The sequence below is a fragment of the Jidongwangia harbinensis genome (genome assembly GCF_020216025.1).
GTDB classification, from domain to species: Bacteria; Actinomycetota; Actinomycetes; order Mycobacteriales; family Micromonosporaceae; genus Actinoplanes; species Actinoplanes harbinensis.
This window is the reverse complement of sequence record NZ_JAIWNC010000010.1, coordinates 57444-172786: the sequence shown is the minus strand read 5'-3', so window position 1 is coordinate 172786 and position 115343 is coordinate 57444. Positions and strand designations below refer to the sequence as shown.

Below are 115343 nucleotides of genomic sequence, written 5' to 3'. Positions count from 1 at the left end.
TGCTGACGCTGACCATCGCGTACGCGGCCCTGTCCGCCGAACGCGCCACCGCGCGCAAGGTGGTCGGCCTGCTGATCGGCTTCGCCGGCATCGTGGTGGTGCTGGCGCCGTGGCGGGAGGCGCCCGGGTCGCTGGGCGGCGAGATCGCCTGCTTCGGCGCCGCGGTGAGCTACGCGATCAGCTTCGTGTACGTACGCCGTTTCCTGTCGCCGCGCGGGCTGGCACCGCTGTCGCTGGCGGCGGGCCAGCTGCTGGTGGCGGTGGTCCTGCAGGCGCTGGCGAGTCCGCTGCTGGAGTGGGGAACGGTGCGGCTCACCTCGCGGGTGCTGGTGAGCATCGTGCTGCTCGGCGTGCTGAGCACCGGGCTGGCGTACGTGCTGTACTTCCGGCTGATCGGCGACATCGGCGCGACCAGCGCGTCCGCGGTCAACTACGTGGTCCCGGTCGCCGCGGTGGGGGTCGGGGTGTTGTTCCTGAGCGAGCCGGTGACCTGGAATCTGCTGGTCGGCGGCCTGATCGTGCTGGCCGGCATGGCGTACGCGGAGAAGCGTCTCACCCGCCGCCCAGCCGCCGCAGAAATCCCGCCAGCGCGTCGTGGTACGGCCTGACCGTGGCGATCGCCAGGTATTCGTCCGGCCCGTGCTGGCCGTCTCCCCCGGGCCCGAAGATGACCGCGTCAACTCCGGCCGCCGAGTAGAACCGCCCGTCCGCGGCGCCGTGCTTGCGCAGCAGGTCCCCGGAGTATCCGGCCGCCCGTGCCGCGTCCCGCAGCAGCCGCACCTCGGCGCCGGCCGGATCGGCGCGGTGCGGCGGCGCGAACGCCTCCACCGTCACCGTCACCCGCTCGCCGCCGAGCGCGCCCAGGTGCGCGACGATCTCGTCGGGGGTACGTCCGGCGAACGCCTCGTCCTCCGGCGGGAAACGGATGTCCAGCCAGGCGGTGGCGTCCGCGGGCACCTGGTTGACCGCCCGGTTGCCGGTCCCGATCCGGGCCACGTTGACGGTGGTGGTCCACTGTTCGCCGGCCGGTACCGGATGGCGGCGCAGGATGCCGTCGATCGCGGCGGTGAGCGTGCGCAAGGCGTTGTCACCGAGCCAGGGGTACGCCGCGTGCGCCGCCACGCCGCCGGCCCGCAGCCGCACCTGCAGCAGCCCTTTGGACTCGGCGACCACCCGCAGGCGACTGTGCTCGCCGATGACCACGAAGCCGGCGGTGACCCCGGCGGCGACCTGGTGACCGGTGCCGTCGACGCCGCCGACCTCCTCGTCCGTGACCAGCTGCAGTCCCAGGGGGTACGGCAGGTCCGGCGCGAGGGTGGCGAACACGTCCGCCATCACCAGGGCGGCGACCTTCATGTCCTGGGCGCCGCGGCCGTAGAGCCGGTCGCCGTCGCGGCGGGCCCGGAACTGCCGGTCCTCGGCGGGAACCACGTCGAGGTGGGCGTTCAGGATGACCCGGAACGGCGGCCGGGTGGGGCCGGCGTACACCAGGGCGCTGGGTTTGCCGCGGGACTCGAAGTGCTCCACCGTGAAGCCGGGGCCGACCGCGCCGAGCACGTGGCCGAGGGCGCTCCGCAGGTCGGCGGGACGGTCGGCGGTGGACCGGATCGCGATCAGGTCGTGCGCCCGGTCCAGCAGCCGCTCAACGTCCACGATGGTCGCTCCCGCCGGGGTGCGCTCCGGAGAGCGTGCGGTTGTCGGCCACCGGTCCAGCGTAGGGGCGGGGAGGCGCGGTCCGCGCCTCCCCGTGCCGCCTACTTGTGCGCCTTCTCCTCGGCACCGGCCTCGTTGTCGGCGCCGGCCTCGTCCTCGGCACCGGCCTCGTCGTCCGCGCCGGCCTCGTCCTCGGCACCCGCCCCGTCCTCGGCACCCGCGTCGTCACCGGCACCGGCCTCGCCGGCCGCGGCCTTGGCGACGGCCAGCTCCAGGCAGGCCAGCTGCAGCGCCTGCTGCGCCTCGGTCACCGCGGCGGCTGCCTCCTCGGCACCGACCTCGTCCTCGGCGCCGGCCTCACCCTCGGCGCCGGCCTCACCCTCGGCACCGGCCTCATCCTCGGCACCGGCCTTCTCCTTGGCCTTGGTCGCCTTGGCCTTGGCCTTGGCAGCCTTCTCCTTGGCCTTGGCGACCTTCTTGGCCTGGGCCTTGGCCTTCGCCTTGGCGGCCTTCTCCTGGCCGGCCGCCGCGCCCTCTTCGGCACCCTCCTCGGCGCCGGCCTCCTCGCCGGCGGCCTCCTCCTGCGCGGCGGCCTGGTCGATCGCGAACTGGTCGCACGCCGCCTCCAGGGCCGCGGCCGAGGCGGCGGCCGCGTCGGCGGCGCCCATCTCCTCGACCGGCGCCAGCGCCTCGCCGTCACAGACCACCTCGCCGGCGTTGATCTCCAGCTCGGCGCACTGGGAGACGTCGAACTGCTGGCCGTCCACCACCACGATGCCGTCCGCCTTGGTGTTCTCGCCGGCGGAGGCGAACTGCACGCCCGTCACGCCGCCGAGCACGAGCACACCGGCGAAGACTGCCGCACCGATCGCCTTGCGGTTGGTGCTGATGCCCCGTCGTTGACGCAGTGCCATTGCCACTCCTCGTAGTCGGACGTCGATCTCTTCGTACGAGCCAGTACGGAGCACACCCGGGCAAGGGTTCAGTTGGATCTATCGCTAACAAAAAGATGTTATCGTCGCAACCATGGATGACGGGGAGCCGACCACGACCCGTGAGCGGATCGTCGAGACCGCTGCCGCGCTGCTCACCGCGGGTGGCCGCGACGCCGTCTCGACACGCGCGGTGAGTGCCGCGGCGGGAGTGCAGGCGCCGACCATCTACCGGATCTTCGGCGACAAACAGGGCCTGCTGGACGCGGTGGGGAACCACGGATTCGCGGTCTACCTGCGGGCCAAGACCGGGCAGCCGCCGGGCGACGACCCGGTCGACGACCTGCGCCGGGGCTGGGACCTGCACGTCGGCTTCGGGCTCGCATACCCCGCGTTCTACACGCTGATCTACGGCGAACCACGGCCCGGCGCCGAGTCCCCGGCGGCCCGGGACTCCCTGGCCGTCCTGGCCGGAATCGTGCGCCGGATCGCGGCGGCCGGCCGGCTGCGGGTCAGCGAGGACCGCGCCGTGCACCTCGTCCACTCGGCCGGCAGCGGCCTGACGTTCACGCTCATCGCCGTCCCGCCGGAGGAGCGCGACCCGGCACTGTCCGCGCTCGCCCGGGAATCGGTGATCGCCGCCGTCACCACCGGCCCGCCGTCCACCGCGGGCGGCGGCACGGTCGGCAGCGCCGTGGCACTGCGGGCGGTGCTGTCGGACGTCACCACGCTGAGTGCCTCCGAACGCGCGCTGCTCGGCGAGTGGCTGCAGCGGATCGCCACCGCCGGCGGCTAGCCGGTCCCGACGCCGGAAAGCCGGGCGGTCCGACGGCACGCCTCCGTTGTGTTACTCGTGCCGGCGGACCGCCCAGCCCCCTTTTCGGCGACCCCCCTGCCCTCCACTCTCGACCGTCCACGATCACCGGACGAGGTCGATCACCGGCACTTCAGCGGCAGTTTCAACGGTTAGGCTTGCGGTATGGACGTCCTGCGGCCTTTGATCGTTCCGGTGGCGGTCCGTGACGCGGAGCGGCACGGCTCGATCGACCTCTATCCGCCGGACGAGGTCACCGGGCCGCGGCCGACCGTCCTGTTCGTGCACGGCGGGCCGGTTCCGGCCGAGCTGCGGCCCACGCCGCGGGACTGGCCGCAGTACCGGGCGTACGGCTCGCTGGCGGCCGCCCGCGGCGTGGTGGGTGCGACCGTCGACCACCGGCTGCACAGCCCGGCCGCCTATCCGGACGCGGCGGCCGACGTGCGGGCGGCCGCCGACGCGGTCCGCGCCGACCCGCGGGTGGACGACGACCGGCTGGCGCTGTGGTTCTTCTCCGGGAGCGGCATGCTGGCCGCCGACTGGCTGCGCGACCCGCCGCCGTGGCTGCGCTGCCTAACCCTGAGCTATCCGCTGCTGCGCCCGCTCCCGGGCTGGCCGGCCGATCCGCGCTTCCTCCCGGCCGACGCGGTGGCGCGGGCCGGTGACCTGCCGATCGTGCTGACCCGGGTGGGCCAGGAGAACCCGGCGATCGCGGAGGGTGTCGAGGGCTTCGTGGCGGCCTCGGCCGGCGCCCGCCTGGAGATCGTCGAGGTGCCGCACGGGCACCACGCGTTCGACGTGCTCGATGACGACGACGGGTCGCGGGCCGCCCTCACCCGCGCGGTCGATCTGGTCCTCGCGACGCTCGGCCGCTGACGGCGGTCGCCGGGATCCGTCCCGCCGACCTCGCCGCATACCCGCGAGGCGCCCGGGGACGGCAACCTAGTCGCGCAGCTGGCGCAGGACCCGACCGAGGTCGGCGCGGTCGGCGGCGCTGAGCGCGCCGAAGAAGCGTGCCGACTCGGCCCGCCGGGCGTCCCGGATGGCCTGACCCGCCGCGGTGCCCGCCGGGGTGAGGTCGACCAGCGTGGCCCGGCGGTCGGCCGGGTCCGGGCGCCGGACGACCAGGTGGCGCTGCTGCAGGTCGTCGACCACCTCGGTGGCCGAGCGCGGTGCGATGCGCAGCCGCTCGGCCAGCTCGCTGAGGCGCAGCGGACCGTGGCCGAGCAGCACACCCAGCGCCCGGGCCTGCGCGGGCGCGACGCCGAACGGCTCCAGCGCCGTGCGGGTCCGGGCGCGCAAACGCCGGGAGACCCCCCAGAACAGCTCGGCCAGGCCCTCGTCGTCCACGCGGAATACCGTACCAGCGAATACCGTTGTTCCCTCATGTTGAGGTAACCTCAGCTTATCAACTACCGAAACGAGGGATCACTTGGACTCGCGTAAACCCACCGTCACCGCCGCCGAGCGCGCGCAGGCCCAGGGCGTCTCGTTGCGCCGGATCGGCCGGCTCTTCACCGCACACCGGTTCCCGCTGGCCGTCGTCACCGCGATCATCGTGGTGTCCTCGGTCCTCTCCCTGGCCTCCCCGTTCCTGCTCCGTGAGGTCATCGACGTCGCACTCCCCCGGGCCGACCTGCCGCTGCTGGCCTGGCTGGTCGCCGGCATGGTGGCCGTGGCCGCGGTGACCTCGGCGCTCGGCGTGGTGCAGACCTGGATCTCCACCACCGTCGGCCAGCGCGTCATGCACCGGCTGCGCACCGACGTCTTCGCCCACCTGCAACGTCAGTCGGTGGGGTTCTTCACCCGCACCCGCACCGGCGAGGTGCAGTCCCGGATCACCAACGACATCGGCGGCATGCAGTCCGTGGTCACCTCGACCGCGACCTCGGTCGCCGCCAACCTCACCACGGTGGTCGCCACCGCGGTCGCGATGGTCGCGCTCTCCTGGCAGCTGGCCCTGGTCTCGCTGGTGGTGCTGCCGCCCGCGATCCACCTGACCCGGCGGGTGGCCGGCATGCGCCGGCGGATCACCGCCGAGCGCCAGCGCGAGCTGGCCGACCTGAACGTCACGGTCGAGGAGGCACTCTCGATCAGCGGGGTGCAGCTCAGCAAGACGCTCGGCACCGGACCGGCCCTGGTGGACCGCTTCACCCGCTCCTCCGAACGGCTCATCGACCTGGAACTGCGCGCGGAGCTGGCCGGACGCTGGCGGATGGCCTCGATGGCGGTCGTCTTCGCCGCCATCCCGGCCGTCATCTACCTCAGCGCCGGCCTGCCGTTCACCGCCGGCACGCTCAGCATCGGCACCCTGGTGGCGTTCACCGGCCTGCAGTCCGGGCTGTTCCGGCCGCTGATGGCCCTGCTCAACGTCGGGGTGTCGCTGACCAGCTCGCTGGCGCTGTTCGCCCGGATCTTCGAATACCTGGACCTGCCGGTCGAGGTGGCCGACCCGGAGCACCCGGCGGACGTCACCCACGTGCGCGGACACCTGCGCCTGGCGGACGTCACGTTCCGTTATCCGGACGGCGCCGGACCCGCGGTCGCCGGCCTCAGCCTGGACGTACCGGCCGGCACCTCGCTCGCCCTGGTCGGCGAGACCGGCTCCGGCAAGAGCACGGTCGCCGGCCTGATCGCCCGGCTGCACGACCCGGACGCCGGCCGGGTCACCGTCGACGGGGTCGACGTACGCGACCTGCGGCTCGCCGACCTGGCCGGCATCGTCGGCGTGGTCAGCCAGGAGACCTACCTGCTGCACACCACGGTGCGGGAGAACCTGCGGTACGCCAGACCGGACGCCACCGACGCCGAGATCGAGGCGGCCGCCCGCGCCGCACAGATCCACGAGCTGATCACCGGCCTGCCCGAGGGGTACGACACGGTCGTCGGCTCCCGCGGCCACCGCTTCTCCGGCGGCGAGAAGCAGCGCGTCGCGATCGCCCGCACGCTGCTGCGGGACCCGCGCATTCTGATCCTGGACGAGGCCACCAGCGCGCTGGACACCGAGACCGAACGCGCCGTGCAGCGCGCGTTCGACACGGTGTCGCGGGGCCGGACCACGATCACCATCGCGCACCGGCTGTCCACGGTCCGCCACGCCGACCAGATCGTGGTGCTCGACCACGGCCGGGTCCTGGAGTCCGGCACCCACGAGAGCCTGGTCGAGGTCGGCGGCCGGTACGCCGCCCTGGCCGCCTGAGGAGCCGCCCGCACCCGTGCTGCACCCGGGCTGCAACCGGACGGCCTTGACGCTCCGTAACGGTCGGCTAGATTTGTGAGTACGCACCGCATTGACCGGATATGTCGCCACGCTCGCAAAGGACGCCGCATGCCCTCGCTCACCACGGAACGTGACAGCGCCTCCTCACCGAACGCAACCAGCGGCTTCCGGGACCTGGCACCCGCCATCACCCGGCAGCGGCTCGTGGTCGAGGGCTACCCCACGTTCGTGATCACCGACGAGCACATCCGCGACTACCTGCGGCAGCTGTCCGTGGTGACCGACATGATCACCCTGATCGAGCCGGTGACCCACGTCAGCGACCTGTACGGCTGGGCCGGCTGGATCCACTGGGAGACCTCCGGCGCGCACTTCTACTCGTGGGAGCGCCCGGTGGAGTTCTTCAGCGTGGACATCTACACCTGTAAGGCGTTCGACCCGGCCGCCGTGGTGGCGTTCACCGAGGCGTACTTCCGTACCACGCAGATCGTCGCGAAGGAGTTCTGAGCGGTGCCGGCCCGCTACGACCTCGACCCCGGCGACGTGCGCCGGCGCGTCGCGCAGTGCCTGGCCGGGCTGCCCGCCACGCCGGGACGGTTCGTCGCCGTGCCGGCCGGCCCGGGCGAACCGCTGGCCGACGTCGGGCGCACCGTGGAACGACGGGTCTTCCAGGAGACGTTCGGCAACGACGCCGCGGTGATGACCGACGAGTACCGGCGGTACGAGGCGCAGAGCCTGTTCTTCCTGGTGCTGGACCGCGAGGCGGTGGCGCCGGCCGGGGTGTGCCGGGCCGTGGCGGGCACCGGGCGCGGCATCAAGACGATCGACGACGCCCCGGCGCACATCGGGCACGACGCCGACGCGATCGCCGCCGCGCACGGGATGACCGGCGGGCCGGTGTGGGACTTCGCCACCCTGGCGGTGCTGCCGGAGTACCGCGGCCGCCGCTCGTCACTGGAGGTCAGCACGCTGCTGTACCGGACCTTCCTGCGGGCCGGGCGGGACGCCGGCGTGCAGCACGTGGTGGCCATGCTGGACCGGGGCGCGTACCGCAACATCGAACTGCTCGGCGTGCCGCTCGCCGCGCTGGCCGGCTCCGGGCCGTTCGGCTACCTCGGCTCGACCGACAACCGCGCCGTGTACAGCGAGTTCGCGGCCATCCTGCCGGCGATCGCGCGGCAGGCGCAGCGGCTGCGCCGTCCGTTCGGCCCGTTCGCCGGCCGCATCCGGCGGCGCGGGCTGCGCCGGCTGCTGGTGCGCCAGATGGCCGCCCGGGTGGCCCACCGGGTGGCCACCGGCCGCGGCGTCGACGACCGGATCGTGCTGCCCCGCGCCGGCCTCCCCGGCCCGGCGGTGTCCGCGGCCCGAGCCCGCATCTAGCCGGCCGTCCGTCCGATCGCGTGCGGCTCAGCCGGTCGCCTGCCGGAGTAGTGCTCCTAGGCCGGGCCTGTCGCCTGGTTCAGGCCGGCCTCGACGGCCGCCACCAGTTCGCCGTCCCCGGCCAGGGCCGGGTCCAGCAGACCCAGCACGTCCCGGACCGACCCGGCGGCGGCGACGAACCGCTCCCCCGCCGCGTCCCGCACCGGGGTACCGGCGCCCCGCAGGTGGGCGATCCACGCGGCGAGCACCCGGACCCCGCCCCGGGGCAGCCGGCCGGCGGACCGTTCCCGGTGCAGCACCGGCAGGATCCGGATCGGCAGCTTCTGCGAACCGTCCGCGGCGATCTGCCCGAGACGGTGCTGGATGCGCCGGTTGGCCCAGCGGCGCAACAGCGCGGCCCGGTACTCGGCGATCTCCGCGGCGGGCAGCGGCAGGTGTGCGGCCGCGGAGTCCCACCAGTCGTCCAGCCAGGACCGGCACTCCGGGTCGGCCACCGCGTCCGCGACCGTCTCGTGGCCGCGGGCACCGCCGGCGTACGCGAGCAGGGAATGGCCGCCGTTGAGCAACCACAGCTTGCGCTGCTCGTGCGGGCCCACGTCGGCGACGAAGCGGGCGCCGGCGGCGTCCCAGGCCGGCCGCCCGGCCGGGAAGTCGCCGCTGATCACCCACTCGTGGAACGGTTCGGTGACCACCGGTACGGCATCGTCGCGCCCGGTCGCGGCGGCCACCGCGCGCACGTCGTCGTCGGTGGTGGCCGGGGTGATCCGGTCCACCATGGTGGTGGGGAAGGCGACCCGCTCGCGGATCCAGCCGGCGAGGTCCGGGTCGGCCGCCGCGGCCAGGCCGGTGACCACGCGATCCGTGACGGCACCGTTGTCCGGCAGGTTGTCGCAGGACATCACCGCGATCGGGCCGGCGCCGGCCGCCCGGCGTGCGGCCAGGCCGGCGACCAGGCGGCCGGGCACGCTGCGCACGTCACCCCCGGCGGCACCACGCAGCACCGCCAGGTCGCTGCGCACGTCCGGGTCGTCAAGGTCGACACCGCCGTCCGCGCCGCGCCGGTACGCGGCCTCGGTGACGGTCAGCGTCACGATCGCCACTTCCGGCCGGGCCAGCAGGGCCCGCCAGTTCGTCAGGTCGGTGCCCGGGTACGCCGCCACGACGGACCCCACGACCGGGAACTCGTCGGTGTCCGGGCCGCGTACCACCAGGGTGTAGAGGCCGTCCTGGGCGCTCAGCCGGTCGGCGAGGCCGCGGGACCGGCCGGTGAACGCGGCGATCCCCCACTCCCCGGCGTCCGGGGCGGCGGCGGTGTACCAGGCCTGATGCGCGCGGAAGAAGTTGCCCAGCCCGAGATGGACCATCCGGACCGGCGCGGGGGGTAGGTCACGCCTCACAGCTTGAAGACCTTCCTAGGTTGCTGAGATACAAGGCCGGCCAGCGTCTCGGCGGCCTCGTCCTCGTCCAGGCGGTGCTCCGCCACCAGACCGGCCAGGAAGCCCGCGTCCAGCCGGCGGGACATGTCGTGACGGGCCGGGATGGAACAGAACGCCCGGGTGTCGTCGACGAACCCGGCGAGCCGGCTGAACCCGGCGATCTCGGTCACCGACGACTGGAAGGACCGGATGGCCGCCGGGTTGTCCAGGAACCACCACGGTGCGCCGGCGTACACCGCGGGGTAGAAGCCGGCCAGCGGGGCGACCTCGCGGGCGTACACGTCCGGGTCCACGGTGAACAGCACCAGGTGGAAGCCCGGCTCGGTGCCGTACCGCTCGAGCAGCGGGCGCAGCGCCCGGGTGTACTCGGTGGCGACCGGGATGTCGTGGCCGGTGTCCGCGCCGAACCGGTCCAGCGTCGCCGGGTGGTGGTTCCGGAAGACCCCCGGATGCAGCGTCATGACCAGCCCGTCCGCGCAGGACATCCGGGCCATCTCCACCATCATGTGGCGGCGGAACGCGGTGGCCTCCGCCGCGCTCGCCTCCCCGGCCAGGGCCCGGGCGTAGATGCCTTCCGCCTCCGCCCGGTCCAGCGGTTCGGCCACCGCGTCGGCGTGCCCGTGGTCGGTGGACACCGCGCCGTGGGCCAGGAAGTGCCGGCGGCGCCGCTCCAGCGCCTCCAGATAACCGCCGTAGTGACCGGCGTCGGTGTCCGCCACCGCGCCGAGGTGCCGGACCGCGTCGGCCCAGCCGGGCCGCTCCGGCTCCAGGTAGCGGTCGGGACGGAAGGTGGGCACGATCCGGGTGGTCACGGTCGGGTCGGCGGCCAGCGCGGCGTGCGCGTCCAGGCTGTCCGCGGGGTCGTCCGTGGTGGCCAGGAACTCGATGCCGAACCGTTCCAGCAGCGCCCGCGGGCGGTGGCTGTCCTGTCGCAGGCAGTCGGCGATCCGGTCGTAGACGGCGTCGGCCGTATCGGCGCCGGGCCGCTGGGTGACCCCGAAGATATCGGCCAGCTCGGCCTCCAGCCAGAACCGCACCGGCGTGCCGCGCAGCAGGTGCCAGTTCGCGCAGAGCAGCCGCCACGCCGCCCGGGCCCGCTCCTCCCCCATCGGCCCGGCGCCGACGCCGAGCCGGTCCAGCGCGATGCCGCCGGCGTGCAGCAGCCGGGTCACGTAGTGGTCCGGCTGCACCAGCAGCGCGGTCGGGTCGGCGAACGGAGCGTCGTCGAGCAGCATCTGCGGATCCACGTGCCCGTGCGGCGACACGATCGGCAGGTCGCGTACCCCTTCGTACAGCCGGCGGGCGAGCGGGCGCACCGCCGGGTCGGACGGCAGGAGCCGGTCCGGGTGCAGGGTCAGGGATGCGGGAACCGAAGCCATGCAACGAGACTGATGGGACGACCGCCGCTTTGGCAAGCGGTTGCCATCTGTTGCCCGGACTACCCGGTCCCGGCGGAGGTCGGCACGGAGGCGGTGGCCCAGGCGGGCCGGCTCCGGCCGGGGCGCGCGGTCGACGCCCGTACCACCAGTTCCGGGGGCAGGCGCACCGGAGGCCCGGCGGCGGGCGGCGCGCCGTGCACCAGGTCCAGCAGGGTGCCGACCGCGGTCCGGCCCATCGCGCGCAGCGGCGCGGCCACCGTGGTCAGCGCCGGCGTGACCAGACCGGCGGCGAGGATGCCGTCGAAACCGACCACGCTCACCTCCTCCGGCAGCCGGGCGCCCCGCGCGGCCAGCGCCCGGATCAGCCCGATCGCCATCAGGTCGTTGTACGCGATCACCGCGGTGGTCGGGCGGCCGGCCAGCTCCGGCGCGGCCGCTGCGCCGCCGTCCACGGTGGGCGGGTACGGCCCGCTCCGGCACGCGTCCAGACCCCGCTCCCGGACCGCCTCGACCAGCGCGTCCCAGCGCACGCCGTCCGCCCAGGACGCCTGCGGTCCGGCCAGGTAGGTGATCCGCCGGTGCCCCAGGCCGGCCAGGTGCGCCACCGCCTGACGCATGCCCCGCGGGTCGTCGCTGACCACGCAGGGCACGCCCGGCACGGCCCGGTTCAGCACCACCACCGGGCGCTGTCCGGCGATCACCCGGAGCGCCGCGCCGGAGATGCCGGAGGTGGCCAGCACCACCCCGTCGGCCGACGACACCGCGCGGTCCAGCACCTCGCGCTCCCCGGCCGCGGACTGCTCGGCGTCGGTGAGCAGCATGGTGTACCCGGCCGCGGTCGCGGCGACCTGCACGCCCCGGATGATGTCGCTGTAGAACGGGTTCGCCACGTCCGCGACGACCAGCGCGAGCATCGAGGTGCGGCCGGTCGGCAGCGCGCGGGCCGACGGATTCGCCCGGTAACCCAGCGCGCTCGCGACCCGGCGGATCCGTTCCGCGGTGTCGGCGTTGATCCGCCCCGGCCGGGCGAACGCCCGCGACACGGTGGACGGCGCCACCCCGGCGGCCCGGGCCACGTCGTAGATGGTGGGTGCGCGGCCGGCCACCGGCTCGGTCCGGGGCCGGCTCTCGGCCGGATCCGTCGGGTCCGTCATGGCCACCCCTCTCGGCGCCACCTCAAGCTAACCGCGCCTGCACCGTCTGGCAACCGCTTGCCAGGGCACCGCTAGCGGGAGCGGATCTCCGCGTTGGCGAAGCCCACCCGGCCCTCGGAGTCCAGATCCTCGGTGCTCACCCCGAACACGACCCGCCCGGCGACCAGGGTGGGCTCGTTGACGTCCGCCTCGATGACCGGTGCGCCGTCCACCGTGACCGTGGCCCGCTGCCCCCGGATGTCGATGCCGAGCCGGTGCCGGTCGCCGTCCCGGAACACCTCGGACGGCCACGTCTTCAACGTGGCGGCCTCCCCCGCGTCCAGCAGTTCCAGGTCGAGGCCGCCGGCGCAGGCGGACAGCCGGTAGCCGCTGTCGGAGATGAACCGGAACCAGACCAGCGCGCAGGAGCCGGGCGCCAACGAGGTGACGTCCACGGCGATGGACTGGTCGCCGGCGAACGTGTCGGACGGCCCGCGGCACTGCACCGCCCCCGAGTCGCCGGTGCTGGCGACCAGCCGGCCGTCGAACCGGCAGCCGCCCGACCCCTCGTTGCCGGAGCTCCGCCACTGGCCCGGCCGGTCCAGGCGGTCGATCACCGACGGGCCGCGCACCACCCGGGTCACCGGCGGCACCGGCGCGGACGGTGACGGCGACTCGGCCACCGGTCCGGCTCCGCCGTCGGCCGCCTGCCAGTCGGCGCCGATGACGGCCATGGCCAGGCCGGCGGCGGCCAGCACCGCGGCGCCCGCCCCCGCGGCCAGCAGCCGGGCGGCCCGGCCGCCGCGGCCCAGCGGCCGGACCGGCGCCATCGCCGGCCGGCGCGGGTCGCCGGTGACGTAGCGCCCGGAGTGCTGGGCGGCCTCGGCGGCGCGGCGCAGCTCCGGGCGGTGCGCCAGGTCGGCGTCGAGCCCCGCCGGTGCGCCCGGCGAACCGGCGGCCAGCAGCAGGTCCAGCAGCTCGTACGCGGTGGGCCGCTGCGCCGGGTCCTTGTCCAGGGTGAGCGCCACCAGGTCGCGCAGCGGCCCGGGCAGGCCGGACAGGTTCGGCGGCTGGGTCAGGATCCGGGCCGCGGTGGCGGCCGGCGAGTCGGCGTGGAACGGGGTACGGCCGGTGGCGGCGAACACCACGACGGCACCCCAGGCGAACACGTCCGCGGCCGGTGTGACCGTACGGCTCTCCGCGTCGAACCGCTCCGGCGCCATGTACGCCACCGTGCCGACCATCTGGTCCGTGCCGGTGTGCTGGCTGGTCACCTCCAGCGCCCGGGCGATGCCGAAGTCGATCACCTTGGGCGTGCCGAGCGAGAACAGCACGTTGCGCGGCTTCAGGTCGCGGTGGATCACCCCGGCGCCGTGGATCGCGGTCAGCGCGGTAGCCACCCCGATCGCCACGCTGTACAGGCTGCCGGCCCCCAGCGGGCCCTTCTCCTCCACGACCTCGGCCAGGCTGGGCCCGTCGACGTACTCCACGACCAGGTACGGCGTGCGGTGGTCGGGGTCGGCGTACAGCACCTCGGCGGTGCAGAACGGCGGCACCTGCCGGGCCCGGTTCACCTCGCTGCGGAACCGGCCGCGGAACTCCGCCTCGTAGGCGAACTCGGGCCGGATGACCTTGACCGCGACCAGGCGTCCGGACGGTTCCCTGGCCAGGTAGACGGTGCCCATGCCGCCCTGGCCGAGCCGGGACAGCAGCTCGTAGTCGCCCAGCCGCCGGGGGTCACCGGGGCCCAGCGGATTCTTCACGACGGGGTCCGCCCTCCGGCCTGATCACTGCACACCGGCAGCGACCCTACCCGGCAGCCGCCGCCGGCTGAGCTAGCGTCCACCCCATGACCTTCGACGTCGCCCGGGTCCGGGCCGCCTATCCCGCCCTCGCCGAGGGTTTCGCCCACCTGGACGGCGCGGCCGGCACCCAGGTCGCCGCGCCGGTCGCCGACGCGGTCGCCGGCACGCTGCGCCGGGCGGTGTCCAACCGCGGCACCGCGTTCGCGGCCGCCCGCCGCTCCGGCGAGATCGTGGCGGCCGCCCGGGACGCGGTCGCCGACCTGGTCGGCGGGGTGCCCGGCGGCGTGGTGTTCGGGGCCAGCGCCACCGCGCTGACCTACCGGGTGGCCGGCACGCTCGCGACGTCCTGGCGGCCCGGCGACGAGGTGGTGGTGTCACGGCTGGACCACGACGCGAACGTGCGCCCCTGGGTGCAGGCCGCCGAGGCGGCGGGCGCGACCGTACGCTGGGCGGAGTTCGACCCGGCCACCGGCGAACTGCCGGCCGGGCAGTACGCCGGCCTGGTCGGTCCGCGGACCCGGGTGGTGGCGGTGACCGCGGCCAGCAACGCGATCGGCACGGTGCCGCCGGTCCGCCGCATCGCCGACCTGGCACACGCGGCGGGCGCGCTGGTCTACGTCGACGGGGTGCACGCCACCCCGCACCTGCCCACCGACGTGCGGGCACTCGGCGCGGACTTCTACGTGACCAGCGCCTACAAGTGGTCCGGACCGCACCTGGCCGCGGTGGTGGCCGACCCGGAGGTGTGGCGCACGCTGCGCCCGGCGAAGCTGATGCCGTCGCCGGACGTGGCGCCGGACCGGTTCGAGCTCGGCACCCTGAGCTTCGAACTGCTGGCCGGCGTGACCGCGGCCGTCGACCACCTGGCCACGCTGGGCACGGCGGACCCGGCCGCGCCGCGCCGCGACCGGGTGCTGGCCGGCCTGACCGCGGCGGCCGGCTACGAGCGGACACTGGCCGACCGGCTCACCGCCGGCCTGGCCGCGCTGCCCGCGGTCACCGTCTGCCCGGCCCCGGACCAGCGCTGCCCCACGGTGTCGTTCCGGGTCGGCGGCCAACTGCCCGCGGAGACCGCCCGGATGCTCGGCGACGAGGGCGTCTGCGTGTTCTCCGGCGACTACTACGCCTACGAGTACTTCACCGCGACCGGGCTGCGGGACACCGGCGGCGCGGTGCGCGCCAGCATCTACCACTACAACACCGCGGACGAGGTGGACCGGCTGCTGACCGTCCTGGCGAAGGCCGGCACCGCGGCGGCATGACCGGCCCGGAACAGGGAATCAGGAGCGCATGGCGACAATTCTGGTGACCGGCTCCACCGACGGCATCGGCCGGCAGACCGCGGCCACCCTGGCCGGGCAGGGGCACCGGGTGGTGCTGCACGCACGCAACGCGCGGCGCGGCGACCAGGCCCGGGCGGCGGTTCCGGACGCGGCCGGCGTGGTGCACGGCGACCTGTCGTCCCTGGCGCAGACCCGGGACCTGGCCGGGGCGGCCGCCGAACTGGGCCCGTTCGACGTGGTGGTGCACAACGCCGGGATCGGCGGCGGGCAGCCGGCGCCGGTGCTGACCGGGGACGGCCTGGAACACATCTTCCAGGTGAACGTGCTGGCCCCGTACCTGCTGACCGCCCTGCTGCCGCGCCCCGCGCGGCTGATCTACCTGACCTCCGGCCTGGAGGCCGACGGCGCGGTGCACCTCGACGACCTGCAGTGGGGCGCCCGGCGGTGGGACGGCATGCAGGCCTACAGCGACGCCAAACTGTACGACGTGATGCTCGCGTTCGCGGTCGCCCGGCGCTGGCCGGAGGTGCGCAGCAACGCCGTCGACCCGGGCTGGATCCGCACCCGGATGGGCGGGCCGGACGCCACCGACGACCTGCCCGAGGGCGCGGACACCCAGGTGTGGCTGGCCACCGACGACTCACCGGAGGCCACCGTCACCGGTGCCTACTTCAAGCGCCGCCGGCAGTTGCGGGCCAACCCGCAGGCGTACGACGAGACCCTCCAGGAGGAGTTGCTGGCCGCCTGCGCCAAACTCTCCGGCGTCGACCTCCCCTAGGGCGTGCGTTCGATGGTCACCAGGGTGCCGTCGGACGTGGTGGTGACCCGCACCTCGCCGTACGCGTTCATCAGCAGTGCGCCGCGTCCCCGGTCCATCGCCGGCGGGCGCTCGCGCCACCGGCCGAAGTCCTGTACCGCGATCCGGACCACGCCGCCGCTCACCCGCAGCGTCACCTCGACCTCCGGCCGGGTCGGCTGCTGGGCGTGCTCGACCGCGTTGTTCACCGCCTCGGTGGCGGCCAGCAGCAGGTCGTCGCGCAGGTCCGGATCGAACCCGGTGCCCAGTGCGGCCCGCAGGTCCCGGCGCATGGCCGACGCCGCCGTGGGGATCAGCGGGTACACCCAGCGCTCGTCGGCGTCGGCGAGCGCGGCGGCCGGCCGTGGCCGGGCCGCGGGCCGGTGGTGCACGGCGACGACCGCGACGCCGTCCGCCGCGCCGGACAGGACGGCATCGACGGTGTCCCGGGCGCCGGCGGCGCGGCGGGCCGCCTCCACGCAGCGGTCCACCAGGTCCGGGATGCCGGTACCGGTGTGGCAGAGCAGCCGGGCACCGGGCGCCAGCCCGATCCGCTGCTCGGCGAACGTGGCGCCGCCGTGGTCGAGCGGCGGTCCGGCCGGGCCAGGTAACGGCGCGGCGGTGGCGTCCGGTGCGCACAGCACCGGCCCGGGATGTCCGGCGCTGCACCAGGTCAGCACGCCCTCGGCCGGGTCCAGGCGGGCCAGCAGCAGCGTCGCCGGGGCCGCCGGCTCCCCGGTGTCCAGCAGTGTGACGAGGCGGGACAGCACCCGGGCCGGTGCCGGGTCCGCCACCGCGTACGCGCGGACCGCGTTGCGGATCTGACCGATCGCGACCGCCGCGGCGAGGCCGTCGCCGGCCGCGTCGCCGACCGCGATCAGCAGGTCCCCGCCGGGCAGCCGGAGCACGTCGTGGAAGCCGCCGCCGGGGCCCGGCCGGCGGCGTGCGGCGAGGTCCCAGCCGGCGATCTCGGGCAGGGTGGCCGGCAGCACGCTCTGCCGGACCGCGTCGGTCACCTGACGTTCGTGTTCCAGCTGCCAGGTGCTCTCGGCCAGCACGGCGAGCATCGCGGCGATCGGCCGCAGCAGCGCCCGGGCCTGCTCGGCGGGGACGCCGTCCGGACCGGTCAGCACGGTGAGCGCGCCGATCCGGCGTCCGTGCCGGCCGTGCAGGACCGCCTCGACCTCCCGGACGGGTGTCTCGGTGGCGTCCGGTTCGCGGCTGCGGAACCGCAGCGGCGGACGGTCGGCGCCGCCGTCCAGCACGGTGTCCGCGCGGATTCCGTCGAGCAGCGCACGGGCCTGCTCGGTGGCGGCCTGGAACGCGTCGTCGAGGGCCCGCCCGGACGCGATCACCGCGGCCGTGTCGGCCAGCGCGGACAGCTGGCGGGTGTGGGCGCTGCGGGTGCGGACCAGGTTCAGCGTGGTCCGGATCCGGGCGATCAGTTCGGGCGCGGCGAACGGCTTCACCACGTAGTCGTCGGCGCCGGCGTCCAGGCCCTCCACGCCCGCTTCCCGGCCGGCCCGGGCGGAGAGCATCATCACCGGCAGGGTACGGAGGGACTCGTCCTGGCGTACCGCCCGGAGCAGGCCGAAGCCGTCCAGGCGGGGCATCATCACGTCGGTCAGCAGCAGGTCGGGCCGGCGGCGGCGGATCGACTCGAGTGCCGCCTCGCCGTCGGCCACCGCTTCGACCTCCCACCGCTGGGCGGTGAGCAGGCGGGTCAGGTAGGCGCGCATGTCGACGTTGTCGTCGGCGATCAGGAGCCGGGCGTCGGGGGCGCCGTCCGGGGCCGGCGACGGCACCGGTCCGGCGTCGTCCAGCCAGCCCAGCATCTCCTGGGCGGCGGCCTGTGCGGCGTCGCCGGGGACCACGGCCGCCGGGCCGGTCGCCGGGCCGCCGGTCGCCTCGACCGCGGTCCACGGCAGAGCCACGGTGAACGTGGTGCCCACCCCGGTGTGGCTCTCCACCCGCACGTCGCCGCCGTGCAGCCGGGCCAGTTCGCGGACCAGCGCCAGGCCGATGCCGGTGCCCTCGTGGCTACGGGACCGGACGTCCGGTACCCGGTGGAAGCGGTCGAACAGCCGGGGCAGTTCGGCCTCGGCGATCCCGATGCCGGTGTCCGCGACGGACAGCCGCACCTCGGTGTCGTCGGACTCCAGCGTCACCCGGATCTCGCCCACGAAGGTGAACTTGAGCGCGTTGGAGAGCAGGTTGCTGACGATCTTCTCCCAGTTCGCCGGGTCCACCGCGGCCGGCCGGGGCAGCGGGGGGCAGTCCACCACCAGGCGCAGCGAGGCGCGCTCCACCGCGGCCCGGAACACTCCGGCCAGGTCGGTGGTGAGCCGCGCCAGGTCGACGTCGCGCGGGGTGTGCCCGGGCCGGCCGGCCTCCATGCTGGCGATTGTGAGCAGGTTGTTGACCAGCGAGAGCAGCCGGGTGGCGTTGCGCCAGGCGGTGTCCACCCGGTCCCGCTGGTCCGGCCCGAGCGGCTCGTGCCGGTCCGCCAGCGCGTCGGCGAGCGGTCCGAGCAGCAGGGTGAGCGGGGTCCGGAACTCGTGGCTGACGTTCGTGAAGAAGCTGGTCTTGACCTGGTCCAGCGCGGCGAGGGCCTCGGCGCGGCGGCGTTCCTCCAGGTACGCCTGGGCGTTGCGCACCGCCACCGACACCTGCTGCGCGGCGAGTTGCAGGAAGGAGCGGTACCCGTCGTCCAGGGCCCGGCTCGGGCTGATCCCGGTGACCAGGACGCCCAGCGGCTGCTGCCGGCCGGCCGAGGGCAGCGGCTGCGCCACCACGGTGCGCACCGGGTCGTCCCACGGTCCGCCGGGCAGCGACACCCGGGCGGCCACGTCGTCGAGCACCACGACCGCGCCGTCGGCGGCCGCGGCCAGGCCCCAGTCCGCCGGCCCGCCCGGGACCACCGGCACGGTCGCGGGGAGCGTGTCGGCGGCCAGGCCGGCGGTCGCGACCCGCCGCAGCCCGTCGGAGTCGCGCAGGTAGGTCGCCGCGAACGGCACGTCCAGCCGGGCGCCGCCGAGCGCCTCGGCCAGCCGGGCGCAGGTCTGCTCGACGCCGGTGGTGCTGTCGTCCGACACGGACAGGTCGCGCAGCAGCCGCAGCCGGCGCTCGCCGACCACCTGATCGGTGACCTCGCTGCACACGGTGAGCACCCCGACGGTACGGCCGTCGTCGTCGCGGGCCGGCGCGTGCGAGACGCTGAAGTACGCCTCCTCGCGGTACCCGGCGCGGTCCAGCAGCAGCTGCAGCGCCGGCACCCAGCTCGCCACGCCGGTCGCCATGGCCTCGGCGATCAGCGGCTGCAGTACGTCCCAGCCCTCGGCCAGGGTGATCCGCACGTCGCCGCCGACCGCGTCCGGGTGCTTGTCACCGATCAGCGCGGAGTAGGCGTCGTTGTAGAGCTGGGTGTACTCCGGGCCCCACAGCAGCAGCATCGGGTACCGGGAGGAGAGCACGATGCGCACCGCCGCGCGCAGGCTCTGCGACCAGCCGGTCACCGGTCCCAGCGGGGTACGGGTCCAGTCCAGCTTCGCCATCAGGCGACCGACCGCGCCCCCACCGCGGAACAGGTCGTCGTCCGGCGACATCAGGTTCGTCCACTCGCCATCCGACAACCCCGTTTCCGCACCGGCCCCTTCTGAATAGGGCACACACCGCCGCTACCTGTACCCATCCGGGCGACTTTCCCACCCTGATCATGTACCACTGTTGCGGTTCCGCACTCGCGGTGCGCGGGTTGACACCTCCGGACCGGGCCACCATGCTCGGAGACCTCGATTCGGCTCCCTCGGGGTCGTTTCACCTGCGAGGTTCGGTCCCGACGCCGGCGCAGAGGAGCACCGGATGCCGCACGACGCCGTGGGCGCGGTGATCGCGTCTACCGCGGCCGGGGTCACCGTCCTGATCGACGCGCGCGCCGGGCGACTGCCCGCGATCACCTACTGGGGCGCGGCGCTGCCGCCGCTGGACGCCGCACAGGCCGAGGCGCTGCTCCTCGCGGGCGAGGGGGTCGCCGGCACCAACACCGTGGAACCGCGGCCGCGGATCGCGGTGCTGCCCGAGCACCACACCGGCTGGATCGGGCGCCCCGGGCTGCGCGGATCGTTCGCCGGGACCGGCTGGTCCCCCGCGTTCGCCGCCACGTCGGTGACCGTGGACGGCGCGCCGGTGGCCGGGTTCGTCGCCACCGGGCCGGCCACCGTGACGGTGGCGGCGACCGACGACACCGGGCGCCTCGAGCTGTCCGTGACGCTCGAGCTGCTGCCCGCCGGCCTGCTGCGGGCCCGCGCCGCGGTGCGGTCCCGCGCCGCCGGGCCCTACGATCTCGCCGACCTGGTGCTGGCGTTCCCGGTGCCGGCCGAGGCCACCGAGCTGCTCGACTTCACCGGCCGGCACAACCGGGAACGGGTGCCCCAGCGCGGCCCGTTCCGCTCCGGCCTGCACCTGCGGGAGAACCGCAAGGGCCGGACCGGCGCGGACAGCGCCTACCTGCTGCACGCCGGCACCGCCGGCTTCGGCTTCGCGGCCGGCGAGGTGTGGGCGGTGCACACCGCGTGGAGCGGCAACCACACCCACTACGCGGAACAGGTCTTCACCGGCGAGAAACTGATCGGCGGCGGGGAGCTCCTGCTCCCCGGCGAGGTCCGGCTGGGTGCCGGGGAGACCTACCGCAGCCCCTGGGTGTACGCCGGGTACGGCACCGGGCTGGACGAGGTGGCCCGGCGCTTCCACCGGCACCTGCGGTCCCGGGAGCGGCCGGTGGGCCCGGACCGGCCGGTGACGCTCAACGTGTGGGAGGCGGTCTACTTCGACCACGACACCGACCGCCTGCGGGACCTGGCCGAGCGGGCCGCCGCGGTGGGCGTGGAGCGGTACGTGCTGGACGACGGCTGGTTCGGCTCGCGGCGCGACGACCGTTCCGGGCTCGGCGACTGGGTGGTCTCCCCGGACGCCTGGCCGCACGGTCTGCACCCGCTGATCGACCGGGTCCGGGCACTGGGCATGCAGTTCGGGCTCTGGGTCGAACCGGAGATGGTGAACCCGGACTCGGACCTGGCCCGGGCCCACCCCGAGTGGATCATGGCGGCCCGCGGCGACCGGCCGATCGAGTCCCGCCACCAGCAGGTCCTCGACCTCGGCGTTCCCGGGGCGTACCGGCATGTCCGGTCACACCTCACCGCGATCCTCGACGAGTACCCGATCGACTATCTGAAGTGGGACCACAACCGGGATCTGGTGGAGGCCGGCACGCAGGCCGACGGCGGACGCCCCGGGGTGCACGCCCAGACGCTCGCGGTGTACCGGCTGCTCGACGAGATCCGGGCGGCGTACCCCGGTCTGGAGATCGAGTCCTGCTCGTCCGGCGGCGGCCGGGTCGATCTCGGCGTGCTCGCCCGGACCGACCGGGTCTGGGTGTCCGACAACATCGACCCGCACGACCGGCAGGCCATGCTGCGCTGGACCACCCAGCTGGTACCGCCGGAGTACCTCGGCTCGCACATCGCGTCGGGCCGCTCACACACCACCGGCCGGCGGCACGACCTGGGTTTCCGGGCCGCCACCGCGGTCTTCGGGCACCTCGGCGTCGAGTGGGACCTGGCCCGCGCCACCGACGCCGAACTCGCCGAGCTGCGGGCCTGGATCCGCTTCTTCACCGAGCAGCGGGACCTGCTGCTCGGCGGTGACCTGGTCCGGATGGACGGCACCGGCGACGACCTGCTGGTGCACGGCGTGGTGGCGCCGGACCGGTCCCGCGCGCTGTTCGCCATGGTGACCACCGGCAGCCTGTTTCCGGACCCGGCCGGGCGGCTGCGCTTCCGCGGTCTGCACCCCGACCGCCGCTACCGGGTCCGGCCGGTGCTGGTGGCCGGCGGGCCGTCCGGTCTGGTGCCGCCCGCGTGGTGGGGCCCGGACGCGGACGGGGACGTGTTCAGCGGCGCCGCGCTGGCCCTGGTGGGGGTGGCGCCGCCCCGGCTGCACCCCGACCAGGCGGTGCTGTTCCGGGTGCAGCCGGCCGAGGAGTTTCCTCCCCCGGGCGTACGTGGTGAACCGAACGACCCCGTACGCGCGTAGAAGGGAACGTGATCAGCCGCCATCTGCCCACGTCCGCCGACGGTGCCGTCGATCGTCGACGCATCCTGCGCGCGGTGCTCACCGCCGCCGCCGCGGGACTCGTGTTCGCCGCGCTCGTCGTACCGGACCAGGTCGGCCGGCTGAAGGCGGGTCAGTCCGTACCCACCGCCTTCCTGCGCATCCCGCTGGAGGGCCTGCTCGGCGCGGCGCTGCTGCTCGCGCTGCCCCGGCGGCCGCGGCGGCCGGTCGCCGTGCTGCTGGGCGTGGGCCTGGGCGTGCTCACCGTGCTGAAGGTCTTCAACATCGGCTTCCTGAACGTCCTGGGCCGCCGGTTCAACCCGGTACTGGACTGGCCGCTGCTCGGCAACGGCTACGACTACCTGGTGGGGACGTCCGGCCGGGTCACCGCGATCGGGGCGGCGGCCGGCGCCGCGGTGCTGGCGGCCGGCGTCGTCGCCCTGCTCACCCTGTCGGTGGTCCGGTTGTCCGGGTTCGTGGTCCGGTATCCCCGGCCGGCCGCCCGCGCGATCACCGCCGGGGTCGCGGCCTGGACCGTGTTCGCGCTGGTCGGCACGCAGTTGTTCGTCGGCGCACCGGTGGCCTCGGACGCCGCCGCCGTCCTGGCCCGCAACACCGCGCTGCAGGTGCCCCGGGCGGTGCAGGACAAGAAGGCCTTCGCGGCGCTGGCCCGCGCGGACGCGTTCCGGGACGTCCCGGCCGACCGGCTGCTCACCGGGCTGCGCGGCAAGGACGTGGTGTTCGTCTTCGTGGAGAGCTACGGGCGGGCGGCCCTGCAGAACTCCAAGATCGCGGCGCTGGTCGACCCGGCGCTCGCGGCCGGCGCCCAGGGGCTGGCCGCGGCCGGGTTCTCCGCCCGCAGCGGCTACCTGACCTCGTCGACGTACGGCGGCGGAAGCTGGCTGGCGCACGCCACCATGCACTCCGGGCTGTGGATCGACAACGAGCAGCGGTACCGCCAGCTGGTCTCCGGCGACCGGCTCACGCTGCCCCGGCTGTTCCAGCGGGCCGGGTGGCACACCGCGGCGTTCGAGCCCGGCAACACCAAGGCCTGGCCGGAGGGCGACTTCTACGGCTACCGGCAGGTGCACGACTCCCGCACCATGGGCTACCGGGGCCCGAAGTTCGCCTGGTCCAGCATGCCCGACCAGTACGTGTTCGCCACCTTCCAGCGGGAGGTGTACGGCCGCGTCACCCAGCCGGTGATGGCGGAGCTGACCCTCACCTCGAGCCACACCCCGTGGACCGTGACGCCGGAGATGGTGGAGTGGGACGCGGTCGGCGACGGCGCGGTGTTCGGGCCGATGGCCGCCGCCGCCGAGGACGCGCAGACGCTGCGGTCGAACCCCGCACGGGTACGCGCCGCGTACGGCCGGTCCATCGCGTACTCGCTGACCAGCACGCTGTCCTGGGCCCAGCGCTACGGCGACGACGACCTGGTGCTGGTCGTGCTCGGCGACCACCAGGCCAAGCCGGTGGTCAGCGGCCGCAGCGGCCGGGACGTGCCGATCAGCGTGGTGACCAAGGACCGGGCCGTGCTGGACCGGGTCGCCGGCTGGGGCTGGGAGGACGGCCTGCGGCCCAGCCGCAAGGCGCCGGTCACCCGGATGGACGCGTTCCGGGACCGGTTCCTCACCACGTTCGCCGCGCCGGCACCGGCCCGGTCGGCGCACTGAGGCTTTTGAAGTAACAGCCTGAGCGGTCGGTCCACTCAGGATCCGACTTCCCGGTGTCCTGGATCAGGGGTCAACTTCTCGTGGCCGATCTGCCACCTTGCGTTGCCGCCCGGGACCGGCAACGCCCCGGCGAGACTGGCTCTGCGATCATCCGTCTCCATGGGCTATTACGAGCAGTTCCGCGACGCGGCCGTCGAGCGAGGGATTCCGGCGGACGAGGTCGACACGTTCGCCGAACATCTCCGATTCGTGATCGAAATGTCGAGCCGCCCCGCCAGCAACACACAGGTGGCCTGGCGGAACGGCGGACTGCCTCGGCTGCCGGCCGGGACGGCGTGGCCGACGGTCGGGGCACACCCGTTGCCGTTCGTCGCCTCCGTCGACTGCGCGGCGTTGCCGACGGTCGACCGGCTCCCCCTGCCGTCGGACGGCTCGCTGCTGTTCTTCCTGGAACACGAGCAAGACCTGGGAACCGGAAAGTACGCCGAGGTCCTGTACGTCCCGGCGGGCGTCGACACCGCGGTAGCCGAGCCGCCCGACTACGCGGATCCGTTCTACTGCAACCCGGAAATCCCGTTCGTCGGCGAGGAGTTCGAGCTCTACGCCAAGGTCACGACGGAGCTGCCGTCGTGGTTCGATGACGACGACGAGGCTCGCGAAGAGTCCGAGTCCGTGGAGCGGGTGATGGGCGCGCTGCCGCACGTTGTGGAACTCCGCGCACTGGCCAACGAGCTCTGGCCGCAGAGGAGAGGCTCCGCGCCCGGCCTCGGTGGGTACGACACGCAGCCCCGGTCGGGCATCTCGGAACCGACCCTGGAAATGGCGGACTACGACTACGAAGAACAGTTCCGGTTGAAGCGGGAGTGGGTCACGCTCGCGTCTTTCGACACGGCGGATGATGAACTCTACGTGGGATATTTCCTGGTCCGCTTCGACGACCTCGCCGCCGGCCGCTTCGACAAGGTGCGCTCGTTCACCACGTTCCTCGAGTAGGTCGGGCTCCGCGCGCCTCCGGCGGTGGCCACGTCCGGGTCGGCCGAACCGGCCGGGTCACCGACGATGAGCCGCCGCCGTGGCGCGGCGCCCGGCCGTTGCGGGTCGGCCGTGATCAGCCGGCCGCATCACGTCGGGTAGCTGCTCGGCGGTGACCGTGGCGGCGCGGCCCTCAAACGTGGCCGAACAAAGGCTCACTGGCGGTCAGCGTCCAGGTCCCGCAGCACGGCCCGGAGCAGGTCCGGGGTGCGGTCCGGCGGTTCGGCCTCGATGAACAGCCGGCCCATGGCCGCGGCGTAGCTGTCCACGTCCTCCCGCTTGTCCAGGTAGAGCCCGCTGGTCAGGTGCTCGATGTAGACCACGTCCGGCAGGTCCTGGTGCGGGAAGCGCAGGATGCTGAAGGCGCCACCGGCGGCCGCGTGCCCGCCGGAGTCGAACGGCATGATCTGCAGCCGGACGTTCGGCATGGCGGAGGCCTCCAGCAGCGCCTCGACCTGCTCCCGGAGCACGGTGCGACCGCCGATCGGCCGGCGCAGCACCGCCTCGTCCAGCACCGCCCAGAGCCGCGGCGCGCCCTCGTTGAGCAGCAGCTGCTTGCGGGTCATCCGCAGCTTCGCGCGCCGGTCGATCTCGGTGCGCGTCGCGGTGCCGTGCCCCAGCATGATCACCGCGCGGGCGTACGCGTCGGTCTGCAGCAGGCCCGGGATGAACTGCACCTCGTAGGTGCGGATCAGCTCGGCCGCCTGCTCCAGGTCCAGGTAGTTCTGGAACCAGGTGCTCAGCACGTCGCCGTAGGCGTGCCACCAGCTGGGCGTGTTCGCCTCGCGGGCCAGCGCGAGCAGCCGCTCGTGTTCCGCCGCGTCCGCCACCCCGTACAGCTTGAGCAGGTCGGTGACGTCGCGTTCCTTGAAGCTGACCCGGCCCAGCTCCATCCGGCTGATCTTCGATTCGGAGGCTCGGATGGCGTACCCGGCCTGATCCCGGGTGACGCCCCGGGCCAGGCGCAGGGTGCGCAGGCGCGCGCCCAGCTGGAGCCGACGCACGGTCGGTCCACCGCTGGCTTGCGGCGTGGTCACGCGGTCCTCCGGATCGGGATGCTCGGCTACGGCTTGCGCCCGACGGCGCAGTACTGGGCGATGGCCGGGGCGGCGGCCGCCTCCGCGTCGGGACGCCACCGGGTCACTGGCACCACGCCCGGCTCGACCAGTTCGAGGTCCGCGAAGAGCGCCCGGAAGCGGTCCGGGCTGCGCAGGTGGTACTTCGGGTTGGCGGAGAGGTTCCAGATCCGGGCCGCCTCGGCGATGTCCGGGTCGACGTCGCTGCCGTCGTACACCGCGAGGTAACTGCCGGGCGCCATGGTCGCCATCAGCCGGTCGATGATCGACTTGGCCTCGTCGTCGCTCTCCACGTGGCCCAGGACGCCCATCAGCATCAGCGCCACCGGCTGGCCGAAGTCCAGCATCGTCGACGCGGCGGCCACGATGGCGTCCGGGTCGTAGAGGTCGGCGTCCACATAGCTGGTGGCGCCCTCCGGGCTGGTGGTGAGCAGCGCCCGGGCGTGCGCCAGGACCAGCGGGTCGTTGTCCACGTAGACGATCCGGGACTCCGGGGCGACCCGCTGGGCCACCTCGTGGGTGTTGTCCGCGGTCGGCAGGCCGGTCCCGATGTCCAGGAACTGCCGGACGCCCGCCTCGCCCGCCAGGAACTGCACCGCCCGGACCAGGTACCGGCGGGACAGCACGGCGGCCTCGGCGAAGTGCGGCATGGCCGCGATGATCTCGTCGCCGACCGCCCGGTCGACGGCGAAGTTGTCCTTGCCGCCGAGCAGGTAGTTCCAGATTCGGGCGGTCTGCGGCACGGAGGTGTCCAGCTTGGGGCTTTCCTCGGCCCCGTCGCCGGCGGGCGGGCTCTCAGCCACGTTATGCATCCTCCATCCGGAGTGGATCGACGCGCGCAAGCATAGACCGCCGCCCGGCTTATACCGTCAGTCCTGACGCACGACTAGTCCCTCGTTCGGGGGTATCTGGACGGTCGGTGCCGGTTCCGCGACAACCGGACGACCCGGGTACGCGCAGGCAGCGCCCCCGTCGCGCCTGTTGACGGCCGCCGGCGGGGCCGTTCGCGCGACGCCGTGCACGCCGCGCGGGCCGGGCCGCCCGGGCCTCAGGCCGCCGGCGTGCCGGTCACCCGCAGATCGCGCATCCGGCCGATGTTGTCGAACGAGCCGAACCCGACCCGGCCGGACGGGAACGTGGTGTCCCGGGCCGTCATCAGCGGGTCCCGCGCACCGTCGAGGTAGACCGCGATCTCCCCGGTGGCCGGCAGGTGCCGCACCGTCACGTGGTGCCACCTCGCGTCCACCACCGCCGGGTTCGCCCCGCGCGAGCGCCCGTTCCACTGGAGGTCGATGCGCTCCCGGTCGGCGTTGTTCACCTTGAAGATGCCGTTGTGCGGATAAATGGTGTTGTCGGTGGACAGGTGGGCGTAGTAGAACTCGGTGTCGGAGCGGTGGCCGAACACGATGATCACGTCCCGGTTCGTCACCTCGACCGGTTCGTCCAGCCGTACCCTCGCCTTGATCTCCACGGCGGCGAACACGGGACCGGCGGTGAGGACCGCGTACTCGAACGGCCGCCGCGGACCCGGCCGGCTCTCCCCGGCCTCGGCGAGGATGACCTGCTCCCCGGTGAACCGCCACTTCGACGGCGTCACGGGCGCCCAGTTGGTGGCGCGCATGGTGCCGGCGACCCGGGTGCCGCCGACCGGCCCGCTCGCGAAGGTCTGCGTACCGGTCACCTGCCAGATCCTGCCATTGGCCTTGGCGAGCAGGTACAGCTCGCCGCGGGCGTCGGTGCCGAACCGCAGATCCACCCGGTTCGGATCGCCGGGCGCGCCCGGCCCGGACAGCTCCGGCATCGTGACCGCCCGGCCGGCGGGGGTGTAGAGGTGCAGCCGGTGGATGGTGGCCGGCTTACCGCCGCGGCGCATCTCGTCCACCTCGGTGTAGAACACCCAGCCGTTCACCAGGTCGCCGAAGACGTACTTGCCGCGCAGCGCGGGCACGTCCGAGCCGCGGTAGACGAAGCCGCCGGCCACCGCGACGCCGACGTCGGACGTGCAGTTCCAGTCCGCCGCCGGGTTGTGGTCGTACTCGGCGACCGGGTACTGGTAGCCGGTGTCGCCCTCGGGCAGCGGGTACAGCCGGTCGCACGGGTTCGCCGGGGCGCGGTCGAAGACGTACCGGCCCTCCCGGTCGCTCCAGCCCATGTTGTCACCGGCCCGGACCTCGTAGATGGCCTCGACCGCGTGCTCGCCGATGTGCCCCAGGTACATCCGCCCGGTGTCGGTGTCCCAGCTGAACCGGTGCGGGTCGCGGAAGCCGTACGCGTAGATCTCGCCGAGTGCGCCGGGCCGGCCGGCGAACGGGTTGTCCGGCGGGATGCCGTACCGGCCGTTGGGCGCGTCGGTGCCGGCCGGGTCGATCCGCAGCAGCTTGCCGTGCGGCAGTGCCAGGTCCTGCGGGTCGGTGTTGCGCACGCCCAGGCCGCCGTCGCCGACCGCGAGGTAGAGCATCCCGTAGTCGCGGTCGCCACGCTCGGCGGTGGGGTTGAAGTTGATCTCCTGGATGCCGTGGATCTGGCCGCCGAAGCCGATCCGCAGCACCTCGCGGTGGGTGCCGGCGAAGGTGTCCGCCGCCGGGTCGGTGGCGGTCCACTCGGTGATCACGCCGTGGTAGAGCACGGTGGCCTGCCGGTAGTCCGGCTGCTCCGCGGTCACCGCCGCCTCTTCGGTGTGGATCGTGTAGAAGCGGCCGTTGCGGGCGAAGTCCGGGTGGAACGTCACGTACCCGAAGCCCTGTCCCAGGCCGCGGCCGGAGAAGAACTCGGGCTGGAACGTCGCCGCCACGTCGAGGTAGACGTGCGGCACCCCGTTCCGCACCAGGTACAGGTTGCCGTTGAGGTCGGGCACCGCGCGCCGGCCCGAGCCGTCCGGCAGCTCCATGACGGTGTTGATCCGGGCGGTCCGGTTGAGCCGCTGGTCGACCAGCGGCGGGTCGGTGAAGGACTGCGGGAAGCTGGCGTACTCCGCCAGGACCAGGCCGAGGCGCGAGGTGACGGGCTCGGTCGGCACCGGGTCGTACACCGGTGCCGCCGCGGCCCGCGCGGTACCGGGAACTCCCAGGGAGGCCAGGAGGACGAGAGCGAGAACGAAGCGGCGCACGACTACCCCCGAGTCATGTAGCGGTACTGGTTGGTGATGTCACGTGCGGGAAGCGAACGGTCGAGGACCATGAGCGCGTCCATCCGGCAGGCGCAGGGATTGCGGTCGGCCGAGCCCGGCCACGGGAAGCTGCCGCCGATCTTGATGCCCCGCGGGTCGGTGGCCGAGGTGACGTGCGGGCCCGGACCGCCGATCAGCCACGGGTCGTCGGTGCGGGTGTAGAAGCCGTCCACCGGCGCGCCGTTGCGGTACAGCGCCATGGTGCCCGCGGTGAAGTCGAACGTCGCGGCCAGGTGCACCCACTCGTCCCGGGGCAGCAGCGCCCGCCAGTCGGCCTGTGCCGCGAGGATCTGCGAATTGCCGTCGTCGAGCCGCCGCCCGAGCGCGGCCAGCCGCAGCGTGCCGTTCACGTCGATCAGTTCCAGCAGGGCCCGGACCGCGTGGCCGTCGGAGTTGCCGGTCAGCACGCCGGCCAGCCCGATCGCGCCGAAGCCGGGGGCCGGGCCGTCCGCCTGCCGCTTGAACCAGCCGAGCACGGTGATGCCCTCGGTGGCGTTCAACGCCCGCAGCGTGCGGACGCCGCCGGCCGACCAGGCGCCGGCCTTCCAGTCGTTCGCCGCGCCGTCGACCGGTCCGGTCTGCAGCACGGTCCCGCCGCCCGGGTAGGCGCGGTCCGCGACCCGCATGGCGGCGCCGCCGTGCACCAGCTCGATCTCGGTGCCGGACCGCCCCCGGTCCCGTTCCAGCGCGGGATCGCCGGGCACCGGGTGGTCGAAGTCGTAGAAGGCGACCAGGTGCGGCCGCAGATGCGGATGGACGTCGCGGTCCGCCGGGCCGCCGGCGCCGGCGAGACCGGCGACCAGGACCGCGGCGATGACGCCGGTGAACATCGACACTCCGGTCATCCTTCCTGCGCCGCCGGGCGCTTCTCGCCGGGGCGGCCGCCCAGGTACAGCTCCCCGAGTTGCGGATCGGCCAGCAGGTCGGCGGCCGGCCCGGCGAGGTGCACCCGCCCGAGGTCGAGCACGCAGCCGAGGTCCGCGGTCTCCAGCGCGCGCCGGGCGTTCTGCTCCACCAGCAGGACCGCGGTCCCGGCGTCCCGCATCCGCCGCACCTGCGCGAAGACCGTGCTGGTGGCCTTCGGGTCCAGACCCATCGACGGCTCGTCCAGCAGCACCACCCGCGGGTCGACCATCAGCGAACGGGCGAACTCCACCTGCTTCTGCTGGCCGCCGGAGAGCAGCCCGGCCAGCGCGCCCCAGCGCTCGGCGACCACCGGGAAGAGGCCCTTGACGAAGTCCACCCGCTCGGCGAGCCGCTTCTGGTCGGTCAGCGTGTAGCCGCCCAGCCGCACGTTCTCCGCCACGGTCATCTCCCGGAACACGCTGTGGCCCTGCAGCACCAGCGCGACGCCGGCCGCCAGCATCCGCTGCGGGCTCAGCCCGGTGACGTCCCGGCCGCCGACCAGCAGCCGGCCGGACCGCGGCCGGAGCAGGCCGGCGGCCACCTTCAGCACGGTCGACTTGCCGGCGCCGTTCGGGCCGACCAGGCAGACCACGGAACCGGCCGGGACCGCCACGCTGAACCCGCGCAGCACCGGCGCGGCCCGCCCGTAGCCGGCCTGGATGTCGACGAGTTCGATCTCAGACGCCAAGGTAGGCCCCCAGTACGCGTTCGTCGGTGCGGATGACGGACGGCGGCCCCTCGGCGATCGGGCGGCCCCGGTCGAACACCACGATGTGGTCGCTGAGGCTCATCACCAGGTCCATGTTGTGCTCGACGATGACGAACGTGCGGCCCTCGGCGTTCAGCTCGCGTACCAGCGTGCCGATCCGGTCCAGCAGCGCCGGGTTGACCCCGCCGGCCGGCTCGTCCAGGAGAATCGTGTCCGGATCGGTCATCAGCACACCGGCCAGCTCCAGCAGCTTCTGCTGGCCCCAGGACAGCGTGCCGGCCGGGGCGCCGGCCAGGTGCTCGATGCCGAGCCGGGTGAGCCAGCCCCGGGCCCGGCCGGTCTCGACGCGGTGCCGGGCCCCGCGCAGCGCATCGAACACGCCCGCCGGCCGGACCGCGGCCAGCACGTTGTCCAGCGCGGTCATCCGCGGGAAGATCCGGCAGAGCTGGAACGTGCGGCCGATCCCGGCGCGGGCGATGACGTGCGGTGCCCGCCCGGTGAGATCCCTTTCCCGGTACGTGACCCGCCCGCGGTCCGCCCGGATCATCCCGGTGACGCAGTTGAAGTAGGTCGTCTTGCCGGAGCCGTTCGGGCCGATCAGCGCATTGATCTTTCCGTCCCGGAAGCGCACCGTGGCACCGTCCAGCGCGGTCACCCCACCGAACGCCTTGCGCAGGTCGACAGTCTGCAGGGTCACCGGCGGACCTCCTCGGCGCGCCGCCGCTCGCGCAACTCGGCGGCGGTGACGTCCCGGATGGACGCCTGCTCACCGGCCGGCCGCAACCGCCGCAGCAGCGACCCGGCGGCCGGCAGCACGCCGTCCGGCATGAACAGCACCACCAGCGCGAGCAGCACGCCGGTGGCCACCAGGTGCAGCGGGGTGTTGCCGAACTCGACCTTGAAGTACTCCAGCGCGACGCCCACCACGAGCGCGCCGACCAGCGGGCCGAACAGGTTGCGGACGCCGCCGAGCAGCGCCATCAGGACCAGGTAGGACCCGGTCAGGACGGAGAACTGGAAAACCGGGTCGAGGTCGCCGAACCACAGCGCGTACAGCCCGCCGGCCAGCGCGGTGAACGCGGCCGAGACCACGAAGACCACCAGCTTGTACGCGAACGTCGGCGTACCCAGGGCCTCGGCCTTGTCCTCGTCCTCCCGGATCGCCTTGAGCCCGAGGCCGAACCGGGACCGGTCGATCAGCCACCAGGCGAGCAGCGCCAAGGCCAGCAGACCGGAGAACAGGAACCAGAACACCCGGTGGTGCTCCGGGCGGGACAGGTCGAACGGCCGTGGTACGACCAGGCCGCGGGAGCCGCCGGTGAGCGACGCCCAGCTCTGGAACACCAGCAGCAGGATCAGCACCAGCGCGATCGAGACGATGACGAACGACGCGCCGCGGACCCGCAACGCCGCCATCCCGATCGGCACCGCCAGCGCGGACACCAGCAGCATGGCCAGCGCCAGGGCCACGAAGCTGTTCAGCCCGGCCTTCGTCACCAGCAGCCCGGTGCCGTACCCGCCCAGGCCGGCCAGCGCGCCGTGCCCGAGCGAGAGGTAGCCGGTGAACCCGCCGACGAAGTTCCACGAGGTGGCGAGCACCGCGTAGTGGAGCACCACGATGCCGGCCGACAGGACGTACGGGTTCGGCGCCAGCCCGGGGAACGACAGCAGCCCGGTCGCGAGCAGCAGGACCGCCGCGCCGCCGGTCAGCCGGCTAGAAACGCTGGGCAAGGCGACCTCCGAAGAACCCCTGCGGCCGGAAGGCCAGCGTGGCGAAGAGCGCCAGGTAGAAGACCGTCTGCGCCCAGGTGGTGCCCATCGGGATCTGCAACAGGCTCTGCAGCAGGCCCAGCAGCATCGCCGCGGCCGCCGCGCCCGGCACGCTGCCCAGGCCGCCGACCACGATGATGGCCATCAGCGGGCCGATCCAGTGCCAGTGCAGCGACGGGTAGATGGTGGTGTCCAGCGCCAGCGCGGTGCCGCCGACCGCCGCGGTGGCGAGCCCGATGCCGAAGCCGTACCCGGCGATCCGCTCGGTGTCGATGCCCACCAGCCGGGCCGCGTCCGGGTGCTGGATGGTGGCCCGCAGCGCCCAGCCGAACCGGGTCCGCTTCAGCACCAGGTAGAGCCCGGCCAGCGCGATCCCGGCCAGCCCGAACGCGATCAGCTTGACCACCGCGATCCGGGCGCCGAACAGCCCGAAACCGGCCGAGCCGTAGTCGAGCTGGATGCGGCGCTGGGTGCCGGTGAAGGCGTACCCGAGCAGCCCTTCGATGAGCACTGCCACGGCGAACGTGAGAAGCACCGACATCATGGTCAGCGTGGCCGGCCGCAGGCGGGCCAGCAGCATCCGCTGCAGCAGCACGCCGGCCGCGAAGAACAGCGGAACCGTGACCACCATCGACAGCAACGGGTCGAGGCCGAGCCGCTCGTGCCACCACCAGGCCAGGTACGCGGCCAGGATGAGGAACGCCGAGTGGGCGATCATCACCACCCGCATGATGCCGAAGTAGAGCGTCAGGCCCGCGGCCAGCAGGGCGTACAGCCCGCCGAGCAGCAGGCCCAGGACGACGCTCTGGAAGAGCAGCGCACCGGACGGCATCGGATCACCAGGCCGGCTTCGGATACCGGAACTCGGCCTCCTTGGCCGCCGCCGGGAGCACGATCCTGATGTCCCCGCCGATCCACTGCTGGATCATGTGCGCGCCCCGGGGCTTTCCGGTGGCGTCCCAGGTCAGCGGGCCGACCACGGTCTGCACCTCGTTCCCGCGGATCCAGTCGACCAGCTTGCGCTGGCAGTCGCCCTGCTCGGCACAGCCGACCGCGGTCACCGCCGCCGCCACCACCTGCCCGGTGGTGTACGCGTTGGCCTGGTCCTCCTCCGGCGGCGTGCCGAACTGGGCGGTGTACTTCGCCACGAACTCGGTGTTGCTCGGGTACGGCGCGTCCTGGCTGTAGCCGGTGGGCGACAGGATGCCCTCGGTCTTGTTGCCCACCGCCTTGGCGAACTCCGGGTTGGTCGGCGCCGTGGAGAACGCGGCCAGCTTGGGCTGATAGTCGAGCTGCTGCAGGGCGACGATGAGGTTCACGCCGTCCTGGTACTGCGAGCCGCCGATCAGCACGTCGGCCCGGGACGCGGCGATCTTCGCGGCGATGCTGCCGAAGTCGGTGGTGTTCGGCGGGTACACCTCGTCCACCACGATGGACAGTCCGCCGGCCTTGAGCTTGTCCCGTAGGCCGTACGCGGTGCCCTGGGCGAACGGGTCGTCCATCGCGGCCACCGCCACCGTCTTCGGCCGCTGCGCCGCGGGCAGCGCCAGGATGTGCGCGGCCAGGTGGTTGTAGTGGTCGTTGGCGACCGCCGGGGCCGCGTAGAACAGGTTCTTGAAGCCCTGCTCGAAGACCTCCTTCGCCGCGCCCGCGGGCTCGACGAACAACATGTCGTACTCCTCGGCGACGCGGGCCGCGGGCACCACCAGGCGGGTGGAGAACGGGCCGACCACCAGGTCCACCTGGTCCTTGCCGATGAGCTGCTCGTAGTCGGCCACGACCCGGTCCGCATTGGACTGGTCGTCGAGGATCTTCAGTTCCACCCGGCGGCCGAGCAGACCGCCGGCGTCGTTGACAATCTTGGCCCACGCCTCGTAGCCCTGCTGCACGCCCTTGCCGGGCTCGGAGAAGTCGCCGGTCAGCGGCAGCGAGACACCCACCACGATCGGGTCGTCGCCGGTGGCCGGCTCGTCGTCGCCGGAGCAGGCACCGAGCGCGAGGATCGCGGCGGCGCCGAGGGCGGTGGCCCATCGCATGCGTCGGACAGTGGTCGGCATCCTCGGACGCTCCTCTCCCACCCGGGAGTACGAAAGCGCTTACGAAAGCGCTTTCGTAGCCTATGCTGTGCACTGCGTCACTGGCAAGACGCCGATCGATACGTTGTCTCCGGGGAGTTGACCCATGCCCAAGCCGGGTCCGAGGTTGCGGTTGGCCGACGTCGCCGAACGCGCCGGCGTGTCACTGGCCACCGCCTCCCGCGCCCTGGCCGGCCGCGACGGCGTCAGCGAGGAGGTCGCCAGCCGGGTCCGGCGGGTGTCGGCGGAACTCGGCTACGTCGCCAACCCGTTCGCCCGCACCCTGGCCGGTGGCGCCAGCTCCACCGTCGGACTGATCGTGCACCAGGTCGACGACCCGTACTTCTCGGAAATCGCCGGCGGCGTCATCGGCCTGGCCGACGAACAGCGCCTGCTGGTCCAGATCTGCCACTCCGGCCGCGACCCCGGCTACGAGCTGCGCCAGATCCGCCACCTCATCGCGCAACGCGTGGGCATCATCATCGTGGCCGGCTCCGGCTACAGCGACTCCCGCGCCGAGACCGAGGCGAAGGCGGAACTGTCCGCGTTCCAGGGCGCGGGCGGCCGGGTCGCGGTGATCGGCCGGCACTCCCTGGGCGTGGACGCGGTCCTGCCCGACAACGAGGCCGGCGGCCGTGCCCTCGGCGAACACCTGCTCGCCCTGGGTCACCGCCGGATCGCCGTGGCAGCCGGGACCGCCGGCCTCACCACGGTCGCCGACCGGCTGGCCGGCGTGGCGTCCGCCCTGCACGCCCGGGGCCTCAGCCTGGACGCCCTCCCGGTGGTGCACACCGACTTCACCCGCGACGGCGGCCGCGCCGCCGCCGAACGCATCCTCCGCGACCACCCCGGCACCACGGCCGTCATCGCCCTCAACGACGCCATGGCCATGGGCGTGCTGTCCACGCTGCGCGCCCACCGCATCCCGGTGCCGGCCACCATGTCCGTGGTCGGCTTCGACGACGTGTCGGTGGCCGCCGACCTGGCGCCCAGCCTGACCACCGTCCGGCTGCCGATGACCGAGATGGGCCGGATGGCGCTGGACCTGGCGCTGAAGCCCCGCTCGGTGCGGCCGAGGCGGCGCTCCACCGGCCACCGGCTCATCGTCCGCGACTCCACCGGCCCCGCCACCTGACCCCTCCACCGGCCGGCCGGCCCGGCCCGCTGCCCTCCACCAACCCGGCCCGGCCCACTGCCCCTCCACCAACCCGGCCCCGCTCGCCCTCCACCGACTCGGTCCGCTGGCCCCTCCACCGGCTCAGCCCGCTGACCCGTCGACCGGTCCCGCCAGCTGGCCCCTCTTCGGGCCGGGCTCAGCGTCAGTGGCGGCGGCGTGTCCGATACCGGCCGGTGGACACCGCTTCGCTCAGCCCAGATGTCGCAGATCTTGGAGGGCCAGCCGAATCTTGGAGCGAAACCGCCCTCCCGGGGGCCGTCCGCCGCCAAGGTTCGTCTCCGGCTCCAAGATCTGCCGTGACTAGCTGCCGTGCGTGCCGGGAATGGTCGAAATGCCCCGAGTTCGCGCAGGCCTGTTGCCCGTAGGGACGCTGGTGTACCAGTGGATTTGATCGGAAGCCGCCGATCGGCGTGACGAACCGCGGGGACGCGGTGCCGCTCGCGGCCGGGGAGGTGACGCCGGCCGGGTCAGGCCACGTGGTCGCGGTAGCCGGCCAGCGCTTCGGCCAGGACTTCGGGGCCGGGGCGGGACCACACGTCGTCGGCGAACACCTCCACCTCGACCGGGCCCGAGTAGCCGGCCGCGTCCACCGCCTCGCGGAAGCGGCGCAGGTCCACGCATCCGGTGCCGGGCAGGCCCCGGCCCAGCAGGACGCCGGCCGGGAGCGGGGTGAGCCAGTCGGCCACCTGGAAGCAGGCGATCCGCTGCTCGCGGCCGGCCCGGGCGATCTGGTCCCAGACGGTGTCGTCCCACCACAGGTGATAGGTGTCCACCACGATGCCGACGGCGGCGGCGGGGTGCGGCTCGGCCAGGTCCAGTGCCTGCTTCAACGATGCGACCACGCAACGATCGGAGCAGAACATCGGGTGCAACGGCTCGATCGCCAACCGCACGCCGGCGGCCGCGGCGTGCGGGGCCAGGTCGGCCAGGGCACCGGCTACCTGGGCGCGGGCCGCGTTCAGATCCCGGCTGCCCGGTGGTAGACCGCCGGAGACCAGTACCAGAGCGGGCGCGCCGACCTCGGCTGCCTCGTCGATGGCGCGGCGGTTCTCGTCGTACCAACCGGGGGTGGTGAAGAAGCCGCCGCGGCACAGGGACGTCACCGCGAGGCCGGCGTCGCGGATCAGCTCGGCGGCGGGCGCGGCGCCGTACTCGGCGATGTCGTCCCGCCAGAGGCCTACGCCGGTGACTCCGGCCTCGGCGCAACCCCGCACCAGGTCGGGCAGGGGCCAGTGTTTCGTGGTGGCGCGGTTGAGTGCGAAGCGTGTCATGGCTGGCTCACCCCGACCGTGGTGAGCCAGGCCCGGGCCCGGGATGCGGCCAGCTCGGCGTCCGGGAGCAGGGCGGCGGCGTCGGCCAGGCGCAGCAGCGTCGCCAGGTGGGCCGGAGATCGTCCACTCTGGACGCCGCCGACCATGGTGAAGTGGTCCTGGTGGCCGGTCAGCCAGGCGAGGAACACGATTCCGGTCTTGTAGTACCAGGTCGGCGCGGCGAACAGGTGCCGGGCCAGGGTGACCGTGGGCGCGAGGATGCGGTGGTACTCCCCCGGGTCGCCGGCGTCCAGTGCGCGCAGGGCGGCGGCGGCCGGTGCGGCGATGGCCGCGAACACGCCGAGCAGGGCGTCGGAGTGGCCGTGCTCGTCGCCGCGGATCAGGGCCGGGTAGTGGAAGTCGTCCCCGGTGTACATCCGCACGCCGGGCGGCAGGCGGCGGCGCAGGGTCACCTCGAACGCCTCGTCCAGCAGGGACAGTTTGATGCCGTCGATCCGGCCGGGGTGGGCGGCGATCAGGTCGACCACGGTGCCGGCGGCGCGCTCCGGGTCGGCGGCGCCCCAGTAGCCGGCCAGCATCGGGTCGAACGCGGGGCCCAGCCAGTGCAGGATGACCGGGCGGTCGGAGTCGGCGATCAGCCGGCCGTACACATCGAGGTAGTCGTCCGCGGAGCGGGCCGTGGCGGCCAGGTGGCGGCTGCACATCAGCACCGGGCCCGCGCCCGCCGCCAGCACGTCGTGCAGCTGTTCGGCGTAGGCCTTGCGGATGTCGTCGAGGGACGCCGGGCCGGGCGGTAGCTGGTCGGTGGCCACACCGGCGACCAGCGTGCCGCCGCAGGCGCGGGCCTCGGCGGCGGAGCGGCGGATGAGTTCGCGGGCGGCGGAGTGGTCCAGGCCCATGCCGCGCTGGGCGGTGTCCATCGCCTCGGCCACACCGAAGCCGTGCGACCAGAGGTGGCGCCGGAACGCCAGGGTGGCGTCCCAGTCGAGCACCGGCGGGGCGCCCGGGACGTTCTCGGCCGTCGGGTCGGCGACCACGTGCGCGGCGGCGTGGGCGACCCGGCCGGTGAACCGGGCACCGGGGGCGGCGAACCCGGCGCCCGCACCGGACAGGGTGAGCGGACCGTCCGGCAGCCGCACCACCACGCTCACCGGTCCAGCTCCGGCACCTCGAGCCGGCGGCCCTCGCGGGACGACCGCAGGCCCAGCTCGGCGAGTTGGACGCCGCGGGCGCCGGACCACAGATCCCAGGTGTACGGCGCGTCCTCGGCCACGTGGCGCAGGAACATCTCCCACTGCGCCTTGAAGCCGTTGTCGTACTCCTGGTTGTCCGGCACCTCCTGCCACTGCGCGCGAAACGCGTCGGTGACCGGGAGGTCGGGGTTCCACACCGGCTTGGGCGTCGTCGCGCGGTGCTGGACGCGGCAGCCCCGCAGCCCGGCCACCGCACTGCCCTCGGTGCCGTCCACCTGGAACTCGACCAGTTCGTCGCGGTGCACCCGGACCGCCCAGGACGAGTTGATCTGCGCCACCACGCCGCCGTCCAGTTCGAAGATGCCGTACACGGAGTCGTCCGCGGTGGCCTCGTAGGGTTCGCCGGCGGAGTCCCAGCGCCGCGGGATCGCCGTGGTGACGTGTGCGGTGACCGCCCGGACCGGGGCGAACAGCTGCTCCAGCAGGTAGTGCCAGTGCGGGAACATGTCCACCGTGATGCCGCCGCCGTCCTGCGCCCGGTAGTTCCAGCTGGGTCGCTGCGCGGTCTGCCAGTCGCCCTCGAAGACCCAATAGCCGAACTCGCCGCGTACCGACAGGATCCGGCCGAAGAACCCGCCGCTGATCAGCCGCTGCAGCTTGCGCAGGCCGGGCAGGAAGAGCTTGTCCTGGACGACGCCGTGCCGGACGCCGGCGGCGTCGGCGGCGCGGGCCAGTTCCACCGCTCCGTGCAACGTGGTGGCCAGCGGCTTCTCCGTGTAGATGTGCTTGCCGGCGGCGATCGCGGCGGAGATCGCCTTCTCCCGCTCGCCGGTGACCTGGGCGTCGAAGTAGATCCGCACGTCGTCGCGGGCCAGCGCGGCGTCCAGGTCGGTGGTTACGTCGGTGAGGCCGTGCCGGTCCGCGATGTCGCGCAGCTTCGCCTCGTTGCGGCCGACCAGGACGGGTTCCGGCCAGAGCCGCGAGCCGTCGCGCAGCGGCACCCCGCCGGCCTCCCGGATCGCCAGCAGCGAACGGACCAGATGCTGTCGGTAGCCCATCCGCCCGGTCACGCCGTTGACGACGATGCCGATCGGAACGCGTGCGGTCATCGGCCGGCCTCCTAGGTAAGCGCTTTCCTAGAGGCTACCGGCGCGCCGACCGCACAGGCAAGCGCTTGCCCGTCGCCGCAGGTAGGCTAGTCTGCTCGCGTGGCGACTCTCGCGGACGTCGCGCGGCGGGCGGGGGTCTCGACCGCGACCGTGTCCCGCATCATCAACAACAGCCCCAAACCGGTCGCGGACGCGCTGCGTGAGCGCGTGCTCGCCGCCGTCGACGAGCTCCAGTTCGTACCGAACGCCAACGCCCAGCAACTGGCCCGCGCGCACCGCAGCGCGGTCGGGGTGATCGTGCACGACGTCTCCGACCCGTACTTCGCGGAGATCACCCGCGGTCTCCAGCGGGTCGCCACCGACCACGGGCGGCTGGTCATCATCTGCAACAGCTACCGCGACCCGGAACGCGAACTCGCGTACGTCGACCTGCTGCACGCCCACCAGACGGCGGCCATCGTGCTGGCCGGTTCGGGGTACCACGACGCGCCGGTGACCGCCCGGCTGGACCGCAAGCTACGCCTGTACGAGAGCACCGGCGGCCGGGTCGCGGTGATCGGCCGGCACCAGCACGCCGGAGACGCGATCGTGCCGGAGAACGAACACGGCGCCTACCTCGCCGGCGACGCGCTCTACCGCCTCGGGCACACCGCGATCGGGGTCATCGCCGGGCCACGCCACCTCACCACCACCACGGACCGGCTGGCCGGACTGCGGCGGGCCGCCCGCGACCACGGGCGCCGGCTCACCACCCGCCACATCGAGTACGCCGACTTCGACCGCAACGGCGGCGCCGTGGCGGCCGGGGCGCTGCTGGACCGCCACCCGAACCTCACCGCACTGGCCGCGCTGAACGACTCGATGGCGATCGGCGCGCTGGCCACGCTGCGGCACCGGGGACTGGACGTGCCCGGCCGGATCAGCCTGATCGGGTTCGACGACATGCCCATCTCGGTGGACGTCACGCCGGCACTCAGCACGGTCCGGCTGGCGCTGGAGGAGATCGGCGTGCGGGCCATGTCGCTGGCCCTGCGCGAGCCGGACGGCGAGGGCGCGCGGGTGGAGCACGCCACCGCGCAACTGGTCCTGCGGGACAGCACCGCTCCCCCACCCGGAAACGGCACCAGGGCGCGCCGGCCCGGCACGCCCTGATCGTCGTCGCTCAGTCCTGCCGATGGCGGTAATGGTGCACCACCAGGCCGGCGATGGCGGACAGCGCGACCAGGCCGAACGCCACGCCGACCAGAGGATTCTCCAGGGTCGAGGAGAACACCGCGTTGAGCGCGGCGCTGATCACGAGGACCACCCACAGCACGGGACGGAGAACGGTGCCGTGCTGGTTGCCGGTGGCGGTGCGCTGCTGCAGGTCCATGACGGTCTCCTCGATCGGGTTGTTCGGTGATGCCCTGAACGCTATGCGGGACGACGCCGGACGCCGATCCCGCCAAGGGGACGACCGGGGTACAGCAGGCTGTACTCCTGGGCGTACAGGTGGGCGTGGCGGGCACCGGTGGCCTATCGTTCCGGGCCGAAGGAGGTACGGATGTCGACCACGGACGCGCGCCCAGCCGGCACGAAGACGGCCTGGTCGTACCGCTTCCTGCACCGGCTGCGCCTGATCATCGAGAGCCTGGAGCACCTGGTCGGTGGCCTGGGCACCGCGGCGCTCGCGCTGATCGTGCTGCTGTGGCTGCTGGCCTGCCTGATCACCTGCCTGATCGGGGTGGGTTTCCTGCTTCTGCCCGGCGCCCTGCACGGGGTGCGGTACGTGGCCGACCGGGAACGCGCGCGGCTGTCCCGCGCCGGCACCGAGGTGATCGGCGCCGGCCCGGAGCCGGACACCCTGCGTGCGGCGGTCACCGACCCGACCACCCGCCGCGAGGTGGGCTGGGTGAGCCTGCACGCCGTCGCCGGCTCGGCCATGGGCATGATCGGCCTGGCACTGCCGCTGCGCGGTCTGCAGGACCTGTTCTACCCGGTGTACTGGCAGGCGCTGCCGGCCGCCGACCGGAACCCGTACCCGTTCTTCGCCACCATCGACGACTGGCTCGGCGCGATCGGCATCGGCCTGCTCGGCGTGGGCTGCCTGATCCTGACCGCGGTGATCGCGCAGCCGATGGCCTGGCTGCAGGCCTGGACCGGCCGGATGCTGCTGGGCCCGCCGCCGGGCACCGACCTGATGCTGCGGGTCGCCGAACTCACCGCCACCCGCGCCGCCGCCCTCGACGCGCACGCGGCCGAGCTGCGCCGGATCGAGCGCTCCCTGCACGACGGCACGCAGAACCGGATCGTCGCGGTGACCGTTCTGCTCGGCGCCGCCCGGCGGGCGATGACCCGCAACCCGGCCGAGGCGGAGGCCGCGCTGGAACGCGCGCAGGGCGCCGCCGAACAGGCCCTGGCCGAGCTGCGCGCGGTGGTCCGCAGCATCCTGCCGCCGGTGCTGAGCAACCGCAGCCTCGCCGACGCGCTGAGCGCGCTCGCCGCCGCCAGCCCGGTGCCGTGCCGGGTGCGGACCGAGGTGCCGCAGCGGTGTGCCGCGTCGGTGGAGGCCACCGCGTACTACGTGGTGGCCGAGGCGCTGACCAACGTGGCCAAGCACAGCGGGGCCGCGCACGTGGCGGTGGACGTGCGCCAGCAGGATGGCCTGCTCCGGCTGGAGATCACCGACGACGGCCGCGGCGGCGCGGACGAACAGACCGGCTCCGGGCTGGCCGGCATCCGCCGCCGGACCGAGGCCCATGACGGCACCCTGTCGCTGGCGAGCCCGCCCGGCGGCCCGACCACCCTGGAGGTGAGCCTGCCGTGCGGATCGTGATCGCGGAGGATGAACCACTGCTGCGTGAGGGACTGGCGTCGCTGCTGCGCGCCGAGTCGCTGGACGTGGTGGCGACCGCCGGCAACCCGGACGAGTTCCTGGCCGCCGTGGAGGAGCACAAGCCGGACGTGGCGATCGTCGACGTGCGGATGCCGCCCACCCACACCGACGAGGGCATCGTGGCCGCGGTCGAGGCCCGCCGCCGCCGGCCCGACCTGGCGGTGCTGGTGCTGTCGGCGTACGTCGAACAGGCCTTCGCCACCGACCTGCTGGCGCACGGCAGCGCCCGCCTCGGCTACCTGCTCAAGGAGCGGGTCGGCCGGGTCGAGGAGTTCCTCGATGCGCTGCACCGGGTCGCCGACGGCGGCACCGCGATCGACCCGGAGGTGGTCGCCCAGGTGTTCGCCCGGACCCGGCCGGACACCCGGCTGAACCGGCTCAGCCCGCGCGAACTCGACGTGCTGGCGCTGGTGGCCGAGGGCCTGGGCAACACGGCGATCGCGGAGCGGCTGTGGGTCACCGAGGGCGCGGTGCACAAGCACATCCGCAGCATCTTCGCGAAGCTGGAGCTGGCGCCCACCGACAAGACCGACCGGCGGGTCACCGCGGTGCTGCACTACCTGGAGAACGGCCAGCACCGGGGCTGACCGCCGGGTCGTTACCGGACCACCCGGGCGATCCGGCGGCCGGCCTCGTGCAGGCGGTCCGGTGGCTCGGCCGCGTAGCCGAGCACCAGGCCGGGCGGCCCGGGCAGGCGGCGGTGCCAGGACAGCGGGTGCACGAACACGCCGGCCGCGGCGATCCGCGCGGCCAGCTCGGTGTCGTCGGCGCGCCCCGCCAGGTGCGGCAGCGTCACCAGCAGATGCAGCCCGGCCGCGACCCCCTCGACCCGGACGGCCGGGAACTCCGCGCGCAGCCCGGACAGCAGCGCGTCGCGCCGCTGCCGCTGGCGTTTGCGGACCGTGCGCAGGTGCCGCTCGTACCCGCCGGTGGCCAGCAGGTGCGCCACCACCAGCTGCGGGAGAGCGGCGTTGCCCAGGTCGCTGGCGTGCTTGGCGGCGATCAGGTCGGCCCGCATCGGCGCCGGGGCGATCAGCCAGCCCAGCCGCATCCCCGGGGCCAGCGACTTGGAGGTGCTGCCGGTGTACGCCACCCGGTCCGGGGCGGACGCCTGCAGGGCGGCCACCGGCGCCCGGTCGTAGCGGTGCTCGGCGTCGTAGTCGTCCTCGATGACCAGGCGCTCCGCAGCCGCCGCCCAGCCGAGCAGCGCCTGGCGCCGGTGCGGGCTGAGCACCACGCCGGTCGGGAACTGGTGCGCCGGCGTCAGCACCGCCACGTCCGCGCCGCTGGCGGCGAGGTCGTCGGTCCGCATCCCGTGGCCGTCGACGCGGACCGGGACCGATCCGAGTCCCCAGTGGGCCATCTGGTCCCGGGCGCCGCGCGAGCCCGGGTCCTCGACCGCGGCGACCGTCACGCCGCGTGCCCGCAGGGTCTGGGCGAGCAGCGCGAGGGCCTGCGCGACACCGCCCACCACCAGCAGGTCGTCGGCGCCGGCCCGGATCCCCCGGGTACGCCCCAGCCAGCCGGCCAGTTCCCGGCGCAGGGGCGCGCTGCCCCGCGGATCGCCGTAGCCCAGGTCGGCGGCGGTGGCGTCGTCCAGCACCGCGCGCTCGGCCCGCAGCCAGGCGGCGCGCGGGAACGCGGACAGGTCCGGCACGCCCGGCGACAGGTCGAAGGCGATGCCGGGTGGTGCCGGTAGCGGCATCCGCAACGGGCCGGACTCGACCGGCGCGCCGACCGCCGTCCGGACCTCCGGCGCCCGGGCCAGCGAGGTGACCACGGTGCCCACCCCGGTGTGCGCACCGACCAGTCCCTCGTCGGCGAGCCGCTGGTAGGCCTCGACCACCACGCCGCGGGACACCGCCAGGTCGGCGGCGAGGACCCGGGTGGAGGGCAGCCGGGCGCCCTCCGGCAACCGGCCCTGACGGATGGCGGTACGCAGCGCGTCCACCAGCCAGGTGGTCAGTCCCTTGGCCGGGGCGGCGGCCGGGCGCAGTTGCAGGAAGTCGGAGCCCGTACTCATTGGTCCTGTTCCTCGACGCTGGATTGGTCCTTCAAGTGGACCACAGCCGGGCAGATCATGGGTTCGTGACTCCCGTCGAGACCATCCTCCCGCCCGTTTCCACACCCGTCACCCGTCCGCGGATCGGCTGGCCGCTGGCCGCCGGCGCGGCCGGCATGGCGTTCGTCGGCGGCAGCGTCGCCGTGTCCGGCACGCTGGCCGACGCGCCGATGTTCACCGTCCAGGCCCTGCGGTACGCGCTGGCCTGCGTGCTGCTCGTCGGGTTCGCCCGGGTCACCGGCACCCGGCTGCGCGCGCCGCGCGGTGCGGAGTGGCTGTGGCTGCTCGGGGTGACCGCGGCCGGACTGGTGGCGTTCAACATCGCGCTGGTCCGCGGCGCCGAGCACGCCGAACCGGCGGTGCTGGGGGTGGCCGTGGCCTGCGTGCCGATCCTGTTCGCGGTGCTCGGGCCGATGCTGGAGCGGCGCCGCCCGAGCCGGATCGTCGTGCTCGCCGCGCTGGTGGTGACCGCGGGCGCGGGGCTGGTGCAGGGAATCGGCCGCAGTGACGCCGCCGGGCTCGGCTGGGCCGCCGTGGTGCTCGCCTGCGAGGCCGCGTTCACCCTGCTGGCGGTGCCGGTGCTCGGCCGGCACGGCCCGGTCGGCGTGTCCGTGCACGCCACCTGGCTGGCGGTGCTGATGTTCGGGGTGCTCGCGGTCGCCGTCGAGGGCCCCACCGCGACCGCCCGGCTGAGCGGTACCGACCTGCTCGCCGGCGGGTTCCTCGCGGTCCTGGTCACCGCGGTGGCGTTCGTGCTCTGGTACACCAGCGTCCGCCGGCTCGGCGCCGGGCGGGCCGGCCTGCTGACCGGCATCGCGCCGATCGCCGCCGGGGTGACCGGGGTGCTGCTCGGCGGGCCGCTGCCCGGGCCGCTGGTCTGGGCCGGGGTCGCACTGGTCGCGGTGGGCCTGACGCTGGGTCTGCGTCCGGAACGGGACAGCGGGCACCATCGATGACAGCGGATGATTACCGTCGGTCCGGCAAGCATCGTCGTCGAAGGAGTTGGCATGCACGTTCCCCGACCCGCCCGCAGCCGCACGCATCATCTGGCCCGCACGCTGGGCATCGCCGGGGTGGCCACGGTCCTGGGCGTGGTGTCGGTGCCGGCCGGGGCCGCGGCCGCCGCGGCCCCGGGCACCAGCCGGGTCAGCGTGGCCACCGGCGGCGCCCAGGCCGACGGCTACAGCCTGTCCACCGCGGTCAGCACCGACGGGCGGTACGTCGCGTTCGACTCCGTCGCGACCAACCTGGTGCCCGGCGACACCAACGGCAAGGCGGACATCTTCCTGCGCGACCTCCGCCGCGACACCACCACCCGGATCAGCGTCTCCACGGGCGGTGCCGAGGCCGACGGCGACAGCTACAGCCCGTCGATCAGCGCGAACGGCCGGTACGTGGCGTTCGCCTCGTACGCCGGCACCCTGGTGCCCGGCGACACCAACGAGTGGCACGACATCTTCGTCCACGACACCCGCACCGGCACCACCGAGCGGATCAGCGTCGCGGCGGACGGCGCCCAGGCCGACGGCGACAACTACGGCCCGTCGATCACCGCGGACGGCCGGTACGTGGTCTACGAGTCGCAGGCCGGCAACCTGGTGCCGGGCGCCGGACCGGGCAACGTGCTGCGGTACGACCGGCGCACCGGCGCGACCACGGTGGTCAGCGTCGACCCGGGCGGCCGGCCGGCCGGCGAGAGCTTCTCGCCCACGGTCAGCCCGAACGGCCGGTACGTGGCATTCGTGTCGTTCGCGTCCACCCTGGCGCCGGGCGACACCAACGGCGCGGGCGACATCTTCGTCCGCGACCTCAGCACCGGCACGACCGTCCGCGCCAGCGTCACCGACGACGAGCGCCAGGTGGCGGGCGAGAGCCGGGGCACCTCGGTCACCGACAACGGATCGGTGGGCTTCTGGTCGGAGGACCCCGCCGTGGTTCCGGGGGACACCAACGGCGCCGCCGACGCCTTCGTGCGGAACACGGTGGCCGGCACCACGGTCCGGGTGAGTGTGTCGAACACCGGCGCCGAGGGCAACCAGCCCAGCGCCGACCCGGACCTGAGCGGGGACGGCCGCTACGTGGTGTTCAACTCGGGCGCCAGCAACCTGGTGGGATCCGACACCAACGGCGACCTCTTCGACGTGTTCCTGCGCGACCTGGAGACCGGCCGCACGCTGCTGGTCAGCCGCAACAGCGCCGGCGAGCAGGGCGACCTGGACAGCGTCAACGCCAACATCACGCCCGACGGGCGCCGGGTGGTCTACGACTCCAACGCCACCAACCTGGTCGACGGCGACACCAACGACGAGCTGGACGTCTTCATCACCGACCTGCCCGGGTGATTCCGCGGCGCCGGTCATGATGGACGGGTGTCGCCCCGCCGCCGGATCCTGATCGCCGCCACCGTGGCGCTGCTCCTCGTGGTCGCCGCGGTGACGGCGGTCCGGCTGCGCGCCGGCGGCGACCCCGGCACCCGCCCGGACCAGGCCCGGCCGGGCACGGTCCTGCTGGTGCCCGGGTACGGCGGCGGGCGGGGCGCGCTGACCCGGCTGGCCGGTCGCCTCACCGCGGCCGGCCGGGTGGCCCGGGTGGTCACCCTGCCCGGCGAGGGCACCGGCGACCTGCTGGTGCAGGCGGAGACGCTGGAGGCGGCGGTCCGGGCCGCCCTGGCCGACGGCGCGCCCTCGGTGGACCTGGTGGGCTACTCGGCCGGCGGGGTGGTGGCCCGGCTGTGGGTGGACCGGCACGACGGCGCCACCGTGGCCCGCCGGATCGTCACGCTCGGGTCCCCGCTGCACGGCACCCGGGTCGCCGGTCTCGGCGCGGCCCTGGCCCCGGACTCGTGCCCGCCGGCCTGCCGGCAGCTCGCCCCGGGCAGCGCCCTGCTCGAGGAACTCGACGACACCCCGCTGCCGGACGGCCTGCCCTGGCTGTCGATCTGGACCGAGAACGACGAGACGGTGCAGCCACCGGACTCGGCCCGGCTCGACGGCGCGGTCAACGTACCGGTGCAGAGCCTCTGCCCGCAGTCGCGGGTCTCGCACGGCGCCCTGCCCACCGATCCGGCGGTCACCGGGCTGGTCTTGCAGGGCCTGGGCACCGCGCCGCTGGCCGCACCGGACTCCTGTCCCGCCTAATTGGTCACGTCGCGGGTGGTGAAGTTGGCCCACGCCGCACCGAGCAGCACCAGCAGGTAGACGACCTGGATGCCGACGCCGCGTTCGATGTCGCGCCAGAGGATCGGATCGCGGAAGAAGTCGATCCAGGCCAGCCAGTAGCGGGTCGGCAGGTACGGCTGGACCGCCGCGGCCGCGTCCAGCGTGACCAGCACCTGGCTGGTGACCAGGACGGCGAGCGCGCCCATGGCGGCGCCCAGGGCGGAGTCGGTCACGGTGGACAGGAACAGCGCGATGGCGGCCACCCCGAGCATCGAGACCACGATGTACGCCACCGTGCCGAGCAGGCGCAGCGCCAGCCCGGCTGGCGTGATGGTGACGCCGGACATCGAGGTGACGTCCGCCGGCAGGGCCACCCCGGCGGCCGGTTCCGAGCCGAACAGGGCCACCCCGGTCAGGTACGACGTGACCAGCACCGCGACGATCGCGAACAGCACGAAGGCGACCAGCGCGACCAGCTTGGCCACCAGCAGCCGGGTCCGCCCGACCGGCCGGACGAGCAGGTACCGCAGCGTGCCCGCGGACGCCTCGCCGGCCACCGCGTCGCCGGCCAGCACCGCCACCGACACCGGCAGGAACACCGGCATCACCAGGGCCATGGCGGCGGCCGGGTAGAGCGCGCCGTTGCTCAGCACCGCGGACAGGAACGCGCCGCCCTGCCCGGGTGGCGGCGGGATCCGGGTGGTGGCCAGGAACACCGCCACGATCAGCGGCAGCCCGCAGAGCAGGGCGGCGACGACGTACGTGCGGGGGCGGCGGAACATCTTCACCAGCTCGACCCGGATCACGCCGCCTCCACCCGGTCCGCGCTGGTCGTGGTGGCGTCCAGGACGACCTGTTCCAGCGACCGGCGCTCGGCCGCCACCGCGCTGACCCGGACCCCGGCCGCGACCAGTTCGGCGTTGAGGGCGGCCGGGTCCGGGTGCCGTACGGTCAGCGTCCCGCCGTCGCTCCGCTCCACCCGGCCGTCGAGCAGGGCCACCGCCCGGTCGGTGTCCGGCGTACCGACCAGCACGCGGCCGGTGGGTGCGCGCAGCGTGGCGAGGTCGTCCTGCAGCACCAGGCGGCCCCGGTCCATCACGCCGACCCGGGTGCACAGCGCCTCGATCTCGCCGAGCAGGTGGCTGGAGAGGAAGACCGTGGTGCCGTCCGTGTTCAGCTCGGTGAGCAGGTCCCGGATCTCCCGGATGCCGCGCGGGTCCAGGCCGTTGGTGGGCTCGTCCAGGATGAGCAGCCGGGGCCGGCGCAGCAGTGCCGCGGCCAGGCCCAGCCGCTGCCGCATGCCCAGCGAGTACGCCCGCACCGGCCGCCGGTCGATGCCGGCCAGCCCGACCCGGTCCAGCGCCTCGTCCACCCGCCGCCGCCGGTCCCGCCGCCCGCCGCCCGGCCCGGCCGCGTCGAACAGGGTGAGGTTGGCCCGGCCGGACAGGTGCGGGTACGCGCCCGGCCCCTCCACCATCGCCCCCACCGACGGCAGCACGTCCCGGACCCGGCGGGGCACCGGCAGGCCGAGCACCTCGATCTCGCCGCGGGTGGCGAAGACCAGACCGAGCAGCATCCGGACCAGCGTGGTCTTGCCGGAGCCGTTCGGGCCCAGCAGTCCGTACCGGTCGCCGGCGTGCACGTCCAGGCCGACCCCGTCCACCGCGGTGACCCGGCCGTACGTCTTGGTGAGGCCCCGGGTGACGATCATGCGGCGGCTCCGGCGAGGTCGGCGGCGGCGCGTTCCAGCGTGGCCGGCTCGACCAGGCCGGCCGCGAGGTACGTGCGGTCGCCCTGCACCACGAGCACGGTGAGCAGACCGGTGGCGAGCAGCGCGGCCCGCCCGCCGGGCATCTCGATGCTGCGGCCGAACGCCTCGGCGTTGTCGTACGCCTCGGCGCCGAACCGGCGGGGCACGCCGAGCACCACGAACCGGGCCAGGCCGGTGCCGTACACGCCGACCGCGTCGGTGCCGTCGACGGCGTCCCGGCGCGGCTGGCCGGCCAGCCGGTCCGGCAGCCCGGCGGAGCGCTGCCAGCGGTTCAGCGCGCCGAGCACGTCCGGCACCGCGGTGACCGTGAACCCCATGCCCGGGCGCGCGGCCGGCGGGGTGAGCACCCGCGCGTCCGGCACGCCCAGCGTGACCTCGAGGAACCGGCTGACGAACACCGGGCGGGCGCCGCCCTTGGCGGTCAGTTCGGCCTGCAGCGGCAGTCCGCTGGCCGGGTCGGCCCAGACGTCGACGTGCGCCACGGTGGTGCCCGGCGCGGCCGGCACGATCCGCAGCCCGGCCGCGGCGACACCGGCCACCCGGCGCCCGGCGAGCGGCTCGACCCGGTCGCCGGCGGCCAGGGCGAGCAGCCGGCGGGCCAGTTCCGGCGGGGTGAGGTCGGCCGCGGTGGGCAACCGGACCGGCTGGTCGCCGACGACGCGGGTGAGCTGGTTGGCGCCGTAGTCCCAGACGTACTGGCCGTCCGGGGTGCGGTAGAGGTCGCGCTCGGTGCCGCCGCCGACGACGTCCACCCGGCCACGGTCCGGGCCGGCGTACCAGGTGCGCATCTGGGTGGTGCGGCTGACCAGCGCGGTGACCTGTTCCAGGTTGCGCAGCGGCGGCAGGCCGAGCAGCCCGGTGCTCTGCGCGAAACCGTGGTACGGCTGGGCGGCCGAGGCGGCGATCCGTTCCCGCAGCACTCCGGCGTCGATCCGGGCGGCGCGCACCGGCCAGGCGGCGAGCACCGCCGGCACGCTGCCGAGCAGGACGACGACGGCCAGGACGAGGGCCCATCGGCGCCTCGCCTCGGCTCGTACGACCGTGCCGCCCGCGCCCATGGGTGGCAACCGTACCCGCGGGTGGACCGGAATACCCCCGGGTCGTATTCTTCTGCTCGCTGCCCGGCCCGGTCACGAGGTCGGGAACTTCGCTTACCGGTACGAGCCGGGCGTTCGATTCGATCAAGACTCAGTTCCGTGTCCACAGGGCCGAAGAGAGGTGCAGACTGTCAGCCATGTCCAGGCTGGCGTACCGGGAGGCGCCGCGGGTGGGTGACTGTGAGCACTGACGAACGCCGTATGGTCGCGGCGGTCGATGCCGACCACCGGCCGGCCGACCGACCGGACCTGGTGACGCTGGCGGAGGTCGAGCGGTTCAGCGCGGCGTACCCGAGGCCACCCCACCGCGGGCGGTTGACCGTGCGCGCGGTGCTGGTGGCGTACGGCATCTGGACCTCGTTGCTGTGCGTGGCCTACCTCGCCATGCCGGACCTGGTCGTGCCGATCTGGTTCCTGATCATCACGTCCGCGATCGCCGCGTTGATCGGCGGCCTGGTGGTCAACCAGCCCCGGCGGTACCTGCCCTGGCTGTTCCTCTGCGCCGGCCACCTGGCGTTCCCGATCGGCACGGTGGTGGCGCTGACCGGTCCGCCCGGCCAGTACCCGTCCCCGGCCGACCTGGTCTTCCTCGGCGTGTCCCTGCCGCTGTTCCTGATCGGGCTGGTCATGCTCGCCCGCTCCGGCGCCGCGGTGTCGGACCGGGCCGCGGTGATCGACGCGGTCATCCTCACCATCGGCGCCGGCTTCCTGGCGTGGACGTTCCTGATCAACCCGAACCTGCAGAACCCGGACCTGACCGCGGCGCAGAAGGCCGTCTCCGTCGCGTACCCGATGACCGACGTGCTGATCCTGGCGATCCTGGCCCGGCTGGCGCTCACCGCGGCCCGCAGCTGGAGCGTCACGCTGCTGCTGGCCTCCGGCGCCGCGCTGCTGACCGCGGACGTCCTCTACGGCCTGGACCGGCTGAACGGCGACTGGCAGCTGGGCGGCCCGCTCGACGTGGGCTGGATGGCGTTCACCTTCATCGGCGGGGCGGCCGTGCTGCACCCGTCGATGACCGCGCTGACCGAGCCGCGGGTGCTGACCCGCAGCCAGGTCGCGCTGCGCCGCGGCGTACTGGCGGTGGCGTCGCTGCTGGCCCCGGCGGCGCTGCTGATCCAGGCGCTGCGCGGACCGGTGCTGGACGGCATCGTCATCGCCGCGGTGTCCGCGGTGATGATCCTGCTCGCCCTGGCCCGGATGTCGGCGGTCGCCACCAGCCTCCGGCAGACCCTGGCCCGCGAGCGGCAGCTGCGGCTGGCCTGCGAGGCGCTGCTCGTCTCCACGGACACCGCTCAGGTCAGCAGCGTGCTGCGGCACGCGGTCGGGCAGATGCTGCCGCCGGGCACCGTGCACCGGGTGGTGCTGCACGTCCAGTCACCCGAGGGGCCGTGCGAGCAGCCCGCCGACCCCACCGAGGCGGTGACGCTGCGGTACGTCCGGACGCTGCCCGAGCACGTGGCCGCGGACCTGGCCGACTACGAACTCGCGCTGCACTGCCAGCTCGCGGTCGGCACGCAGCGCGTCGGTGACCTGTTCGTGGGCGCGGACGAACTGCCGCTGATCTCGTTGCAGGACTCGCTGCCGGTGCTCGCCGGTCAGGCCGCCACCATGCTCGGGCACATCGCCCTGCGCCGGGAGATCGGCCGCCGGGACAGCCAGGCGTACTTCCGCACGCTGGTGCTCAACGCCACCGAGGTCATCGCGATCATCGACGACGACAACCGGGTGACGTACGCCAGCCCGGCCGCCGAACCGGTCTTCGGCACGCCCGACCTCACCGGCGGCGACATCCTCGACGTGATCGATCCGGACCGCCGCACCGAGGTCCGGGCCGCCCTGGACGCGGCGCGGGCCGGCGGCGACCCGGACGGCCTGCACCTGTGGCTGGTCCGCCGGCCGGACGGCGGACACGTGCACGTCGAGGTGGCGGTCCGGGACATGCGCGGGGAACCGGGCGTGCACGGCCTGGTGATCACGGTCCGCGACGTCACCGAGCGCCGCCGGCTGGAGCAGGAGCTGATCGACCGGGCGTACCTCGACCCGCTCACCCGCCTGGGCAACCGCCTGCGGTTCCAGGACCTGGTGAGCACGGCCGCGGCGGCCGCGGCGATCGGGAAGCAGACCGCCGGCGTCATGATCATCAACATCGACGACTTCCGGATCGTCAACGACACCATGGGACACGAGGTCGGCGACCAGCTGCTCGTCGCGGTGGCCGGGCGGTTGTCCGCGGCGGTCGCCGGCCACGGCACGGTGTGCCGGCTGGGTGCCGACGAGTTCGGCGCGGTGATCGACGACGCGCCGGACGCGGAGAGCCTCGAACACCTCGCGGCGCGGATCGTGGCGGTGTCCGGGACCCCGTTCCAGGTGGGCGGCAGCGTCGTCACGGCGCGCCTGCGGGTGGGCGTGGCCACCACCCACGACGCGACCACCGCGAAGCAGCTGCTCGGCCAGGCGGACGTGGCGCTGGCGAACGCGAAGAGCGGCACGAGCGCCCGCTGGCGCCGGTACGAGGCGTCGCTGCACGCCCAGGTGATCGAGCGGATGCAGCTGCGGACCGAGCTGGACCTGGCGCTCGCGGACGACTCGTTCCTGCTGCACTACCAGCCGATCGTGGAGATGGTGTCCGGCCGTACCGTCGGCTTCGAGGCCCTGGCCCGCTGGCCGCACCCGACCCGCGGCATGGTGCCTCCGGCCACCTTCATCCCGGTTGCCGAGGAGTCCGGCCTCATCGTGCAGCTGGGCGCCTGGGTGCTCAGCACGGCCGTGGCCACCGCGGCGGAGTGGCGCCGCTGCCGGCCGGACGACCCGCCGTACGTCAGCGTCAACGTCTCGGTGCGGCAGTTCCGCTCCCCCGGCTTCGTCGCGCAGGTCCTCGCCGAGCTGGCCCGGCGCGACCTGCCCGCGCACCTGCTGACCGTGGAGATCACCGAGAGCCTGCTGCTCGGCGAGCACGACGACATCCAGACCGACATCGCCCGGCTGCGCGAGGCCGGCATCAAGGTCTCCATCGACGACTTCGGCACCGGCTACTCGTCGCTCAGTTACCTGCACCGGGTCCCGGTGGACACCCTCAAGCTGGACAAGTCGTTCGTGGACACCATCACCACCTCACCGAAGCAGCTGGACCTGGTCCGGGGCATCATCCAGCTGGCCGCCACGCTGTCGCTGGACGTGGTGGCGGAGGGCGTGGAGACCGCCGCCGAGCAGGGCCTGCTGGCCGAGGCGGGTTGCCGGCTGGGCCAGGGATATCTGTTCGACCGCCCGCTCAGTGAAAGCGCAACCCTCCACCGCATCATGCATTCCACCTAACATCTAGGCATGACGCTGGAGATCGACGACCCGGCCCTGTCCGCGTACCAGAACGTTTCCCAGCTCGCCAAGGCCGGCCTCTGGGATCAGGTGATCGACGAGGTCGACGGCCGCCGGATCCGGATCGGCGACCGCTGGCTCACCGACTACGCCTCCTGCAACTACCTCGGCCTGGACCTGGACCCCGAGGTGATGGCGTCGATCGACGACCAGGTCCGCCGCTGGGGCACCCACCCCGGGTGGTCCCGGATGCTCGGCAACCCCCGCCTGTACCCGATGATCGAGGAACGGCTGACCGAACTGGTCGGCGCACCGGACACCCTGGTCCTGCCGACGATCAGCCAGATCCATCTGTCGGTGATCCCCGCGCTGGCCGGGCGCGGGCACATCTTCCTGGACTCGCGGGCGCACCGAACCATCTACGACGGCTGCGCACACGCCCGCGGCCGCGGTGCGACGGTGCACCGGTTCCGCTCCGGCGACGCCGGCCACCTCGAGGACCTGTTGTCCGCCGCGCCCGCCGGAGCGGCCCGGCTGGTCTGCATGGACGGCGTGAACAGCATGACCGGCAACACCCCGGACCTGGCCACGATCGCGGCGGTCTGCCGCCGGCACGGCGCCCGGCTGTACCTCGACGACGCGCACGGCTTCGGCATCATCGGCGAACGGCACCCCGGGGAGACGTCCGCGTACGGCTCCCGCGGCAACGCGGTGGTCCGACACCAGGGCGAGAGCTACGACGACATCATCCTGGTCGGTGGCTTCTCCAAGGCGTACTCGTCACTGCTGGCCTTCATCGCCTGCCCCAGCGACGTCAAGGAACACCTCAAGGTGGCGGCGCCGCCGTACCTCTACTCCGGGCCGGTGCCGACCGCCTCGCTGGCGTCCGTCCTCGCCGGACTGGAGATCAACGAGACCCGCGGCGACGCGCTCCGCGGCGACCTGCACCGCAAGACCGCCCGGGTGCTCGACCACCTGGCCGCGCTCGGCGTGTACACCCCGAACCGGTCCGGCCTGCCGCTGATCGAGATCCCGCTGCACGACCCGGACGACCTGGTGTGGGTGGCGCACCGGCTGCTCGAACGCGGCGTGTACGTGACCCTGGCGCCGTACCCGGGGGTGCCGCGCGACCAGGTCGGCTTCCGCGTCCAGATGACCGCGGCACACTCCGACGCACAGATCGACGACCTGCTCGGCACGCTGAGCTGGCTGGCCGCCGGCCCGACCGGCACCCCGATGCTGCGGGCCCGGGAGAGCTAGACGTCGCGGGTCCAGTGGGCGCAGCGCAGGCTCCGACCCTCGTAGTCGAGGTCACGCTCGCCCACCCGGACGAACCCGATCCGCTGCAGGATCGCGTTGGACGCCACGTTGTCCACCCCGGGAAACGAGTCCAGGCGGGTGATTCCGGCCGCCCGCACCTGCGGCAGCAGCAGGTAGAACGCCCCGGAGGCGACACCCTGCGCCTGGAAGTCGGGCAGGATCATCGCGCCGAGCTCGTACACGGTGTCGTCGCCGATCTCGCTGCGCCACACCCCGAGAAGACCGACCGGCGCGGTCGCACCGTCCGGCACGACGCCGACGAACAGGTCCCCGCGCGCCGGCGCCTCGACCCGCCAGCGGTGCACCCGTTCCGCCACCTCGGGGGTGGACACGCCGCCGAGGTGGCCCATCACCCGCGGGTCGGACTCCAGCGCCAGGGTCAGGTCCCGGTGGTCCTCGGCGTACGGCACTAGCCTCATCGGTCAATCATGTCCGGTCGCGCCCGAGGGGAACACCAGTGCGCCTGTCGGGGCCCGATACCGACGGTGGTGTACCACTGGAGCGCTCCAGTGGCACACCACCGTCGAGCGGCCGGTCAGGCCGCGTCCGCCCGGCGCAGCGCGGTCGCCGCGCCCGGCAGCTCCGGGCCGCGCTCTTCGACGGTGTCCGCGCGGGCCGGGTCGGCGCGCCACAGCGTCCGGTCCGCCGCGCCCTGCGCGGTGGCGATCATCGACACGAACGCCGACCGGATCTGGAACTCCACCCGGTCGGCCGGCAGGTTGCTCAGCTCCACCAGGAGCGAGGCGCTGCCCAGGATGCCGTACGCGTTGCGCGCGATGCCCTCGTAGTCGCCGCCCGGGTAGCGCGTCACGTTCGCACCGGCCAGCAACCGCATGGCGTCGTAGTTGCGGACCGCCAGCCGGCGGGACGCGGTGACCGCCGCCTCCCCGGCCAGCGGGCTGGTCGGCCACAGGATCGACGCGGTGGTCTCCCGCCCGTCAGGCTGCAGGTACCGGCCCTGCATGTGGTAGTCGACCACGACCGCCGGCCGGGTGGCCCGCCACAGCCGCAGCACCGCACGCGACTCCGGCACCGGGTTCTCGGCGGCCGGCGTCAGCGGATTGTGGAAGCGGTTGATGTCGTACCCGACGCCCGGCTCCGCGTACGGGCCGGACGCGCCCGGGTCGTGGTTGTAGCGCTGGTTGCGGACCGCGCCGTCCGGGTTGGCCTGGACCACGACGTCCACCGTGATCCGGCTGCGCAGCCAGCGGTGCCAGGCGGTGTCCGGCACGCCGAGCGCCCACAGCGCCCGGACCGCGGCCGGGGTGCCGAGCGGCTCGTCGCCGTGCTGCTGGGTGACGTACAGCAGGCGGGTGCCGCCGTGGCCCACCGTGGCCAGCCGGATCGGACGGCCCTCGTTGGTGCGGCCCGCGGAGCCGATCCGGACCCGCCCGTCGCTGGCCCGGGCGATCCGGCCGAGCGCGCGGCGCAGTTCCTCCGGGGTTGGTGCGGGCGGAACCAGATCCGAGGGTACGAGGACGGACAACCGGTCGGCGGCCACCGGCCGCGGAACGGGCTCGGCGGCGGCCGTCCCCGGCGCGGCGAGCAGGACCGAGGTGAGCGCGGCCGCGGACGCGGCGGCGAGCAGCTTTGATCGCACCAGGCCTCCCTGATCGAGGGCGATGGATGAACACCGCCACCCTATGAGTGATCGGACAATCCCGCCGGATGATCACGGATGGGTGGAGTGGCATGCGCCCGGATCGGGTACAGCGGTGTCATGCCCACCGCCCCCACCCTCCTCGTCGGTCGATACCGGCTGGGCGAGTCGCTCGGCCGGGGCGGCATGGGCCAGGTCTGGCTGGCCCGCGACGAGACGCTGGACCGCGACGTCGCGGTCAAGGAGATCATCCTGCCGCCGGAGCTGATGGCCGGCGAACGGGATGCGGTGCAGCGGCGCACGCTGCGCGAGGCGCGGGCCGCGGCCCGCCTCAGCCACGGGAACGTGGTCCAGGTGTACGACGTGCTGCAGGCCGACGGCCGCACCTGGATCGTCATGGAGTACGTGCCCTCCCGCTCGTTGCAGGAGGTGGTGGCGGCCGACGGACCGCTGGAACCGCGCCGCGCCGCCCAGATGGGCCTGCAGATCCTCGCCGCACTGAGGGCCGCGCACCGCGCCGGGGTCCGGCACCGTGACGTCAAGCCGGCCAACGTGCTGCTCGCCGACGACGGCCGGGTGGTGCTGACCGACTTCGGCATCGCCACCATCGAGGGCGACAGCGTGGTCACCCGCGCCGACCTGGTGCTGGGCTCGCCGGAGTTCATGTCGCCGGAACGGGCCCGTAACGGCGTCGCCACCCCCGGTTCCGACCTGTGGTCGCTGGGCGCCACGCTGTACACCGCGGTGGAGGGCCGGTCCCCGTTCCACCGCGAGTCGACACTCGGCACGCTGACCGCGCTGGCCGCGGACGAACCGGACCCGCCGGAGCACGCCGGGGTGCTGGCGCCGGTGCTGGACGGGCTGCTCCGCAAGGACCCGGAGCAGCGGATCGACGCCGCCGAGACCGAGCGGCTGCTGCGCGTCGCCGCCGGTGCGGAGGTCCCGGCCGAACGCCGGGGCCGGCGCGGGGTTCCCCGGCCGCGCCGCTCGGCCGCCGCCGCCGGGGCCGCAGCGGCTACCGGGGCCGACGAGTCCCCGGCAGCTCCGGCCGAGGCTGCCGACGGCCCGAGGGCGTCGGCCGCCGAGGCACCCGAGGCCGCCGACGGGACCACCGCCGCATCCCCGGCCGAGGCGCCCGCACCCGCCGAGGCGCCGGAACCCACGGAAACGCCGGCACCCGCCGAGGTCTCGGAACCCGCCGAGGCGCAGAAGTCGGCCGAACCGGCCGAATCCGACGCACCCACCGCCGCGTCGGCCGAGGCCCGACCGACCGGCACACCCACCGCCGCGTCGCCCGAGGCCCGACCGACCGATGTCCCCACCGCCGTATCGGCCGAGGCCCAGCCGACCGAGGCATCCTCCGCCGCATCGCCGGAGGCCCGGCCGAGCGACACACCCACCGCCGGGCCGCCCGAGGCCCCGCCGGCGGCCGCGGTGGCCGTGGCGCCGGCGCCGACGGCACCGGCCGCCCGGCCCGCGTCCGCTCCGGCCCGGCGCCGCCGCCTGCTCGTGGTGGTCGCGGCCGCCCTTCTGGCCCTGGTCGTCGGCACGGTGTCCTGGTGGGCGCTGCGCTCGGAGGAGTCCGGCCGGACCACCGCCGACCCGCCCGCCGCACCGGCCACCACCACGGCCGCTCCGCCGAGCACCCCGGCCACCACCGCGCCCACGTCCGCCGCGCCGAGCCCGACCGCCCCGGGCGGCAGCGACGGCGGCGGCGCGGCGCCGGCGACCAGCACGCCGCCGCGCAACGGCAACGCCACGGCCCGCACCCGGCCGCCGCTGCCCTCGGGCTGGCGGGAGCACAAGGACCCGACCGGCTTCTCGGTCTACGTCCACCGCTCCTGGCGGCACTCCATCGACGAGGACGGCAGGGTGTACTTCCGCGGCAACGGCCGGACGCTGGGCATCGACCAGACCGACGAGCCCGAGTCCGACCCGGTCGCCGACTGGAAGGGCAAGGCCGAGTACCGGGTGTCGATCGGTGACTTCCCGGGGTACGACGAGATCCGCATCGACCCGGTCCGGTACTTCCGCAAGGCGGCGGACTGGGAGTTCACCTTCAACGAGGGCTCCCGCCAGCACGTGAACAACCGTGGCGTCGTGGTGTCCGACAAGCAGGCGTACGGGATCTGGTGGCAGACCCAGGACTCCGAATGGGACGAGGCCCGCTCCGACCTGCAGTTGGTCTTCGACAGCTTCCGCCCGGACGAGGACTGACCGGGCCGGGGCGGTGCTCGGGAACGACGGACAACGAGCCGGACTCCGATTACAGTTCGGGTTGATACCGACACTCAGCGCAAAGACGGTGCAGTCACGCCGCCGGCCGGTGCTGTCGTCCCGGAAGGGAAGCGTGCGATGGCGCCGTACGCCGGAGAGCCGGGTCGCGCTTCCGTTCTCGCCTTCGCCGGGAAGTGCCTGCTTGCCGTGGTCGCCGTCGGCTGCCTGGCGATGTCCCTGGCGAGCGGGTTTCTGCGCAGCTCGGACGCCGGGTGGCAGATCTGGGAACTGTTCGCACGCATCGGCTTCGCCCTGGCGGGAGCGGTCATCGCGCTGGTGCTGTTCGCGCTCCGGCGGGGACAGCTCGACGGCCACACGGCGGCGCCCTCCACCGTCTCGTTCCCCCTACCCCGTTGGATCCGGGCCACCAAGAAGCAGGCCGCCCAGCGCCTGCAGGACGACTACAAGCAGGCCGTGTCGACGTTCGTGGAGCTACTGACCAAGCCGGTCGACCATCGGGTCCGGGTGGTGGAGACCATTGATCTGGACGGTCGGTCGATGCGGCAGCACGTCGTCGTCGAGTTCGACCTGCCGACCGGACGGGAAGACCCGGACACGTTCCTCTACGTGCCGCTCCTCTACCCGCGCAAGGGTGAGCTGCTGGACGGATTCCACCTTCGCGACGCGGAGAACAACTCCCTGGCAGACCTGACCTACGAGGAGACGACTCGCCTCGCCGCCGCGGGCCTGCGGCTGCTGCTGGCCAACGCCCGGGCCGACACCGACCTGACCGCCGACCCCAACTGGCCGGACGAGAAGCTGCAGGGGGTGGAGAACCATCTGCTCCGGCTCCTCGCCGCCCGGGGACAGCTGGAGATGGAGGCAGCCCGCCGGCAGGTGGAGGAGGAGCTGGTGCCGCTGGGTCTACCGGAGACGGCGCACCGGCAGATCAAAAAGTACGTCGTCACGCTGTGCGGCACCTACCCGATCGTGGCGGTCGTCAATCCCGCGCTGGTGACCGGCGGGCGGGTCCTCCTGAAGTACGAGCGTGCGTTCACGCCCGCGTCGCTGAGCGCGGACCCCGATCCGCACGACAGATCGGCGAACCGCCTCACCCGGGTGCTGAAGCGCTGGCGGGGCCTGGCCCGCATCGGGCTGGGCGTGCAGCCGTCCCAGGTCGGCGTCGGCGTTGATCTCGCCCTGACCACGGCTAGTTACCACCTCCGCTTGAATGCGCCGGAGAGCAAGTACGTTTTCGAGCAGAGCCTGGTCTGCCGTCACTGCCGGCGGCTGGTTAGGGAGCAGTGGAACGGCAGCGACCGGACAGACGGCCCCACCGAGGAGTGCCGGCACGACGACGAATCGGTCCCGCAGCAGTGCTTCTCCGACCGGCACTACTTCCGCCTGCAACGACGCCGTGGGCAGAACTTCGTCCATGTCTACATGCGCGGCTTCGGCCGGACCACCGTACCCATGGAGGGTCTGGGCCTGGTCGTCCGTTTCAAGGAGGTCCCGCCGGGCTCACGCGCGCAGGCCGCTGTGACGGCGCTGGTCACCACTGCACTGATCATGGTGGTCGGCTATCTCATATCGCAGAACCGGGTGTCCCCGGAAAGCGACTATCCCGCGGTGGCCCTGGCGTTACCGGCCGTCGTGGCGTCCTGGTTCGGCCTTTCCGCCGAACGGAACGCGCTCGTCGGCGGGTCGCTTCTGGCCCGGCTATCCCTCATAGTGACCGGGACAGTGTCGATCATCTCGATGATGACGTACCTGATGACCGCACCGACCAGTGGAGGCCCCGTGACACCGGCGCACCACCCAGGCTGGTCGCTGTTGGGCGTGACCGAGACGCCCTGGGTCGTCCTGTCGATTCTGTCGCTCACCAACTTCCTGTACATCTACTACCGGTTCGCACTGAAGTTGGTGCACTACCGGGATCTGCTGCGCCGACAGCCTGACCGCTCGGCACACTCGGCGGACTGAGGGATGGGAGCATCGTGACCGAATCCGAGAAGTCCCCCGCCAGCCGTCCGGACCGGATTGTCATCAACGACGCGATTTGGGTGGTGGCACGGCAGGACTACGTCGATCTGGAACCGGCCGTCAAGGAGTCCCTGTTCGACGACCCGCAGCGCCTGGAACGCGCCTGGGACCTGACGTTGCGTAGCCTCAAACGTGAGGCCGACGATCCGGAAGTGGCGGTCTGCCCACCAGTGGGTCCGGCGGACGAACATTTTGCCGAGGAACCGGACGAGTTTGTCAATCGGTACACCCAGTTGCGGGAAGAGGTCAGTCGGAAGCCGGAGACACAGACCGTCAAATGGGTACGTTTCAGCGCCCATGTCGCGCACGTCATGAGCTGGCTGACCGGACGGGCCTGACCAGGATCAGTTCCGGGCGGCGACCTCGCGTTCGCAGTCGGGCAACACGTCCAGGCCCTTGCGGATCGACTCGGCGTGGTTGTTCTTCCCGCCGAACGACAGGTTGATGCCGTCCTCGCTCACCTCGACGTACCGGACGCCCTTGCCCTTGATGCAGGTGACCACGTCGCGGGCGAAGTCCTTGGCCTCCGGGTTGGCCGGGTCCTTCTCCCAGGGTGGCAGCGGCAGGTACAACGGTTCGCAGATCCGGTTCGCCGCCTCGAACTTCTTCGCCGCCTTGTCCCGCGCGGCGCCGGTCAGCCGGACGGAGTCGCTCTTGCTCGGCGCGCCGTTCTCGGTCAGGCACTTGTCGTACGGCCTCCGCATCGCCTCGGCCTCCTCGGGCGTGGTGTCCAGCCGTTCCCGGGGGCGTTCCGCCGCCGCCGACGCCGACGGGGTGCTGCCGGCGCTGCTCAGCGTGGCCACCCGCGGCGTCCCGGAGTCCGGGGCGTCCGACGAGCAGGCCACGCCGGCTGCCAGCACCGCGATCAGCACCGGCAGCTGCCGCCACACAGTTGAAGCCATCGCCAGTCCCTCCTTTGTGGTCCGGAGGAGCGTGGCAGCGAGTTGTGTGGAAGCTGTCAGGACCGGGTCGGCGCCAGCGCGGCACTCACCCCGCCCGCCGTCGAGGAGGCCCGGACCCGCAGCGGTGGCCCGGCACCCGGGTCGGCGCCGGGCGGCGCGGTCACCCGCCAGGTGGTGCCGAGCGTCTCGCCCGCACTCAGCCGGTCCGCGCCGGCCGCGGTCACGGCGTGCGCCGTCCAGCCCCGGGGCACGGACAGCGACACCCGGACCCCGGCGGTACGCCGGATCGCGGTCACCCGGGTCCGCACCGTCACCGACTGTCCCGGCTGCACCGCCACCGCGCCGTCGCGCAGCCCGGTGAACCCGGCGGTCAGCGCCGGATCGGTGGGCCGCCACATCTGCAGCGCGGTGATGCCGACCGCGCCGCCGTCCGCGCGTGACGCCACCACCCGCAGCCGGTCGGTGACCAGCGGCGGATCGATCAGGATCCGGTTGACCGCGCGGCCCACCGGTGCGGCCGGTGCCCGGGTCTGGCCGGGCACGTCCTGCCAGGAGCCGTCGGCCCGCTGGTGCTGCAGCGCGTACCGCTGCGGGGTCCGCACCCCGCCGCCGTCGTCGTAGAACACGATACGCACGTCGGAGACCTCGGTGGCGGCGCCGAGGTCGACCTCCAGCCAGTCGGTGGTGTTCGGTGACTGCCAGGTGGTCCACCGGGTGGTCGGCACGTCGAGGTGGAAGTCCTGGCCGTCGATCGCGTTCGCGGTCGAGTCGCCACGCCAGGTGTACGACGCGCGGGCGGTCGGATAGCCGGTCTCGGTGACGTTCGCGGCGTCGTCGACCATGGCCGGCAGCCCGGGGGCCGGTGCGGCGCCGACCGGCACGGTGACCGGGGCGAGCCCGGGCTGCTGGTGGCGCAGCTCGCCGTCCACCCACACCCGCAGGCCGGCGCCCTGCCGGTACGCCGTGCCGTCACGGTCCCACAGCACGGTCACGTTGTGCCCGTGGTAGGCGAGGTTCTCCACCGCGAAGTGGTCCCAGCCGTCCGGGACCAGCGGCGCCACGCGCACCGTGTCGTCCCGCTGCGGACGCACGCCGAGCAGCCCGGACAGCACGTTGTCGGCGAACGTGGAGTGGTTGTAGTCCTCGCTGTGGTTGAAACCGTCGTAGATCCAGCGGTTCTCGTCCGGGTGGTGCGCCTCGGCGACGTACGGCCTGCCGCCCTTGCGCTGGGTCAGCGCGTACCCGCGCAGCACCTGGTGGAAGTCCTGCCGGTCCACATAGGGCTGGGCCGGATAGTCGATCAGCAGGTTCGCCATCGCGGTGAGCGTCTGGCTGGTGGCGTACGGCCAGCTCGGCCCGTTCCACCGGCAGCAGCCGTTCGACGCCTCGTGCATGAACCACCGGCTGCGCCGTTCCGCGGTGGTCGGCCCGTACGCCGCCGCGAAGCCCTGCGGATCGGTGAGCTGCGCCCACGCGGCGGCGTTGGCGGCCGGTGCCATGTGGAAGTACCACGGCACGAAGCCGATCTGTTCGCGGTCCACGATCCGGGTGCGGGACGGGTTGCCGTCGCGCATCACGTGCTTGTAGAACGATCCGGCCGGGTCCCAGAGGTACCGTTCCTGGGCGGTGCGCAGGGCGTCGGCCTCCCGGTCGTACCGCGCCGCCTTGTCCGGGTTGCCGGCCCGGCGCTGCAGCGCCGCCAGGGCGCGGGCGTCGCCGTACTGGTAGGCGTTGAGGGTGGGCCGGAAGCCGTCGCCGCCGTGGTACGGGTCGCTGCTCTGGTAGGAGCTGGCGGTGTACTCCATGGCGTCCCACACCGGGGTCTGCCAGTACAGCCCGAGGTCCCGGTTGAGGTGCTTGTCCTGCCAGGTGCGGTACTGCCGTTCCAGCTCGGGCAGCCGGTCCAGCAGGAACCGCCAGTCGCCGGTCACCTCGGCCCGGGCCACGGCCGCGTCGACCGCCCAGAACGAGTACTGGTGTGCCCAGTCGGTGGTGTCCTTGCCGAGGTGCTCGGTGGCCGGTTTCGGTCCCGAACCGGAGCCGCGCAGCCAGTACTCCAGGTAGTCGTCGAGGTAGCGGGTGTCGCGCAGCCAGCGACCCTCGTACAGGTGGTGGCCGGCCGCGGCGTTGATGCCGCCGTTGGGCGCCGAGTAGCCGACCGGGCCGAGGAACTCCGACACGATCCAGCCGTCCGCCGGCCCGGTGTACTTCAGCGCCTCCTTGAACGTGCGCCACCGGTAGTAGTAGGTGTCCCGGATCTCGGTGTCGGGCACGTCCACGAACGGGATGTTCGCCTCGTACCAGGCCGGTTCCGGGGTGTCGCCGAGCAGCGCCGCGTGGTCCAGGAACCGGGTGCCGGCGCCGACCGCCGGATAGACCGGCGGCGGCGCGGCGGCCGCCCGCACCGGGGCGGGCGCGGCGACCAGGGTGGTGGCGATCAGCAGGCCGGCGACGGTGGCCGCGGTGCGGCGGTGGGCGCGCATCGCGATCACCGGTTGACGCGGCGGTCGAGGGCCGGCTGGTAGTCGTCCAGCCCCGGATCGTAGGGCGCAGCCGGTGCCGCCGCCCGCCGCGCCGGCGCCGCCACGCCGGCCCAGCGCTGCACGGCGGCGGTGGCGGTCGCCGCGTCCCCGGCGGCCAGCGCCTCGATGGACGCGCCGTGGTTGGCGCCGGGCGCGGTGAACCACAGCGAGTCGCGGGTGCCCCGGCCGGGCCGGAACGGTTCGGCGCCCCACGGGTCGTTCTCGCCGTACACGAAGAGCAGTTGCCGGCCGGAACCGCGCACCCAGCGGTCGACGTCATCGATGGTCCGCGACCGGAACCGCGGTTGCAGCGGGTCCGGCAGGTAGGAGGCGGCGACGTCCTGCCCGCGGTAGTGCTGCAGCCGGCGCAGGTGGGGCAGCTTGAGGTACGGGTACCCGAGTTCGGTGGCGGCCTGGTAGTAGTACGGCACGAACTGGCCGGTGCCCTGGTCGGTGTTCGCGTCGAGTCCGTAGACCGCGTCCAGCCAGCCCATGATCGCCTCGTCGGAGGCGGTGGTCGCCGGCACCGCGGAGCACTGGCTCTCGTCGCCGTACTGCCAGAACGCCCAGGTGGTGCCGTTGACCATGAACTCGAACGCGCGGTCGGCCGATCCGACGATGCCGAACGTGCGCTGGTTCCGCGCGGCCCACGCGGTGTACAACTCGACCAGGGCGGCGCGGCGGCGCAGTGCCTCGACCTGGACGGCGTCCAGCGCGGCGCGGCACGCCGGGTCGCTGCCCACGGTGGTGAAGAACCGGTCGTACCGGGAGTCCTCCTGGTTCCGCACGTCCTGCGGCGCCACGTAGGCGATGGTGCCGTCCACGTCGGACGGGTAGAAGCGGCGGTGGTAGACCGAGGTCATGCCGCCCTTGCTGGCACCGGTGGAGAGCCAGGCGGCCGGGTAGAGCGAGTCCAGCGCGGTGACGATGCGGTGGTGGTCGGTGGCCGCCTGCCAGACGGTCAGCCTGGACCAGTCGGCCGGTTCGGGGCGGGACGGGGTGAAGAACCGCTGCTCGACGGAGAGCTGGTTGCCGTCCACCAGGCGGGTCGGTTCGGCGCGGAAGGGCTGGCCGGGAACGCCGTACCCGGTGGTGTGCAGGACCGTGGGCCGGTCGGGCCCGCGGTGCAGCAGCGTGATCCGCTGCTGGAACGTCCCGGCCGAGGGCCGGCGGTGATCGACCGGCTGGGTGTAGGCCAGCACGAAGAACCGGTACGGCGCGGGCACCGGCTGCTCCTCCAGCACGGTGAGCCCGGGTACGGCCCGGAGCCGCGCCACGACATCGTCCTCGGTGGCCGCGGCCGGAGTGGCCACCGCGACCGTGGCCACCATCGTCGCCAGGACCGGGAGCACTGCCCAGATCCGCCTCATCCACTCCCCCAACCCGAGCCGCGTTCACATTGATCACCGACCATATCCGAGAAATCGCGGCGATCGCCGGAACTAGGGATCGAAACACGTCTGTTATGTCCGCGTGACAGCTGTTACATTGACATGGGAGCGCTCCCAAAGTTCTCCGATCGTCCCCAGGAGGAGGCGAGACCTCACCGCATTCCGCGTGGCACGGCTCCAGTTCCACAGCAACACGTCCTCGCAGGACATCGCGGGGGACGGGGCGCCCACCCCGTCCCCCGCTCCCACGGAGCCGCGCGGATGCCCGGGCGCCCGATCGTCGGGCGGGCCGTCAGGCGGGCCGCACGTCCGGCCGCACCGCGTCCCGTACCGCCGCCGCCACCGTCTCGGTCGCGACGGCCCGGAGCAGGTCGACGTTCGCCTCCCCCGCCTCCCCGCTGGCCAGCGCCACCAGCGCGTCGCCGTCGTAGCGGGAGTGCGCCGGATGGACCGCCCGGGCCACCCCGGTGTGGCCGCTCTGGGCCAGCAGGAAACAGTCGGTCTTGGACAGCCGCGCGTCGGTCAGCACCACGCCGACCGTGGTGTTCTGCAGGAAGCCCGGCGCGACCGGCAGCTCCGCGTCCGGGACCGGTCCGCCGAACACCGGCCGGCCGCCCGGGCCGAGAACGTCACCCCACGCGTTGACCACGATGAGCGCGGCCACCGTGGCCGGGCCGGCGGACCGTACCGCGATGCCGACGCCGCCCGGGTCGCGCCGCCCGCGCCAGGTGCCGGTGGACGCGCCCGCGCCGGCGCCGACCGGGCCGGCCGCCAGCGGGGTGCCGTGCCAGGCCGACCGGGCCGCCGCGCGGCCGGCGGCGGGGTCCGGCGGGCCGGTGCGCACCGAGTCGTCGAAGATCGACATGCCGACCACGATCGGCACCGGGCCGGCCGGGGTGGCGAAGCCCGTGCCGCGGTCGCGCAGCAGCGCCAGCACGCCGTCCGCGGCGGACAGCCCGAACGCGGAACCGCCGGTGAGCACCACGGCGTCCACCCGGTCCACCAGGCGGGCCGGGTCGAGCAGCGCGAACTCGCGGGTGGCCGGCGCGCCGCCGCGTACCTCGCCGGAGCCGACCGTGCCGGGCGGAGGAAGGATCACCGTGACACCCGGTGCGTGGCCGGCGTACGCCGACGACAGCTGCGGTCCGCTCACGGCGTGGCCAGGTGCGGCCGGTCCCAGCCGTCCGGCAGCATCAGCGTGCCCCAGGCCGGATCCGGGCGGTAGTCGGTCCACCGGCCGTCGAACGGGAACGCGCCGTCGGCGGCCAGGGCGATCAGGTGCTCCCCCGCGGCGCGGATGGCCGGGACCTGCTCGGCGGTCCAGCGGCCGGGGTGGCCGGTCATCTCGGCGAACTCGTCCTCGTCCTTCCAGGTACACCTGCGGTCCGGGGTGATCCAGACGTCCAGCGCCCGGTCCGAGGTGTCCACGCCGAGCAGTTCGCCGGACTCCCAGCGGACGCGCGGGGATTCCAGGTTGCCGTACCAGCCGGTGAAGTCGCCGGCCTCGGTGAAGAACCACCACACCGACCAGTCCCCCGCCGCGGGGGCGTACTTGACGATGCCGGCGCCGCGCCACGGGGTGACCCGGCGGGTGCGCGGGGCGGACAGCTGGTCGGCGACCGGTACGTCGTGCAGTCCCCGCCCGTCGACCAGGACGGATTCGACCTGCGGGGTGCCGGGACCGATCCACAGCAGCAGCCCGTCCGCGTCGTCCTGGATCACCCGGGCCATGCGCAGGAACCGGGTGCGGCCGTGGCGGCCGTACCGGTACAGAACGGTGTCGCCGTACGTCCACACCATGATCGACGACCTTAGCCCGCCGGGACAAACGGGCGGCGCCCGGCAGGGAGACCCTGCCGGGCGCCGCGTGCCGATCAGAGATCAGCCGTTGGGGAAGAGCCGGCCGTAGTCCGCGTACCCCATCGCGAGGTCGGACTGCGCCCAGAACCGGTGGTAGTTGAAGACCGGGGCCGGTCCGCCGTCCAGGTACGCCTGAACCTTGGCCCAGTCCTTGTCCTTCTTGTAGAACGACCGGATGTCCAGGAAGGTCTTTCCGGGAGCGATCTGGTCACCGTTCGGCATGGTGCCGCTCCAGCCCGGCGGCAGGTACAGGCCCTGGCCGGTCGCGGAGTCGAACTTGTCGTCGAACCGCTTGAAGTCCTCGCGGGTCTCCGCCACCGACACGCCCTGAGCGTCGGCGTTGGCGTTCATGCCGTCGAGCAGGCCCTTGGCGGTCGCCTTGGCGGAGGCGTTGTTCGCCTTCGCCGCGTACCAGATCAGGGTCCGGGCGTACGCCGCGGTCACACCCACGTCCTGGGTGTGGTTCGCGACCGTGACGTGCAGGTTGCTGTTGGCAGCCGGGCTGGTCGGGTTCCAGGTGGCCGGGGCGCCACGCCATTCCAGCGTGGACGGCACCTGGTAGTCCTTGCCGGTACCGATCGTGGTGTTCGCGATCGCCCACGGCACCCACTTGTCGAGCAGGGCCTTGGCCTTGGCGTTGCCGGTCTCGTGGTAGAGCTCGGCGATGCGCTGCATCGACCACACCTGCATGCCGAACCAGCTGTTGCTGCCCGGGTCGTGGTACACGGGGTGTTCGGTGTACGGCATGCCGTAGAACGTCGGCGTGCCCGACGGCGGCTGGGCGTACGCGCCGTCCCAGCTGTTCGTCGCGCCACCGGCGATGGCACCCTCGGCCGACTGCAGCCAGGTGTAGAACTCCAGCTGCCGTTCCATGCTCTTGGTCCAGTCCGCCTTCGCGGTGGAACCCTTCATCGCCGAGGACAGTTCCGGCGTGTTGACCAGGGCCCACGCCGCGAACGGGTTCTGGTAACCGAAGTGGGCGTGGCTGGAACCGATCCGCCACGACCAGCCGGCCGCCGGGTCGGTCGCGCCGCCCCAGGCGTAGTACCAGGACATCAGGTAGTGCGCCGAGTCCTTGCCGGTGCCGGCCGCACACGAGTTCGGGTTGACGCAGTTGCCGATCTTCTTGAAGTACTTGTCGAACATCGCGTACCGCAGGTAGTCACCCATCTTGGCCGCCTTGGCGACGGTGGCGGCGACGTCGGCCTGCTTGTTCTGCTCCTTGGCCCACTTCAGCGCCCAGTACGCGGCCTGCACGGCGCGGGCGTCGGCGTCCGGGGCGTTGGTGTACTTCCACTGCTTCGCCGGGGTGCCCGAGTCCTTGATCGAGATGTCCAGGAACCCGTTCGGGCCGCCGTGCGCGAACGTCTCGCAGGACGGCTGCGGCACGGTCTCCCACACCGACTCCTGCGGCCCACGCTGGAACGTGTTGATGTAGGCCGGCTTGGTGGTCTCGTCGCCGCAGCGGCCGAAACCGTAGGTGTTGTCGACGTCGAGCAGCCAGTGCATGCCGTAGATGTCGCCGGTGCCGTAGGCGGACTGCAGCTCGCTGCGCAGCGGGTCCTTACCCACCGGGACGCTCTGCTGCAGCGCCGACGGGTACTGGTCGGGCCGGTTGTACTCGGCGGCGTACTGCGGGGTGCCGTCCACGCCCGCGGTGGGCTGGTCGGCGTGGGACGGGATGATGTACTTCTCCATCACGGTCCACGAGTTGTTGAACGGGGCCCAGTTCTGGGTGACCCGGCCGTACTGCGCCTCGAGCCAGATCCAGAAGCTGAACGCCTCGGACGTGGTCTCGTGGCCGTGGTCCGGCGCCTCGACGATCAGCGTCTCGATGGAGTGGTACGGCACGCCGTCCGGGCTGAAGTACCCGGAGTTCTTGATCTTGCCGTACTGGTCCAGGAAGCGCTCGGTGTACTCGTCCGCGGCGCCGCCCGGTGCGTCGTCGTCCATCTCGGTGGCGGTGATCGCCAGCGGCGCGTAGCCGGTGGCCGTCGCCGTGATGGTGGCGGTGCTGCTCACGGTGTCCTCGTCCTGGGCCGCCGCCACGTTCACGGTGACGCCGGTGTTCCAGTTGGACGAGGTCAGCGTGGAAGCGGTCGCCGTCGCCGTGATGTCGGCGTCGCCGGTACGGGCCAGGCCGACCGACACGCTGGCGCTGGGCGCGGCGCTGAGCTTGAGGTTGACCGAGGCGGTGCCGCCCTCGGCGACGCTCACCGAGGAGGGCGTGGCGATCAGGGCCGGGCCGGAGGCACCGGTGACCGTGAACGCCCGCTCCGAGGTCACCGCGGCGCCGGCGTTGTCGTACGCCTTGGCCTGCACGGTGTAGTCACCGGCCGGCAGATCCTCGAGCGTGTAGGTGTACGGCGCGGTGGTGTCGGTGTTGATCAGCAGGCCGTTGCGGTAGAACTCGACCTTGCTGATCGTGCCGTCCGCGTCGGCGGGGTTCGCGGTCAGCGGCACGTCGGCCGGCGCCTCGAACGGTCCGGCCGGCAGGCCGAGCGACACCGACGGCGCCTGGTTGGTGGGTGCGCCACCGCAGGCCACGCCGTTCAGCGTGAACGCCGTCGGCTTCGGGTTGGCGCCGCTGTGGGTGCCGTTGAAGCCGAAGCTGATCGAGCCGTTGGCCGGCACGCTGCCGTTCCAGGCCGCGTTGGACGCGGTGACCTGGCTGCCGGACTGGGTGACAGTGGACGACCACGCCTGGGTGACGCGCTGGCCGCTGTTCGGGAACGTCCATCCGAGGTTCCAGCTGGTGAGCGGGTCACCGAGGTTCCGGATGGTGACGTCCGCGGTGAAACCGTTGCCCCAGTCGTTGGTGGCGTACACGACGTCACACGAGACGGCCGCGTGCGCCGCCATGGGCACGCTCACCACCCCAGCGGTGACCAGCACGCCGGCCGCGACGTAAGCCGCGCGGCGTCTCATTCTGTCAAGTCTCATTGCGTTCGTGGTCTCCTCGAGAGAGCGCGCCTTCGACGTGGCCGGGGCCACGAGGACAGGGAAAGGCGCGGGGACGGTCTCGGTCCGCACCGCGCCGGGGCCGGCGGATGCGGCGGTGCGGGGTGCCGGTCCGGGAAACCCGGAAGCCCTCGGCCACCCGTGCGGGGGGTCAGCTCCCTCTCGCGATATCGACAGCCTTCCATGGGAGCGCTCCCATATCAAGATGGACAGACGGGGTATTTCCGGTGACCAGCACGGGGGCGGCCGGGATTTCGCTATGTTTCAAACTCGTGTGCAGGCTTTGACAACCCGGTGACGACGGTTACAGTCACGGACAACACATGGGAGCGCTCCCATGTGGTCCATCGAGGTTCCGGCAGGTTTCCGGCAGGAAGGGAGGCCGACGCTACCCACCACCGCGTGGCCGGCTCCCGCGCGAGATCGCACACGGCCGGGACGAGGGTCGCCCTCCTCGTCCCCGACCCCGCACCCCATAACCGACACCCACCGACCCGGTTGCGACCCGGGCCGTCAGTCCGCGGCGACCGTCGAGTCCCGCGTGGCCGCGATGCTGCCCAGCAGCCGCAGGCCCTGCGCCGCCGGCGAGCCCGGCTCCGCGTGGTAGACCACCAGCTGCTGCCCCGGCGCCGACCGCACATCGAAGGTCTGCATGCGCAGCGTCAGCTCACCGACCTCGCCGTGCACGAACGTCTTCACCTCGGCCCGCTTGCCCCGGGCCTCGTTCCGCTTCCACAGCCGGACGAACTCGGCGCTCTCCTCCCGCAACTCCCGCAGCACCCGGGCGATCCGCGGATCGTGCGGAGTGGCGCCCTCGGCGAGCCGGAACCCGGCCACCGTGTTCACCGCGGCGGCCGGCCAGTCCCGGTAGAACGACCGGGCGAACGGGTCCAGGAACATGTTCAGCACCAGGTTCTCCGAGTAGGTGAACCCGGCGAACAGCGCCGCGCCGAGCCGGTTGCGGGCCAGCACGTCGTACGCCCGGCCGAGCACCAGCGCCGGGTTGTCCGGCCAGCCGTCCAGCAGCTGCCGCAGGTCCGGGTCCACCCGTTCCGGAGCCGCCACCGGCGGGCGCGGACCGAGCCCGGCCAGCCGGTACAGATGCCGGCGGCCGTCGTCGTCCAGGCGCAGCGCGGCACCGAGCGCGTCCAGCACCTGCGCCGACGGATGGCGCTCGCGCCCCTGCTCGAGCCGGATGTAGTAGTCCACGCTCAGGCCGGCGAGCAGCGCGACCTCCTCCCGCCGCAGCCCGGCGACGCGGCGGGTGCCGCCCGCGGGCAGGCCGGCCTGGCCGGGGGTGACCGCGGCGCGGCGGCCGCGCAGGTAGTCGCCGAGCGGACTGGAAGCCATGACCCGATGGTAGGCAGGCACCGGCACCGCCCGGCTGGGTGCGACACACCCAGGGACCCGTCACCGGTACACCAGCGTCGTTGTCCGGCACTCAGAACGACGCCGGTGTTCCACTGGAGCGCTCCACTGGAACACCACCGTCCGCCCGCGGCGACACCACCCGCAACTGCAGCATCGCCGCGAACCTGGCCTCCGGATCGGCGAGGTCGATGCCGCCGATCTCGGCCAGCCGGCGCAGCCGGTACCGGAACGTGTTCGGGTGCACGTACAGCGCCGACGCCGCCGCGATCACGTCGCCGAACGAGTCCAGCCACGTGCGCAGCGTCTCGACCAGGTGGGTACGGTGCCGCTCGTCGTACGCCGCCAGCCGCGCCACCGCACCGGTCGGCCGGTCGCCGCGCGCCGCCACCAGGTCCCGCAGTTCCAGCAGCAGCGCCTCCACGTGCACGTCGGCCAGTGTGGCCACCCGCCGCGGTCCGTCGCCGGTCCGCAGCACCCGCAGGGCCCGGTCGGCGCTGGCCCGCGCGGCCGCCAGCCCGGCCACGTCCGGTGCCACCGGCCCGACGCCGGCCACCGCACGGACCCGGGCGCCGACCCGGTCCAGGAAGTCGGTGGCGATCCGCACGGCACGCTGCTCGCCGTCCGCCTCGGCGGCCACCGGGACGAGCCCGTACGCCACGTCGCCGATCAGCGCCGCGGAGCAGCGCGGGTGCACCGCGGACAGGTGCATGGCGAACGCGTCGGCCAGCCGCTCCCGCTCGGTGATCAGCTCGGCGGAGGGGTCCGGTGCGTCGACGAGGGCCAGCGCCAGGACGGTCACCGGCTGGTCGGCCAGGCCGAGCCGGTGCAGCGCCTCGCGGGCGCCGGTGCCGCCCTCCAGTGCGGTGCTGAGCAGGTCCGCGCGCAGCCGGCGCTGCACGTCCGCGCCGGCCCGGACGCGCAGCAGGTGCAGGGCCACCAGCGGGGCGGCGTCGGCCAGGGCCCGCATCCGCTCGTCGCTGAGCGGGCCGCGCACCGCCGCCCAGATCGACCCGAGGATCTCGTCGCCGGCCCGGACCGCGACCGCGACCCGGGGCAGCGAGGCCTCGCCCCGCTCGGCCACCACGGGCTCCAGGTAGACCGGCCCGGCGCTGCGGTACAGGGTCTGGAACGTGCCGCGCTCGGTGAGCAGGCGGGCGTACCGTTCGGGCACCTGCCGGCCCAGGATGGTCGCCACCCGGGACGGATCGGCCTCGTCCTGGCGGCCGGAGAAGGCCAGCACCCGGGAGCTGCGGTCCTCGATGGTCACCGGCGCGTCGAGCAGCGCGGCGACCGCGTTGGCGAGCGCGAACAGGTCGCCGGACGGCACGCCGCCGAGCGTCTCCGGGCCGGCGTCGCCGATGTCGCCCTCGGCGAGCAGTCCGCGCAGCAGGGCGGCCAGTTGCGCCCAGGACGCACCCGGGGCCAGCCCGAGCAGCGCCACCCCGCTGTCCGCCACCGCGGCGGCGAGATCCTCCGCCGGAGCGACCGGCCCGGTGGCGACCGGCCCGACCTCAACCGGCCCGGCCTCGACCGGCCCGACCGGCGCCGGGACGCCCGCCGCCGGGACCGGGGCGCGCACCACCAGGCCGGCCGCGCCGTGCCGGCCCAGCGCGCGCAGCAGCCCGGCGATCCCGGCCGGGTCGCGCAGCCCGACGCCGAGCACCAGCGCGTGCCGCGGCAGCACCGGTTCCTCGAGCGGGTCGTGGATGGCCACGCCGCCGATCACCCCGGCGGCGTCCGGGTCGCCGTGCACGAGGTCCAGCAGGGTGGCGCCGAGGTCGTCGAGGACCCGGCGCAGGCTGGTCGGAGGTCGCAGATTCCCGGTGGCCACGGGTCCACCGTAGGGCGGTGCGGGCGTTACGGCGTCAGCCACTCGGTGCTCGTGGTCACCTCGTCGAGCGCCGCCGGGAGCGGTTCGACACCGATGCCCGGGCCGGTCGGCACGTCGAGGTGCCCGTCGGCCAGCACGAACGGCGCGGTGACGTCGGTGCGGTAGTAGCGGTCCGAGGCGGAGGTGTCGCCGGGCAGGGTGAAGCCGGGCAGCGCGGCGAGGGCCACGTTCGCGGCCCGGCCGATCCCGGTCTCCAGCATGCCGCCGCACCACACCGGCACGCCGTGCGCGGCGCACACGTCGTGGATGCGGCGGGACTCCAGGTAGCCGCCGACCCGGCCGGGCTTGATGTTGACGATCTGGCAGGCGCCGAGCGTGATCGCGTCGGCGGCGGCGCGGGCCGAGGTGATCGACTCGTCCAGGCAGATCGGGGTGCGCACCTGCCGGGCCAGGCGGGCGTGGCCGAGCAGGTCCTCCTCGTCCAGGGGCTGCTCGATGAGCAGCAGATCGAACGGGTCGAGCCGGGCGAGCCGGGGTCCGTCACCCGGGGTGTACGCGGTGTTCGCGTCGACCTGCAGCAGCACGTCGTCGCCGAACCGCTCGCGGACCGCCCGGACCGGCTCGACGTCCCACCCGGGCTGGATCTTCAGCTTGATCCGCAGATAGCCCTCGGCCAGGTAGCCGCCGACCGCGTCCAGCAGCTCACCGATCGAGTCCATGATGCCGACCGAGACGCCGGCCGGTACCCGGTCGTGCACCGCGCCCAGTTCCCGGGACAGCGGCCGGCCCTCGGCCCGCAGCTCGGCGTCCAGCACCGCGGTCTCCAGCGCCGCCTTGGCCATCCGGTGCCCCTTGAACCGGTGCAGGGCCGGTCCCACCGCGGCGGCGTCGAGACGGCGGTACCCGGTGAGCGCCGGCACCAGGAACCGGCGCAGCACGTCGGCGGCCGCGTCGACGTACTCCGACGAGTACAGCGGGTCCGCCATCGCGACGCATTCGCCCCAGCCCTCGGCGACGTCCGTGACCGCCCGCAGCAGCAGGATGTCGCGGGACGTCTCGGTGCCGAACGACGTCCGGAACGGTGCCACCAACGGCATCCGGATCCGGCGCAACTCCACCCCGGTCAGCTTCATGCCTCGGTCCTCTCGCGCGTGACGACGTACCATCCGGTCCGGTCGAAGCCGGTGATCCGGCCCCCGCCGGTGAGCAACGGCCGCACCACGTCGCGGACCGCGATCCGCCACCGCCGGGCCAGGCCCGGGTCGGTGCCGCGCAGCGCGCCGACATCCGGGGGTACGGCGACCAGAACGGTCCCGCCGTCCGGCGAACCGGCCACCGGCGTGCCGTCGCCGGCGCGGTCCAGCCCGACCACCGCCCCGGCCGCGCGCAGGGCGGCGGCGTCGACGCGGCGGATCCGGCCGGCGGCGGCGTCCTCGACGTGCGGGGCGGTCAGGTCCCAGCGCACCAGCAGCCGGTCGGTCTCGTCGCCGGCGTTGATGCCGTCGAGCATGCCGCCGTAGAAGTTCGGCAGGTACTCCACCGGCTCGGCGCCCAGCTTGACCACGTTGAAGTAGGCGTTACGGGCGATCAGCGGGTCGTACGTCCAGGTGATCGCCGCGACGCCGCGGTCCAGCGCCCAGGCCCGCTGGTGCAGCTTGAGCGCGAAACCGACGTTGCGGCCACGCGCCGCCGCGGACACCCCGGCGATGTGGCTGTGCAGCTCGCGGTGCGCCGGTGCGCCGAAGAACCCGACGCCGGCGCCGACCAGTTCGCCGTCCGCGTAGGCACCGGCCACGTAGTTGCCGGCCTTGGTCAGCGCCCGCAGCAGTTCCCCGGTGACCGGCGGGTTCGTCGGGTCCGGGTGCCAGATCGCCTGGTAGAGCCGGTACACCTGGTCGAACTCGTCGAGCCCGGTGAGCGGGCGGATGCGGACCCCGGCGGCACCGGCCGCGGCCTCGGCGGCGCCGGCCGGTGACCGCAGGCCGGTGGCGGGCGGATCGGTCATGGCTGCACCATCTCCGACGGGTACGGGCGACCGGTGCGGTCGCCGGTGAGCAGGTCCGCGACGAGCGCGGTGAGCAGCGTCGCCCGCGGCGCCAGCGCATCGACCTCGACGTGCTCGTCGTCGGCGTGCGCACCGCCGCCGACCGCGCCCAGCCCGTCCAGCGTCGGAACGCCGAGGCCGGCGGTGAGGTTGCCGTCCGAGGCGCCGCCGACCGCGGCCCGGCCGGGAGCGGGCCGGCCCAGCCCGGCGGCCACCGCCACCACCCGGTCGTAGAGCGCGGCGGAGGCGTGCGCGTCGAGCGGCGGACGGTTCGGCCCACCGGTGACCTCCAGCCGCGCCCCCGGCGTCACCGGCCGCAGCGCCCGCACGGCCGCGTCCACCCGCTGCTGTTCGGCGGCGTCCCGGACCCGGACGTCGATGCTGAACTCGCCGCCGGCCGGGACCGTGTTCGAGGTGGTGCCGGCGGTCAGCATGCTGGGCACGGCGGTGGTCCCGCGTACCGGATCGGCCAGGCCCTGCACCGCGAGCACCTGGTGGGCCAGCTCCACGGCGGCGTTCACGCCGCGCTCCGGCTCCAGTCCGGCGTGGGCGGCCCGGCCGACCGCCCGCACCACGTATCCGGAGACGCCCTTGCGCTCGGTCTTGAGCGCGCCGCCCGGCGCGGACGCCTCCAGCACCAGCACCGCGTCGCACCCGGCGGCCTCCGCCTCGATCAGCGCCCGCGACGTCGACGAGCCGATCTCCTCGTCCCCGGTGACCAGCACGGTCACGCCGGCCCGGTCGGCGAGCGCGGCGACCGCGTGGAACGCCAGCACCAGCCCCGCCTTCATGTCGAAGCAGCCCGGCCCGTGCAGCACCCCGCCGGACACCCGGTAGGGCCGGGTGCGCAGCGAGCCGATCGGCCACACGGTGTCGTGGTGGCCGAGCAGCAGCACCCGGGACGGCCCGGCGCCGAACCGCCAGCGCAGATGGCTGACGCCGTCGATCACCAGCCGGTCCGGTTCGGCGCCCAGGCGGCGGGCGCCGACCCGGGCCACCACCTCGGCGCTGCGGGCCACCGCGGCCAGGTCCTCCGAGGGCGACTCGCAGGTCACCAGGTCCTCGATGTCGGTGAGCAGGTCGGGCAGCAGGGTGTCCATGTCAGGCCACCTTAGGCGTGACCCGGGCACCGAAACGCAGGTATTTCGCGCCGCCGGGCAGGGTGAGGAACAGCACCGGGACCCAGGTACGGCTGTGCGGCAGGCGTACCACGAACCGGTTCTCCGCCACCGGGGTCAGGGCCATCGTGCGGACCTTCTCCGGGGCCAGCTCGGCGAGCGGACCGGTGACCTCCAGCCGCAGCCGCAGCCCGCCCACGTCGTCGGTGACGTCGATCCGGTGGCCGGCGCGTTCGTACCGGCCCAGGTGCGCGGTGGCGTCCACCGGTACCGGGTCGGCGGGCGGCGCCAGCGGTGCCGGCATGGTCACCCCGGCGACCTCCGCGAAGACCTCGCGGTACAGGTCGTGGTACAGGTCCCGGGTGTTCTCGCCGTTGGCGAGCAGGGTGACCGCGAGCCCGGCGGCGGGCAGCAGCCACAGGTACGCGGACTGCCCGATGGTGGTGCCGTCGTGCCCGATGAGCCGGTGCCCGCCCCAGCGTCGGCGGTTCCAGCCGAGCCCCCACGAGTCCCCGAGCGTGTCCGGCTCCGGCAGGTCGACCTGCCGGGCCGCCATCTCGGCCACGCCGTCCGCGCCGAGGATCCGGGTGCCGTCCGCGGCCAGCCCGCCGGCCAGGTGCGGCCGGGCGAAGGTCAGGACGTCGCCGACCGTCGACGCGATCAGGCCGGCCGGTCCGATCGAGCGCGGCAGCATGGCGACCGGCGCCCGGACCGGTTGCCCGTCCGGTCCGGGCACGTGCCCCACCGCGACCCGGTGCAGCAGCGCCTCCTCCGGCAACGTGACGGTGTGCCGCAGGCCGAGCGGTCGTACCAGGCGGGTCCGGACCGCCTCGTCCCAGGTGCCGCCGGTGAGCTTCTCGATCACCCGGCCGGCCAGCACGAAGCCGCAGTTGCAGTAGGACCAGGTGGCGCCGAGGGGGTGGTTCTGCCCGGCCTCGGCGAGCCCGGCCACGTACCGCTCCAGCGCGTCGTCGCCGCGGCCGGTGTCGGTGAAGACGTCGCCGTCGAGTCCGCTGGTGTGGGTGAGCAGGTGCCACATGGTGACCCGCCGGGTGGCGTCGTCGTCCGCCAGGCGCAGCTCGGGCAGCACCTCCAGGAGCGGCGCGTCCAGGTCGAGGCGGCCCTCCTCGACGAGTTGCCGGACCAGCGTGGTGGTCCACACCTTGGTCTGCGAGCCGATCTGGAACAGCGAGTCGGCGGTGGCGGCCACGCCGGTGACGGTGTTCAGGACGCCGTGGGCGACCTCGATCCGCTCGTCGTCCGCGCCCGGGTGCAGCCGCAGGACGCCGAGCGCGGCGCCGGGCACCCGGTGCCGGGCCGCCAGGGCGGCGAGCCGGCGCTGCCAGTGCGCGGCGTCGAGCGGGCGCGGGCGCGGGCCGGTGGCGTCGCCGGCGTACCGCTGCACCCACCCGGCCACCCGCCGGTTCCAGTCCAGGCGGTGCGACGGCGGTCCGTCGATCACCGTCAGGTGGTCCCCGCCGGGATAGAGGACGAGTTCGGTGGGTACGTGCCGGGCCCGCAGCGCGGCGTGCCACTGCTGGGCCTGTCCCACCGGGCAGGTCAGGTCGGCGTCGCCCTGCACGATCAGCGTCGGCGTGCGGACCCGGTCCACGGCGGTGAGCGGGGACATCGCCGCGTACCGGTCCGGGTGGGTCCACGGGTGGCCGCCCAGCTCGTACCCGGCCAGGTTGTGCCCCTCGTCCGAGGTGCCGGTGAAGCTGGTCAGGTCGGCGACCACGCCGCCCGCCACGGCCGCCGCGAACCGGTCGTCCCGGCTGGTCAGGTAGCAGGTCAGGTAGCCGCCGTAGCTGTAGCCGGTGACCGCGAGCCGGTCCGGGTCGGCGAGCCCGTCGGCGACCAGCCGGTCGACCGGTTCCAGGAGGTCCCGGGCATCCGCCTCGCCCCAGGCGCCCGCCGTGGCGGTGAAGGACGCCTCCCCGTAGCCGTCGCTGCCGCGCGGGTTGAGCAGCAGCACGGTCCAGCCCCGGGCGGCCAGCTCCTGCTGGTAGAGGTGCACGTCGTCGGCCGCGCCGTGCCAGGCGTTGTGCGGGCCGCCGTGGATGTCCAGCAACAGCGGCTGGGCGCCGGTGGCGGCCGGGTCACGGATCACCCAGCCCGGCACCACCGCGCCGTCGGAGACGGGAAAGTCGCGGGGGGTACGCCGGAACCGCGCCGCCCCGCCCGGGTCGTGCCCGGACCGGACCGTCGCGGCGCCGGTGGCCAGGTCCACGGCGACCACCTCGCCGTAGGAGTCCGGGGTGGCCAGCACGGTCGCGGCGGTGTCGCCGGCCACGGACAGGCCGGACACCACCCGGCCGTCGCCGGTCAGGACCGGACGGGGCGTGCCGCCGGCCGCCGGGACCGCGTACAGGTGGGTGCAGCCGCGGTCGCGGACGCAGAACAGCACGGTGCGGCCCTGGTCGGCGAGCTGCGGCCGGGCACCCGGGTACGCCGGTCCGCCCGGCATCACGTTGCGGTCCAGCCCGGCGGTCAGGTCGGTGACCGGCCCGCCGTCGAGCGGCACGCGCAGCAGAGCGGCGTGCCCGACCGGCGCACCGGCATGGCCCACGACCAGCAGCGCGTCGTCCCCGGCCGGCCAGGCCAGCGGTCCGCCCACCCCGTCGGCGAGTCCCGCGACCGCCGGCGCCGCGGTGTCGTCGGTGACGTCGAGGACGTACACCGGCGCGCGGTACCGGACGTCGGCGTCCGGTGCGGTGGCGGCCGGGAAGGCCAGCCAGGCGGAGTCCGGCGACCAGGCCGGTTCCCCGGCGTGCCAGTCGCCGTCGGTAACCCGCCGGCACCGTCCGGTCGCGACGTCCAGCACGTGCACGTGCCTACGTCTCCCGCGGTGCAGACCGGTCCCGTCGGACCGGTAGTCCAGGCGGGCGGTGGCCACCGGCGCGGTGGCCGGGTCGCCGAGCAGGTCCACCGGCGCGGTGAACGCGATCCGGGTGCCGTCCGGGCTCCACGCCGCCGGCCCGGCGCCGAGCGGCAGCGCGGTGAGCTGATCCGGCTCGCCGCCCGCGGACGGCAGCATCCACAGCTGCGCCGGGCCGCCGGCCGGGGTACGCAGGAACGCGAGGCGGTCGCCGTCCGGGGACCAGGCCGGGTGGGTGTCGCCGGGCCCGCGGGTCAGCCGGTGCGGCTCGCCGCGGTGGGTGCCGACCCGCCAGATGCCGCGCGCGGTGCGGTCGGCGCCGGGATCCGCGGTACGCAGCACGTACGCGATCGCGGTGCTGTCCGGGGCGAGCGCCGGCTGTTCCGGCACCGCGATCGTCAGCAGATCCTCGATGCGCATGGGGACAGCGTGCCCGTACCCCTGCGGCGTGTCTTTGGTCGCCGGCACCGGGAACCGTCGCCCGGTTCGTCGGATCCGACAACGCGCCGCCCGAGGCTCAGGGGCGGGCCGGCAGGCGGATGCGCCCGGCCCCGGAGCACGGGCGCATCCGATGTCGGATCAGCAGGCCGGTCCGCGTACGAAGTTCCGCAGCACGAAGTTGGCCGGCCCCACCTGGAAGTAGCCGACACCGGCCCGGATCGGGTGCCCGGTGTACAGCTCGACCCGGGAACCGATCCGCACCGCGTACCCCTGCTCGCCCGCGGGGTTGTGGACCAGGTCGCCCCGGCTGCCGTAGATGTCCTCCAGCTGGCTCCAGGACATCCCGACCGAGGCACCGGCCGGCGAGGTGGGCGGCGTGGTCGCGGTGCCCACCTCGACCAGGCGTCCATTGCGGAACGCCAGCAGGATCACGCCGGCCCAGTCGCCGGTCGCGCCGGCGTGCACGACGTCGCAGCCGGGCTGCGGCGCGACCCAGTCGAGGAGACCGGCCGCCGCCAGCACCTCCTGCCGGGCGCCGATCCGGTACGGGCCGGCGCCCTCGACGCTGAGGACCGTGCCCGCCGGCCCGTCCAGGACGACGCCGGACGGGCCGCCGCGGGTGGCGGCCGGAGATGCGGTCGCCGGCCCGGCCGCGGTGGCGACCACGGCGAGGGCGAGCAGACCGGCGGTGACGAGATGACGGATGGACGGACGGTGCATGGTGGTTCTCCTTGTTCGGTAGGAGTTACTCACCTGGTTCGTCACGCCACCGCCGGGATCGGTTCGGTGCGGCCACTGACAAACAGCCGACAGCCGGTCAGCTGCCGTCCCGGAGGTCGGACGGCGGCGACGGCACGAACGCCAGATCGCTGAACGACACCGGGCAGCCGGGCCCGGTCGGCGACTGCACCAGGAAACCCACCCGGGCCGGCGCGTCCACCGGAAGCGCCACCAGCGTGAAGTACCGGACCAGCCGCCACCAGGTGCCGTCGGTGGACGCATGGCAGGCGAACGTGCGGCCCACCCGGGACAGGCGCAGGCGCACCGTGTTCTCGTCCAGCTCGAACGCGTTCGCGTCGTCGGAGACGCCGTTGGTGACCACGGTGACCACGCTGGGCCGCCCCTGCGGGGTGAACTCGAAGCACAGCTTCACCCAGTTCGCCTCGTCGACGTACACGGTCAGCACGCCGGCGTCGAAGGCGCTGGCGAAGCCGACGGTGACCGTCGCGGACAGCTGGAAGTCGCCGGTGACGCTGCCCAGCAGGCGGGGTGCGTCCGGGCGTTCGCCGTCGGTGGCCGGGTCGACGAACAGGTCGCTGCGGGGCGGCGCCTCGGCGGCGAGCGTGCCGTCCCGGTAATGCCAGGCGACCTCGGGACCGTCCGCGGTCAGGACGAACGGCAGCGCGTCAATCTCATGGGTACGGGGCATGCGCGAAACCGTACCGCCACGATCAGCTCAGCGGGGGTAGGTGCTGCGGGTGGTCGAGCACGTCGCGGAACAGGTCGCCGCGCTCGGCCAATCTGGACACCACGGTACGGATGGTGAACCCGTCCGGCCGCAGCGCCGGGTCGTCCAACTCGTCCCAGTCGATCGGCGCGGACACCGGGGCACCCGGCGCCGGGCGCGGACTGTACGGCGCCACCAGCGTCTTGTTGATCGCGTTCTGGGTGTAGTCCAGACGGGCCAGGCCGTCCCGGTCGGTGCGCTGCCACTTCCAGCTGATCAACTCGGGCACCACCGCACCGACCGTCCGGGACAGCCGTTCCACCCACGCCCGGGTCTCGTCGAAGCTCGGGCCCGCGGCGATCGGCACCCAGATCTGGATGCCCCGCCGGCCGGTCACCTTCGGCCGGGCGGTCACCCCCAGATGCTGGAAGGCGGTGCGGTGCAGGCGGGCCAGCACCAGCAGATCGTCCCAGGAGGTGGTGCCACCCGGGTCAAGATCGATGAGTGCGTACGTGGGACGGTCCGGCGCGTCCACCCGCGACGTCCACGGATGCCATTCCAGGGCGCCGAAGTTGGCCGCCCACACCAGCGCGGCCGGCTCGTCGACCACCAGATAGGTGCGCGTCTCCCCCGGGTCGGCGTCCGGGTTGTCCCAGCGCGGCACCCACTCCGGCGCGTGCCCCGGCAACTCCTTGTGCCAGAAACCCTTGGTCTGCGCGCCGTTCGGGAACCGGTGCAGGTTCAGCGCCCGCCGGCTCAGGTACGGCAGCAGCGTCGGGGCGATCTGCGCGGTGTAGCGCAGCAGGTCCCGCTTGGTGACCGGGTCCTCCCCCGGCCGCGGCGGGAACAACACCTTGTCGAGGTTCGTGACCCGCACCCGGCGCCCGAACACCGGCCACGTCCCGGCCGCCGGAAGGTCGTCCAGCGCGGCCAGTTCCGCCGCGGTGACGGGCGGCGCCCGGAGCACGACCGCGGCCCGGGCGGCCGGCACACCGGACCGCCACAGCCGGTCGGGGTCCGCCTTGACCTCGTCGTTGGTACGCCCGGTCAGCACCGACCACGGCCGGTCCTCGGCGTCCCAGCCCGTCTCGGCGTACTCGTCGCGCTTGTGCATCAGCAGCCAGCCGTCCCTGCCGGACCGGCCGGCGTGCGTCCGGACCAGCGCGAACCGCCCGCGCAACTTCTCGCCGTGCAGGTCGAAGTGCAGCTCCCCGTCGGCCACCGCCTGCCGCGGATCGGCGTCCGCGCCGCGCCGGTGAGCGTGCGGCTCCCAGGTGCCGACGTCCCAGACCACGACGTCGCCGCCGCCGTACTGGCCGGCCGGGATCACGCCCTCGAAGTCGAAGTACTCCAGCGGATGGTCCTCGACGTGGAACGCGGCACGCCGCACCCCCGGGTCCAGGGTCGGGCCCTTCGGCACCGCCCAGCTCACCAGCACCCCGTCGATCTCCAGGCGGAAGTCGTAGTGCAGGCGGGTGGCCCGGTGCCGCTGCACCACGAACCGCCGCGCACCGACGGCGGCCGCCGCCACCCGTCCCGCGGGTTCCGGGGTGCGGGCGAAGTCGCGTTTCCGCCGGTACGTCGTCAGCCGGTCCGACGGCTCCGGTGCGGCGCGGCGTGTGGGCACGGCCAGGTAATACCCACCGGCGCGCGGTGCTACCGCCCGGACCGCGCCGCGTGCCGCTCCCGCTTCGTGACGTTCGCCCGGTGGCGCTATCCGGCGGCCGCGGCGCCTGCCGCCCGGACCAGCGCCATGGTCTGCTCGATCGTCTGGGCCCGGTCGGCCGCGAACGCCTGGTCCAGGACGATCAACGGGTCGGACGGGTACACCAGCGCGGAGATGTGCAGGTGCCCGCCGGCGACGTCGGTCGCGCCGAGCGCCAGCCGCAGCCGGTTGGAGCGGTACATGCTCTCGTTCGACAGATAGTCGCCACCACCACCGGAATGCGCCTGCGAACCGGGCGTCGGGCCCCGGCTGTGGCAACTGATCCCGGCCGGGTCCGGCCGGTCCCCGGCGGCCCACTCGCACAGCTGCGGGTTCAGCCGGACCGGCCACGGCGTGGTCCCGGCCGCGATCATCTGGGCGGCCGGCAGCGTGGTCTCGATGAACTCGGGCTGCGGCTGGGGTTGCGGCCACCCCGCCGCCGGCGGCACGAGTTCCGCCTCGCCCTCGTTGTTGTTGTCCAGGCCGCCGCCCCGCCACGCGCCGGCCCACTGCTCGATGTTCATGGTGCCGCGCAGTCCCTGGCTGATCGTCATGATCAGGTCGGCGCGCTGCGGCGACTCCGGAAGCAGATGCGGCCCGAACGCCTCCTCGACGATGCCCGCGTCGAACCCGCTCCAGGTGACCGGCAGCGCCACCGCCTCGATCCGGACCAGCCGGTTGCCGACCCGGTACTGCGTGCCGTCCAACTGCAGCACGGACGCGCCGGACGGGTTGGACCGGCGGATCTCGTTGTTCAACTGGTACGGGTCGAAGCCGCTGACCAGGACCCGGGTGACGGCGGTGCGCCCGGGGAAGTCGGTGGAGAACACCCCGCGGGCCGCGTACTCGAACGCCCGCACCAGCGTGGCGCGCACCTCGTCGGACACCGGGAAGGCCGGCCGCCACTGGCGCAGGTCCCGGGTGCCCATCAGCCGGGCCCAGTACAGCGGCCGGTCGTCGTACCTCTCGATCGTGCCCATCCAGCGCGTGCCCTGCGCGCGTTCCACCGCGGTCTGCCAGAGCACCGCGCCACGCAACCGGGCCAGCTGCTCGGCGGCCGATGTGGACTTGGCGCGGCACAGGTCGGCGGCGAGCCGCTCCACGTACGTGTTGAACCCGCCCGCCTCCACCAGCGCATACGGCACCCGTTGTCCGCCCGGCAGGGCCGGGGTCTCGATGCGACCCTCCTCATAGGTGACCGGGGCGGCGCGGTCGAAGCAGTTGGTCGGCGCGCCGGTCCGGGCCAGGGCGGCGCCCGGCGCGGCGGCGAGAAGGACGGCGACCGCGGCGGCGGTGAGGAGGCGCGCTGCGGTGCGCAACGGAGCGGTCATGCGGCTACCTCCGGCACGAAGAGCATCGAACCATGACGATAGCGGTCCGGAGCCTCCCGGCGCACCGCCCGCACGCCCACCCGACAGATCCAGTTCCGCACGCCGAGCGGCGGCGGCCGGTGTTGCGGTGGGGACGTTGGTGTACCAGTGGAGCGCTCCAGTGGTACACCAACGTCGTCATGAGCGCCGGATAACCGCTGTGGTGTACCACTGAGGCGGCCGGCCGGAGGGTCGCGGACCGGGCGCCGGCACCACCACTTCCTCGTCGTGTCTCCGTGCGGCACCCAAACCCGTGACGGGCGTGCCGCCCCGCCGACTCCCGCCCCCGGGCGTGTGTGGAGGAACGGCTCGGGTAGCGCCGCACCTCGACACGGCCCGCCGTCCCCACCCGCGCGTGCAGACCTACGGCTCGCACCGCACCGCAGCGCAACACACCCCGTCGCCCCAACCCGCGCGTGCAGACCTACGGCTCGCACCGCACCGCAGCGCAACACACCCGGTCGCCCCAACCCGCGCGTGCAGACCTACGGCTCGCACCGCACCGCAGCGCAACACACCCCGTCGTCCCGAGCCGCGCGCGCAGGACACATGGCGCGCTCGCACCCGCGAGCCCCATGCGCCGCACCACCCGAACCCTCCCCCGAGCCTGCCTCCCGAGGTAAGCGCTTTCCTGGGCAGGGTACGCACGGCTTCATCGACTGTCAACGATGAGGTTCGGCTCTTCACAAACGCTCGAGGAATGCAAAAAACCTGCAAACGTCAATGCCTTCCCATCAATCGACACCTATGTTTCTCTGTGGTCGGGAGCCGTTCCAACGAGGGTCGACCGAAGCCGTCGATCCATCGACAGATCCGCAGTTCGCGGACGACGCGAGTCGATACCGGGCGCACGCGGGCCGAGCCGGTCCGCCAATCGACCATGCCGCTCCGCGAAATTGCAACTTCCCGCTACCGCAAAGGAGCACACAGTAATGTCTGGCCGTATTCAAAAGGTCGTGAAGTACGCCTCCGCCGCCGCCGTCCCCGTCCTGCTCGCCGTCGGTGTCGTCGGGGTCGCCCACGGCGGGACCGCCGCGCCGCCGCAGACCTTCGGGGTCCTCGACCTCGTCGGCTGGGCCACCCAGAACGGCGGCACCACCGGCGGTGGCAACGCCGCTGCCACCACGGTGACCAGTGCGTCCGCGCTGACCTCGGCGGTCGGCGCGACCGCGCCGGCGGTCATCCGGGTATCCGGCACCATCAGCTGCTCCGGCATGCTGCGGGTGCGGTCCGACAAGACCATCATCGGGAACGCGGGCGCCACCATCTCCGGCTGCGGCCTGAACGTCAACGGCGACCGTAACGTCATCATCCGCAACATCACGTTCCGCGGCTGGAACGACGACGCCATCAACGTGCAGGAATCGGCGACCAACATCTGGGTCGATCACAATTCCTTCACCGGCGGCAAGGACGGCGCGGTCGACATCAAGCGCGGGTCGGACTTCATCACGGTTTCCTGGAACCGGGTGTTCGGCCACGACAAGTCAATGCTGCTGGGCCACAGCGACGACAATGCGAGCCAGGACCGCGGACATTTGCGGGTCACGTACCACCACAACTGGTTCGACGCGTCGACGCAGCGGCACCCGCGAGTCCGGTTCGGTAACCCGGTGCACGTCTACAACAACTACTACTTCAACAACAGCGGGTACGGCGTGGCCTCCACCGAGGGCGCCGGCGTACTCGTCGAGGCGAACTCGTTCGAGAATGTCGAAGACCCGTTCCACCTGGGCGAAGGCGACTCCGGCCCGGGCAGCCTGGTGGCGCGCAACAACCAGCTGGTGAACTCGGGCTCCGGGCAGACCGGTGGCAGCGTCGCCTCGATCCCCTACTCGTACACCCCTGACGCCGCCGCGAACGTCAAGTCCGTCGTGACCGCGAACGCCGGCGCCGGCCGCATCTCGCTCTGACCCCCACCCCCACGGCGCGGGGGTGCCCCCCCGGCCCCCCCCCCCCCCCCCCCCCCCCCCCCCCCCCCCCCGGGCGGGGGTGCCCCCCGGCCACCCCCCCGCCACCACGTCGACCCCGCCGACCGCGGCGGGCGGGTCAGGCCGGCACGGACGGGAGGGCGGCCATGGCCGCCGCAACCGCGTCGTCGGACAGGGCGTGGTCGACCATGTCGCCGGCCAGGAAGCGCCCGTACGCGGGCAGGTCCAGGTGGCCGTGGCCGCAGAGCGCGGTGAGGATGACCTTCGGCTCGCCGGTCTCCTTGCAGCGCAACGCCTCGGAGATGCAGGCGGCCAGCGCGTGGGTCGGCTCCGGGGCCGGGATGATGCCTTCGGTACGCGCGAACGTCACCCCCGCCTCGAAGCACTCCCGCTGCGTCTTGGCCACCGCCTCGATCAGGCCCAGCTCGTACACGTGCGAGAGCAACGGGGACATGCCGTGGTAGCGCAGGCCGCCGGCGTGGATCGGATCGGGGATGAAGTCGTGGCCCAGCGTGTGCATCTTCATCAGCGGGGTCATTCCGGCGGTGTCGCCGAAGTCGTACGCGTACACGCCCTTGGTCAGCGACGGGCAGGCGGTCGGCTCGACCGCGCGGATCACCGGGTCCATCCGGCCGGCCAGCTTCTCGCGCAGGAACGGGAACGCCAGCCCGGCGAAGTTGGAGCCGCCGCCGGTGCAGCCGACGATCACGTCCGGCCGGGCGTCCACCTTGGCGAGCTGGGCGAGCGCCTCCTCGCCGATCACGGTCTGGTGCAGCAGGACGTGGTTGAGCACGCTGCCCAGCGCGTAGTTGGTGTCGGCGTGCTGCACCGCCACCTCGACCGCCTCGCTGATCGCGATGCCCAGCGACCCCGGCGAGTCCGGGTCGGCGGCGAGCACCCGGCGGCCGGCCTCGGTGCGGTCGGACGGTGACGGGTGGATGGTGCCGCCGAACGTCTCGATCATGATTTTCCGGTACGGCTTCTGATCGTAGGACGCCCGGACCTGCCAGACCTCGCACTCCAGTCCGAACTGCGCGCTGGCGAACGCGAGCGCGGTGCCCCACTGTCCGGCGCCGGTCTCGGTGGTCAGCCGCCGGATACCGGCCGCCGCGTTGTAGAACGCCTGCGGCACCGCCGTGTTGGGCTTGTGCGAGCCGGCCGGCGAGACGCCCTCGTACTTGTAGTAGATCCGGGCCGGCGTGCCGAGCAGGCGTTCCAGCCGGCGGGCGCGGAACAGCGGCGACGGGCGCCACAGCCGGTACACGTCCAGCACCTCGTCGGGGATGGGAACGTACCGTTCGGTGGTCACCTCCTGCTCGATCAGCGCCATCGGGAACAGCGGGGCGAGGTCGTCCGGGCCGACCGGCTGCCGCGTCCCGGGGTGCAGCACCGGCGGGGGCGGGCTGGGCAGGTCCGGGATGATGTTGTACCAGCGGCGCGGCATCTCCGCTTCGGACAGCAGGATCTTGGTGGCGGCGTGGTCCGCTTCCTGGGTCATCGTCCGATCATCGGCCATTGCGGACCGGCGCCGGCGGCAATTCACCCCCGTTGCGCGGGGGAAACGTGCAGCCGTGGGCGACGGACGGCCGGATCCGGCACCCGGTCGCTCCGCGTGCCGGGCCGGTGCCGCAGCATGGGCGGATGCGAGAGGTGCTGGAGATTCGCGTGCACGGGGTGTCCAACACCCCGCCGGAGTCGATGTTGCGGGAACGCTGGCTCGGCGACGCCCCGCCGGTACGCCGGTGCGCGGGCGACGAGCAGACCGGCTTCTACCGGCGCTGCGCGGACGACGACCGGGCCGGACTGGTGACCGAGGCGTACAGCTGGGGTCAGCTCACCTCCGGCCACCGGACCCGGAAGGATCTGCAGCGTGCCGGTTGGGCGCTGCTGCTGCCGTTCGCGTTCGTCAACGTCGCGCTCTGGGCCCGTCCGGAGATCTCCCGCTCGCGCCGGTCCGAGGCGGCCGCGTTCGGAGTCCGGGTGCTGGCCGTGACGCTGACCGTGACGCTGGTGCTGGCCGCCGCGGGGGCCGGCATGGACCAGGTGGGCTGGCAGTGCCGGGACGGCTGCCCGCGGACCGTGCCGGGCACCGGGTTCCTGACCGAGGGCACGTTCTGGTCGGCGGGGCTGCGGCCGGTCGCGGTGGGCATGCTGGCGCCGGTCCTGGTGCTGGCCGGTCTGTGGGTGCTGGCCCGGCGCTCGTTCGTGTACGAGGCGGAGATCCCGACCTCGGCGCCGCCCCGGGACGCCGGCACGCCGTTGGAGGAGCCGTACTTCTGGAGCGGTGAGGAGCAGGTCCGGCATCTCACCGTGGTGCACGCGGCGGCGGCGCTGGCGTCGGTGGCGGGCGTGGCCGCGCTGGCCGGTCTGCTGGTGGACGGCCGCCCGGGTGCCGCCCAGCCCGGCGCGGTGGCCGGCGCGTTCGGTGTGGCGGCCGCCGCCGGCGCGCTGGCCGCGTTCGCGCTGGTGCTGGTGTCGCTGCTGACGCCGGGCGTCCGGGACCGCGCCGCCACGTCCGGTGGCCACAGGTGGCGGGGCGCCGCGCTGTGGTGCGCGGTCGGGGCGCTGCTGGCCGCGCTGGTGTTCCTGCTGGTTCCGGCGCGGCCCACGGTGCCGCTGGTCCCGGCGGGCGGCCCGCCGGAGCCGCTGCCCGGGTTCGGCCCGGTGGGTCAGTGGCTGTTCGTCGGGCAGTTCGTCCTGATCCTGCTGCTCGGCGCGCTGGTCTCGGCCCGCTGGCGGACGGCCGTGATCGGTGCGGCGGCGCTCGGCGGGCTCGCCCTGGCGGTCTCCGGCGTGACCACGGACTGGTCCCGGCAGACGCTGTTCCGGGTGGTCGCCGGGCTGGCCCTGGGCGCCGCGGCGGTGGCGGTCGCGGGCCGCCGGGCCCGCGACGAGACGCACTCCAGCCCGATCTGGGGCGGCCGGTCCGTCGCCCTGTTCGCCGGTGCCGGCTGGGCGACCGGGACGCTGTACTCGGCGGCGGTGCTGTTCTGGGTGGCGGACTGGCTCAACGGCGGCGCCACCGTGACCAGCAGCGTGAGCCGGGTCGGCATGTCGCCCGCGCTGCTCTGGTGCGCCACCGGCCTGGTCGCCTTCGGGGTACCGGTGGCGCTGGTCGCGGCGCGGGCGGCGTGGCTGCTGCGCCGGCGCCGCCGGGAGGCGCGGGCGGCGCCGTCGTTGTCGGACCCCCGGCTGAGCCCGCACGAGCGGCGCCGGGCCCGGGACGTGGCGGCCGCGGTGGCCACCCACGAGTTCGTCGGCCGGGACGCGGTCGGGCTGCTCGGGCTGCTGGGCGCGGCGGTGCTCGGGTACGCCGCCGTCGGGGTGGCCGGCTCCGCCACCGGTCTGCCCCCGCAGGGCCTGCTGGCCGACGCCTGGCCCGGCACGCCCGGCATCCCGGTGGTCAAGTGGCTGACCGACGCCGGGAGTGTGCTCGCCGGTCTGCTGCTGGTGGGGCTGGCCGGGCTGATCGGGCTCGCCTACCGGTCCGCCGAACCGCGCCGCACGCTCGGCATGATCTGGGACCTGGCCACGTTCTGGCCGCGCGGCGCGCACCCGTTCGCGCCACCCTGCTACGGCGAGCGCGCCGTGCCGCAGCTGCTCACCCGGATCTGCCACACCGACCGCTCGATCGTGCTGGCCGGGCACAGCCAGGGCGCGGTGCTGGCCGTCGCGGCCGTGTTGCAGATGCCCGCGGACCGGCGCCGGGACGTCTACCTGCTGACCTTCGGCACCCAGCTCACCCGGCTGTACGGCCGCCTCTTCCCGGCGTGCTTCGGCGCGGACGCCCGCGTCCGGGTGAAGACCGTGCTGACCGGTGACTCGGCGGCCGCGCGCTGGCGCAGCCTGTACCGGCCCACCGACCAGCTGGGCTGGGCGATCGGCACGCCGGACGGGATCGACGTACGGGTGGACGACCCGGACCGGCTGGCCCCGACCGGCGGCGAGGTGCTCGATCCGCCGATCCGCCGGCACAGCGACTACCCCCGGTCCGCGGCGTACGGGCGGCAGCTCGGCGAGGCCGTCCTGCAGCTGCGGACCGAGGCCGCCGGGCGCGACTCCGGTCCGGTGGTGCCCACGGGCGGCGCCGACGTGACACCATGCCGGTCATGAACGGTTTGGCCGTGGCATGCCGGCGCGTCGTGCACATCTACCGCGCCGAGGCGGGGGACGTGGTCGCCCTCGCCGGCGTCGACCTGTCCATCGCTCCGGGCGAGACGCTGGCCCTGGTCGGCCCGTCCGGTTCCGGCAAGTCCACGCTGATCGCGCTGCTCGCCGGGCTGATGCGTCCCTCGGCGGGCCTGATCAGCATCGGCACCCACGACATGACCAAGCTGACCGACACCGAGATCAGCCGGCTGCGCGGCACCGACATCGGCGTGGTCCTGCAGGGCGCCGCCCGCAACCTGCTCCCGTACACCACGCTGCACCGCAACATCGCGCTCGCCCAGCGCCGCGCCGCGCACACCCGCGGCAAGACGCTGGACCACCCGGACCGGATTCTCGACCTGGTCGGCCTGCCCGGCCAGGGACGCGCGCTGCTGGCCGACCTGACCCCGGGCGGACGCCAGCGGGCGGCGCTGGCCGTCGGCATCGCCGCCGGTCCCGGCCTGCTGCTGGTGGACGAGCCGACCAGCCGGCTGGACACGCACGGCCGGGACGAGGTGCTGGACGCGCTCGACACGGTCAACGCCGAGCACCACACCACCATCGTGGTGGTCACCCACGACGACCACGTCGGCGCCCGCCTCGGGCGGGCCGTCACCATCCGGGACGGCCGGGTCGGCGCCGAGGGCCGGGACGGCCGCGACTTCGCCGTGGTGGCCGGCGACGGCACCGTCCAGCTGCCGCCCGACGTCCTGGGCAGCTACCCGCCCGGCACCCTGTTCACCGTGGAGCACGTCGACGGCGAGGTGACGCTGGTGCCCGGCGGCAGCGAACCCGCGGCCTGACCGGCACCCAGCGGATCCCGCGCGGGCCCGCCGGGGCGATCTCCCCGGCGACCGCGAGGAGCACCGCGGGTCCGCCCGGCATCACCCCGGCTCAGCGGATTCCGCCGCGGGTCCGCCGGGCGGTCACCCCGGCGACCGCGGAGAGCACCGCCACCACGGCGGCGGCGACCAGGGCCAGCACCTCCGGGCGCGGCCACCGTGGCAGCGGCAGCGGCGGCGGGTCCAGCCCGGCCAGCGGCAGCGCCCACCCGGTGAGGCCCCAGACCGCCGCGGCGATCGGCATTCCGGCCAGGACGGCCGCGACGACCAGGGCCGGGTACGTGCCGAGCGTCGCCCCGGCCACCACCCGGCGGGACAGTCCCTGGGCCCGCAGCGCGGACAGGTCCTCGACCAGCCGGCGCCGGTCCACCGTGGCCGCCAGCACCAGGGCGCCCGCCGCCAGCCCGGCCGCCAGCGCCGCCGCGAGCAGGAAGTACCACAGCGCCAGCGCCGGGCCCTGCCGGTCCAGCCGCTCGCGTACCTGGGTGGCACGGGTGTCCGCGACGATCTCCAGGCCGCGCTGCTGGAGAGCGCGCAGCACGCCGGCCGGCGCCTCGTCGGACAGCCACACCTCCGCGTCGGCGGTCTGCCCGACGTCCACCGAGAGCCGTTCCAGGTATTCCAGGTCGACCAGGGTGGCCGGGGCGCCGGCACCGGGCACGGCGGCCAGCCGGTGCACCGGGTCGACCGGCACCACCCGCCGGTCGAGCCCTTCCACCGCCCGTTGCGGCACCGGTCCGGCGGTCGCCGCGGGCAGCGGGTACGGCGTGTCCGCCGGCTGCAGCAGCAGGTGGTCCGGCGGGCCGTTGAGCGTGGTGACGTCGATGGCCAGGCCGTCGGGTGCCGCGGCGACGGTGCCATCCGTCGAGGCCCGCCAGCGGCCCGGGTCGCCGAGGCGGGAGTCCGGCCCGGCGTCGCCCAGACCGTGCACGGTGACCCGTCCGGTCACCAGCGAGATGCCCTCGCCCTCGGTGAAGCGCAGCGCCTTGACGAAGCACCCGTCCCGGCAGACGGCGACGGTCCGGCGGTAGGTGTGCCGCCCGTTGCGGACGTCGCCCAACGGCACCGCGACGTCGCCGGCGCCGCCCGGTGCGGACAGCACCACGCCGAGGCCGACCGGCTTGTTCCCGGCCAGCCCGGTCGCCGTGACGTCGAGCGACAGCGCGGCGCCGCCGACCGTGACCGAGGTTGCGGCGGGTGGGCGCAGGGCCGCGGCCACCGCCGCCGGTGCCGGTCCGCCGCCCGGCCAGGCGGGCACCGCGGCCAGGCGGGTGCTGTCCACGGCCAGGCCGGCCGGCTGGTTTCCGGCGCTGGGCAGCCGGATCACCGCCATCGCGTACCGGCCCTGCGGGTCGGCCGAGCGGACCGCGGTGAGCAGCTGCCGGCGCCCGACCGGCTGGAGCGTCAGCACCCGGTCGGCGCCGGTGCCCACCTCGGCCTGCAGCACGCGCCCCTGCCGCCCGACGTCCACCGCGCAGGCGGCGTAACCGATCACCGCGACCGCGGCGACCAGCAGCGCGAACAACCGGGTGGCGCCGGCCCGGCGGGACAGCGGGAAGGCGGCCAGCGCCACCCCGAGCCGCCCGGTGCGCAGCGCGCGGCCCGCGTACCGGGTCACCACCGGGAGCACCGCCCGGGCGACCAGCTGGGCGGCGGCGATCATCAGCAGGCCGGCGGCGAACGTGCCGATACCGGCGAGCGCGCCGCCGGACAGGGCCAGCTGAACCGCGGCGGCGACGGCGAGGCCGGCGACCGCGGCCGGGACCGCGGCGGCCGCCACCCCGGACGGCGTGGCCGGAGCCCGCAGCAGCAGCGCGCCGGCCGCCCCGCGCAGCTGGCGGACCTGGGCGAGCACCGCGGTCAGCACGGCGGCCAGCGCCGCCAGCGGGGCGTACCGCAGCGAGGTGAGGCTGGGATCCGCGCCCACGCCGGGAAAGCGGGCCGCGGCGATCGCGTTCACCAGCAGCTGGCCGGTCAGGCATCCGGCCACCGCGCCGGCCGCGATGGCGACCAGGCTCTCGCCGGTCGCCAACCACCAGCGCGGACCGGGCCGGGCGCCGCGCAGGGCCACCACGGCGATCTCCGGGCGGCGCGCCTCGGCGCTCTGCCCGACGGCCAGGAAGATGGTCAGGCAGGCCAGCAGCACCAGGGCGGTGGACAGCACCGGGACGATCAGATGCGCGGCGTCCCGGCCCCGCTCGATCCGGTCCAGCAGGCCGGGGATGCCGGTCTCCAGCCGCACCGGGGTGCCGAGCGTGGTGAGCTGGGTCTGCAGGGCGGCCAGCCGGTCGCGTACCGCGGGCAGCCGGTCCACCGCCAGCGCGCCCGGTCCGGCGATGCCGTCGATGGACACCTGGATGGCGCCCCGGTCCGTCGCGGCGAACGTGGCGGCGCCCACGAACGCGGGTTCGCCGACCCGCTCACCGTACGAGAAGTAGCCGTTCGCGCCCCAGTAGTCCGCGTCCGGGTCGGGCACCCGGTAGACACCCGCCACCAGGAGCCGCTTGCCGGTCCCGGCCGCCTCCCAGACCCGCATGGCCGGGTCGTCGTTGAAGAACGCCCAGGTGAGCGTGATCGAGTCGCCGGCCGCGATGCCGAGCCGGCGTGCGGTGTCCTCGCCGATGACCACGTCCGCCTCGCCGACCAGGCACCGGCCGGTGACCATGACGAGGTGCGCGCAGGCGTTCTGGCGGTGCACCACCAGGGTCCGGAACCGCTCGTCCGGCTCGATGCCCACGGCCGGGAACTGGGTGGCGTACACGTACTCGAACCCGGGCAGTTCCAGCAGCGCGGACCGGGACTGTTCCAGGCCGGTGCGCCGGGCCTCGGCGCCGGCCTGGCCGCGCCGGTCCGGCTCGCTCTGGCTGAGCGCGAAGCTGCGCTCCGGCGCGGTGGCGGTCGCGGCCTGGCCGCTCGCCACGGCCCGGTCCGCGGCCCGCAGGTAGGCCGGCGCGGCGACCGCGGCGGTGACCGCGAGCAGCGACAGCAGGGCGAGCGTGACGGCCTGCCCCCGCCGGTGCCACACCATGGCCAGCACCAGGGCGATCATCGGACCCGCCCCCGCAACCGGCGGACCAGCGGCCGCACCGACCACCACGCCGTGGCGCCCAGCGCGGCGAGCCCGAGCAGCGCGGCCGTCGCCAGCGCGGCCCGGCCCAGCGGGTCCGGCGGCGCGACCACGCCCCAGCCGTCGGCGAACGGCGCCGCCGCCGGGCCGGCGACCGGGCGGGCGAGGACCGCGGCGGCCAGTCCGCCGGCCAGCCCGGCGAGGGCCAGCCCGCCGATGCCCGCGTATCCGGCGGCGACCGCGACCGGCCGCGGCAGGCCCTGCACCCGCAGCGCGGTGAGCTGCTCGAGGTACGCCGCGCGTTCCACCGCGGCCGCGACGGCCAGCACCGCGGCGGCCAGCAGCAGCCCGGCGGCGGCGGTCAGCACGCCGAACCGGGCGGCCACCACGCGGCCCTGCCGCGCCAGCTGTTCCTCCCGGTCCGCCGCGGACGCCTCGCCGGTCACCGTGAGGCCGGCCGCGCGCAGCGCGTCCAGGATGGACGGTGGCGCGTCCGGCGCCAGCCAGACCTGGTACGTGCCGCCCAGTTCGGCGTCGGCGGCGACCCGCCGGGCGGCGTCCAGATCGACCAGCACGCCGGCCGGGCCGAGGACCGGCAGCACGGCCGCGGCGCCGACCGGGCGTACCGGCGTCGGGCCGGGACCGAAGCGCGCCGAGAACGGTTCCTCGAAGCGCCACTCCGCCGGTCGCGGGCCGGCCAGCACCACCGGCAGCGGGAGCGGGCTGTCCACCGCGTACACCCGGTCGCCGACCGGCCGGTCCGTCCGGCCGCCGGCCGCCAGGGTGAGGCCGCGGGCGGTGGCGGACACCTCGAGCCCCAGGCCGGTCACGTCGGTGCGCCACCGGGCGGCGTCGGCGAGCTGGCCGGGTCCGAGGATCTCCGGGCGCGGTCCGGGCTGGGTCAGCGACCGGATGGTGAGCGCGCCCCGGGCCGGGCTGCCGGTGGCGTCCGGCGGGGTGGCCATCTGCCAGCGGACCAGCCGGCACCCGGGCGGCGGCCGGCAGCCGTCCACCGGCGCCGAGACGGTCCGCTCGCCGGGACGGACGGCGCCGAACGGGACCTCGACGACCGCGCCGGTGCCCTCGTGTTGCAGCACCGCCACCAGCGGGGTGGGCACGGTCCGGTCGTTGCGGACCCGCAGGGTCAGGCGGTCGCCGGTGACCGGTGGAAGCGGGGCCGGGACCCGGGCCGCGGCCACCGCGGCCGGCAGGGCCTGCACCGGGCCGTACTCGCCGCGCCACCGGGCCACCGCGGCTAGCCGGGTGCTGTCCACCGCCAGCACCGGCGGGTTGCTGTTCAGGTCGGTGACCACCGCCATCGCCTGCCGGCCGCCCGGGTCGGCCCGGCGGACCGCGGACAGCAGGCCGGTGCGGGTGTCGGCGTCGACGGTCAGGACCCGGGCCGCGCCCAGTTCGACGTCGCTGCGCTCGACCCGGGCGGTACGCCCGGCCAGGATCGTGCCCAGCGCAAGCGTCACCATCGCCACCGTGACGACCAGCAGCGCGAAGACCCGGTCCGTGCCGGGTTGCCGGGACACCTGGACCGCGGCCAGGCCCAGGCGCAGCCGGCCGCCGCGCATCGCGGCGCCGCCGGCCCGGTTCGCCAGCCGGCCGAGCAGCCGGGCCAGCACCAGCGCGACCGCCAGCGCCACCAGCGACGGCGCGACGACGCCGAGGCCGCGGTCCGGGCCGTCGGACCGGGCCTGGTAGACCGCGCCCGCCGCGACCGTCACCAGGGCCAGGTCGACCACGTCGGCGCGCCGGGTCCGGGCCACCGACGGCACCCGGCGCAGCAGCGCCGCGACCGGCTGGCGCAGCATCACCGCGTCCACCACGGTCAGCACGAGGAGCCCGCCGGCCAGCGCCACCCCGGCCGCGGCCGCGGCGAGGCCGAGGGCGGGCCAGATCTCGGCGGGCACCGGGGCGGCGCCGGCGAGCAGGCGGGCGGCGGCCAGGCCGGCCGGCAGGCCCAGCAGCGTCCCGGCGACCAGCGGGATCAGGTGCTGCCCGGAGGTCAGCAGCAGGATCCGGGCCCGGTTGCCGCCGCGCAGCTTCAGCAGGCCGGCGTCGGCACGGCGGTCCCGCAACGTGTACCGGCCGGCCAGGCCGAGCGCGAACCAGGCCAGCAGGAGCAGTTGGCACAGCGCGATCAGCACGCCGCGCCAGATGGTCGCCCGGCCGGCCCGGACCGAGTCCAGGATCTCGCCCGTCGGGTTGGTGAGCCGGATCCCGGCGGCGGCGATGCCCGGCACGGCGTCGTCGAGCGCGGCGTTCAGGTCGTACCCGTTGTCCCCGCGCAGCAGGTGGGCCGGCACCTCCACCTCGTACGCGAAGGTGGCCTCGCCCAGCCGCGGATCGGCGAAGCCGGCGGCCGTGGTGAACAGCGGGTCCAGCTCGCCGTTGGCGCGGAACAGCCGGCTGCTCCAGTACCCGTCGTCCGGATCGGCCGGCTCGTAGAGGCCGACCACCCGGAACGCCACCGGCGGGCCGGTCGCGGTCGCCCGCACGGCCACCTCGTCGCCGACGTCGAGCCGCAGCCGCCGGGACACGTCCCGGCTGATCGCCGCGTCGGTCGCGGCGGCCGGGCAGGCACCGGCCAGGCGGACGTGCCGGCAGAACCCGTCCCGGTAGGCCGTGGCGAACCCGGACACCGCCACGCCGGGGGTCGCGGGCCGGTGGATCGTGGCCGCGCGCAGACCGAGGACGGGTACGCCGCCATCGATCGGCAGCAGTCCGCGCAGCTCGGCACCGAAGTCGCGCAGGGCGCCCGCCGGGTCCCGGCCGACCGGGCCGGACCGGCTGGCGGTGAGCACCCGCTGCGCGGGCGGCGCCGCGGTCACGTCCGCGGTGGTGGTCCGGGAGGCGACCGCCAGCGCGTACCAGGGTGCGGCGGCCGCGGTCGCCGCCGCCAGCGCGGCCAGGACCGCGACCATCGCCGCCTGGCCGGTCCGCATCCGGACCGCGCCCAGGATCACCGCGAACACAGGATCACCGTGAACATCTGCCCCCGCATCCGCATCGTCCCGGCGTCGTGCACAGGCCGCCGGATCGCGCCCCCGCCGATCACAGCCTGGCGCCGCCGCGCGCCCACGCAAACCGTTGATGCGAAGCCGTTATATGTCCGGTAGGTACGCTCCGGTCCCCGGCGTACGGTACGTTCCCGGCATGTTCAGTGGTGTGTCGGCTGCGGTTCCGGTCCTCTACGTGCGGGACCTGGCGCAGGCCAAGACCTTCTACGGCCTGTTCGGGTACGCCGAGCAGCGGTCCGGGGCGGACGACGCCGGCGCGCAGTGGTCGTACCAGCAGTCCGGCGACCACACCCTGCTGCTCGCCGTCGTGCACCCGCCGCTGATCCCGGCCGCGCTACCCCTGCTGATCTACCTGTACGTCGACGACCTGGTCGCGGTGCAGGCCCGCTTCGAGGCCGCCGGCCACCCGTCCGACCTGGTCGGCTACCCCGACCACGCGCCCGGCGGGGAGGCGCGCACCCACGACCCGGACGGCAACGTGGTGCTCTTCGGCCAGCGGGTGGCGGTGCCCGGCGAGGCGCGCCGCCGGCCCACCGACGAGGCCGCCCGCTCGTCGCTGATCCAGCAGGCCGCCGAGGCGGTGGGCCGGCGCGGCGGTGCCCCGGCCGGCTGCCAGGTGGGCGCACCCGACGGCGCCGCGTGCCCCCGGCCCGCCGAGGTCAAGCTGGCCGATCCCTGGGGCGAGACGGTGTGGGGCTGCCTGACCCACGCGGACGAGGCCCTGATCAACGCGCGCAGCGCGTTCATCGCCACCGAGGACGGGCACGGCCTGGGCCCGTGGCTGCGGCAGCGCCGGTCCGCCCGGGCCGACCAGACCACCTGACGCCCCGGCGGAATTCCTCAGGCGCGACACCGGACGGCCGATATCTGGCACCGATGTCGAGCGAGGAGGCCGGGTGATGGCGGCGGACGGCGGTACGTCCTGGGTCGACCGTGCGGTCGATCTGATCGGTCCGGTGTTCGGCATCGGCCAGGAGTCCGTGGTGCCGTGGTGGGCCTGGGCGGCCCTGATCCTGATGGTGCTGCTCGGCTTCGTGCCGTCCGGGCCGGACGACCGGCGGCCCGGAGACGGGCTCCGGACCAGGTAACCGGCCGGTCAGATCATCCCGGAGCGGAGCGCGTACGCCACGGCGTGGGACCGGTTGCGCAGTTTCAGCCGGTGCGTGATGCCGTAGATGACGTTCTTCACGGTCCGCTCCGAGTAGCACAGCTTGCCGGCGATCTCGGCGGTGTCCATGCCGTCCGCCATCAGGCGCAGGACGTCGATCTCCCGGGCGGTCAGCCCGGACGGGTTCACTCCGTACGAGGCGAACATGTCGCGCTGCAGCCGCTCGATGTGCTTGAGCAACTCGCCGACCAGGTGCGGCGGCATCACGCCGCCGCCTGCCGCGGCGGCGGTGATGCTGTGCACCAGCCGGTCCGCGGAGACGGCCGGGCGGGGCAGCACGGCGACCACCCGGCATTCCACCGCGGTGAGCAGCTCGGCCTCGGTGATGTCACCGGTGACCAGGACCACCGGGGTGCCCTCTTCGGCGGCGGCACGGCGCAGCCCGGCGACGACCTCGGCGGTGAGCCGGTCGGCGGCGACCACCGTCACGTCCGCGGCGGCCCGCTGATCGGCGCGGAGCAGGGTGACCTCAGGGCGGGATCCGAGGTACTGCGCAAGCCCGGCATGACTGAGCGGATCCGATGCCTGTAGCGCGACCCGAACCTGTTCCACTGCGACCTCCGGCACGTCCGACGTGAGCGGGGCACAGTTTCAGGACCACGGCTCCATAAATTCTTCATGGGCCGGCCAAGATCTGTAGGAATGGTCACGGTGAATGTAGATCAGCAGCTCAGACCGTTTAGGAAAGATGTCTTACCACTGTCACCGGAGTTGTGAGAAGCGCTCATGAAAAGCTACTGGAAAGTAAGCTCGGCCGCAACGCACCGGAAGAGTTGACCATCACGGCATCCGGCGCGGAAGGGCGTACCCACCGGGTTGCCCGCCCCTTCCGGCAGCTCTGCCCGCACAACCGCGCACGTCCCGCGCGGGCCGGCCCGGCGGACACCGGCCGCGGCGGCGCAGGCATCGAGCGACGTACCCCGAAATTGGTTGCAGGTTGAGGTATCACGAGTCGCCTGACCAGTATCGTCGACCCATCGACCACGCTCTGTAACTGCAGTTGGCGGCCTTGCGCCGCGACGCTAGGTTGCGCAACATGCGACGTGTTCGGGGGGACACGGCGCAGCGTCGCCGGGGGCCGGCGGCGAGCGACGAGGGGGGCGAAGGAAGCCGTATGGCGGCAGACGAGGAGGGGTTGCGGGTACGCCTGCTGGGGCCGGTGCAGGTCTGGCGAGACGGCATGGAGTTGTCGCTGGGCAGCGCACGACGGCAGGCGGTGTTCACCGTGCTCGCACTGCGCGCCGGGGAAGCCGTGACCCGCGAGGAACTGGTCGACGCGGTGTGGGGGGACAATCCGCCGGCCAGTGCCATGGGAAATGTGTATACGTACGTGTCGGCGTTGCGGCAGATCCTGGAACCGGCCCGCGGCCGGAAGTCCGGTACCCGACTGCTCAGCTCCCTGCCGGGCAGCTACCGGCTGCACGTCGCGGCCGACGACGTGGACGCGCTGCGCTTCGACGCGCTGCGCGAGGAGATCCAGCGCCACGCGGCGGTCGGCGACCGGGCCGCCGAGCTCCGCGCCGCCGACGCGGCGCTCGACCTCTGGCAGGGCGAGCCGCTGGCCGGGGTGCCCGGCCCGTTCGCCGAGACGCAGCGGCTGCGGCTGAGCGAGCTGCGGCTGGCCACGATGGAACGCCGGGCCGCGCTCACCGTGGAACTGGGCCATCCGGAGAACGCGATCGAGGAGCTGCGGTCGCTGGCCGAGCAGCACCCGCTCCGGGAGACCCTGCACGCGCTGCTGATGACGGCCCTGCACCGCGGCGGACGGCGCACCGAGGCGCTGGACGTGCACCGGCGGCTGCGCGCCCGCCTGATCGAGCAGACGGGCACCGAACCGGGTGCGGTGCTGCGGTCCGTGCACGACGCGATCCTGACCGGACCGGAGGCCGCCGAACCGGGACCGGCGCCGGCCGCGCCGGGCGTGCCGTTCGTGGGCCGGGCCGCCGAACTGGACCGGATCCGCGGCGCCGTGCGGGACGTCGCCGCCGGGCGGGGAGCGAGCCTCTGGGTCGAGGGCGGACCCGGCATCGGCAAGACCGCGCTGCTGACCGAGGGCCTCCGCGAGGCCGCCGCGCTGGGCTGCCGGATCGGCTGGGCGGTGGGCGACGAGCTGACCCAGCCGATGCCGCTGAGCGTGCTGTTCGGGGTGCTCGGCCTCGACGTCACGCCGGCGCCGCCGGACGACGCGGGCGCCGCGCTCAGCGACACGGCCGCCGGTTACGCCACCGCCGCCGCGCTGGAACGGGCCACCACCCAGGTGCGCGCGTTCTGCGCCGACCGGCCGCTGGTCCTGGTCATCGACGACCTGCAGTGGACCGACGAGGCTTCGCTGCTGGGCTGGCGGATGCTGCACCGGCTCACCCGCACGCTGCCGCTGCTGCTGGTGGCCGCGTGCCGGCCGATCCCGCGCAACCGGTCGGTGGCCCTGCTGCGCCGGGCGATCGAACCGGACAACGCACACATGCTCGACCTGGCACCGCTGCGCCCGGCCGAGTCCGAACGCCTGGTCCGGGTGCTCGCGCCCGGGATCGCCGAGGACCGGCGGATCGCCGGGCTGGTGTCCGCCGGCGCCGGCAACCCGTACTACCTGCGGCACCTCGCCGTCGCGGCCGGATCTCCCGGGCCGGACCCGGACGTCGACCCGCGCCCGGAGCTGGTCGCCGCGGTGGGCGATCACCTGGAACTGGTCGCCGAGGACACCCGGGAGGTGCTGCGCGCGGTGGCGTTCGCGGGCGGCGCCGGCACCGTCGCGGAGATCTCCGCGATGACCGGGCGCACCGCTCCGGACCTCGTCCGGGCCGTCGAGGAGGCGCTGACCGCGGGATTCCTGTACGAGCAGGGCCCGCGCCTGACGTTCCGGCACCCGGTGGTGGCCGCGGTGCTGCGCAGCGACACGCCGCTGGCCATCCGTACCCTGCTGCACCGCGCGTTCGCCGAGAAGGTGGCGCAGAACGCGGCGCACTAGCCGGTGACCGGCGGACGGGCGGCCGGTGCGCAACCGTGATCGACCGTCCGCCGAACCGGGCCACGCGGTGTCGTATCGTCGCCGCGTGGCCGAGACGACCCGCACCCCGGCACCGCGCGCCGGAGTGACGACGCAGCGGCTCTTCACCATCATCCTGGGCGTGCTGAGCCTGCTCATGCTGGTCACCACGGTCAGCGGCACGTACGCCCTGACCAGCACCGCGGCCGTGTCCAACCGGCTCTCCGACCGGATCTCGCCGGCCGCCACCGCGGTGGTCACGCTGCGCGGCGCGCTGGTCGACCAGGAGACCGGGGTGCGCGGCTATCTGCTCTCCGGCGACCGGGACTTCCTCCAGCCGTACCGCGACGGCCAGGCGGCCGAGGCGGCCAGCCGGGAGCGCATCCGCAGCCTGCTGCCCGACGTGCCGGCCGTGCAGGCCCAGCTCGGCGCCGTGCAGGCGCAGGCCGAGCGCTGGCGGAGCGCCGTGGCCGAGCCGATGGTCGCGGCCCGGGACCGGCAGCCGGCCCCGCCGGACACGGCCGCGCTGCTGAGCCGCGGCAAGGCGGACTTCGACCGGATCCGGTCCGACCTGGTGACGCTGGAGAGCACGATCGGCGCGGCCCGTACCGCCGCCCGCGCCGACCTGGCCGGGGCGCGGCAGCTGCGCGACGGCATCTTCCTCGCGATCTTCGTGGTGTTCGTGGCCGGCCTGGCCGCGGTCGCGGTGCTGCTGCGCCTCGCCGTGCTGCGCCCGCTCGGCCGGCTCCGGGTGGCGGCCCGGCAGGTGGCCGGCGGCGACTTCGGCCAGCACCTGCCCCGCAACGGGCCCCGGGACCTGGTCGACCTGGCCGACGACATGGACGAGATGCGCCGGCAGATCAGCGACGCGCTGACCCGCAGCATCTCCGCCGGGGAACAGCTCCGGCAGCAGGCCGTGGAGCTGCAGCGCTCCAACGCCGACCTCGAGCAGTTCGCCTACGTGGCCTCGCACGACCTGCAGGAGCCGCTGCGCAAGGTGGCGTCGTTCTGCCAGATGCTGGAGCGCCGGTACGCCACCGAGCTGGACGACCGGGGCCGGCAGTACCTGCACTTCGCGGTGGACGGCGCGTCCCGCATGCAGGTGCTGATCAACGACCTGCTGATGTTCTCCCGGGTGGGCCGGGTCTACGACGACGTCGAGGACGTCGACCTGCACCAGGTCGTCGAGCAGGCCGAGCGGGACCTGTCGCACCGGATCGAGGAGTCCGGCGCGACCGTCACGTACGACGGCCTGCCGGTGGTGCCCGGCGACCAGACGTTGCTGGCGCTGCTCTGGCAGAACCTGCTCGGCAACGCGGTGAAGTTCGCCCACCCCGGCCGGCCGCCGCGGGTCACCGTCGAGGTGCGCGCGGACGACGACGAGTGGACGTTCGCGGTCGCGGACAACGGGATCGGCATCGAGTCCACGTACGCGGACAAGATCTTTGTGATCTTCCAGCGCCTGCACCCGCGGGGCAGCTATCCGGGTACCGGCATCGGGCTGGCGCTGTGCAAGCGCATCGTGGAGTTCCATGGGGGGCGGATCTGGCTCGATGACGGTTACAGCGGCGGGGCGCGGATCTGTTTCACCCTCCCCCGGCGGTCCTGAAGCGTCGTTGGATCCTGGCGCGGCTCAGGCGGCTCAGGCGGCTCCCAAGCGCGACGTGTGAAACCGAGGCGCGCTCCGCACCCGCAAACCACACGCGCTCAGCACCCGCCGCGCCACACGCGGCCCGCGGGCCCGCTGGCCCGCAACCTCCCGACGACCCACGGCCGCGCTGTTCGGGCAACCACGAACCGGCGTAGCACGCAGGCCGGAAGCGTGCCGGCCGCGTCGCTCCCGGGCGGTCAGGCGCGGCGGTGGTTGCGGACTCCGCGGCTGCGGTACTCGCGGCGCCGTCGGCGTCCGGCCGCGCTGCCCAGCAGCACCGTGCCGACGCCCAGCACGATCAGCCCGGCCACCGCCACCCAGACGCCGAGCCCCAGGGGCGGGCCGTGGGACGAGGCGGGCCGGCTGGTCAGCGACGACGGCTTCGGCGACGGGCTCGTCCCGGCCGGCCGGGACGGTGTCGCGGACTTCGCCGGCCGCTGCAGTGCGGCCCGGCCGACCACGCGTGTGATCCAGGCTCGGATGGTGTCGATCCGGGCACTTTCGTCGACGTCGCGGTGCGGGCACGTCGGCCCGCGGCTGACCACGCCCACCAACTCGGCGGTGCCGTCGCTGCGCTCGGTGAAGTATGGCCCGCCGGAGTCGTGCGAGCACGGGCTGGTGCTGCGCTTCGGTGCCCGTCCGGTCATGCCGAGGACGAGCTTGTTCTTCGTCACCACCTTGAACTGGCCGGTCTGCAGACGCTTCGCCAGGTTCGACTTGCCGCGGGTGAAGCCGTACCCGGCCAGCCGCACCACCGAACCCACCTTGGGCGCGGTGGACCGTAGCCGGATCGGTTCGATGTCGGTGATCGGCGGGCTGATCTTGGCGAGGGCGACGTCGTGGGTCGACGACTGTTTCACCGCCACCACGGTCGACACGTGGCCGGCCTTGCCGCTGAGGATGGTGCGTCCCACCGTGGCCGTGGTCTTGCGGGCCACCGGCCGGGACACCCGCTGGCTCCGGGCGTTGCGGAAGCAGTGCCCGGCGGTGATCACCCATTGCGGCGTGAGCAGGCTGCCCGTGCAGTAGCTGGTCCGGGTCCCGCCCTCGAGGGTCGGAATGTCGATCATCGTGAGCTTGACCGCGAACCGGTACCGGCCTTCCGCGACGTTCTGGCCGTTCGCGATCGCCTGCGCCGGCGCGGGCCGGACCAGGTCCAGGCCGGCGACGAGTAGCAGCAACGCCACCAGCACGGTGACTCCGCGTCGCACCGGCCGTCTCCCTCCGCTCATCCCGATCGATGCGTTCGATCGGTCGATGTTCCGAGGCTGACACGGCCGCGCTACCCCGGAAGCGGAGAAATCATCGCGATGCGCAAGCGCACCGGCAAAAACTGCCTCTTGTACGCAGGTTGGCCCGGCCGGGCAACGTTCCGCGGGTGTCGCCCGTCAGAGTCGGTCCCGGCCGGAACCCCCTCACCGGCAGGACAGCGACGGGTTACCCCAGTCGGCGTGGTCCCAGTTCTTGCCGTCGCCGCCGTCGGTCACCCGCAGCGTGAGCATCCGCACACCGGTCACGTCCGCGGCGACCGGTCGCGCCGGCTCACCGCGGCGGACCACCCCGGTGGACGCCAGCGCCCGGCCGTCGCCGAGCACCTCGAACGCCACCGAGCCCGGCCCGGTGACCTCGTCGTCCACCCCCACCTCGGCGATGAACCGGGTGCACGCCGCGTCGAGCCAGACGGTGACCTCGGCCGGGGCGTGGGTGCCGAGGCCCTTCGGGTACACGGTGCCGTTCACGGTGAGCGGGTTGCCGTCGCCGCCGCTCTGCTCGCCGTTCGACCGGTCCCGCTCGACCGGGCCGTACCCGTTGCTCTTGGCCAGGAACGGCAGGTCGCTGACGGCGGCGTTGCCCTCCGGGGCCGGCGGTGGCACCAGGACCCGGGTGGCCTTCTCCACGTGCACCGGCCGGCGTTGCGGGTCGCCACGGAACCCGAACGTGACCGCGACCGGCAGGTCGGTGTGGCCGACGGCGCCGTCCGCCGGTGCGGTGAACCGCCAGGTGCCGCCGAGCGTCTGACCGGGACGCAGCACGGACCGCCGGACCGGCTCGCCCTCGACGGTCCAGCCGGGCGGCGCGACCGGGGCCATCGTCACGTCGGTGAGCGGGCCACCGGCGGGCAGCGTGAACGACGCCGCGACGGCGACCGGCTCACCGGGCCGGGCGGTGGCGGTGGCCGGATCCACGGTGAGCGTGGTGGCCGGCACCCGCCGGACCGGCCGGTCGCAGGTCGCCGCGCCGGTGTACGGGCACAGCACGGTGACGAAACCGCCGTTGGCCGCCTGCGGCACGGTCAGCGTGTCGGTACGCCGGACGATCCGGGTCTCCCGCACCAGCCCGTGGTCGCCGTCGCGCAGCGTCTCGGCGAGAAACCGCCCGCTGCCGAGGAAGTCCAGCGCGGTGCCGAACGTACGCGCCCCGGTCGCCGAGAGGCCGCCGATCCACCAGTGGTCGGTGCTGCGGCGCGCGAACACCGCCTCCCGCCCCGGCTCGCCGGCCAGCAGCCGGGTCTCGTCCCAGGCGGTGGGCAGCTGGTTCAGCGTGCGCAGCGCCTCGGGATGCGCCTCGTACGTCTCCGGCCTGTCGGCCGGGTGGGTCCAGCCGGACTCGTAGACCACGGCCAGCGCGACCTCGTGCGCGTCGGTGGTGTCGCGGTCCGGCACCACCCAGGTGACCGGCGTGTAGTCCATGCCGCCGACCACGTTGCGGGTGAACGGGAACATCGTGTTGGTCGCGGCCCCGGTGCGCATCTGCTCGGCGCCGCGGATGCCCTCCAGCGTCATCACGTGCGGCCAGGTGCGCTGGATGCCACGCGGGACGGTGGCGCCGTGGAAGTTCACCATCAGGCGCTGCTCGGCGGTGGCCGGGAGGATGGCGTCGTACCACTGGAACCGGGCCTGCACGTCGGAGTCCATGAAGTCGACCTTGACGCCGGCCACCCCCCAGGACCGGATGCGCGGTAGGACCGTCGCGCGTTCCTGCTCGGTGTCCAGCGCGGTCCAGTGGAACCAGAGCACCACGTCGACACCGCGGGCCCGGGCGTAGCGGACCACCTCGGGCACCCACTGGGCGTTCCAGCCCTCGTCGATCAGCACGAACGGCCAGCCGTTGCGGGCGGCGAAGTCGATGTACTGCCGCTGCCGCACCGGGTCCGCCGGGCTGCTGTGCTCGGAGAGCCAGGACCAGGCGACCAGACCGGGCCGGATCCACGAGGTGTCGGCGAGTCCGGACGGCGGTGCCAGGTCGTCGACCAGCGTGGACGTGGTGACCGTGGCGAGGTCGCCGACCACCGCCACGCGCCACGGCGTGGACAGCGCGCCGGTGGCGGTGATCTGCGGGTCCGGCAAGGTGGTGCGGTACACGCCGCCGCCGGCGTGGGTCATCCGGGCGCCGGCGTACCGGCCGTCCACATCGGCCTCGGTGACCAGTGCGTACTCCCCGCCGACCCGGAACAGCGAGGGAAACCCGTAGTCGCCGGCCGGTGCGCCTCCGGCGGTGGTCTCGATCCGCGGTTCCTCGTAGTTCGGCGAGTACGGCAGCAGCCACGCGGGCGCGTCCGCGGGCAGGACGTACGAGGAGGTCTCGCCGGTCACGGTGCCGCCGGCCGGAAGCACGTAGCGGTAGGCGGCGCCGGAGCCGGAGACCCGGACCACGACGTCCAGACGGGACCCGCCGGCGCCGGCGAACGAGAACGTCGACTCGGTCAGCGTGGTGTCCCGCCGGAGCTGCTTGCCGGTGGTCATGGTGTAGCGCTCACGGACGGTGCGGTTGTGCCGGGAGATGAAGGTGAGCCCGCTGCTCAGGTCGGCCGCCGTGGTGGTGAGGCCGATCGGGGCGGGGGCGAGCACCGCGGCGCCGTTGCGGTCGACGCCGAAGCCGAGCCGCCCGTCGGTCAGGGTCAGCCGCGCGGTGACCGGCGCCCCGGCCGGAGCGGCCACGGTCCAGGACCCGGGTGGCGGCGCGGCGGAGGCGGGCGCGGCGGGTATCAGCCCGGCGGCGACGAGGACAGCAACGGACAGCCGTACGAGCATGGACCCTCCCGGCAACGACATGTGTCGATGAGATGTCCAGGACGTTATGTGACATCGTTGTCAGCCGCAATCCCCGGGCCCTGGCCTGCGACGGGTCCGCGACAAAACAGTGGCGCCACATGGTCATCAGCAGCAGGCTGACACCATGGCGGAACCCTTCGACCGCGTACGCGCGTCCGACAGTGCCCAGAAGCTTCGGCTGAAGCGGCAGGAGCTGTCCTCCCTGGCCATCCCGCCGGGGCGTGGCTGGGAGCCGGCCGGCGTGGCCATGGCCGACTGCCTGCAGGAACACCCGACGACCATCGCCGGCGTGATCGCGAAACTGCAGAACCTCCAGTCGATCCTGGACGACCTGCCGCCCAGCCGCGCCAACAACCGTGCGGCCGCCTTCAACAACCTCTACCTGCGGATCACCCGCCGGGTCGACGAGGCGCTGGTCACCCACGCCACCTCGCCGGAGTTCCTGGAACTGCTCGACGTCGAGTTCGCCAAGCGCTACTTCATCGCCCTGCACCTGTGGAACTGCGACGACGACACCACCCCGGACGTCTGGGAGGTGCTGTTCAAGCGGGCCCGCGACGAACAGGTGAGCCCGCTGGTGGCGGCGATGCTCGGGGTCAACGCGCACATCAACCACGACCTGTCGCTGGCGCTGATCGACACCTGGGACGGGATGGGCGCGCCGGACGAGGACGACGACGAGGTGCACCCCGACTACCTGGTGGTGAACGACATCTTCTACGAGGAGATCCCGCCGCTGCGCAAGGGATTCTCCACCGAGTGGCAGCTGGCGATCGACGGCTTCGTCGGGCCGCTCGACGACTGGAGCCAGCGCGTCCTGGTCACCGTCACCCGGGCCCGCGCCTGGGAACAGGCCCGCCGGCTGTGGAAACTGCGCGCGGACCCCGACGAGTTCGAGGCCGCCCGGCTCACCATGGACCGGGCCGCGTCGCTGCTCGGCGAGTGGCTGGTGGTCACGGACCGGTTCGTGACCGACGCCGGGGAGGTGACCACCACCGGCTGGCGCCTGCTCCGCCGGATGTGGCCACGGCGGCGGCAGACCGGAGAGCCGGTCGCCCCGGTGCCGCCCGGCCCCGCGGTGCCCCTCTGACGGTACCGGTTCCGGGGCAGCCGCCATGGTCCGTTCGGACACCCGGTTCCGGAACTCCGGCGACTTGTCCGGATCCCTGCGTGAATGCGGCTCCCGGCCTCCACACCGCACTTGACATGCGACTTCGCCTATAGCTTTCTGTGACTCGGTTTATTGCAACCCTGTTACCGAAAGGACTTCTCCGCATGACGACACGCCCCACCGGCAGTGGACGTCGCGCCGGGCCACCGGAGCGCCACCGGTCTCTCGGCCGCCTGATCGCCTTCGGCCTGGCGCTGGCGACCGCCGGAGCGGTGACCGGCACGGCCACCGCCGCCCCGGCGCGCCCGGCTCCGGCCGTGCCGGACCTCGGGGTCAACGTCACGGTCTTCGACCCCGCCATGCCGGTCGACGAGATCCAGGCGACGCTGGACGCCGCACACGCCAAACAGGTCGACAACGAGATGGGTACGGCCCGGTACGCCTTCCTCTTCAAGCCGGGCAGCTACGGCACCGCCACCAACCCGCTGCAGATCAAGGTGGGCTACTACACCGAGGTCTCCGGCCTGGGCGCGTCGCCCACCGACGTCGTGATCAACGGCAAGGTCGAGGTCTACAACCGCTGCCTCGCCGACAACGGCACCGGCAACTGCCTCGCGCTGGTCAACTTCTGGCGCACCCTGTCCAACCTGTCGATCAACGTGAACGGCACCGGCCAGGACGACTGCCGCAAGGGCGCGAACTTCTGGGCCGTGTCCCAGGCGGTGTCGCTGCGCCGGCTCCAGGTCGACGGCGGCTTCACGCTGATGGACTACTGCACCGCCGGCCCGCAGTACGCCAGCGGCGGCTTCATCGCCGACTCCAGGTTCGGCGACGTCACCAACGGCTCCCAGCAGCAGTGGCTGACCCGCAACAGCCAGGTCGGCACCTGGTCCAACGGCGTGTGGAACCAGGTGTTCTCCGGCGTCGTCGGCGCCCCGGACGACGCCGCGTTCCCGAACCCGCCGTACACCACGCTGGCGACCACCCCGCTGAGCCGGGAGAAGCCGTACCTGTTCGTGGACGACCGCGGCAACTACAAGGTCCGGGTGCCGGCCGCCAAGCGCAACACCAGCGGCACCTCCTGGGCGGACGGCGTCACGCCGGGCCGCACCCTCCCGATCGGCGACTTCCACATCGCCCGGCCGGGCGACTCGGTACAGACCATCAACGCCCAGCTCAACCGGGGCAAGCACCTCCTGCTCACCCCCGGCGTGTACGACATCGCCCGCAGCATCAACGTCCGCCGCCCCGGCACCGTGGTGCTCGGCATCGGGCACGCCACGCTCACCGCGGTCGACGGCGCCACCCCGCTGGTGGTCGGCGACGTGCCCGGCGTCATCGTGGCCGGCGTGACCGTCGACGCCGGCCTGACGGAGTCGAAGACCCTGCTGCGGGTCGGCAGCCGCACCGGTGCCGGCGGCCAGAGCTCCCCGGTCAACCCGACCACGCTGTCCGACGTGTACTTCCGGGTCGGCGGGCCGCACATCGGCAAGACCGACGTGGCGCTCGAGGTGAACAGCGACAACGTGCTGATCGACCACACCTGGGTGTGGCGCGGCGACCACGGCGTCGAGGGCTTCACCGAGGGCGTCAACGGTGACACCGACCGCTGGCGTACCAACACCGGCCGCAACGGCGCCGTCATTAACGGCGACCACGTGACCGCGACCGGCCTGTTCGTGGAGCACTTCCAGGAGTACAACACGATCTGGAACGGCAACAACGGCACCACCGTGCTGTACCAGAACGAACTGCCGTACGACCCGCCGACGCAGGCGGACTGGATGAACGACGACGGCACCGAGGGCTGGGCCGGCTACAAGGTCGGCGACCACGTCCGCAACCACAAGCTGTACGGCGCCGGCGTGTACGTGTTCAACCAGAACAACCCGGCGATCCACACCGAGAACGGCTTCGAGGTGCCGAAGCGTCCCGGCGTGCAGCTGCACCACATCATGACCGTCAACCTCAGCGCCGGCATCATCGACCACGTGGTCAACAGCGTGGGCGCGGCGGCCGACACGACGAAGATCGGCGTCCCGGTGTACGTGACGGACTACCCCGCACCGTAGCCCGTCGCCCGGTGGGCCGGAGCCACCCGGCTCCGGCCCACCACTCCGACCGGGAGGCTGGGTACGCACGTCGCTGCCCGCAGCATCGCCGGTCGAGCGCGACGCCCCGTGTAGTTCTCAGGTGCGCAGCGCGCCACTGCTCCACACGCCCCAGCCGAAAAGGGGGCGAGTGAGGCGCTGCGGACCACGTGGCCGTCGCAGGCGCCGGGCGAGTCGAGGTCGTGCAGCAGCTTGCGCCCCTACCCCGCGCCTCGAAGCCGACGCCGCCACGGACGAGCGCAGCCGCCCCGCCGCGTTGATATCGCTCCACTGGAGCGCTCCAGTGGGACGCCGACGTCGTTATCAGGCCGCTGAAGCGACACTGGTGTTCCAGCGGCGGCGATCATGGTGCGGTTCCGGCGACACCATCCGGCCTGGAGACAGCCGGCGGCCCGGAGACAGCCGGCAACCGCTGCTGCCGGTGATCAGGCACAGGCGAGCCGCGCGCCGGCCCAGTCACCGTGGTCGCCGCCGTTGCGGTCGCCGCCGTCGGTGACCCGCAGCTCGAGCCGCTCGCCGCCGGTCAGGTCGACGTCGAGGCGCTGCGCCGGGTCGGCGCCGGTGCGGACGCCGGTCTGCGCGCGGCGTTCGCCGTCCACCCACACCTCGAACACCACCGTCCCGCGGCTGCCCATCTCGTCGTCGACGCCCACGTCGACGCGCAGCCGGGTGCAGTCGCCGCCGAGGTCGAACAGGATCTGGGAGAGCGCGTGCGCGCCCAGGCCCTTCGGGTACGTGACCCCGCCGATCGTGAGCGTGCCACCGTCCGCGGCGCCCTGCTCGCCGTTGCTGCGGTCCTTCTCGACCGGGCCCCAGCCGTTCGCCTCCACCGTGTACGGCCGGTCGCTGAGCCAGGCGTACCCGGCCGGCAGCGGCGCGTCCACGGTGGCCGTTTCGGTGGTGGTGGACCGGAAGCCGTCCGGCGTGGTGGTGACCGCGGTGGCGGTCAGGTCGTACCGGCCGACGTCGGTGCCGGCCGGTGCGGTGACGGTGAACGTGGCGGTCTCCGGTGCGCCGGCCGCCACCGCGCCCAGGTCGACGGTCTGCGGCTGCACGGTCCAGCGGTCCGGCGCGGTCAGCCACACGGTGCCATCGGTCAGTCCGGCGGCGCAGCGGGCCGACACGGTCACCCGCACGGTCTCCGGGACGCCGGCCGCCACCGCGCCGTCGGTCCGCACCGCGACGTCCGGCGGGCACGGCGCCGGCACGTCCGGATCCGGTACGCCGTCCGCCCGCACCTCGGCCGCGGTGAGCGGGCGCAGCACCAGTTCGTGCGAGTACGCCCGGGTCGGGGACAGGAAGTACGGTGCCAGCACCGAGTTCGGCGTCTCGCCCATGCCGGTCTCCCCGGCCTCCGCGTGCAGCGTCACCCAGCCCCGGTTGCGGACCTGCGGGAGCTGGTGGTCGTACTCGGCGCGGTCCAGGTCGTCGAACTCGGTGACGCTCACGTCGGACATGCCGCCGACCAGCAGACCGGCCCGGCCGTCGTGCAGGCTGGCCCACCGGGCGTCGGTGTGGTTGCCGTACGCCTGCGGCCGGGAGTACCGCACGTACTGGTCCGCGACGGTGCTGCGGTACACGCCCATCCGGGCACCGCTGCGCCGGTCGTTGTACGACTCGTGCGGGCCGCGGCCGTAGAACGCGAACTGCTGCATCTCGTCCGGCAGCCGCAGCGACACCCCGACCCGCGGCAGGTACGGCATGGCGGCGACCCGGGAACCCTGCGGCACCACGTGCTGGGTGAGCGCGACCGTACCGCGCCGGTCGATCCGGTACCGCATGGTCTGGTCGAAGGAGAGCAGTTCCTCGGTGCCGCGGCCGGCGACGACGCTGCGTACCTCCACCACGACCGCGTCCGCCTCGGTGCGGGTCTGCACGCCGGTGACCGTGGTGCGCAGCCGGTCCAGCCCGATCTCGTGCCAGATGACCCGGTCCTCGGTGCCCCAGTCGTAGGTCTCGTTGCTGGTCGGCGGCCGGTACACGTCCAGTTGCGGTCCGCCGTGCAGCAGCTCGGTGTTGCGGGCCCGCATCGAGGTGAGCGCGCCGTCGTCGAACCGGTAGCTGAAGCCCGGCCCGCGCACGGTGACCGTGTCGCCCTGCTGCGCCACGGTGGGCCGGCCGGCCACCGGCCGCGGCAGGACGCCCGGGACGGCGCGCCCGCCGACCGCGAACTGGTCGTGGCCGACCACCCAGCCGGCCGGCGCCCACGGCGTCGCACGGGTGGACTCCGCGGTGACGTTCAGGAACCGTTCGCGGTCGTCCGGGTTGGCCGGGACCGCGCCGACGTCGAGGTCCGCGCTCTCGCCGGGGCCGAGCCGCAGGGTACGGCCGCCGGAGGCGAGCGTCCGGCGCTGCTCGACCAGCGACCACTTCACCCGTACGTCGAACGTGCCGGCCCGCTGCTCGTTGTGCACCCGGACCCGGCCGGCCGCGGCATCGGTGGCGGTGAACCGGATCGGCGCCTGCGCCCACGCCATCTCGGCCGTCTCGGGTTGCAGGTAGCGGTCCGAGCCGACCAGCCCGTCGGTGCCGGAGAGGCTGATGCCGAGGCTGAGGAAGTCACCCCGCCGCTGGTAGGTGTCGAAGTCCAGGGCCAGCACGGCGTCACCGGCCGGGTCGGCGCCGTCGGCCAGCTGGTCCGCGGTGAGGGCGGTGCCGTAGATCCGGGCGTCGTCGATCAGGCCGCGGGCGGTGCGGATGCCGCGCATGTCGTTGTCCTGCTGGGTCTCGGCGTTGCGGCCGAGGTTGACCTCGTACAGGCCGGGGTCGACGGCACCGGTGCGGGCCACCGTGGCGACCTGCTCCCCGTCGATGTGGAGGCGCAACGCGGCGCCGTCGTAGACGCCGGTGACCCGGTGCCAGTTGCCGTACCAGTCGGCCGGCACCGCGGCGGCGGCGGTGGCCCAGCCGCCCGCGTGCACGCCGAACTCCAGGGTGTCCCGGTCGCGCATCTGCAGCGCGTAGCCCAGGCCCTTGGTCAGGATCGGGAAGCTGCCGGCCCACTCCCCCGGCTTGACCCACGCGTCCAGGGTGACCGCTTCGGTGAGGTCGAGCCGGCGGTCCCGGAACACGTCCACGTAGTCGTCCAGGCTGGACAGGCCGACCGCCTGTCCGCGCCGGCCGGGTACCGGCGTGGGTTTGCCGACCAGGAACGTCTGGATCGCGTTGCCCGAGGTGTCCGGGGTGAGCACCAGCGGCTGCCGCAGGTTCTGCTCGGCCCAGTCCCAGATGAAGCCGCCCTGCATCTGCGGGTTGCGCCGGGCCAGGTCCCAGAACTGGTCGAAGTTGCCGAGCCCGTTGCCCATCGCGTGCGCGTACTCGCCCATCACGACCGGCTTGGCGGACGCCTTCGTGCGCGCCTCGAGCCGCGCCGGGGTGGGATAGCGCGGCCCGTCCACGTCGGCGAACGGCGCGTCCCCGTCCGGGCTGTTCGACTGGTGGTACAGCAGGCGGGTGGGCTCGTTCGCGTCCGCCCAGGCGGCCATCGCGTGGTGCGCGGCGCCCAGGCCGGCCTCGTTGCCGGTGTCCCAGAAGATGACGCTCGGGTGGTTCTTGTCGCGTTCCACCATGGCCCGGAACCGTTCGGCGAACGCGGCCTGCCACTCCGGCCGGTCGGCCAGGCAGTTGGACGGGCAGTTCTCCCGGTTGTGCGTCTCGATGTCGACCTCGTCGTCGACCCACAGCCCGTACCGGTCGGCCAGCCGGTACAGGTACGGGTCCGACGGGTAGTGCGACGTGCGTACCGCGTTCAGGTGCAGTTTCTTCATCAGGAACACGTCGTCGCGCTGGCGTTTGCGGGTGTTGTAGCGGCCGGTGTCCGGGTCGGTCTCCGCGCGGTTGACGCCCTTGACGAGGATCCGTTCGCCGTTGACCAGGATCTGCTTGTCGCGCACCTCGATCTCGCGGAACCCGACCGGCTGGGACGCGGTGTGCAGCACGGTGCCGTCCGCGGCGAGCAGCTCCAGCACCAGCGCGTACAGCGTGGGTTCCTCGGCGCTCCACTTGGCCGGATCGGCGACCGGCGCGGTCAGGGTGACCCGTCCGCCGGCCTCGGCGGTGCCCCGCGCGGTCGCCACGGTCCGGTTCCGCGGGTCGCGCAGGACCGCCCGCACGGTGTAGCGGCCGGGCGGGCCGGCCACGTCGACCCGGGCGCGCAGGGTGGCGTCGCGGTGCGCGGCGTCCAGGTCGGTGGTGAGATAGGCGTCCCGCAGGTACGCCGGGTTGGTGCGGTAGAGCCACACGTCGCGGAAGATGCCGCTGTACCGCCACTGGTCGACGTCCTCCAGGTACGACCCGGAACCCCAGCGGTGCACCTGCACGGCGATCTGGTTGCGGCCGGGGCGCAGGCGGGCGGTGACGTCGAACTCGGCCGGGGTGTAGCCACCCTGGTCGTACCCGACGTAGCCGCCGTTGACCCAGACCAGGTAGCCGCTGGTGACGCCCTCGAACCGGAGCACCACCCGGTCACCGGCCCAGTCGGCGGGCAGGTCGACGGTCCGCACGTAGGCGCCGGTGGGGTTCACGTCGCGGGGCACCCTGGGCGGGTCGTCCGGTGCCACGTCGGTGGGGATGTTGCGGAACATCGGGTGGTCGGTGAAGTCGGACTGCCAGGTGTGCGGCACGGTCGCGGCCGGCCAGGCGGAGGCGTCGAAGCCGGCGGTACGGAACTCCGCCGGCACGTCGTCCGGCCGGTCGAAGATCTTGAGCCGCCAGTCGCCGTTGAGCGTCCGCACGTTCGGGTTGGCGGCGTTGCGCTCGGTGAGGTCGGCGACGGCCTGGCGGGCGCCCGCGTACGGCCGCAGGTCGACGTGCGGCTCCTCCTGGCCCTCGCCGGTGAGCTCCGGGTCCTCC

General features: G+C 73.9%; 82 protein-coding genes (2 of these 82 cut by a window edge). 32 read left to right on the top strand and 50 right to left on the bottom strand.

The window, feature by feature from the left end; all coding sequences use genetic code 11:
- Nucleotides 1–608 carry the 3' portion of a DMT family transporter gene (locus LDL48_RS15620; RefSeq protein ID WP_225255839.1) on the top strand. The gene continues 310 nt to the left of window position 1, outside the view, so the window shows 608 of its 918 coding nt (coding positions 311–918); its start codon lies beyond the left edge, outside the window; the stop codon is at nt 606–608.
- On the opposite strand, the gene LDL48_RS15615 is transcribed toward LDL48_RS15620, so the two are convergent.
- Nucleotides 553–1653 (bottom strand): M20 family metallopeptidase, encoded by a 1101-nt coding sequence (locus LDL48_RS15615; RefSeq protein WP_225255838.1) that lies wholly within the window; start codon nt 1651–1653, stop codon nt 553–555. The genes LDL48_RS15620 and LDL48_RS15615 overlap by 56 nt on opposite strands.
- Before the next feature lie 101 nt (nt 1654–1754).
- Nucleotides 1755–2567, bottom strand: coding sequence for a hypothetical protein (locus LDL48_RS15610; protein ID WP_225255837.1), 813 nt, complete (start codon nt 2565–2567; stop codon nt 1755–1757).
- Between the two features lie 112 nt (nt 2568–2679).
- Here LDL48_RS15610 and LDL48_RS15605 point away from each other — a divergent pair, with 112 nt between their 5' ends.
- Together LDL48_RS15605 and LDL48_RS15600 are read left to right on the top strand one after the other, a co-directional pair.
- Nucleotides 2680–3381 (top strand): TetR/AcrR family transcriptional regulator, encoded by a 702-nt coding sequence (locus LDL48_RS15605; RefSeq protein ID WP_225255836.1) that lies wholly within the window; start codon nt 2680–2682, stop codon nt 3379–3381.
- 183 nt (nt 3382–3564) lie between these two features.
- Nucleotides 3565–4275: an alpha/beta hydrolase family protein gene (locus LDL48_RS15600; RefSeq protein ID WP_225255835.1), complete on the top strand. Its 711-nt coding sequence runs from the start codon at nt 3565–3567 to the stop codon at nt 4273–4275.
- A gap of 66 nt (nt 4276–4341) precedes the next feature.
- Here LDL48_RS15600 and LDL48_RS15595 read toward each other — a convergent pair whose 3' ends face one another.
- Nucleotides 4342–4749 carry a MarR family winged helix-turn-helix transcriptional regulator gene (locus LDL48_RS15595; protein WP_225255834.1) on the bottom strand — a complete coding sequence of 136 codons (408 nt, stop codon included), beginning with the start codon at nt 4747–4749 and terminating at the stop codon, nt 4342–4344.
- Nucleotides 4750–4831: 82 nt separating this feature from the next.
- Between LDL48_RS15595 and LDL48_RS15590 the strand changes: the two genes are divergently transcribed.
- The 3 genes from LDL48_RS15590 to LDL48_RS15580 all read left to right on the top strand — a co-directional run bounded on the left by LDL48_RS15590 (nt 4832) and on the right by LDL48_RS15580 (nt 7999).
- Nucleotides 4832–6598: an ABC transporter ATP-binding protein gene (locus LDL48_RS15590; protein WP_225255833.1), complete on the top strand. Its 1767-nt coding sequence runs from the start codon at nt 4832–4834 to the stop codon at nt 6596–6598.
- Between the two features lie 129 nt (nt 6599–6727).
- Nucleotides 6728–7126, top strand: a complete 399-nt coding sequence (locus tag LDL48_RS15585; RefSeq protein WP_225255832.1) for an S-adenosylmethionine decarboxylase — start codon at nt 6728–6730, stop codon at nt 7124–7126.
- Between the two features lie 3 nt (nt 7127–7129).
- Complete coding sequence (locus tag LDL48_RS15580; protein ID WP_225255831.1) at nt 7130–7999, top strand: hypothetical protein; 870 nt, start codon at nt 7130–7132, stop codon at nt 7997–7999.
- Nucleotides 8000–8055: 56 nt separating this feature from the next.
- On the opposite strand, the gene LDL48_RS15575 is transcribed toward LDL48_RS15580, so the two are convergent.
- From LDL48_RS15575 to LDL48_RS15560, 4 genes are all read right to left on the bottom strand, one after another.
- Nucleotides 8056–9396 (bottom strand): mannitol dehydrogenase family protein, encoded by a 1341-nt coding sequence (locus tag LDL48_RS15575; protein ID WP_225255830.1) that lies wholly within the window; start codon nt 9394–9396, stop codon nt 8056–8058.
- The gene (gene uxaC / locus LDL48_RS15570; RefSeq protein ID WP_225255829.1) at nt 9393–10814 is read right to left on the bottom strand and encodes a glucuronate isomerase; all 1422 of its coding nucleotides are present in this window, start codon (nt 10812–10814) and stop codon (nt 9393–9395) included. The genes LDL48_RS15575 and uxaC overlap by 4 nt, the downstream gene beginning before the upstream one ends.
- 59 nt (nt 10815–10873) lie before the next feature.
- Nucleotides 10874–11968 (bottom strand): LacI family DNA-binding transcriptional regulator, encoded by a 1095-nt coding sequence (locus LDL48_RS15565; RefSeq protein ID WP_225255828.1) that lies wholly within the window; start codon nt 11966–11968, stop codon nt 10874–10876.
- Between the two features lie 71 nt (nt 11969–12039).
- The gene (locus tag LDL48_RS15560) at nt 12040–13710 is read right to left on the bottom strand and encodes a serine/threonine-protein kinase (RefSeq protein ID WP_225255827.1); all 1671 of its coding nucleotides are present in this window, start codon (nt 13708–13710) and stop codon (nt 12040–12042) included.
- Between the two features lie 86 nt (nt 13711–13796).
- On the opposite strand from LDL48_RS15560, the gene LDL48_RS15555 reads away from it, so the two are divergent.
- Together LDL48_RS15555 and LDL48_RS15550 are read left to right on the top strand one after the other, a co-directional pair.
- Nucleotides 13797–15014 (top strand): cysteine desulfurase-like protein, encoded by a 1218-nt coding sequence (locus tag LDL48_RS15555; protein WP_225255826.1) that lies wholly within the window; start codon nt 13797–13799, stop codon nt 15012–15014.
- Nucleotides 15015–15042: 28 nt separating this feature from the next.
- The gene (locus tag LDL48_RS15550; RefSeq protein WP_225255825.1) at nt 15043–15813 is read left to right on the top strand and encodes an SDR family NAD(P)-dependent oxidoreductase; all 771 of its coding nucleotides are present in this window, start codon (nt 15043–15045) and stop codon (nt 15811–15813) included.
- Here LDL48_RS15550 and LDL48_RS15545 read toward each other — a convergent pair.
- Nucleotides 15810–19436, bottom strand: coding sequence for an ATP-binding protein (locus LDL48_RS15545; RefSeq protein ID WP_225255824.1), 3627 nt, complete (start codon nt 19434–19436; stop codon nt 15810–15812). The genes LDL48_RS15550 and LDL48_RS15545 overlap by 4 nt on opposite strands.
- Before the next feature lie 256 nt (nt 19437–19692).
- On the opposite strand from LDL48_RS15545, the gene LDL48_RS15540 reads away from it, so the two are divergent.
- From LDL48_RS15540 to LDL48_RS15530, 3 genes are all read left to right on the top strand, one after another.
- Nucleotides 19693–21921 (top strand): alpha-galactosidase, encoded by a 2229-nt coding sequence (locus tag LDL48_RS15540; protein WP_225255823.1) that lies wholly within the window; start codon nt 19693–19695, stop codon nt 21919–21921.
- 8 nt (nt 21922–21929) lie between these two features.
- Nucleotides 21930–23615, top strand: coding sequence for a sulfatase-like hydrolase/transferase (locus LDL48_RS15535; protein ID WP_225255822.1), 1686 nt, complete (start codon nt 21930–21932; stop codon nt 23613–23615).
- A gap of 159 nt (nt 23616–23774) precedes the next feature.
- Entirely contained in the window at nt 23775–24608 is an 834-nt protein-coding gene (locus LDL48_RS15530; RefSeq protein ID WP_225255821.1) for a DUF1963 domain-containing protein, read from the top strand.
- A 194-nt stretch (nt 24609–24802) separates the two neighbouring features.
- Here the strand turns inward: LDL48_RS15530 and LDL48_RS15525 are convergent, their stop codons facing one another.
- The 9 genes from LDL48_RS15525 to LDL48_RS15485 all read right to left on the bottom strand — a co-directional run bounded on the left by LDL48_RS15525 (nt 24803) and on the right by LDL48_RS15485 (nt 34310).
- Entirely contained in the window at nt 24803–25684 is an 882-nt protein-coding gene (locus LDL48_RS15525) for a Sco1979 family transcriptional regulator (protein ID WP_225255820.1), read from the bottom strand.
- 26 nt (nt 25685–25710) lie between these two features.
- Nucleotides 25711–26526: an SAM-dependent methyltransferase gene (locus tag LDL48_RS15520; RefSeq protein WP_225255819.1), complete on the bottom strand. Its 816-nt coding sequence runs from the start codon at nt 26524–26526 to the stop codon at nt 25711–25713.
- Nucleotides 26527–26771: 245 nt separating this feature from the next.
- A complete protein-coding gene (locus LDL48_RS15515) occupies nt 26772–28829 on the bottom strand; it encodes a PQQ-dependent sugar dehydrogenase (protein ID WP_225255818.1) in 2058 nt (685 codons plus the stop codon).
- A 2-nt stretch (nt 28830–28831) separates the two neighbouring features.
- Complete coding sequence (locus LDL48_RS15510; protein WP_225255956.1) at nt 28832–29719, bottom strand: LamG-like jellyroll fold domain-containing protein; 888 nt, start codon at nt 29717–29719, stop codon at nt 28832–28834.
- Nucleotides 29720–29730: 11 nt separating this feature from the next.
- Entirely contained in the window at nt 29731–30483 is a 753-nt protein-coding gene (locus LDL48_RS15505; protein ID WP_225255817.1) for an ABC transporter ATP-binding protein, read from the bottom strand.
- Nucleotides 30473–31201, bottom strand: a complete 729-nt coding sequence (locus LDL48_RS15500) for an ABC transporter ATP-binding protein (protein ID WP_225255816.1) — start codon at nt 31199–31201, stop codon at nt 30473–30475. The genes LDL48_RS15505 and LDL48_RS15500 overlap by 11 nt, the downstream gene beginning before the upstream one ends.
- Nucleotides 31198–32235, bottom strand: a complete 1038-nt coding sequence (locus LDL48_RS15495; protein ID WP_225255815.1) for a branched-chain amino acid ABC transporter permease — start codon at nt 32233–32235, stop codon at nt 31198–31200. The genes LDL48_RS15500 and LDL48_RS15495 overlap by 4 nt, the downstream gene beginning before the upstream one ends.
- Nucleotides 32219–33106, bottom strand: a complete 888-nt coding sequence (locus LDL48_RS15490) for a branched-chain amino acid ABC transporter permease (protein WP_225255814.1) — start codon at nt 33104–33106, stop codon at nt 32219–32221. Before LDL48_RS15490 ends, LDL48_RS15495 begins: the two co-directional genes overlap by 17 nt.
- 4 nt (nt 33107–33110) lie before the next feature.
- The gene (locus LDL48_RS15485) at nt 33111–34310 is read right to left on the bottom strand and encodes an amino acid ABC transporter substrate-binding protein (protein ID WP_225255813.1); all 1200 of its coding nucleotides are present in this window, start codon (nt 34308–34310) and stop codon (nt 33111–33113) included.
- A 145-nt stretch (nt 34311–34455) separates the two neighbouring features.
- On the opposite strand from LDL48_RS15485, the gene LDL48_RS15480 reads away from it, so the two are divergent.
- Nucleotides 34456–35484, top strand: a complete 1029-nt coding sequence (locus LDL48_RS15480) for a LacI family DNA-binding transcriptional regulator (protein ID WP_225255812.1) — start codon at nt 34456–34458, stop codon at nt 35482–35484.
- A gap of 509 nt (nt 35485–35993) precedes the next feature.
- On the opposite strand, the gene LDL48_RS15475 is transcribed toward LDL48_RS15480, so the two are convergent.
- From LDL48_RS15475 to LDL48_RS15465, 3 genes are read right to left on the bottom strand one after another with little or no spacing between them, the layout of a single operon-like run.
- Nucleotides 35994–36797: a sugar phosphate isomerase/epimerase family protein gene (locus LDL48_RS15475; RefSeq protein WP_225255811.1), complete on the bottom strand. Its 804-nt coding sequence runs from the start codon at nt 36795–36797 to the stop codon at nt 35994–35996.
- Complete coding sequence (locus LDL48_RS15470; protein ID WP_225255810.1) at nt 36794–37948, bottom strand: DUF993 family protein; 1155 nt, start codon at nt 37946–37948, stop codon at nt 36794–36796. Before LDL48_RS15470 ends, LDL48_RS15475 begins: the two co-directional genes overlap by 4 nt.
- The gene (locus LDL48_RS15465) at nt 37945–39099 is read right to left on the bottom strand and encodes a Gfo/Idh/MocA family protein (protein WP_225255809.1); all 1155 of its coding nucleotides are present in this window, start codon (nt 39097–39099) and stop codon (nt 37945–37947) included. The genes LDL48_RS15470 and LDL48_RS15465 overlap by 4 nt, the downstream gene beginning before the upstream one ends.
- Before the next feature lie 99 nt (nt 39100–39198).
- Between LDL48_RS15465 and LDL48_RS15460 the strand changes: the two genes are divergently transcribed.
- Entirely contained in the window at nt 39199–40251 is a 1053-nt protein-coding gene (locus LDL48_RS15460) for a LacI family DNA-binding transcriptional regulator (protein ID WP_225255808.1), read from the top strand.
- Nucleotides 40252–40261: 10 nt separating this feature from the next.
- Here LDL48_RS15460 and LDL48_RS15455 read toward each other — a convergent pair whose 3' ends face one another.
- A complete protein-coding gene (locus LDL48_RS15455; protein ID WP_225255807.1) occupies nt 40262–40471 on the bottom strand; it encodes a hypothetical protein in 210 nt (69 codons plus the stop codon).
- Nucleotides 40472–40642: 171 nt separating this feature from the next.
- On the opposite strand from LDL48_RS15455, the gene LDL48_RS15450 reads away from it, so the two are divergent.
- Nucleotides 40643–41914: a sensor histidine kinase gene (locus tag LDL48_RS15450; RefSeq protein ID WP_225255806.1), complete on the top strand. Its 1272-nt coding sequence runs from the start codon at nt 40643–40645 to the stop codon at nt 41912–41914.
- Nucleotides 41902–42561 (top strand): response regulator transcription factor, encoded by a 660-nt coding sequence (locus LDL48_RS15445; RefSeq protein ID WP_225255805.1) that lies wholly within the window; start codon nt 41902–41904, stop codon nt 42559–42561. The genes LDL48_RS15450 and LDL48_RS15445 overlap by 13 nt, the downstream gene beginning before the upstream one ends.
- 11 nt (nt 42562–42572) lie before the next feature.
- On the opposite strand, the gene pdxR is transcribed toward LDL48_RS15445, so the two are convergent.
- Nucleotides 42573–43997 (bottom strand): MocR-like pyridoxine biosynthesis transcription factor PdxR, encoded by a 1425-nt coding sequence (gene pdxR, locus LDL48_RS15440; RefSeq protein WP_225255804.1) that lies wholly within the window; start codon nt 43995–43997, stop codon nt 42573–42575.
- A 65-nt stretch (nt 43998–44062) separates the two neighbouring features.
- On the opposite strand from pdxR, the gene LDL48_RS15435 reads away from it, so the two are divergent.
- From LDL48_RS15435 to LDL48_RS15425, 3 genes are read left to right on the top strand one after another with little or no spacing between them, the layout of a single operon-like run.
- Nucleotides 44063–44992: a DMT family transporter gene (locus LDL48_RS15435; RefSeq protein ID WP_225255803.1), complete on the top strand. Its 930-nt coding sequence runs from the start codon at nt 44063–44065 to the stop codon at nt 44990–44992.
- A gap of 51 nt (nt 44993–45043) precedes the next feature.
- On the top strand, nt 45044–46378 hold the full coding sequence (locus LDL48_RS15430; protein WP_225255802.1) for a TolB family protein: 1335 nt from the start codon (nt 45044–45046) through the stop codon (nt 46376–46378).
- 27 nt (nt 46379–46405) lie between these two features.
- Entirely contained in the window at nt 46406–47173 is a 768-nt protein-coding gene (locus LDL48_RS15425) for an esterase/lipase family protein (protein ID WP_225255801.1), read from the top strand.
- Here the strand turns inward: LDL48_RS15425 and LDL48_RS15420 are convergent.
- Genes LDL48_RS15420 through LDL48_RS15410 form a run of 3 tightly spaced genes read right to left on the bottom strand, consistent with a single transcriptional unit; the run spans nt 47170 to nt 50023 of the window.
- Nucleotides 47170–48000, bottom strand: a complete 831-nt coding sequence (locus LDL48_RS15420; RefSeq protein WP_225255800.1) for an ABC transporter permease — start codon at nt 47998–48000, stop codon at nt 47170–47172. The genes LDL48_RS15425 and LDL48_RS15420 overlap by 4 nt on opposite strands.
- Nucleotides 47997–48905, bottom strand: a complete 909-nt coding sequence (locus LDL48_RS15415; RefSeq protein ID WP_225255799.1) for an ABC transporter ATP-binding protein — start codon at nt 48903–48905, stop codon at nt 47997–47999. Before LDL48_RS15415 ends, LDL48_RS15420 begins: the two co-directional genes overlap by 4 nt.
- The gene (locus LDL48_RS15410; RefSeq protein WP_225255798.1) at nt 48902–50023 is read right to left on the bottom strand and encodes a hypothetical protein; all 1122 of its coding nucleotides are present in this window, start codon (nt 50021–50023) and stop codon (nt 48902–48904) included. The genes LDL48_RS15415 and LDL48_RS15410 overlap by 4 nt, the downstream gene beginning before the upstream one ends.
- Before the next feature lie 219 nt (nt 50024–50242).
- Here LDL48_RS15410 and LDL48_RS44525 point away from each other — a divergent pair, with 219 nt between their 5' ends.
- On the top strand, nt 50243–53377 hold the full coding sequence (locus LDL48_RS44525) for a putative bifunctional diguanylate cyclase/phosphodiesterase (RefSeq protein WP_225255797.1): 3135 nt from the start codon (nt 50243–50245) through the stop codon (nt 53375–53377).
- Between the two features lie 9 nt (nt 53378–53386).
- The gene (locus LDL48_RS15400; RefSeq protein WP_225255796.1) at nt 53387–54637 is read left to right on the top strand and encodes an aminotransferase class I/II-fold pyridoxal phosphate-dependent enzyme; all 1251 of its coding nucleotides are present in this window, start codon (nt 53387–53389) and stop codon (nt 54635–54637) included.
- Here the strand turns inward: LDL48_RS15400 and LDL48_RS15395 are convergent.
- A complete protein-coding gene (locus tag LDL48_RS15395) occupies nt 54634–55116 on the bottom strand; it encodes a GNAT family N-acetyltransferase (RefSeq protein ID WP_225255795.1) in 483 nt (160 codons plus the stop codon). The two genes, LDL48_RS15400 and LDL48_RS15395, sit on opposite strands and share 4 nt — an antisense overlap.
- A 116-nt stretch (nt 55117–55232) precedes the next feature.
- Nucleotides 55233–56297 (bottom strand): M14 family zinc carboxypeptidase, encoded by a 1065-nt coding sequence (locus LDL48_RS15390; RefSeq protein ID WP_225255794.1) that lies wholly within the window; start codon nt 56295–56297, stop codon nt 55233–55235.
- 120 nt (nt 56298–56417) lie between these two features.
- On the opposite strand from LDL48_RS15390, the gene LDL48_RS15385 reads away from it, so the two are divergent.
- The 3 genes from LDL48_RS15385 (at nt 56418) to LDL48_RS15375 (ending at nt 60895) form a co-directional block, all read left to right on the top strand.
- Nucleotides 56418–58514 carry a serine/threonine-protein kinase gene (locus LDL48_RS15385; protein ID WP_225255793.1) on the top strand — a complete coding sequence of 699 codons (2097 nt, stop codon included), beginning with the start codon at nt 56418–56420 and terminating at the stop codon, nt 58512–58514.
- A 138-nt stretch (nt 58515–58652) separates the two neighbouring features.
- A complete protein-coding gene (locus tag LDL48_RS15380) occupies nt 58653–60497 on the top strand; it encodes a hypothetical protein (protein ID WP_225255792.1) in 1845 nt (614 codons plus the stop codon).
- A gap of 14 nt (nt 60498–60511) precedes the next feature.
- Complete coding sequence (locus LDL48_RS15375; RefSeq protein ID WP_225255791.1) at nt 60512–60895, top strand: hypothetical protein; 384 nt, start codon at nt 60512–60514, stop codon at nt 60893–60895.
- Nucleotides 60896–60901: 6 nt separating this feature from the next.
- Here the strand turns inward: LDL48_RS15375 and LDL48_RS15370 are convergent, their stop codons facing one another.
- The 16 genes from LDL48_RS15370 to LDL48_RS15290 form a co-directional block, all read right to left on the bottom strand.
- On the bottom strand, nt 60902–61459 hold the full coding sequence (locus LDL48_RS15370; RefSeq protein ID WP_225255790.1) for a hypothetical protein: 558 nt from the start codon (nt 61457–61459) through the stop codon (nt 60902–60904).
- A 56-nt stretch (nt 61460–61515) separates the two neighbouring features.
- Nucleotides 61516–63942 (bottom strand): MGH1-like glycoside hydrolase domain-containing protein, encoded by a 2427-nt coding sequence (locus tag LDL48_RS15365; protein ID WP_225255789.1) that lies wholly within the window; start codon nt 63940–63942, stop codon nt 61516–61518.
- 5 nt (nt 63943–63947) lie between these two features.
- The gene (locus tag LDL48_RS15360; RefSeq protein ID WP_225255788.1) at nt 63948–65351 is read right to left on the bottom strand and encodes a serine protease; all 1404 of its coding nucleotides are present in this window, start codon (nt 65349–65351) and stop codon (nt 63948–63950) included.
- 313 nt (nt 65352–65664) lie between these two features.
- The gene (locus LDL48_RS15355) at nt 65665–66525 is read right to left on the bottom strand and encodes a P1 family peptidase (protein WP_225255787.1); all 861 of its coding nucleotides are present in this window, start codon (nt 66523–66525) and stop codon (nt 65665–65667) included.
- Complete coding sequence (locus tag LDL48_RS15350; protein ID WP_225255786.1) at nt 66522–67172, bottom strand: ribonuclease FAU-1 family protein; 651 nt, start codon at nt 67170–67172, stop codon at nt 66522–66524. The genes LDL48_RS15355 and LDL48_RS15350 overlap by 4 nt, the downstream gene beginning before the upstream one ends.
- Nucleotides 67173–67253: 81 nt before the next feature.
- Nucleotides 67254–70175 (bottom strand): glycoside hydrolase family 48 protein, encoded by a 2922-nt coding sequence (locus LDL48_RS15345; protein WP_225255785.1) that lies wholly within the window; start codon nt 70173–70175, stop codon nt 67254–67256.
- Nucleotides 70176–70706: 531 nt separating this feature from the next.
- On the bottom strand, nt 70707–71543 hold the full coding sequence (locus tag LDL48_RS44205; RefSeq protein ID WP_272493055.1) for a helix-turn-helix domain-containing protein: 837 nt from the start codon (nt 71541–71543) through the stop codon (nt 70707–70709).
- Nucleotides 71544–71634: 91 nt separating this feature from the next.
- Nucleotides 71635–73395: a PucR family transcriptional regulator gene (locus LDL48_RS15330; protein WP_225255784.1), complete on the bottom strand. Its 1761-nt coding sequence runs from the start codon at nt 73393–73395 to the stop codon at nt 71635–71637.
- Nucleotides 73396–73421: 26 nt separating this feature from the next.
- Complete coding sequence (menC, locus tag LDL48_RS15325; protein ID WP_225255783.1) at nt 73422–74528, bottom strand: o-succinylbenzoate synthase; 1107 nt, start codon at nt 74526–74528, stop codon at nt 73422–73424.
- Nucleotides 74525–75400, bottom strand: a complete 876-nt coding sequence (locus tag LDL48_RS15320; RefSeq protein ID WP_225255782.1) for a GNAT family N-acetyltransferase — start codon at nt 75398–75400, stop codon at nt 74525–74527. Before LDL48_RS15320 ends, menC begins: the two co-directional genes overlap by 4 nt.
- On the bottom strand, nt 75397–76539 hold the full coding sequence (locus tag LDL48_RS15315) for a M20 family metallopeptidase (protein ID WP_225255781.1): 1143 nt from the start codon (nt 76537–76539) through the stop codon (nt 75397–75399). Before LDL48_RS15315 ends, LDL48_RS15320 begins: the two co-directional genes overlap by 4 nt.
- A 1-nt stretch (nt 76540) precedes the next feature.
- Nucleotides 76541–79855 (bottom strand): serine hydrolase, encoded by a 3315-nt coding sequence (locus tag LDL48_RS15310; RefSeq protein WP_225255780.1) that lies wholly within the window; start codon nt 79853–79855, stop codon nt 76541–76543.
- A 159-nt stretch (nt 79856–80014) separates the two neighbouring features.
- Nucleotides 80015–80596: a hypothetical protein gene (locus tag LDL48_RS15305; protein WP_225255779.1), complete on the bottom strand. Its 582-nt coding sequence runs from the start codon at nt 80594–80596 to the stop codon at nt 80015–80017.
- A 97-nt stretch (nt 80597–80693) separates the two neighbouring features.
- A complete protein-coding gene (locus LDL48_RS15300) occupies nt 80694–81305 on the bottom strand; it encodes a DUF1349 domain-containing protein (protein WP_225255778.1) in 612 nt (203 codons plus the stop codon).
- 22 nt (nt 81306–81327) lie between these two features.
- Nucleotides 81328–82950: a non-homologous end-joining DNA ligase LigD gene (locus LDL48_RS15295; RefSeq protein ID WP_225255777.1), complete on the bottom strand. Its 1623-nt coding sequence runs from the start codon at nt 82948–82950 to the stop codon at nt 81328–81330.
- A gap of 86 nt (nt 82951–83036) precedes the next feature.
- Entirely contained in the window at nt 83037–84359 is a 1323-nt protein-coding gene (locus tag LDL48_RS15290) for a PA0049 family protein (protein ID WP_225255776.1), read from the bottom strand.
- A 971-nt stretch (nt 84360–85330) separates the two neighbouring features.
- On the opposite strand from LDL48_RS15290, the gene LDL48_RS15285 reads away from it, so the two are divergent.
- Nucleotides 85331–86311, top strand: a complete 981-nt coding sequence (locus LDL48_RS15285) for a pectate lyase family protein (RefSeq protein WP_443667674.1) — start codon at nt 85331–85333, stop codon at nt 86309–86311.
- Between the two features lie 136 nt (nt 86312–86447).
- On the opposite strand, the gene LDL48_RS15280 is transcribed toward LDL48_RS15285, so the two are convergent.
- Entirely contained in the window at nt 86448–87827 is a 1380-nt protein-coding gene (locus tag LDL48_RS15280) for a TrpB-like pyridoxal phosphate-dependent enzyme (protein WP_225255774.1), read from the bottom strand.
- Between the two features lie 143 nt (nt 87828–87970).
- Between LDL48_RS15280 and LDL48_RS15275 the strand changes: the two genes are divergently transcribed.
- Both LDL48_RS15275 and LDL48_RS15270 read left to right on the top strand, forming a co-directional pair.
- Nucleotides 87971–90442, top strand: coding sequence for an alpha/beta hydrolase family protein (locus tag LDL48_RS15275; RefSeq protein ID WP_225255773.1), 2472 nt, complete (start codon nt 87971–87973; stop codon nt 90440–90442).
- Entirely contained in the window at nt 90439–91281 is an 843-nt protein-coding gene (locus tag LDL48_RS15270; RefSeq protein ID WP_225255772.1) for an ABC transporter ATP-binding protein, read from the top strand. Before LDL48_RS15275 ends, LDL48_RS15270 begins: the two co-directional genes overlap by 4 nt.
- Nucleotides 91282–91372: 91 nt before the next feature.
- On the opposite strand, the gene LDL48_RS15265 is transcribed toward LDL48_RS15270, so the two are convergent.
- Both LDL48_RS15265 and LDL48_RS15260 read right to left on the bottom strand, forming a co-directional pair.
- Nucleotides 91373–94369 (bottom strand): FtsX-like permease family protein, encoded by a 2997-nt coding sequence (locus tag LDL48_RS15265; protein WP_225255771.1) that lies wholly within the window; start codon nt 94367–94369, stop codon nt 91373–91375.
- Nucleotides 94366–97371 (bottom strand): FtsX-like permease family protein, encoded by a 3006-nt coding sequence (locus LDL48_RS15260; protein ID WP_225255770.1) that lies wholly within the window; start codon nt 97369–97371, stop codon nt 94366–94368. Before LDL48_RS15260 ends, LDL48_RS15265 begins: the two co-directional genes overlap by 4 nt.
- Before the next feature lie 181 nt (nt 97372–97552).
- Between LDL48_RS15260 and LDL48_RS15255 the strand changes: the two genes are divergently transcribed.
- A complete protein-coding gene (locus LDL48_RS15255; protein WP_225255769.1) occupies nt 97553–98239 on the top strand; it encodes a VOC family protein in 687 nt (228 codons plus the stop codon).
- Between the two features lie 73 nt (nt 98240–98312).
- Complete coding sequence (locus LDL48_RS15250; protein ID WP_225255768.1) at nt 98313–98504, top strand: hypothetical protein; 192 nt, start codon at nt 98313–98315, stop codon at nt 98502–98504.
- A gap of 8 nt (nt 98505–98512) precedes the next feature.
- Here the strand turns inward: LDL48_RS15250 and LDL48_RS15245 are convergent, their stop codons facing one another.
- Nucleotides 98513–99136, bottom strand: a complete 624-nt coding sequence (locus LDL48_RS15245; RefSeq protein ID WP_225255767.1) for a helix-turn-helix transcriptional regulator — start codon at nt 99134–99136, stop codon at nt 98513–98515.
- Nucleotides 99137–99698: 562 nt separating this feature from the next.
- On the opposite strand from LDL48_RS15245, the gene LDL48_RS15240 reads away from it, so the two are divergent.
- On the top strand, nt 99699–101549 hold the full coding sequence (locus tag LDL48_RS15240) for an ATP-binding protein (RefSeq protein ID WP_225255766.1): 1851 nt from the start codon (nt 99699–99701) through the stop codon (nt 101547–101549).
- Between the two features lie 85 nt (nt 101550–101634).
- Nucleotides 101635–103176, top strand: coding sequence for a sensor histidine kinase (locus LDL48_RS15235; protein WP_225255765.1), 1542 nt, complete (start codon nt 101635–101637; stop codon nt 103174–103176).
- Nucleotides 103177–103415: 239 nt separating this feature from the next.
- Here the strand turns inward: LDL48_RS15235 and LDL48_RS15230 are convergent, their stop codons facing one another.
- Together LDL48_RS15230 and LDL48_RS15225 are read right to left on the bottom strand one after the other, a co-directional pair.
- Nucleotides 103416–104429: a S1 family peptidase gene (locus LDL48_RS15230; RefSeq protein WP_225255764.1), complete on the bottom strand. Its 1014-nt coding sequence runs from the start codon at nt 104427–104429 to the stop codon at nt 103416–103418.
- Nucleotides 104430–104633: 204 nt separating this feature from the next.
- Nucleotides 104634–107249, bottom strand: a complete 2616-nt coding sequence (locus tag LDL48_RS15225) for an NPCBM/NEW2 domain-containing protein (RefSeq protein WP_225255763.1) — start codon at nt 107247–107249, stop codon at nt 104634–104636.
- Nucleotides 107250–107394: 145 nt separating this feature from the next.
- Here LDL48_RS15225 and LDL48_RS15220 point away from each other — a divergent pair, with 145 nt between their 5' ends.
- On the top strand, nt 107395–108360 hold the full coding sequence (locus LDL48_RS15220) for a DUF5995 family protein (protein WP_225255762.1): 966 nt from the start codon (nt 107395–107397) through the stop codon (nt 108358–108360).
- Nucleotides 108361–108545: 185 nt separating this feature from the next.
- Entirely contained in the window at nt 108546–110453 is a 1908-nt protein-coding gene (locus LDL48_RS15215; RefSeq protein ID WP_225255761.1) for a pectate lyase-like domain-containing protein, read from the top strand.
- A 464-nt stretch (nt 110454–110917) separates the two neighbouring features.
- Here LDL48_RS15215 and LDL48_RS15210 read toward each other — a convergent pair whose 3' ends face one another.
- A protein-coding gene (locus tag LDL48_RS15210) for a glycoside hydrolase family 2 TIM barrel-domain containing protein (RefSeq protein ID WP_225255760.1) crosses the window boundary here: on the bottom strand, nt 110918–115343 show its 3' portion. The gene runs 179 nt beyond the window's last position; 4426 of the gene's 4605 nt are visible here — the last part of the coding sequence; the start codon falls outside the window, past its right edge; it ends in the stop codon at nt 110918–110920.

Excerpts from the sequence above, each read along its gene's own strand:
- LDL48_RS15530 (WP_225255821.1), top strand. The coding sequence starts at position 23,775 with ATGGGCTATTACGAGCAGTTCCGCGACGCGGCCGTCGAGCGAGGGATT.
- LDL48_RS15370 (WP_225255790.1), bottom strand. The coding sequence starts at position 61,459 with ATGGCTTCAACTGTGTGGCGGCAGCTGCCGGTGCTGATCGCGGTGCTG.
- LDL48_RS15270 (WP_225255772.1), top strand. The coding sequence starts at position 90,439 with ATGAACGGTTTGGCCGTGGCATGCCGGCGCGTCGTGCACATCTACCGC.
- LDL48_RS15380 (WP_225255792.1), top strand. The coding sequence starts at position 58,653 with ATGGCGCCGTACGCCGGAGAGCCGGGTCGCGCTTCCGTTCTCGCCTTC.
- menC (WP_225255783.1), bottom strand. The coding sequence starts at position 74,528 with ATGAAGCTGACCGGGGTGGAGTTGCGCCGGATCCGGATGCCGTTGGTG.
- LDL48_RS15455 (WP_225255807.1), bottom strand. The coding sequence starts at position 40,471 with ATGGACCTGCAGCAGCGCACCGCCACCGGCAACCAGCACGGCACCGTT.
- LDL48_RS15305 (WP_225255779.1), bottom strand. The coding sequence starts at position 80,596 with ATGCACCGTCCGTCCATCCGTCATCTCGTCACCGCCGGTCTGCTCGCC.
- LDL48_RS15605 (WP_225255836.1), top strand. The coding sequence starts at position 2,680 with ATGGATGACGGGGAGCCGACCACGACCCGTGAGCGGATCGTCGAGACC.
- LDL48_RS15265 (WP_225255771.1), bottom strand. The coding sequence starts at position 94,369 with ATGATCGCCCTGGTGCTGGCCATGGTGTGGCACCGGCGGGGGCAGGCC.
- LDL48_RS15540 (WP_225255823.1), top strand. The coding sequence starts at position 19,693 with ATGCCGCACGACGCCGTGGGCGCGGTGATCGCGTCTACCGCGGCCGGG.
- LDL48_RS15450 (WP_225255806.1), top strand. The coding sequence starts at position 40,643 with ATGTCGACCACGGACGCGCGCCCAGCCGGCACGAAGACGGCCTGGTCG.
- uxaC (WP_225255829.1), bottom strand. The coding sequence starts at position 10,814 with ATGGCTTCGGTTCCCGCATCCCTGACCCTGCACCCGGACCGGCTCCTG.
- LDL48_RS15280 (WP_225255774.1), bottom strand. The coding sequence starts at position 87,827 with ATGACCCAGGAAGCGGACCACGCCGCCACCAAGATCCTGCTGTCCGAA.
- LDL48_RS15225 (WP_225255763.1), bottom strand. The coding sequence starts at position 107,249 with ATGCTCGTACGGCTGTCCGTTGCTGTCCTCGTCGCCGCCGGGCTGATA.
- LDL48_RS15430 (WP_225255802.1), top strand. The coding sequence starts at position 45,044 with ATGCACGTTCCCCGACCCGCCCGCAGCCGCACGCATCATCTGGCCCGC.
- LDL48_RS15610 (WP_225255837.1), bottom strand. The coding sequence starts at position 2,567 with ATGGCACTGCGTCAACGACGGGGCATCAGCACCAACCGCAAGGCGATC.
- LDL48_RS15310 (WP_225255780.1), bottom strand. The coding sequence starts at position 79,855 with ATGCGCATCGAGGATCTGCTGACGATCGCGGTGCCGGAACAGCCGGCG.
- LDL48_RS15385 (WP_225255793.1), top strand. The coding sequence starts at position 56,418 with ATGCCCACCGCCCCCACCCTCCTCGTCGGTCGATACCGGCTGGGCGAG.
- LDL48_RS15275 (WP_225255773.1), top strand. The coding sequence starts at position 87,971 with ATGCGAGAGGTGCTGGAGATTCGCGTGCACGGGGTGTCCAACACCCCG.
- LDL48_RS15290 (WP_225255776.1), bottom strand. The coding sequence starts at position 84,359 with ATGACCGCTCCGTTGCGCACCGCAGCGCGCCTCCTCACCGCCGCCGCG.
- LDL48_RS15585 (WP_225255832.1), top strand. The coding sequence starts at position 6,728 with ATGCCCTCGCTCACCACGGAACGTGACAGCGCCTCCTCACCGAACGCA.
- LDL48_RS15350 (WP_225255786.1), bottom strand. The coding sequence starts at position 67,172 with ATGGTGTGGACGTACGGCGACACCGTTCTGTACCGGTACGGCCGCCAC.
- LDL48_RS15550 (WP_225255825.1), top strand. The coding sequence starts at position 15,043 with ATGGCGACAATTCTGGTGACCGGCTCCACCGACGGCATCGGCCGGCAG.
- LDL48_RS15555 (WP_225255826.1), top strand. The coding sequence starts at position 13,797 with ATGACCTTCGACGTCGCCCGGGTCCGGGCCGCCTATCCCGCCCTCGCC.
- LDL48_RS15490 (WP_225255814.1), bottom strand. The coding sequence starts at position 33,106 with ATGCCGTCCGGTGCGCTGCTCTTCCAGAGCGTCGTCCTGGGCCTGCTG.
- LDL48_RS15300 (WP_225255778.1), bottom strand. The coding sequence starts at position 81,305 with ATGCCCCGTACCCATGAGATTGACGCGCTGCCGTTCGTCCTGACCGCG.
- LDL48_RS15565 (WP_225255828.1), bottom strand. The coding sequence starts at position 11,968 with ATGACGGACCCGACGGATCCGGCCGAGAGCCGGCCCCGGACCGAGCCG.
- LDL48_RS15315 (WP_225255781.1), bottom strand. The coding sequence starts at position 76,539 with ATGGACACCCTGCTGCCCGACCTGCTCACCGACATCGAGGACCTGGTG.
- LDL48_RS15360 (WP_225255788.1), bottom strand. The coding sequence starts at position 65,351 with ATGAGGCGGATCTGGGCAGTGCTCCCGGTCCTGGCGACGATGGTGGCC.
- LDL48_RS15475 (WP_225255811.1), bottom strand. The coding sequence starts at position 36,797 with ATGACACGCTTCGCACTCAACCGCGCCACCACGAAACACTGGCCCCTG.
- LDL48_RS15400 (WP_225255796.1), top strand. The coding sequence starts at position 53,387 with ATGACGCTGGAGATCGACGACCCGGCCCTGTCCGCGTACCAGAACGTT.
- LDL48_RS15240 (WP_225255766.1), top strand. The coding sequence starts at position 99,699 with ATGGCGGCAGACGAGGAGGGGTTGCGGGTACGCCTGCTGGGGCCGGTG.
- LDL48_RS15545 (WP_225255824.1), bottom strand. The coding sequence starts at position 19,436 with ATGTCGCCGGACGACGACCTGTTCCGCGGTGGGGGCGCGGTCGGTCGC.
- LDL48_RS15365 (WP_225255789.1), bottom strand. The coding sequence starts at position 63,942 with ATGCGCGCCCACCGCCGCACCGCGGCCACCGTCGCCGGCCTGCTGATC.
- LDL48_RS15600 (WP_225255835.1), top strand. The coding sequence starts at position 3,565 with ATGGACGTCCTGCGGCCTTTGATCGTTCCGGTGGCGGTCCGTGACGCG.
- LDL48_RS15395 (WP_225255795.1), bottom strand. The coding sequence starts at position 55,116 with ATGAGGCTAGTGCCGTACGCCGAGGACCACCGGGACCTGACCCTGGCG.
- LDL48_RS15510 (WP_225255956.1), bottom strand. The coding sequence starts at position 29,719 with ATGTTCACCGGCGTCATCGCCGCGGTCCTGGTCGCCGGTCTCGCCGGC.
- LDL48_RS15285 (WP_443667674.1), top strand. The coding sequence starts at position 85,331 with ATGTCTGGCCGTATTCAAAAGGTCGTGAAGTACGCCTCCGCCGCCGCC.
- LDL48_RS15485 (WP_225255813.1), bottom strand. The coding sequence starts at position 34,310 with ATGCGATGGGCCACCGCCCTCGGCGCCGCCGCGATCCTCGCGCTCGGT.
- LDL48_RS15345 (WP_225255785.1), bottom strand. The coding sequence starts at position 70,175 with ATGAGACTTGACAGAATGAGACGCCGCGCGGCTTACGTCGCGGCCGGC.
- LDL48_RS15320 (WP_225255782.1), bottom strand. The coding sequence starts at position 75,400 with ATGACCGATCCGCCCGCCACCGGCCTGCGGTCACCGGCCGGCGCCGCC.
- LDL48_RS15220 (WP_225255762.1), top strand. The coding sequence starts at position 107,395 with ATGGCGGAACCCTTCGACCGCGTACGCGCGTCCGACAGTGCCCAGAAG.
- LDL48_RS15410 (WP_225255798.1), bottom strand. The coding sequence starts at position 50,023 with ATGGGCGCGGGCGGCACGGTCGTACGAGCCGAGGCGAGGCGCCGATGG.
- LDL48_RS15480 (WP_225255812.1), top strand. The coding sequence starts at position 34,456 with ATGCCCAAGCCGGGTCCGAGGTTGCGGTTGGCCGACGTCGCCGAACGC.
- LDL48_RS15415 (WP_225255799.1), bottom strand. The coding sequence starts at position 48,905 with ATGATCGTCACCCGGGGCCTCACCAAGACGTACGGCCGGGTCACCGCG.
- pdxR (WP_225255804.1), bottom strand. The coding sequence starts at position 43,997 with ATGAGTACGGGCTCCGACTTCCTGCAACTGCGCCCGGCCGCCGCCCCG.
- LDL48_RS15255 (WP_225255769.1), top strand. The coding sequence starts at position 97,553 with ATGTTCAGTGGTGTGTCGGCTGCGGTTCCGGTCCTCTACGTGCGGGAC.
- LDL48_RS44205 (WP_272493055.1), bottom strand. The coding sequence starts at position 71,543 with ATGGCTTCCAGTCCGCTCGGCGACTACCTGCGCGGCCGCCGCGCCGCG.
- LDL48_RS15465 (WP_225255809.1), bottom strand. The coding sequence starts at position 39,099 with ATGACCGCACGCGTTCCGATCGGCATCGTCGTCAACGGCGTGACCGGG.
- LDL48_RS15215 (WP_225255761.1), top strand. The coding sequence starts at position 108,546 with ATGACGACACGCCCCACCGGCAGTGGACGTCGCGCCGGGCCACCGGAG.